Annotated in this window: 111 protein-coding genes, 1 tRNA gene, 1 pseudogene and 1 riboswitch (1 of these 114 only partly in view); of the genes and pseudogenes, 49 read left to right on the top strand and 64 right to left on the bottom strand. The window is 57.0% G+C overall.

Annotated features, from left to right (window positions below; all coding sequences use genetic code 11):
• A protein-coding gene (locus tag GOV85_RS09920) for a monovalent cation/H+ antiporter subunit A (RefSeq protein ID WP_171177522.1) crosses the window boundary here: on the bottom strand, window positions 1-1,909 show its 5' portion. It extends 962 nt beyond the left edge of the window; 1,909 of the gene's 2,871 nt are visible here — the first part of the coding sequence; its start codon is at window positions 1,907-1,909; its stop codon lies beyond the left edge, outside the window.
• 222 nt (window positions 1,910-2,131) lie between these two features.
• On the opposite strand from GOV85_RS09920, the gene GOV85_RS09915 reads away from it, so the two are divergent.
• A complete protein-coding gene (locus GOV85_RS09915) occupies window positions 2,132-2,605 on the top strand; it encodes a rhodanese-like domain-containing protein (RefSeq protein ID WP_171177521.1) in 474 nt (157 codons plus the stop codon).
• The gene (locus tag GOV85_RS09910) at window positions 2,602-3,426 is read left to right on the top strand and encodes a PHB depolymerase family esterase (RefSeq protein ID WP_171177519.1); all 825 of its coding nucleotides are present in this window, start codon (window positions 2,602-2,604) and stop codon (window positions 3,424-3,426) included. The genes GOV85_RS09915 and GOV85_RS09910 overlap by 4 nt, the downstream gene beginning before the upstream one ends.
• On the opposite strand, the gene mdoH is transcribed toward GOV85_RS09910, so the two are convergent.
• The 13 genes from mdoH to cbiE all read right to left on the bottom strand — a co-directional run bounded on the left by mdoH (window position 3,427) and on the right by cbiE (window position 18,138).
• Window positions 3,427-5,298 (bottom strand): glucans biosynthesis glucosyltransferase MdoH, encoded by a 1,872-nt coding sequence (mdoH, locus tag GOV85_RS09905; protein ID WP_171177517.1) that lies wholly within the window; start codon window positions 5,296-5,298, stop codon window positions 3,427-3,429.
• Window positions 5,295-6,794 (bottom strand): glucan biosynthesis protein, encoded by a 1,500-nt coding sequence (locus tag GOV85_RS09900; protein WP_171177515.1) that lies wholly within the window; start codon window positions 6,792-6,794, stop codon window positions 5,295-5,297. The genes mdoH and GOV85_RS09900 overlap by 4 nt, the downstream gene beginning before the upstream one ends.
• Window positions 6,791-8,008 (bottom strand): OpgC family protein, encoded by a 1,218-nt coding sequence (locus tag GOV85_RS09895; protein WP_171177513.1) that lies wholly within the window; start codon window positions 8,006-8,008, stop codon window positions 6,791-6,793. Before GOV85_RS09895 ends, GOV85_RS09900 begins: the two co-directional genes overlap by 4 nt.
• Window positions 8,009-8,036: 28 nt before the next feature.
• On the bottom strand, window positions 8,037-9,407 hold the full coding sequence (locus GOV85_RS09890) for a tetratricopeptide repeat protein (protein WP_171177511.1): 1,371 nt from the start codon (window positions 9,405-9,407) through the stop codon (window positions 8,037-8,039).
• 179 nt (window positions 9,408-9,586) lie between these two features.
• Entirely contained in the window at window positions 9,587-10,771 is a 1,185-nt protein-coding gene (locus tag GOV85_RS09885) for a CaiB/BaiF CoA-transferase family protein (protein WP_171177509.1), read from the bottom strand.
• Window positions 10,758-12,377, bottom strand: coding sequence for a thiamine pyrophosphate-binding protein (locus tag GOV85_RS09880; protein ID WP_171177507.1), 1,620 nt, complete (start codon window positions 12,375-12,377; stop codon window positions 10,758-10,760). The genes GOV85_RS09885 and GOV85_RS09880 overlap by 14 nt, the downstream gene beginning before the upstream one ends.
• Window positions 12,378-12,456: 79 nt before the next feature.
• On the bottom strand, window positions 12,457-12,945 hold the full coding sequence (locus GOV85_RS09875; RefSeq protein ID WP_371810785.1) for a DUF302 domain-containing protein: 489 nt from the start codon (window positions 12,943-12,945) through the stop codon (window positions 12,457-12,459).
• Between the two features lie 55 nt (window positions 12,946-13,000).
• On the bottom strand, window positions 13,001-13,744 hold the full coding sequence (cobF, locus tag GOV85_RS09870) for a precorrin-6A synthase (deacetylating) (RefSeq protein ID WP_171177505.1): 744 nt from the start codon (window positions 13,742-13,744) through the stop codon (window positions 13,001-13,003).
• A complete protein-coding gene (gene cobA / locus GOV85_RS09865; RefSeq protein ID WP_171177503.1) occupies window positions 13,737-14,465 on the bottom strand; it encodes a uroporphyrinogen-III C-methyltransferase in 729 nt (242 codons plus the stop codon). Before cobA ends, cobF begins: the two co-directional genes overlap by 8 nt.
• Window positions 14,462-15,778 carry a cobyrinate a,c-diamide synthase gene (locus tag GOV85_RS09860; protein WP_171177501.1) on the bottom strand — a complete coding sequence of 439 codons (1,317 nt, stop codon included), beginning with the start codon at window positions 15,776-15,778 and terminating at the stop codon, window positions 14,462-14,464. Before GOV85_RS09860 ends, cobA begins: the two co-directional genes overlap by 4 nt.
• On the bottom strand, window positions 15,771-16,565 hold the full coding sequence (cobM, locus tag GOV85_RS09855) for a precorrin-4 C(11)-methyltransferase (protein ID WP_171177499.1): 795 nt from the start codon (window positions 16,563-16,565) through the stop codon (window positions 15,771-15,773). The genes GOV85_RS09860 and cobM overlap by 8 nt, the downstream gene beginning before the upstream one ends.
• Window positions 16,562-16,942: a cobalamin biosynthesis protein gene (locus GOV85_RS09850; protein ID WP_171177497.1), complete on the bottom strand. Its 381-nt coding sequence runs from the start codon at window positions 16,940-16,942 to the stop codon at window positions 16,562-16,564. Before GOV85_RS09850 ends, cobM begins: the two co-directional genes overlap by 4 nt.
• A complete protein-coding gene (gene cbiE, locus GOV85_RS09845; RefSeq protein ID WP_171177495.1) occupies window positions 16,939-18,138 on the bottom strand; it encodes a precorrin-6y C5,15-methyltransferase (decarboxylating) subunit CbiE in 1,200 nt (399 codons plus the stop codon). The genes GOV85_RS09850 and cbiE overlap by 4 nt, the downstream gene beginning before the upstream one ends.
• Between cbiE and GOV85_RS09840 the strand changes: the two genes are divergently transcribed.
• A complete protein-coding gene (locus tag GOV85_RS09840; RefSeq protein ID WP_171177492.1) occupies window positions 18,137-18,883 on the top strand; it encodes a cobalt-precorrin-6A reductase in 747 nt (248 codons plus the stop codon). The two genes, cbiE and GOV85_RS09840, sit on opposite strands and share 2 nt — an antisense overlap.
• Here GOV85_RS09840 and cobJ read toward each other — a convergent pair.
• The 7 genes from cobJ to GOV85_RS09805 are packed head-to-tail and all read right to left on the bottom strand — an operon-like array spanning window position 18,874 to window position 26,835.
• Entirely contained in the window at window positions 18,874-19,638 is a 765-nt protein-coding gene (gene cobJ, locus GOV85_RS09835) for a precorrin-3B C(17)-methyltransferase (protein ID WP_171177490.1), read from the bottom strand. The genes GOV85_RS09840 and cobJ overlap by 10 nt on opposite strands.
• Window positions 19,635-20,363, bottom strand: a complete 729-nt coding sequence (locus GOV85_RS09830) for a precorrin-2 C(20)-methyltransferase (RefSeq protein WP_171177488.1) — start codon at window positions 20,361-20,363, stop codon at window positions 19,635-19,637. The genes cobJ and GOV85_RS09830 overlap by 4 nt, the downstream gene beginning before the upstream one ends.
• On the bottom strand, window positions 20,360-20,989 hold the full coding sequence (locus tag GOV85_RS09825; protein ID WP_171177486.1) for a precorrin-8X methylmutase: 630 nt from the start codon (window positions 20,987-20,989) through the stop codon (window positions 20,360-20,362). The genes GOV85_RS09830 and GOV85_RS09825 overlap by 4 nt, the downstream gene beginning before the upstream one ends.
• Complete coding sequence (locus GOV85_RS09820) at window positions 20,989-22,110, bottom strand: cobalamin biosynthesis protein CobG (protein WP_171177484.1); 1,122 nt, start codon at window positions 22,108-22,110, stop codon at window positions 20,989-20,991. The genes GOV85_RS09825 and GOV85_RS09820 overlap by 1 nt, the downstream gene beginning before the upstream one ends.
• Entirely contained in the window at window positions 22,107-25,400 is a 3,294-nt protein-coding gene (cobN, locus tag GOV85_RS09815) for a cobaltochelatase subunit CobN (RefSeq protein WP_171177481.1), read from the bottom strand. The genes GOV85_RS09820 and cobN overlap by 4 nt, the downstream gene beginning before the upstream one ends.
• A gap of 3 nt (window positions 25,401-25,403) precedes the next feature.
• On the bottom strand, window positions 25,404-26,459 hold the full coding sequence (gene cobW, locus GOV85_RS09810) for a cobalamin biosynthesis protein CobW (RefSeq protein WP_171177479.1): 1,056 nt from the start codon (window positions 26,457-26,459) through the stop codon (window positions 25,404-25,406).
• 1 nt (window position 26,460) lies between these two features.
• Window positions 26,461-26,835, bottom strand: a complete 375-nt coding sequence (locus tag GOV85_RS09805) for a DUF1636 domain-containing protein (RefSeq protein ID WP_171177477.1) — start codon at window positions 26,833-26,835, stop codon at window positions 26,461-26,463.
• 93 nt (window positions 26,836-26,928) lie between these two features.
• Window positions 26,929-27,146, bottom strand: a riboswitch (cobalamin riboswitch).
• Window positions 27,147-27,271: 125 nt separating this feature from the next.
• On the opposite strand from GOV85_RS09805, the pseudogene GOV85_RS09800 reads away from it, so the two are divergent.
• A pseudogene (locus GOV85_RS09800) lies at window positions 27,272-28,249 on the top strand (NAD(P)-dependent oxidoreductase); the annotation flags it as partial.
• 80 nt (window positions 28,250-28,329) lie between these two features.
• Here the strand turns inward: GOV85_RS09800 and GOV85_RS09795 are convergent.
• Complete coding sequence (locus tag GOV85_RS09795) at window positions 28,330-30,186, bottom strand: SLC13 family permease (protein ID WP_171178075.1); 1,857 nt, start codon at window positions 30,184-30,186, stop codon at window positions 28,330-28,332.
• 660 nt (window positions 30,187-30,846) lie between these two features.
• On the opposite strand from GOV85_RS09795, the gene GOV85_RS09790 reads away from it, so the two are divergent.
• Window positions 30,847-31,662 carry a hypothetical protein gene (locus tag GOV85_RS09790; RefSeq protein WP_171177473.1) on the top strand — a complete coding sequence of 272 codons (816 nt, stop codon included), beginning with the start codon at window positions 30,847-30,849 and terminating at the stop codon, window positions 31,660-31,662.
• A gap of 499 nt (window positions 31,663-32,161) precedes the next feature.
• On the opposite strand, the gene GOV85_RS09785 is transcribed toward GOV85_RS09790, so the two are convergent.
• Window positions 32,162-32,235 (bottom strand) — tRNA-Cys (locus GOV85_RS09785).
• A gap of 226 nt (window positions 32,236-32,461) precedes the next feature.
• Here GOV85_RS09785 and GOV85_RS09780 point away from each other — a divergent pair.
• The 3 genes from GOV85_RS09780 (at window position 32,462) to GOV85_RS09770 (ending at window position 35,476) form a co-directional block, all read left to right on the top strand.
• Window positions 32,462-33,115: a protein-L-isoaspartate O-methyltransferase gene (locus tag GOV85_RS09780; RefSeq protein WP_171177471.1), complete on the top strand. Its 654-nt coding sequence runs from the start codon at window positions 32,462-32,464 to the stop codon at window positions 33,113-33,115.
• 95 nt (window positions 33,116-33,210) lie between these two features.
• The gene (locus tag GOV85_RS09775) at window positions 33,211-34,629 is read left to right on the top strand and encodes a TolC family outer membrane protein (protein WP_171177469.1); all 1,419 of its coding nucleotides are present in this window, start codon (window positions 33,211-33,213) and stop codon (window positions 34,627-34,629) included.
• Window positions 34,630-34,702: 73 nt separating this feature from the next.
• On the top strand, window positions 34,703-35,476 hold the full coding sequence (locus GOV85_RS09770) for a hypothetical protein (RefSeq protein WP_171177467.1): 774 nt from the start codon (window positions 34,703-34,705) through the stop codon (window positions 35,474-35,476).
• 3 nt (window positions 35,477-35,479) lie between these two features.
• Here GOV85_RS09770 and GOV85_RS09765 read toward each other — a convergent pair whose 3' ends face one another.
• Window positions 35,480-36,937 (bottom strand): cobyric acid synthase, encoded by a 1,458-nt coding sequence (locus GOV85_RS09765; protein WP_171177465.1) that lies wholly within the window; start codon window positions 36,935-36,937, stop codon window positions 35,480-35,482.
• A gap of 62 nt (window positions 36,938-36,999) precedes the next feature.
• Here GOV85_RS09765 and GOV85_RS09760 point away from each other — a divergent pair, with 62 nt between their 5' ends.
• Entirely contained in the window at window positions 37,000-37,569 is a 570-nt protein-coding gene (locus tag GOV85_RS09760) for a cobalamin biosynthesis protein CobQ (protein ID WP_171177463.1), read from the top strand.
• A gap of 82 nt (window positions 37,570-37,651) precedes the next feature.
• Here the strand turns inward: GOV85_RS09760 and GOV85_RS09755 are convergent, their stop codons facing one another.
• On the bottom strand, window positions 37,652-37,972 hold the full coding sequence (locus GOV85_RS09755; protein WP_037310273.1) for a DUF6280 family protein: 321 nt from the start codon (window positions 37,970-37,972) through the stop codon (window positions 37,652-37,654).
• A 218-nt stretch (window positions 37,973-38,190) separates the two neighbouring features.
• On the opposite strand from GOV85_RS09755, the gene efp reads away from it, so the two are divergent.
• On the top strand, window positions 38,191-38,754 hold the full coding sequence (gene efp / locus GOV85_RS09750; RefSeq protein ID WP_171177461.1) for an elongation factor P: 564 nt from the start codon (window positions 38,191-38,193) through the stop codon (window positions 38,752-38,754).
• 54 nt (window positions 38,755-38,808) lie between these two features.
• Here the strand turns inward: efp and GOV85_RS09745 are convergent, their stop codons facing one another.
• Entirely contained in the window at window positions 38,809-39,750 is a 942-nt protein-coding gene (locus GOV85_RS09745) for an ABC transporter transmembrane domain-containing protein (protein WP_171177459.1), read from the bottom strand.
• 112 nt (window positions 39,751-39,862) lie between these two features.
• Window positions 39,863-40,600, bottom strand: coding sequence for a folate-binding protein YgfZ (locus GOV85_RS09740; protein WP_171177457.1), 738 nt, complete (start codon window positions 40,598-40,600; stop codon window positions 39,863-39,865).
• Window positions 40,601-40,673: 73 nt separating this feature from the next.
• Between GOV85_RS09740 and GOV85_RS09735 the strand changes: the two genes are divergently transcribed.
• The 3 genes from GOV85_RS09735 (at window position 40,674) to GOV85_RS09720 (ending at window position 43,925) form a co-directional block, all read left to right on the top strand.
• Window positions 40,674-41,348 carry a TIGR04283 family arsenosugar biosynthesis glycosyltransferase gene (locus GOV85_RS09735; protein WP_171177454.1) on the top strand — a complete coding sequence of 225 codons (675 nt, stop codon included), beginning with the start codon at window positions 40,674-40,676 and terminating at the stop codon, window positions 41,346-41,348.
• A gap of 867 nt (window positions 41,349-42,215) precedes the next feature.
• On the top strand, window positions 42,216-42,986 hold the full coding sequence (locus GOV85_RS09725) for an alpha/beta hydrolase (RefSeq protein WP_171177452.1): 771 nt from the start codon (window positions 42,216-42,218) through the stop codon (window positions 42,984-42,986).
• A gap of 99 nt (window positions 42,987-43,085) precedes the next feature.
• Window positions 43,086-43,925 carry a DMT family transporter gene (locus tag GOV85_RS09720; RefSeq protein WP_171177450.1) on the top strand — a complete coding sequence of 280 codons (840 nt, stop codon included), beginning with the start codon at window positions 43,086-43,088 and terminating at the stop codon, window positions 43,923-43,925.
• 15 nt (window positions 43,926-43,940) lie between these two features.
• Here GOV85_RS09720 and GOV85_RS09715 read toward each other — a convergent pair whose 3' ends face one another.
• Together GOV85_RS09715 and GOV85_RS09710 are read right to left on the bottom strand one after the other, a co-directional pair.
• Window positions 43,941-44,222 carry a hypothetical protein gene (locus GOV85_RS09715; protein WP_171177448.1) on the bottom strand — a complete coding sequence of 94 codons (282 nt, stop codon included), beginning with the start codon at window positions 44,220-44,222 and terminating at the stop codon, window positions 43,941-43,943.
• A gap of 204 nt (window positions 44,223-44,426) precedes the next feature.
• Window positions 44,427-45,398: a UDP-glucuronic acid decarboxylase family protein gene (locus tag GOV85_RS09710; RefSeq protein ID WP_171177446.1), complete on the bottom strand. Its 972-nt coding sequence runs from the start codon at window positions 45,396-45,398 to the stop codon at window positions 44,427-44,429.
• 311 nt (window positions 45,399-45,709) lie between these two features.
• On the opposite strand from GOV85_RS09710, the gene GOV85_RS09705 reads away from it, so the two are divergent.
• The gene (locus GOV85_RS09705) at window positions 45,710-46,141 is read left to right on the top strand and encodes a hypothetical protein (RefSeq protein WP_171177443.1); all 432 of its coding nucleotides are present in this window, start codon (window positions 45,710-45,712) and stop codon (window positions 46,139-46,141) included.
• 4 nt (window positions 46,142-46,145) lie between these two features.
• On the opposite strand, the gene parE is transcribed toward GOV85_RS09705, so the two are convergent.
• Together parE and GOV85_RS09695 are read right to left on the bottom strand one after the other, a co-directional pair.
• On the bottom strand, window positions 46,146-48,104 hold the full coding sequence (gene parE, locus GOV85_RS09700) for a DNA topoisomerase IV subunit B (RefSeq protein ID WP_171177441.1): 1,959 nt from the start codon (window positions 48,102-48,104) through the stop codon (window positions 46,146-46,148).
• A 178-nt stretch (window positions 48,105-48,282) separates the two neighbouring features.
• Window positions 48,283-49,458 carry a peptidase S41 gene (locus tag GOV85_RS09695; protein WP_171177440.1) on the bottom strand — a complete coding sequence of 392 codons (1,176 nt, stop codon included), beginning with the start codon at window positions 49,456-49,458 and terminating at the stop codon, window positions 48,283-48,285.
• Window positions 49,459-49,592: 134 nt separating this feature from the next.
• Here GOV85_RS09695 and GOV85_RS09690 point away from each other — a divergent pair, with 134 nt between their 5' ends.
• Window positions 49,593-50,201 carry a carboxymuconolactone decarboxylase family protein gene (locus GOV85_RS09690; protein ID WP_171177439.1) on the top strand — a complete coding sequence of 203 codons (609 nt, stop codon included), beginning with the start codon at window positions 49,593-49,595 and terminating at the stop codon, window positions 50,199-50,201.
• A 13-nt stretch (window positions 50,202-50,214) separates the two neighbouring features.
• Here GOV85_RS09690 and GOV85_RS09685 read toward each other — a convergent pair whose 3' ends face one another.
• A complete protein-coding gene (locus GOV85_RS09685) occupies window positions 50,215-51,093 on the bottom strand; it encodes an alpha/beta fold hydrolase (protein ID WP_171177437.1) in 879 nt (292 codons plus the stop codon).
• Between the two features lie 122 nt (window positions 51,094-51,215).
• Between GOV85_RS09685 and ppk2 the strand changes: the two genes are divergently transcribed.
• Together ppk2 and GOV85_RS09675 are read left to right on the top strand one after the other, a co-directional pair.
• On the top strand, window positions 51,216-52,139 hold the full coding sequence (gene ppk2, locus GOV85_RS09680) for a polyphosphate kinase 2 (protein WP_171177435.1): 924 nt from the start codon (window positions 51,216-51,218) through the stop codon (window positions 52,137-52,139).
• A gap of 119 nt (window positions 52,140-52,258) precedes the next feature.
• Entirely contained in the window at window positions 52,259-53,617 is a 1,359-nt protein-coding gene (locus GOV85_RS09675) for an MATE family efflux transporter (protein ID WP_245223058.1), read from the top strand.
• Here the strand turns inward: GOV85_RS09675 and GOV85_RS09670 are convergent.
• Together GOV85_RS09670 and GOV85_RS09665 are read right to left on the bottom strand one after the other, a co-directional pair.
• Entirely contained in the window at window positions 53,614-54,015 is a 402-nt protein-coding gene (locus tag GOV85_RS09670) for a hypothetical protein (protein ID WP_171177431.1), read from the bottom strand. The two genes, GOV85_RS09675 and GOV85_RS09670, sit on opposite strands and share 4 nt — an antisense overlap.
• 2 nt (window positions 54,016-54,017) lie before the next feature.
• Entirely contained in the window at window positions 54,018-55,220 is a 1,203-nt protein-coding gene (locus tag GOV85_RS09665) for a pyridoxal phosphate-dependent aminotransferase (RefSeq protein ID WP_171177429.1), read from the bottom strand.
• A 92-nt stretch (window positions 55,221-55,312) separates the two neighbouring features.
• On the opposite strand from GOV85_RS09665, the gene GOV85_RS09660 reads away from it, so the two are divergent.
• The 3 genes from GOV85_RS09660 (at window position 55,313) to GOV85_RS09650 (ending at window position 56,535) form a co-directional block, all read left to right on the top strand.
• Window positions 55,313-55,705, top strand: coding sequence for a helix-turn-helix transcriptional regulator (locus tag GOV85_RS09660; RefSeq protein ID WP_171177427.1), 393 nt, complete (start codon window positions 55,313-55,315; stop codon window positions 55,703-55,705).
• Window positions 55,702-55,959, top strand: a complete 258-nt coding sequence (locus GOV85_RS09655) for a succinate dehydrogenase assembly factor 2 (RefSeq protein WP_171177425.1) — start codon at window positions 55,702-55,704, stop codon at window positions 55,957-55,959. Before GOV85_RS09660 ends, GOV85_RS09655 begins: the two co-directional genes overlap by 4 nt.
• 78 nt (window positions 55,960-56,037) lie before the next feature.
• Window positions 56,038-56,535 (top strand): MarR family winged helix-turn-helix transcriptional regulator, encoded by a 498-nt coding sequence (locus GOV85_RS09650; protein WP_171177423.1) that lies wholly within the window; start codon window positions 56,038-56,040, stop codon window positions 56,533-56,535.
• On the opposite strand, the gene GOV85_RS09645 is transcribed toward GOV85_RS09650, so the two are convergent.
• Genes GOV85_RS09645 through GOV85_RS09635 form a run of 3 tightly spaced genes read right to left on the bottom strand, consistent with a single transcriptional unit; the run spans window position 56,529 to window position 58,371 of the window.
• Window positions 56,529-57,248, bottom strand: a complete 720-nt coding sequence (locus GOV85_RS09645; RefSeq protein ID WP_171177420.1) for a DUF1194 domain-containing protein — start codon at window positions 57,246-57,248, stop codon at window positions 56,529-56,531. The genes GOV85_RS09650 and GOV85_RS09645 overlap by 7 nt on opposite strands.
• Window positions 57,245-57,946 carry a DUF1194 domain-containing protein gene (locus GOV85_RS09640; protein ID WP_171177418.1) on the bottom strand — a complete coding sequence of 234 codons (702 nt, stop codon included), beginning with the start codon at window positions 57,944-57,946 and terminating at the stop codon, window positions 57,245-57,247. The genes GOV85_RS09645 and GOV85_RS09640 overlap by 4 nt, the downstream gene beginning before the upstream one ends.
• A complete protein-coding gene (locus tag GOV85_RS09635; RefSeq protein WP_171177416.1) occupies window positions 57,943-58,371 on the bottom strand; it encodes a VOC family protein in 429 nt (142 codons plus the stop codon). The genes GOV85_RS09640 and GOV85_RS09635 overlap by 4 nt, the downstream gene beginning before the upstream one ends.
• Before the next feature lie 176 nt (window positions 58,372-58,547).
• On the opposite strand from GOV85_RS09635, the gene thyX reads away from it, so the two are divergent.
• Both thyX and GOV85_RS21700 read left to right on the top strand, forming a co-directional pair.
• Window positions 58,548-59,456, top strand: coding sequence for an FAD-dependent thymidylate synthase (gene thyX / locus GOV85_RS09630; RefSeq protein ID WP_171177413.1), 909 nt, complete (start codon window positions 58,548-58,550; stop codon window positions 59,454-59,456).
• A 237-nt stretch (window positions 59,457-59,693) separates the two neighbouring features.
• Window positions 59,694-59,822, top strand: coding sequence for a hypothetical protein (locus tag GOV85_RS21700; RefSeq protein WP_256368730.1), 129 nt, complete (start codon window positions 59,694-59,696; stop codon window positions 59,820-59,822).
• Window positions 59,823-59,906: 84 nt separating this feature from the next.
• Here the strand turns inward: GOV85_RS21700 and GOV85_RS09620 are convergent, their stop codons facing one another.
• The gene (locus GOV85_RS09620) at window positions 59,907-60,113 is read right to left on the bottom strand and encodes a cold-shock protein (protein ID WP_008758035.1); all 207 of its coding nucleotides are present in this window, start codon (window positions 60,111-60,113) and stop codon (window positions 59,907-59,909) included.
• A 214-nt stretch (window positions 60,114-60,327) separates the two neighbouring features.
• Between GOV85_RS09620 and GOV85_RS09615 the strand changes: the two genes are divergently transcribed.
• On the top strand, window positions 60,328-60,645 hold the full coding sequence (locus tag GOV85_RS09615) for an ArsC/Spx/MgsR family protein (RefSeq protein WP_171177409.1): 318 nt from the start codon (window positions 60,328-60,330) through the stop codon (window positions 60,643-60,645).
• Window positions 60,646-60,686: 41 nt separating this feature from the next.
• On the top strand, window positions 60,687-61,055 hold the full coding sequence (locus GOV85_RS09610) for a hypothetical protein (RefSeq protein WP_171177407.1): 369 nt from the start codon (window positions 60,687-60,689) through the stop codon (window positions 61,053-61,055).
• Between the two features lies 1 nt (window position 61,056).
• Here GOV85_RS09610 and GOV85_RS09605 read toward each other — a convergent pair whose 3' ends face one another.
• The 7 genes from GOV85_RS09605 to GOV85_RS09575 all read right to left on the bottom strand — a co-directional run bounded on the left by GOV85_RS09605 (window position 61,057) and on the right by GOV85_RS09575 (window position 66,738).
• A complete protein-coding gene (locus GOV85_RS09605) occupies window positions 61,057-61,575 on the bottom strand; it encodes a DoxX family protein (protein WP_171177405.1) in 519 nt (172 codons plus the stop codon).
• Window positions 61,572-62,333, bottom strand: coding sequence for a DNA-binding domain-containing protein (locus GOV85_RS09600; protein ID WP_171177403.1), 762 nt, complete (start codon window positions 62,331-62,333; stop codon window positions 61,572-61,574). The genes GOV85_RS09605 and GOV85_RS09600 overlap by 4 nt, the downstream gene beginning before the upstream one ends.
• Window positions 62,330-63,187, bottom strand: coding sequence for a DUF692 family multinuclear iron-containing protein (locus GOV85_RS09595; RefSeq protein ID WP_171177394.1), 858 nt, complete (start codon window positions 63,185-63,187; stop codon window positions 62,330-62,332). The genes GOV85_RS09600 and GOV85_RS09595 overlap by 4 nt, the downstream gene beginning before the upstream one ends.
• Window positions 63,188-63,259: 72 nt before the next feature.
• Window positions 63,260-63,562, bottom strand: a complete 303-nt coding sequence (locus tag GOV85_RS09590; protein WP_171177392.1) for a DUF2282 domain-containing protein — start codon at window positions 63,560-63,562, stop codon at window positions 63,260-63,262.
• Window positions 63,563-63,783: 221 nt separating this feature from the next.
• Window positions 63,784-65,742 (bottom strand): threonine--tRNA ligase, encoded by a 1,959-nt coding sequence (gene thrS, locus GOV85_RS09585; protein ID WP_171177390.1) that lies wholly within the window; start codon window positions 65,740-65,742, stop codon window positions 63,784-63,786.
• A gap of 179 nt (window positions 65,743-65,921) precedes the next feature.
• Window positions 65,922-66,302 carry a hypothetical protein gene (locus GOV85_RS09580; protein ID WP_171177388.1) on the bottom strand — a complete coding sequence of 127 codons (381 nt, stop codon included), beginning with the start codon at window positions 66,300-66,302 and terminating at the stop codon, window positions 65,922-65,924.
• A 154-nt stretch (window positions 66,303-66,456) separates the two neighbouring features.
• Window positions 66,457-66,738 (bottom strand): hypothetical protein, encoded by a 282-nt coding sequence (locus tag GOV85_RS09575; protein ID WP_171177385.1) that lies wholly within the window; start codon window positions 66,736-66,738, stop codon window positions 66,457-66,459.
• Between the two features lie 388 nt (window positions 66,739-67,126).
• Between GOV85_RS09575 and GOV85_RS09570 the strand changes: the two genes are divergently transcribed.
• On the top strand, window positions 67,127-67,801 hold the full coding sequence (locus tag GOV85_RS09570) for an SOS response-associated peptidase (RefSeq protein WP_171177383.1): 675 nt from the start codon (window positions 67,127-67,129) through the stop codon (window positions 67,799-67,801).
• Window positions 67,802-67,942: 141 nt separating this feature from the next.
• Here the strand turns inward: GOV85_RS09570 and GOV85_RS09565 are convergent, their stop codons facing one another.
• Both GOV85_RS09565 and GOV85_RS09560 read right to left on the bottom strand, forming a co-directional pair.
• Window positions 67,943-68,887 (bottom strand): aldo/keto reductase, encoded by a 945-nt coding sequence (locus GOV85_RS09565; RefSeq protein ID WP_171177382.1) that lies wholly within the window; start codon window positions 68,885-68,887, stop codon window positions 67,943-67,945.
• Between the two features lie 252 nt (window positions 68,888-69,139).
• Window positions 69,140-69,310: a hypothetical protein gene (locus tag GOV85_RS09560; protein ID WP_170791963.1), complete on the bottom strand. Its 171-nt coding sequence runs from the start codon at window positions 69,308-69,310 to the stop codon at window positions 69,140-69,142.
• Between the two features lie 259 nt (window positions 69,311-69,569).
• Here GOV85_RS09560 and GOV85_RS09555 point away from each other — a divergent pair, with 259 nt between their 5' ends.
• From GOV85_RS09555 to GOV85_RS09545, 3 genes are read left to right on the top strand one after another with little or no spacing between them, the layout of a single operon-like run.
• The gene (locus GOV85_RS09555; RefSeq protein WP_171177380.1) at window positions 69,570-70,070 is read left to right on the top strand and encodes a Dps family protein; all 501 of its coding nucleotides are present in this window, start codon (window positions 69,570-69,572) and stop codon (window positions 70,068-70,070) included.
• A gap of 46 nt (window positions 70,071-70,116) precedes the next feature.
• Window positions 70,117-70,404, top strand: a complete 288-nt coding sequence (locus tag GOV85_RS09550; RefSeq protein WP_171177378.1) for a coiled coil domain-containing protein — start codon at window positions 70,117-70,119, stop codon at window positions 70,402-70,404.
• Window positions 70,405-70,436: 32 nt separating this feature from the next.
• Complete coding sequence (locus GOV85_RS09545) at window positions 70,437-71,711, top strand: DUF2254 family protein (RefSeq protein ID WP_171239119.1); 1,275 nt, start codon at window positions 70,437-70,439, stop codon at window positions 71,709-71,711.
• A gap of 262 nt (window positions 71,712-71,973) precedes the next feature.
• Here the strand turns inward: GOV85_RS09545 and GOV85_RS09540 are convergent, their stop codons facing one another.
• Both GOV85_RS09540 and GOV85_RS09535 read right to left on the bottom strand, forming a co-directional pair.
• The gene (locus tag GOV85_RS09540) at window positions 71,974-73,368 is read right to left on the bottom strand and encodes an alpha/beta fold hydrolase (protein WP_171177374.1); all 1,395 of its coding nucleotides are present in this window, start codon (window positions 73,366-73,368) and stop codon (window positions 71,974-71,976) included.
• Window positions 73,369-73,686: 318 nt separating this feature from the next.
• A complete protein-coding gene (locus tag GOV85_RS09535) occupies window positions 73,687-74,370 on the bottom strand; it encodes a Crp/Fnr family transcriptional regulator (RefSeq protein ID WP_171177371.1) in 684 nt (227 codons plus the stop codon).
• Between the two features lie 138 nt (window positions 74,371-74,508).
• On the opposite strand from GOV85_RS09535, the gene GOV85_RS09530 reads away from it, so the two are divergent.
• From GOV85_RS09530 to GOV85_RS09520, 4 genes are all read left to right on the top strand, one after another.
• Window positions 74,509-76,404 carry a DUF3604 domain-containing protein gene (locus GOV85_RS09530; protein WP_217352196.1) on the top strand — a complete coding sequence of 632 codons (1,896 nt, stop codon included), beginning with the start codon at window positions 74,509-74,511 and terminating at the stop codon, window positions 76,402-76,404.
• Window positions 76,405-76,414: 10 nt separating this feature from the next.
• Window positions 76,415-78,331, top strand: a complete 1,917-nt coding sequence (locus GOV85_RS09525; RefSeq protein WP_171177367.1) for a DUF3604 domain-containing protein — start codon at window positions 76,415-76,417, stop codon at window positions 78,329-78,331.
• Between the two features lie 80 nt (window positions 78,332-78,411).
• Window positions 78,412-78,591 carry a hypothetical protein gene (locus tag GOV85_RS21430; protein ID WP_171239118.1) on the top strand — a complete coding sequence of 60 codons (180 nt, stop codon included), beginning with the start codon at window positions 78,412-78,414 and terminating at the stop codon, window positions 78,589-78,591.
• 185 nt (window positions 78,592-78,776) lie between these two features.
• Window positions 78,777-79,577 (top strand): transporter, encoded by an 801-nt coding sequence (locus GOV85_RS09520; RefSeq protein ID WP_171177365.1) that lies wholly within the window; start codon window positions 78,777-78,779, stop codon window positions 79,575-79,577.
• Window positions 79,578-79,947: 370 nt separating this feature from the next.
• On the opposite strand, the gene GOV85_RS09515 is transcribed toward GOV85_RS09520, so the two are convergent.
• Window positions 79,948-80,991 (bottom strand): AraC family transcriptional regulator, encoded by a 1,044-nt coding sequence (locus GOV85_RS09515; RefSeq protein ID WP_170357385.1) that lies wholly within the window; start codon window positions 80,989-80,991, stop codon window positions 79,948-79,950.
• A 191-nt stretch (window positions 80,992-81,182) separates the two neighbouring features.
• On the opposite strand from GOV85_RS09515, the gene GOV85_RS09510 reads away from it, so the two are divergent.
• The 7 genes from GOV85_RS09510 (at window position 81,183) to GOV85_RS09480 (ending at window position 88,661) form a co-directional block, all read left to right on the top strand.
• On the top strand, window positions 81,183-82,700 hold the full coding sequence (locus GOV85_RS09510; protein ID WP_170343540.1) for an amidohydrolase family protein: 1,518 nt from the start codon (window positions 81,183-81,185) through the stop codon (window positions 82,698-82,700).
• A gap of 51 nt (window positions 82,701-82,751) precedes the next feature.
• Entirely contained in the window at window positions 82,752-84,137 is a 1,386-nt protein-coding gene (locus GOV85_RS09505) for an amidohydrolase family protein (RefSeq protein ID WP_170342821.1), read from the top strand.
• Between the two features lie 41 nt (window positions 84,138-84,178).
• A complete protein-coding gene (locus GOV85_RS09500; RefSeq protein ID WP_171177363.1) occupies window positions 84,179-85,891 on the top strand; it encodes a hypothetical protein in 1,713 nt (570 codons plus the stop codon).
• Window positions 85,892-85,959: 68 nt separating this feature from the next.
• Window positions 85,960-86,361, top strand: a complete 402-nt coding sequence (locus tag GOV85_RS09495; protein WP_170364433.1) for a hypothetical protein — start codon at window positions 85,960-85,962, stop codon at window positions 86,359-86,361.
• Window positions 86,362-86,439: 78 nt separating this feature from the next.
• Window positions 86,440-86,805, top strand: a complete 366-nt coding sequence (locus tag GOV85_RS09490) for a DoxX family protein (RefSeq protein WP_171177361.1) — start codon at window positions 86,440-86,442, stop codon at window positions 86,803-86,805.
• On the top strand, window positions 86,802-88,100 hold the full coding sequence (locus GOV85_RS09485; protein WP_171177359.1) for a carbohydrate porin: 1,299 nt from the start codon (window positions 86,802-86,804) through the stop codon (window positions 88,098-88,100). Before GOV85_RS09490 ends, GOV85_RS09485 begins: the two co-directional genes overlap by 4 nt.
• Window positions 88,101-88,385: 285 nt before the next feature.
• Window positions 88,386-88,661, top strand: coding sequence for a glycine zipper domain-containing protein (locus tag GOV85_RS09480; protein WP_170343544.1), 276 nt, complete (start codon window positions 88,386-88,388; stop codon window positions 88,659-88,661).
• A gap of 189 nt (window positions 88,662-88,850) precedes the next feature.
• On the opposite strand, the gene GOV85_RS09475 is transcribed toward GOV85_RS09480, so the two are convergent.
• From GOV85_RS09475 to GOV85_RS09455, 5 genes are all read right to left on the bottom strand, one after another.
• The gene (locus tag GOV85_RS09475) at window positions 88,851-89,888 is read right to left on the bottom strand and encodes an AraC family transcriptional regulator (protein WP_171177357.1); all 1,038 of its coding nucleotides are present in this window, start codon (window positions 89,886-89,888) and stop codon (window positions 88,851-88,853) included.
• A gap of 397 nt (window positions 89,889-90,285) precedes the next feature.
• Window positions 90,286-90,507 carry a helix-turn-helix domain-containing protein gene (locus tag GOV85_RS09470; RefSeq protein ID WP_171177354.1) on the bottom strand — a complete coding sequence of 74 codons (222 nt, stop codon included), beginning with the start codon at window positions 90,505-90,507 and terminating at the stop codon, window positions 90,286-90,288.
• On the bottom strand, window positions 90,504-90,722 hold the full coding sequence (locus GOV85_RS09465) for a helix-turn-helix domain-containing protein (RefSeq protein WP_170602299.1): 219 nt from the start codon (window positions 90,720-90,722) through the stop codon (window positions 90,504-90,506). The genes GOV85_RS09470 and GOV85_RS09465 overlap by 4 nt, the downstream gene beginning before the upstream one ends.
• Before the next feature lie 84 nt (window positions 90,723-90,806).
• Window positions 90,807-91,301, bottom strand: a complete 495-nt coding sequence (locus GOV85_RS09460) for a hypothetical protein (RefSeq protein ID WP_171177352.1) — start codon at window positions 91,299-91,301, stop codon at window positions 90,807-90,809.
• The gene (locus GOV85_RS09455; protein WP_171177349.1) at window positions 91,298-92,599 is read right to left on the bottom strand and encodes a tyrosine-type recombinase/integrase; all 1,302 of its coding nucleotides are present in this window, start codon (window positions 92,597-92,599) and stop codon (window positions 91,298-91,300) included. Before GOV85_RS09455 ends, GOV85_RS09460 begins: the two co-directional genes overlap by 4 nt.
• Window positions 92,600-93,035: 436 nt before the next feature.
• Between GOV85_RS09455 and GOV85_RS09450 the strand changes: the two genes are divergently transcribed.
• From GOV85_RS09450 to GOV85_RS09435, 4 genes are all read left to right on the top strand, one after another.
• Entirely contained in the window at window positions 93,036-93,785 is a 750-nt protein-coding gene (locus GOV85_RS09450; protein ID WP_171177347.1) for a carboxylesterase, read from the top strand.
• A complete protein-coding gene (locus GOV85_RS09445; RefSeq protein WP_171177345.1) occupies window positions 93,785-94,777 on the top strand; it encodes a carboxylesterase in 993 nt (330 codons plus the stop codon). Before GOV85_RS09450 ends, GOV85_RS09445 begins: the two co-directional genes overlap by 1 nt.
• A gap of 44 nt (window positions 94,778-94,821) precedes the next feature.
• Window positions 94,822-95,436, top strand: coding sequence for a hypothetical protein (locus GOV85_RS09440; RefSeq protein WP_171178072.1), 615 nt, complete (start codon window positions 94,822-94,824; stop codon window positions 95,434-95,436).
• A gap of 85 nt (window positions 95,437-95,521) precedes the next feature.
• A complete protein-coding gene (locus GOV85_RS09435) occupies window positions 95,522-96,238 on the top strand; it encodes an alpha/beta fold hydrolase (RefSeq protein WP_171177343.1) in 717 nt (238 codons plus the stop codon).
• On the opposite strand, the gene GOV85_RS09430 is transcribed toward GOV85_RS09435, so the two are convergent.
• Window positions 96,229-96,816, bottom strand: coding sequence for a DUF6151 family protein (locus tag GOV85_RS09430; protein WP_171177341.1), 588 nt, complete (start codon window positions 96,814-96,816; stop codon window positions 96,229-96,231). The genes GOV85_RS09435 and GOV85_RS09430 overlap by 10 nt on opposite strands.
• Window positions 96,817-96,821: 5 nt before the next feature.
• The gene (phaZ, locus tag GOV85_RS09425; RefSeq protein WP_171177338.1) at window positions 96,822-98,093 is read right to left on the bottom strand and encodes a polyhydroxyalkanoate depolymerase; all 1,272 of its coding nucleotides are present in this window, start codon (window positions 98,091-98,093) and stop codon (window positions 96,822-96,824) included.
• A 111-nt stretch (window positions 98,094-98,204) separates the two neighbouring features.
• Here phaZ and GOV85_RS09420 point away from each other — a divergent pair, with 111 nt between their 5' ends.
• From GOV85_RS09420 to phaR, 3 genes are all read left to right on the top strand, one after another.
• On the top strand, window positions 98,205-100,007 hold the full coding sequence (locus tag GOV85_RS09420) for an alpha/beta hydrolase (protein ID WP_171177336.1): 1,803 nt from the start codon (window positions 98,205-98,207) through the stop codon (window positions 100,005-100,007).
• 131 nt (window positions 100,008-100,138) lie between these two features.
• Window positions 100,139-100,585 carry a phasin family protein gene (locus tag GOV85_RS09415; RefSeq protein ID WP_171177334.1) on the top strand — a complete coding sequence of 149 codons (447 nt, stop codon included), beginning with the start codon at window positions 100,139-100,141 and terminating at the stop codon, window positions 100,583-100,585.
• Window positions 100,586-100,719: 134 nt separating this feature from the next.
• Window positions 100,720-101,271, top strand: a complete 552-nt coding sequence (gene phaR, locus GOV85_RS09410) for a polyhydroxyalkanoate synthesis repressor PhaR (RefSeq protein WP_171177332.1) — start codon at window positions 100,720-100,722, stop codon at window positions 101,269-101,271.
• Window positions 101,272-101,312: 41 nt separating this feature from the next.
• On the opposite strand, the gene GOV85_RS09405 is transcribed toward phaR, so the two are convergent.
• The 7 genes from GOV85_RS09405 to GOV85_RS09375 all read right to left on the bottom strand — a co-directional run bounded on the left by GOV85_RS09405 (window position 101,313) and on the right by GOV85_RS09375 (window position 110,157).
• Complete coding sequence (locus tag GOV85_RS09405) at window positions 101,313-102,527, bottom strand: DegT/DnrJ/EryC1/StrS aminotransferase family protein (protein WP_171177330.1); 1,215 nt, start codon at window positions 102,525-102,527, stop codon at window positions 101,313-101,315.
• Window positions 102,528-102,642: 115 nt separating this feature from the next.
• Window positions 102,643-103,947 (bottom strand): FAD-binding oxidoreductase, encoded by a 1,305-nt coding sequence (locus GOV85_RS09400; protein ID WP_171177328.1) that lies wholly within the window; start codon window positions 103,945-103,947, stop codon window positions 102,643-102,645.
• 8 nt (window positions 103,948-103,955) lie between these two features.
• Window positions 103,956-105,314, bottom strand: coding sequence for a glutamine synthetase family protein (locus tag GOV85_RS09395; RefSeq protein ID WP_171177326.1), 1,359 nt, complete (start codon window positions 105,312-105,314; stop codon window positions 103,956-103,958).
• Window positions 105,314-105,994: a type 1 glutamine amidotransferase gene (locus GOV85_RS09390; RefSeq protein ID WP_171177324.1), complete on the bottom strand. Its 681-nt coding sequence runs from the start codon at window positions 105,992-105,994 to the stop codon at window positions 105,314-105,316. Before GOV85_RS09390 ends, GOV85_RS09395 begins: the two co-directional genes overlap by 1 nt.
• Before the next feature lie 58 nt (window positions 105,995-106,052).
• Window positions 106,053-107,372 (bottom strand): glutamine synthetase family protein, encoded by a 1,320-nt coding sequence (locus GOV85_RS09385; RefSeq protein WP_171177322.1) that lies wholly within the window; start codon window positions 107,370-107,372, stop codon window positions 106,053-106,055.
• Window positions 107,373-107,502: 130 nt separating this feature from the next.
• Entirely contained in the window at window positions 107,503-109,689 is a 2,187-nt protein-coding gene (locus GOV85_RS09380) for a xanthine dehydrogenase family protein molybdopterin-binding subunit (protein WP_171177320.1), read from the bottom strand.
• A 3-nt stretch (window positions 109,690-109,692) separates the two neighbouring features.
• Window positions 109,693-110,157 (bottom strand): (2Fe-2S)-binding protein, encoded by a 465-nt coding sequence (locus tag GOV85_RS09375; protein WP_171177318.1) that lies wholly within the window; start codon window positions 110,155-110,157, stop codon window positions 109,693-109,695.
• Window positions 110,158-110,294: 137 nt separating this feature from the next.
• Here GOV85_RS09375 and GOV85_RS09370 point away from each other — a divergent pair, with 137 nt between their 5' ends.
• The 3 genes from GOV85_RS09370 to GOV85_RS09360 all read left to right on the top strand — a co-directional run bounded on the left by GOV85_RS09370 (window position 110,295) and on the right by GOV85_RS09360 (window position 113,043).
• Complete coding sequence (locus GOV85_RS09370) at window positions 110,295-110,918, top strand: TetR/AcrR family transcriptional regulator (protein ID WP_171177316.1); 624 nt, start codon at window positions 110,295-110,297, stop codon at window positions 110,916-110,918.
• A gap of 527 nt (window positions 110,919-111,445) precedes the next feature.
• Complete coding sequence (locus GOV85_RS09365; RefSeq protein WP_171177314.1) at window positions 111,446-112,282, top strand: hypothetical protein; 837 nt, start codon at window positions 111,446-111,448, stop codon at window positions 112,280-112,282.
• A 5-nt stretch (window positions 112,283-112,287) separates the two neighbouring features.
• Window positions 112,288-113,043, top strand: coding sequence for a sulfotransferase family protein (locus tag GOV85_RS09360; RefSeq protein ID WP_171177312.1), 756 nt, complete (start codon window positions 112,288-112,290; stop codon window positions 113,041-113,043).
• Window positions 113,044-113,205: the final 162 nt, after the last annotated feature.

Here is a 113,205-nt window from a genome sequence, read left to right as displayed (position 1 = left end):
TCAGGCCCACAACGCCAATCAGAACAAGCGAGAGCAGGCGGTTGCGGTGGAACCACATGATGCCCAGCGTCGCGCCGACCAGACAGAGCCAGCCGACGATCGGGATGATTTGCGCAGGCAGTGGAACGCGGGTTTCAACCCCAATGGTACCGGTCGAATAGGCGTAGTAGCCCAGCCCGACCGTAAAGGCGATGAAGATGATCGCATAACGGCTGAGGACACCGTTGTGCAGCTCATCCGTAACCCATTGGCTGAGGCGCGTGAAGGCGTGGATGATGGTTTCGAATATCACCTTGGCTTCAGGGCGTGGCAGGGCATTCCAAAGCTGCTCTCCGCGTTTGTGCATCGACAGCAGGAACAGACCGCCCAGCGTTGCTACGATCGACATGTACAGCGCGGGCACAAAGCCGTGCCACAGTTTAAGCGAATAGTATGGCAGCTTTTCCCCACCGATCACAGCGCTGGACACCACGGCGACCAACGGACCGACAATGGCGGCTGAATAGAGACCGATCAGAACGACCAGCACGACAAGGAAAGCGGGGGCAATCCAAAGCCCAACCGGCGGATCATGCGGATGTGCAGGGTAATCGTCGCGCTGCGGGCCAAGGAACACGTGGCTCACGAAACGGAAGGAATAAGCTGCGGAAAACAGAGATGCGAGCAAGGCCAGGCCCGGCACCAGATAGGCTGAGTTCAGCCATGTGGTGTGCACGGTTTCTTCCAGCATCATCTCTTTCGACAAGAAGCCGTTCAGGGGTGGCAAACCAGCCATTGAAAGCGCGGCGATGGTGCCGATTGTGAAGGTGATCGGCATCAAATGACGCAAACCGCCCAACCGCTTGACGTCGCGTGTTCCGGTCTCATGATCGACAATCCCAGCTGTCATAAACAGCGCTGCCTTGAAGGTCGCGTGGTTGATGATGTGGAACACCGCTGCCACGGCTGCGAATTTCGTGCCGAAACCCAGCAACATGGTGATCAGGCCCAGATGCGACACAGTCGAAAACGCCAGCAGCGCTTTCAGGTCATCCTTGAACAGCGCAATCACCGCGCCCAGCAACATCGTCACCAGACCGGTAGTGGCCACGATATAGAACCACGCATCCGTCCCGGCCAAAACCGGCCACATCCGCGCCATTAGGAACAGACCGGCCTTCACCATGGTGGCCGAGTGCAGATAAGCAGATACGGGTGTCGGTGCCGCCATCGCGTGCGGTAGCCAGAAATGGAAAGGGAACTGCGCCGATTTGGTGAAAGCGCCCAGCAGGATCAGGATCAGTGCGGGAAGGTAGTAGGGCGAAGCTTGGATCAGCTCTTTGTTCTGTAGAATGACACTCAGGTCATATGAGCCCACGATGTTTCCCAGGATCAGCATCCCGGCGATCATTGCCAACCCGCCGCCTCCGGTGACGGCCAGCGCCATCCGCGCACCTTGACGGCCTTCGGGCAGGTGCTTCCAATAACCGATCAGCAGGAACGAGCTGAGCGATGTAAGTTCCCAGAAAATAAGCAAAAGCAGGATGTTGTCTGACAGAACAATCCCGACCATAGCACCCTGAAACAATAGCAGATAAGTGTAGAACTGCCCCATCGGATCTTCGCGCGACAGGTAGAACCGCGCGTAAAGGATGATCAGCAGACCGATACCCAATATCAGTAGGGCGAACAGAAAGCCCAACCCGTCCAACATGAAGTTGGCATTCAGGCCAAGACCGGGAATCCAATCGAAGCGGGCGGTCACGACGTCTCCGCGCATGACCGATGGGATGTGGATCAGCAAACCCATTAGGGCAAGAAACGTGGTTAACGCCGCAGCGGATGCTGCCGCGTTTCTGCCTGCTCGGATCAGCAGAGCAGGGAATACAGCACCAAGGAAAGGAAGGGCCGCGATAAGGAATAGGGACAAGTGCGATACTCCGGTCTGAGCGGTCAGGATGAAGCCTATTTTGTAAAGATATTTCCTAGGCTGTCCAGATTTTGTAACTTCTTCACTGATAACTAGCGAAACATTTAACTGTACGGTAGCCCTGTGAAAAAATGACGCAATCTTGATCCTGTGCATAGGTTTTAAGGCATCCGTTTCCACCCAAATGTGCTAGATGAATGGGCATCGAACAGGAGGCTATCGGTGATCGAAAAAGTGAACCGAACCCGAAGGTGGGTGTTGATCGGCGGTGGTGTCGCGATCGCCGCGGGCTTTGCGATCCGGGAATATCGTTTGATCCCAGAAGATCACGGCGGCGGGCGGATCAGCGTTGAAATGGCGCATGAACAGGCCCGCGAAGGAAAAATACTGTTGGTCGACATACGAACTCCGCGGGAATGGCGCGCATCGGGCATTGGCGAAGGTGCATCGCCGCTTGATATGCGGCGCGAAGACTTCGTTGAGACCTTGCAGCAGATGACCGGTGGGAGGCTGGATACGCCAGTGGCGCTCATATGTGCGCGGGGGGTGCGCTCAGCGCGTTTGAGCAACCAACTTATTGCAGCGGGTTTTACCCAGATCATTGACGTGCCCGAGGGTATGCTGGGCTCGGCCGCAGGCCCGGGTTGGGTCAGGGCCGGGCTGCCGGTTCGAAAGTTTAACGAGGATGCAGGATGATCCGAACACTTAGTCTGGCGGCACTCATTGCCGCCGCCGGGCAGGCCGCTTGGGCCGGATGCGCCGGTCAAGACATGGTTTGCGAAACACCGATGGGCGCGTATCATCTTGAGCTGCCCGAGGGGGACAACCCTCCGATGGTGGTGTTCCTGCACGGCTATGGTGGCAGCGGATCGGGCACGATGCGCAATCGCTCGATGGTCGAACCTCTGCTGAAGCGTGGCTATGCGGTTATGGCGCCTGAGGGTTTGGAGCGACCGGACCGTGGCGGCACCAAAAGCTGGAACTTTTATCCGGGTTTTGGTGATCGGGACGAAACCGCCTTTCTGACCGAAGTCATGCAAGATGCCGCAGACCGGTTTGGCGTCGATCCTGATCGGGTTCTGCTGGGTGGATTTTCGGCAGGCGGCTTTATGGTCAACTACCTGGCCTGTGACGCACCGGATACATTCTCCGCTTACGTACCGGTGTCCGGAGGGTTCTGGCGTCCGCATCCTGAGACATGTGAAGGCCCGATCCGCATGTTCCACACCCACGGTTGGACAGACAATGTCGTACCGCTTGAAGGGCGATTGCTGGGCGGTGGGCGCTTTCAACAAGGCGACATCTTTGCCGGGCTTGAAATCTGGCGTGAAGCCAATGGCTGCGTCGATCACAAACCAAGCAGTTTCACTGTGACGGACGACTTCATGCGTCGCCGCTGGACCGGTTGCGCCGAAGGCAGCGCGTTAGAATTCGCGCTGTTTCCCGGGGGGCACAATGTTCCTGCCGGTTGGGCAGACATGATCGTCGATTGGTACGAGGGGTTACCCGGCAGCTGATTATTCTGCCGGGGTCATGTTGCCTTTGCCTTCGACCAACCGCTTCAACTCATCCCGATAACGGCGGGCTGATCGAGTGATGGCGGGTTCGCTGAAGTCTTCGCGCATTCCGACCATTCTCCGGGCCGCGCTTGCCGAAACACCGCTGAGGGCCGAAAGCGGTATGGCCAGCGCGAGGCTAATGGCAATCGGGGCCAACCAGATCGAAACCAGACCGGACAGGATACCGACGCTCAGCGCGATGCCACTGATCGTTTCCAATGCGTGGCACAGCACCAACGTACCGAGCCCATAGCTGCCGCCATCGCGGGCTTGCGGAGACCAGCCGCGTTGGATGCCAAAGGCCGTGCGGAAGACCGCAATCATCTGCTGCACCATCAGAATAGGCGCGTACAGAATAGAAAGTAGAACCTCGGCCAGGAACGACGTCAGAAACTTGCGCGCACCACCAAAGTCGGAATAGCGCACACCGCTGAGTGGCAGAGCCAAAACACCCAGCACTTTGGGGGCCAGCAGCATGGCGTACATGACCAGAATAATCAGCACATGACGGGTTTCCGACATCTCGGGCCATTGGGGGAACAGCGGATTGTCAGGGCTGAAATAGTGTAGGACGGATGCGTCCTGACCTTGACCAATCAGCGCCCACATCAAGAGCAGTGCGAACCACAAGGGTGACATCAGATATCCGATGGCGCCATGGAACATGTGAAAGCGCGACACAGCGCGGAACCCGGTTGACCCCAGCAGTTTCAGGTGTTGCAGGTTGCCCTGACACCAGCGGCGGTCCCGCATGGCATGATCGATGAGGGTGGGTGGTGTTTCTTCGTATGATCCGCGAATACGCGGCAGAAAGCGCACGGCCCAACCCGCGCGGCGCAGCAATCCCGCCTCGACAAAATCGTGGCTCATGATCAGCTTGTCCTGACCGCTGAATGAACGCAGCTTGGGCAGGCCAGCGCTTGTGGCAAAAGCCTTGGTGCGGATGATGGCGTTGTGGCCCCAATAGTTGCCTTCTTGCCCGCACCAGCGCGCCAGACCTTCGGCAAAGGCGATACCATAGACACCGTTGGCGAATTGCTGCATCCGGGCAAAAACTGACTGCGCGCCAATGAGCTGCGGGTAGCTTTGAATCAATCCCGCACCGGGATCACGCGCCAACGCATCGGTCAGACGATAGATCGCGCGTCCGGTCATCAGGCTGTCGGCATCCAGCACCAGCATCGCATCCCAGTCCGCACCCCAGCGGCTCACCCAATCGGCGATATTGCCTACCTTTCGGTCAGTATTCTGTTCACGGCGTCGATAGTACAACTCCAGCCCCGGTGCCAAAGTGGTGCGCAACGCCTCGACACTGGCCTGTTCCTGCGCTGCTATCTCGGGGTCCCGCGTGTCCGACAAAATGAACATGGCATAGTGGTGCCGCCCACCACGGGTTTGTAAATCTTCAAGCATGGTGCGGGCGTTGCCCAGTACGTTCCACGGCACCTCGTTGTAAACCGGGGTCAGCAAGGCCACACGCAGCGGCTGCGCGCGATGGCTCTTTTGGGGACGGTCCTGCCTAGACAGGGACACCATACCCAAAAGCACCGTGCAAACCGTGAAAGTGATCCAGAAAAAGTTGAACGAGATCAGCGCCAGCAGTATCGCTTCGACCAGATTGATCCCCTCGGCGCTGAACCAGTCACTCATCACCCAGAGCAGACCCAGTGTTGCCGCCATTGCCGGGGAAAACGCCAAAGCACGCCAGAACCCAGCCGACGAGCCGCGCTTGCCGGAAGGCGCATCCGCATCCCGGAACCGCGCGCTGAAGTTCTGCGCGGGCATCGCCAGAGGGGCTTCTGGCGGCATGATATGCAGATCGCGGCTCATGTGGTCCAACGGTAAAGCCAGACCTCAGAGGCAGGCTGTTTGTCTTTCAGAAGCTGAGCGCGCAGTTCGACATGATTGCGATCTTCGGGCTGGAAAGAAAAGGCCAGACGCAGACCACCGGTATCGGGATTGCGTTGCAGAACACCTTCAGAAGTTTCGGCATGAGGCGAGTCAACAAAGATCGAGATCGCGTCGATGTCCTCGAACAGTTCACTGTCTTCAAAGTCGATCACTGCCAGACGACCCTCACCAAAGGTATTTTCGCCCATCGCGCTGTTGATGACACGTGGCATTGGAGTGCGTTGGGGTTCTTCCCCCCAGATCAGGCGATAGGACAGGTCGACTTGACTGCCCGCCGCATAGGGCTCTGATGGGCGCCAATAGGCGACGATGTTGTCATAGATTTCCTGATCTGCCGGGATTTCAACCAGCGTCACGGTGCCTTTGCCCCAATCCTGGTTGGGTTCGACCCACAGGCCGGGACGTTTGTGATAGTTGGCCTCAAGGTCTGCGTAATCCGAAAACTCGCGCTTGCGTTGCATCAGACCGAAACCACGTGGGTTCGTGTCCACAAAAGACGAAATTTGCAGACGGGTCGGATTGGCTAGCGGCCGCCACAGAACTTCGCCTGCGCCATTGCGGATCAGCAGCCCGTCGCTGTCATGAACCGCCGGGCGGAAATCGTCGAACCGGCTGTGGTTGGTCTGATCGAACAGGAACATCGACGTTCCCGGTGCGATACCGACATGAGACAGATCTTCGCGCGGGAACAGCGTTGCCTCAACATCCATGATGCAGTCTGCACCTGCGGTAACGTTGAACCGATAGGCACCGGTCACGCTGGGGCTGTCCATCAGCGCGTGGACGACCATATTACGCTGGCCGGGTGCGGGACGTTCCAGCCAGAAGCGGATGAATTCGGGGAACTCCTCACCATCCGGATCGCCGGTTTTCAGCGCCAGACCACGCGCGGACAGGCCATAAACCTCGTGCAGGCCGATGGCGCGGAAATAGCTGGCTCCCTGCCAGACGCAGAATTCATCTGTCTTGCCGGGGCGGTGCATCTCGGTCCGAAGGCGCAAGCCCGAAAAACCCAGCGTATCGTCGATCGGCAGTTGTGGCACGTCTTCGGATTTATCGAACATCGCCAGATCGAATGCGACCGGCGTGGTCATGCCATTCTCAACCGTTTCCACTTTGACAGTGCGCGGGAAATACAGACCCGGCGTGAAGAAATCGACGTTGAACGGCGTTTCGGTTTCGTACCATAGAGCACGATCCAGCCTGAACCGGATCGAGCGGTACTGCTGATAGGTCAGATCCTGCCATTCCTGCGGCACCATCTCGCGTTCTGCATAGGGGCGGCTGGCTAGGTCGCGGGCCATTTTGATCACATAGTCGCGGTCAAACGGAACCTCACCGCCCGTTGCATAGGCAGACGGGGCAAAGGCCAAGGCGGTCGTCGAGACGAGGAATGCGCGACGGGTAAAGTTCATTTCTTTGTCTTCCAGGGTTGTGACTTGAACCACGCGGCCAGATAGGCCACGCCGATGATCATCGCAAAGCCAATCATGTTGGCGATAAAGACACTGGCAACATCCCGCCCAGATTGGTCTAGCGCCACGCCGATCAAGCGGGCTGCGGCCATGGAAAACACAAAGACGGCAAGGGATTGCTGACCGACCTTTGTGATAACTGCCAGCAGGAATTGCCAGACACGCGCGCCCATGCTGTGGCCGGTTGCGATCAGGCGATGGCCGTGTTCACCGGCTGCAACCCAGCCCAGATAGGCCAGTGACAGGAAGTGGACATAGCGCAGAAGGCCGAACTCGGTTTTGCCGCGCAGCTCTTCAGTCAGGGGCCAGCCCTTGCGGATCACAGCGCCAAGCTCGGGCGCGGCAGTGTTGATCCAGGTAAAGACCTTCCACGACCCGAACGGAGCCGACAAGACAACAAAGGCGATTGCCGCCCAGATCAGTGCCCTTGATATCGGCGGGGCGGGAATCCAGCCGCGCATAAAAGCGAACCCTGTGAAGAAAAGCAGCTGCCAACCAAATGGATTGAAGAACCACTGACGGTCTGACCACGGTTCGGCCGGCAATGCCAGCGCACCGGTCTGAGCGATAAACCAGATCGCCACGCAAACCGCTGCCATCAGCCAGAAACTGACACGGTAGAGCGCCATGTACAGCGGCATCAGCGCCAGGACCACCAGATACATCGGCAGGATGTCAAAGTAGTTTGGCACATAAGTCAGCGTAAAAATTCCAACCATCTGCGGGGCCGGATCGTTGAAGAAATGCTGCAGGTTGAGGGATGAGATATAGGTCTTTTCAAACCACCCTGTCTGATCTAGCGCGGCCATGGTCATGGCTACAAAGAAGAACAGGCAGATATGCGCCCAGTAGACCTGCCAGATACGGAAGGCGACACGCGCTGTTCCCATCCACCAACCTTTGCGCAGAAATGCGCCGCCAAAAGCAATGGCCGAGGCCATGCCCGAACAGAACACAAAGATCTCGGTCGCGTCTGAATAACCGAACCGCGCGGGTATCCACCTGGCCCAGGGATCGTTGGGAATATGGGCAATCAGAATGATGAACATCGCGATGCCGCGATAGAAATCCAATCGCGGATCACGCGTGCGGGCAGGAGCTGCGGCCGGGGCCGATGCAGATGCAAAATCAGAAGCGGGCGATATGGTCGCCATACGTTTTCTGTCCTTCTTGGTCGTCTTGTTATTCTGCGGGAACGCTTTGAACGTCGCCGCTGTCTCGGGCCGCGTCGATCAGGGCACGGCGCGCGACGGCGTAATTGTCTTCGCCTCCGGCGCGTTTGGCACGACGGTCGTCCAGAATGCGCTCGACCGCGTCCAGGCGTCCGGCGCGCAGGCCAGAATCGATGGTAATGCGTTCAAATACATCACGTTGCGCGTGGCTGCCACCGGCCAGTTGCATCGATCCACGCGCCGTCAGCAGGTGATCGAAGGCGGTGCCATAATGGCCGTCTCCGAAGGCTTCCAATCCCATGGCTGCTGAAACACCCGGATCAGCCATACGACGGGTGGCGTCATCATTGGCTTGGGCGGCATCACGGTTCATCCGGCTCAGCATCTTGGCGGTGGAATCGGCGCGGTTATCGCCCGTCAAGGCCAGCAGGTAATGCAGGTCCGCAAAGATCAGGCAGCCATCTTCGGTGCGCGCAGCACTCAGATCAGCCAGTTCTTCCCAGCGGTTTCCAACATTTACGCCCTCAAGCTCAAGCCGAGACAACAGCGAGGTTGCATTCGAAATGTCGCGGTAGTCGTCGGTTTTATCCTTGCGGATATGGGCGTCATACAGCTCCATCACCTGATCGACCTGGCCCAGATCAAGATGCATCAGGGCTTTGTGCCACCAGACGTGATAGCGGAAATTGTTACAGTGCGCCCAGGCGTCTTCGCGTCCGGCCAACCAATCCAGACCCAGCTGTGCGTTGCCGGTCATCTCATGAACATGGGCCACCGCGTGCAGACCCCACGCATCATCCGAAACCATCCACAACGCCTGACGGCCAGCGATCTCGGCTTTTTCGTAGGCACCAGTTTCCTCCAGCGCAAAGGAGTGGCAGCCCAACAGATAACCCCGACCGGGATGGTCGGGATCATAGGATGGCATCACGCGTTCAATCGACCGGCGCATCCCATCGGCATCACCCAGTACGAATCGTGTCGCATGGCTCAGTTTCATCGCCAATGTGTCCTGCGGGTGTTCGCGCAGAATGGCTTCGAATTTCTGAACCGCCTGCGTCTGTTGGCCTGTCAGAAACAGCGCCAACGAGTCTACGTACAGCTGCTCTCGGGCCGAAATCGGTTGCCGCTCGGACGCGGCATTGGCCGCAGCCAGAGCCTCTACCGCGACCGCCATCATCTCGCGCCGACCCAGCAGAGCCATGAACAGACCTTTGACCGCATGACCCAGCGCAAAGTCGGGCTCAAGCTCAAGCACCTTGCCCAGATGTTGGGGCGTGACTGCCGCATGCGCCATGAACCCAAGCAGAACACCATTCCATGCATCCACAGCCGCTGGCTGCGTCAGGGTGTTCATCTGTCCAAAAACGTCTTGTTTCATACTTTGGTCCAATCTGATTGCGGTACTTCACACTGTTCGATGTAACAGAGTGTGAGGGAGGGGCGTAACAGTATCGACCCTGCTCTCGAATTGGTGAAATGCCGTGTGCGAAAAAGGCGAAAAAAACCGCCGATTCAAGAGCATGTTTCAGCGAGTTGCTGCCTAAATGTGCAAGTATTTCAATCTTCGAAAGGGTTTTCGGCGCTCAGAACCGCCTGAGTATCCGCCCCGCAGACCGGTGGCGCGCTGCGATATGTTACAGGCGTACGAGACAAGTTGAGTGGATTCCCGATCAGGTTGACCTGACCAGGTTGGGCTTGCATTGCGATCTGCATCTGCCGCGCGGCCACCTGTTCAGTATCAAAGACCTGATCAAGCGTCTGAACCGGACCAACAGGAACTTTGACGGCTTCAAATCCAGAAATAACGGCCTGTGTGCTCAACGTTTTAACCGCAGGACGAAGAACCGCGTTCAGCGCATCTCGATTTTCCAAACGGGCTGGATTGGTTGCAAATCTGGGGTCGTCTGCCAGTTCTGCTCTTTCGATAAAGCTGCAGAGTTTTCTGAACTGACCGTCATTTCCAACCGCGAGAATGACGTGCCCGTCAGCGGTTTCATAGACGTCGTAGGGTACGATATTCGGGTGCCCGTTGCCGCGCCGCTGCGGGACATCGCCTGAAGTCAGATAATTTACGCCTTCATTGATCAGCCACGCGATCTGAGCATCCACCAAAGCCAGATCAATCTGCTGCCCTTCGCCAGTCAGGTCGCGGTGACGTAGTGCGGCAAGGATGCCGACGGTTGCGTACATACCACACATCACATCTGCGATTCCGACGCCAACTTTCATGGGCGCACCTTCCGGATCGCCGGTCAGTGACATGATCCCACCATAGCCCTGTGCCATCAGATCGTAGCCGGGCTTGCTGGAATTGGGGCCTGTCTGTCCGTAGCCCGATATTGAGCAGTAGACCAAATCGGGAAACTCTTGCGACAGGGTGGCGTAGTCGAGACCGTATTTCGCCAGCCCGCCGGGCTTGAAATTTTCGATAAGTATATCCGCATGTGACGCCAGCCGCCGAATTTCCGCCTGGCCTTCGGCTTTGGCGATATCCAGAGCGACGGATTTCTTGTTGCGGTTGGCTGACATGAAATACGCACTTAGGTCCGAGCGGTTGCCCTGGGCATCTGTCACATAGGGTGGACCCCATTGTCTTGTGTCGTCGCCGCCTGTGGCGGGGTTTTCGATCTTGATGACGGTTGCGCCCAGATCGCCAAGCAACTGCGTGCATGTGGGCCCTGCCAGAATCCGGCTAAGATCCAGAACCTTGACGCCGTTCAGGGGGCCTTCAGATGCGGCCATCATAACCTCCGCGCTCAATTTCAGCAGCAATGACGGTAAATGTCTCGGCCTTTACAGCAGCTTCCAACGCTGCGCGCAACTCTGCCCTGTTGCGAACGGTTTGGCCATTCCCACCAAAGGCTCGGCCCATGGCCGCGAAATCATGGTGGCCAAAGTCCACGCCCTTGTTGCCCATTTGTCTTTGACGCTGTTTCAGTTCGATCAGAGCAAGGCTTGCATCCACAAAGACCAAAAAGATCGGGTTGCCTCCCATTTCGGCGGCGGTCGACAATTCACCAGCCACCATCAGAAAACCGGCATCGCCTGAGAAGCTGATGACCGGGCGTTGAGGTTCGGCCAGTTTCAGGCCGATGGCCATCGGAACCGCGCAGCCCATAGTACACAGCGCCGAAGACTGGATCAGCCCGCGCTCTTCACTGCACCCCCACATCTGACTCAGCAAAATACGATGTGCGCCGCTATCTGCGGTTGCCAGAGTTTCAGGGGGCAAAACCGCCCGGGTTTCAGCAATGACTGCCGCCGGTCCCCAGGATTCGTCATTTGGGAAAGCCTCTGCCAAAGCAGTTTTGACCTGTGAGGGCTCGCCATTTGGCCAAGTTGTACGGGCGGGGTTGCCTTTGGCGATGGCTTCCAGCGTTTCGCCTGTATCGGCAACAAGGTTTAGACCCGCCTGATGCATGTAATGATCGTTCACCACGGCAGAGATGTCGATGACGCGCTTGGTTTCGGGATCCCAAATCTCGCGCCAACCGGGCCGCATTTCGATCGGGTCATAGCCCAGGCACAGCACCAAATCGGATTGTTCGACCAGCGGCACCAGATGTTTGTCCGCCAAAGGAGACAGGCCCGCACCGCCCAGACACAGGGGGTGATCCTCGGGCACCACGCCTTTGGCTTTGTAGGTCGTCACGAAGGGAATGCCAAAATGTTCCAAAAACGCCTGCACCACACTGCGCGAGTCATCATAGAGGACATCCAGACCGATGATGGCAATTGGGCGCTCGGCCTCGGCCACCCATCGGCGGGCCTTTTCCAGACACTCCCCCCCCGGGCTTACTGGCGCGACCTTGGCAAGACGGCGGCGTTTCACACCGATCACTGGCGTTTCAGCAACCGAGATAGGTACATCAACATGAACCGGGCCGGGGCGCGGCTGCATGGCCAGCGATACCGCCTTGTCGGCCACCACGTCCGCGCCGTTGGCGGTCAGCGTGAAGGTACCCTTGGTGATCGAGCGGTATACTTGGGCGTGGTCCATGACCTGATGCGTGTAGGTCAGGGCCTCATCTGCGTCGACACATCCGGTCAGAACGATCATGGGCACGCGGTCCTGTAGCGCATTTGCAACGACGTTGATACCGTTCATCGCTCCCGGACCAAGTGTGGCCACCAATATCGCAGGTGCGCCATCGCGGTGATGCACCGCCTCTGCCATAAACCCGGCAGAATTTTCATGCTTGGTCAGATGGAAGGTGATGCCTGCCTTCTCTAGTGCGTCCACCAGCGTAAGAACCTCACCCCCTGGCATCCCAAATGCGTGGCGGCACCCCGCTTCGTACAGTCGTTGGGCCAGAAGATCCGCAGCGCGGGGCGAAGAGTCCTGCATCAGTCATGCTCCGAAATAACCGTTTCAAAGCAGATTGCGGAGGACGCCCACAGACGCAAGCCGGTTCACGCCAGTGTGACTATTTGACTGCGTCTTCGGCGACAGATTGAAACTTTGTGTCAAGTTCTGCGGAAATGTCCAGCAAGGCTTGCCCACCTTCCGATGCGTATGGGGCAAAAACAAAGCTGGGAGTTTTGTAGGACAGAGTGGCAGAGCCGTCCTCGTTTTCGGTGACATAAAAGCGGATGGGCGCTTCGATCATCGCATGGGTCGAGGTTTCAAGCACCCGCACTGCATAGTCATTGTTAAAGGCCCCGATCACCCGGTTGCCCGGAATGGTGATCCCGCGCGCAGCCGCCGCCTTGGTGGGGCCAGCCTGAGTTACGACGATCAACCCGTTTTCCTTGATGGCGGCTTTGGTGGCATCGACCAGTTCGGCATAGGGCTTGTCTGATGGGTGTACGACCCAACCCTTGGGTATGTCTTGTGCCCAGACGGGCAAAGCGATCAGGCAGAACAGGGGTATGAGCGCTTTCATCATCACGTCTCCGAAAACTTGCTGAATCATGTGTGCCAGACTTGGCCGTGTAGCGCAGTCACAAACCCGTGTTCGGCTCGCGCTTTTATGCGGCGCGCTTCTTTAACAGGTAGATATCCATGATCCAGCCGTGATCGGCGCGGGCTTTGGCTCGGGTGTCCAGAATCCGCTGCGCGACCTGATCCAGCGGACCGCTGATCAGCAGCTCTTCTTTCATACCCACATACGCGCCCCACCAGATGTCGAATTCCGCCATCTCAAGGGATTGGAACGAGCATTCTCCATCTAACATAACCGCTACTTTTGAGCCGGTTGCGGGCCACCCTTCATCCCGAATGCGGCGGCCTGTTGTGACGACATAAGGCGCACCCAGATCATTGATCGGGATCGCGTGGGCCGCAGTCAGCGCATGCAAGGCAGTAATGCCGGGGATCACTTTCGTGTTGGGTTTGGGGTCCAGCCGCGACGCGATGCGCAGCGAACTGTCATAAAGCGACGGATCTCCCCAAATCAGCAAGGCCACATGTTGTGCCGTTGGGTGGGTATCCATAGCCTCTTGCCAGCGCAGGGCAATGGCATCGTGCCATTCGTCAACTCCGCGCAAATAGCCATCGTCAGCGCGGCGTTTGGGGATATCGAAGTAAGCGATCTGGGGCGCGGTATCGGTTACTTCGGCAATGATTTCCTCGCGCAGCCCGGCCAGATCGGCTTTGTTCTCCCCTTTTCGCGGAATCAGAATCAAGTCCGCCGCCCGGATCGCCTTCGCCCCTTGAAAGGTCACATGATCGGGGTTTCCCGTGCCGATGCCGATCAGGCTTAGGTCAATCATCTACGAACTCCGCCAGTGGGCCATACAGGATCAGCGCCGGAGCTTTGCCAATCTCGGACTTCAACTGATCCGCCAACGCGCCGATGGTAGCGCGCCGGAGCTTTTGATCCGGGGTCGACACGGATTCAGCCATCAACGCCGGAGTGTCCAGTGGCAGGCCATGAGCATTCAACGCTTGAACCAGCAGCGGGAAGGTGCGCTTGCCCATGAACACAACGGTGGTGGCCTGAGGGTCAGCCAAAGCAGTCAGGTTCAGATCGTCCGGCAGTTCGCCGCTGACGTCATGACCGGTGACAAACTGTACCCGCCGTGCGGTCAGACGGCGTGTCAGCGGAATACCGGCTGCAGCCGCCGCCGCAATGGCTGAGGGGATGCCAGGAATGATCTCATAGGCAATACCTGCTTCACGCAGGGCCACAAGCTCTTCTTCCAGACGCCCGAACATCCCGCCATCGCCGGACTTCAGCCGCACAACGTGCTGGCCGGTCTGGGCATAATCCACCAACAACCGGCTGACGTGGTCCTGTTTGGGCGAGGGGCGTCCAGCCCGTTTGCCGACCCCCACAAGATCCGCATCCTCGCGCGCGTGGCTCAGAATGGGCCCGCTGCTCAGGTCATCAAACAGCACGGCATCCGCTTTCTGCATCCGGTCCACGGCCTTCAGTGTCAGCAGTTCAGGGTCTCCGGGGCCCGAACCGATGAAAGAGACAAAGCCGCTCATGCCGAGGCCTCTGCGATCAGGTGAAAGAACGTGCCGGTGACATTGCCGCGCACCGAGCCTGTCTGCGGGCCTTCTGCGCCTTCTGCATCAAACACACGCGCAAGCGGGGCATCAGGTTGCTCCACAATCGAAGAATAGTGGAATTCGTGCCCGCGCAGTGCAGCGCCTTCAGCAAAACCGGGCATCTGTGCCAGCAATTCAGCCTTGCGGTACCCAAGGTTGAATTTTCGCTTCTGGTAAGAGGTCACAAGCCCAAGTAAGCCTGCCATTTCATGCTGCACGCCATCCTTGTCGATCAGCGCTGTCCCAAGCGCCATATAGCCCCCGCATTCCCCATGAACCGGCTTGGTCTCGGCATGCTTGCGCAGACCCGTCAGGAACGTGTTCGCTGCGGCCAAGGTTCCGGCGTGCAACTCAGGGTATCCACCGGGCAACCAGATCAGATCGGCATCCGTCGCCGGGGCTTCATCGGCCAGTGGCGAGAAAGGCAGGATTTCGGCCCCAGCCGCGCGCCAGCCTTCCAACAGGTGCGGATAGGTGAACGAAAAGGCCGCATCCCGAGCCAGCGCAATCCGCTGAGCAGGTGGGCGCGGCAGCGCGGCTGACGATGGCCCGCCGGGGCCTGAGGAAGCCGCCCGCTTGATCGCCTCAAGATCAACATGTTCGCGCAGAAACGCAGCATAGCCGACGATTGCGCTTTCCAGATCCGGATGCTCAACCGCCTGAATCAGACCTAGATGCCGTTCCGGCAATGTCAGATCTCCGCGACGGGGCAGCACGCCCAGTACCGGCAATCCTGCGCGTTCCATGCCCAGTCGGGTCAAACGCTCGTGCCGGGGGCTGGCGCAGCGGTTCAGGATCACTCCGGCAAAAGGCAGATCGGGATTGTACAACTTGAATCCTAACGCCGTCGCTGCCGCCGATTGCGCCTGACCGCCGACGTCCAGAACCAGCACCACCGGCCATCCCATCCGCGCAGCGGTTTCAGCACTTGACCCGTGGCCCAGCTCTCCGGGCTTGGCGACACCGTCGAACAGCCCCATCGAACCTTCGGCCACAACGATATCCGCACCTTCGGCCTGCGCTGAAATTGCGCTCAGCAAAGGATCACCCATCGCCCAGCTGTCCAGGTTGAACGAGGCTCGTCCCGCTGCCGCCCGATGGAACGCAGGATCAATGTAATCGGGTCCGCTTTTGAACGGTTGCACGGTCAGACCATCCTCGGCCAAAGCCCGCAACAGGCCCAGCATCACCGTTGTCTTGCCGGTGCCGGAGGACGGCGCTGAAATCAGAACGCCGGGGGGGTTAGTCATCGCCGTGGCTCCAGCTGGACCAAGGGCTTTCTGCGCTTTGCGGGCGATAGCGGCGGTCGTAATCTTTTGAATACAGGCAGCTTTCGTCAAAGCCTTCGCCCGCCAGCGCCGGACCGACCATAATCAATGCAGTGCGCGAGATTTTCTCGTCCAGCGCGTCTTTCAGCGTCTCCAGCGTTGCTCGAATGATCTGCTCATCCGGCCAGCTGGCGCGGTAAACTACGGCTACCGGGCAATCTGCCCCATAGGCCGGTGTCAGATCGGCGATGACCTTGTCCAGATTGCCGATCGACAGGTGAATAGCCAGCGTCGCCCCTGTGCGCGCGAAGTTTTCCAAGGTTTCGCCTTCGGGCATCGAGGATGCTCGTCCCGGTGTTCGGGTCAGCACCACGGATTGCGCCAGACCCGGCAACGTCAGTTCCGTACCCAGCGCAGCAGCGGCAGCGGCAAACGAAGGCACGCCCGGTGTGACGCTGACCGGGATGCCCATCTCTTTCAAGCGGCGGATTTGCTCACCCATAGCCGACCAGACCGACAGATCACCGGAATGAAGGCGCGCCACATCCTGACCCGCTTTATGGGCCGCGTCGATCTCGGCCATGATCTGATCCAGATCCATCGGCGCTGTGTTGATGATCTTTGCGCCCTCGGGGCAGTGGCTCAGGATCTCTTCCGGCACCAGAGACCCAGCGTAAAGGCACACAGGACAGGATGCGATGATATCGCGCCCGCGCAGTGTCAACAGGTCGGCGGCGCCCGGTCCGGCGCCGATGAAATGAACGGTCATGTTTGTCCTCCGATGGCTATGGCGCAGGTCGCCAGCCGGTCGTCTGAAATCTGTCTGGGTGAGAGCAACCGCGCGCCCGAGCCAACAAGCTTTCCGGCGGCAGCCAATGCGGATGCTTCGGCCACGCTTCCGGTGCCATAGGTGGCCCGGCTACGGGTCGAGCAAGTGAGCGTGCGTTGCCCGGCCAGATCAGCTGCGGCAACGAAATGCACGGGCAGAGACACCTCTTCTGCAAAGGATGTCAGTGCTGAATGGCCTTCCTTGTCGGCGACAGTCGCTAAGGCTGCCACATCATGGTTCGCAGTCGCCGCGTCAAACGCTTCACGCAAGCTGTCGGCTGTCGCAGAAGAGGAGAAACCGAGGCCAGCAACGATCATAGCGTCACGCTCCACTGCACCACCGGATAGGCGGATTTCCAGCCGCGCCTTGGTCCCAGCGGGGCTGATTGTGCAAGTTCTATCCGAAGCAGGTCACCGCCCAAGTCTTCGTGCCAACGTGCCAGCAGGGCCTCGCTTTCCAATGTGACCGCATTGGCGACAAGACGTGTGTCTTTGGGAAGCGCATCGCGCAGCCACGCCAGCAGATTGGCGCTCAACCCTCCGCCGATGAAAACGGCATCCGGCAGGTCGACACCGGACAGCGCTTCTGGTGCGGTTCCGTGTACTACATTCAATCGATCCTGCCCCAACGTATCTGCATTTCGGCGGATACGCTCGGCCCGGTCAGCACGGGGCTCGAAACACGTTGCGGAAAGGGTCGGATCACACATCAGCCATTCGATGCTTATTGAACCCGTGCCGCCGCCGATATCCCACAGATGTTCGCCCCGTTGCGGGGCAAGCGCTGAAAGGGTCAGCGCTCGGATGGGGCGTTTGGTGATTTGACCGTCGGTTTCAAAGATGTCATCGGGTTTGCCAGACGCTTTGGACAGGGCCGGACCTGAGCCAGTGACGTCCAGGCCAACGCAGACGGGATGGTCGAACGTGCCAAGAAGGGCCTCGGTCAGAGTGACGGTTTTGGAGCTTTCGCGCGGACCGCCCAAAGCCTGCATAACGTGCAGAGAAGAATCTGCAAAACCGGTTTCAGTCAAATATGTTGCTAGTTCCGCCACAGCCTTTCCGTCGCGCAGCAACAGAATCGCGCGCAGACCCGGGGCCAGATGGGGCCGCAAACGGGTCAGCGGCGCGGCGTGCAGGCCAAAGGTCAAAGTACTTTCCAAGGGCCAGCCGAGCCGTGCAGCGGCCAGCGAAAAGGTGGATTGGCCGGGCAGGGCGGTCCATTCACCGGCATCGAAATTGCGAGCAATGACCGAGCCCGCGCCAAACCAGAACGGATCGCCCGAAGCCAGAACAACGGTCTGTTTCCCGCGCAAACCTTGCAGGATCGGCAAGCCATCCGAAAACGGCACCGGCCATTCAATGCGTTCCGCCCAGGTTTCGGGCACCAGCGACAGGTGGCGCGGTGGCCCCATGATCACTTCGGCCCGGTCCAGCACTTGACGGCTTGTTGGCGACAGGCCATCAAGCCCATCTTCGCCCAATCCCAGAACGGTCAGCCACGGAGCATCAGACATGACTAATCTCCTGATCCCCAATGTGTTGCTTCTGGGCGGTACGACCGAGGCCAACGCCTTGGCTAAAACCTTTGTGGAACAACGAATTACGGCTGTCTATTCCTACGCAGGACGGGTGGAAACGCCACGCCCGCAGCCTTTGCCAGTCCGTGTTGGCGGTTACGGCGGCTCGGAAGGTTTGGCGGATTTCATCCGCGACAACGCCATCACTCATGTCGTGGACGCAACCCATCCGTTTGCGGCCCAGATGAGCCGAAACGCGATCGAGGCGTGTTGGGCAACGCAGATGCCCCTGGCCGCGCTGACCCGCGCGGCGTGGACGCCGCAGACCGGCGATAACTGGCATCACGTCCCTGATATCGCGGCGGCTGTCGATGCACTGTCCGGGGACGCACAGCGGGTTTTCCTGGCCGTTGGCCGCATGCATCTTGAGGATTTTGCCGCCCAGCCCCAGCACAATTATCTGCTGCGTCTGGTGGATGACCCCGACAGCTTGCCCCTGCCGAATGCCGAAGTTGTCGTTGCCAGAGGGCCCTTTACCGAAGCCGACGATCGCGCGCTGATGCAGCGCCATGGGACGCAGCTTGTCGTCTCCAAGAACGCGGGAGGCACCGGCGCGCGGGCCAAGCTGGATGCGGCGCGCGCGCTGGGCTTGCCCGTGTTGATGATCGACCGCCCGGTTCTGCCGCAACGGACCGAGCTTACGACTGTCGCACAGGTTCTGGACTGGCTGTCTCATCCCTGATCCTTATCAGGGGTAAAACGTGGGGTGTAGACGATTGGTGTGCCTTTGCGCTCGATCACGCGGGTGCGGGACGAACCCACAATGACCACTGTCTGCATATCCGCCATCTCGGGCGTGGCTTCGGCAAGCGTCGAAATTCGGATCGCCTCGTCTGACCGCGAAACCGCGCGAGCGAACATAATCAGGCGCTCGGGCTCGCATTCGTCACGCAGGATTTCCAATGTCTTTACAAAGCCTTCCGGACGAGACTTTGAGCGTGGATTGTAGAAGGCCATCGAGAAATCGGCCTGTGCCGCCAGACGCAGACGCTTTTCGATTAATGACCACGGTTTCAGATTGTCGCTGAGGTTTATGGCACAGAAATCATGTCCCATGGGCGCACCCGCCCGCGCAGATGCGGCCAACATTGCGGTGATGCCCGGCAGTACATCGATCTGAAGTTCGCGCCATTCAGACGGGCCGCTCTCCAGCGCCTCAAAGACGGCTGCGGCCATGGCAAACACACCGGGGTCGCCTGAGGATACGACGACAACTTTTTTGCCCTCGGCAGCCATTTGCAATGCGTGTTGCGAGCGGTCGATTTCGACCCGGTTGTCGCTTGCGTGCAAGGTCAGGCCAGGGCGTTCGGTCACACGCGCGACGTACGGGATGTAACCTACCACATCGGTGGCCTCAGCCAGCGCCGCAGTGACTTCTGGTGTCACCAATGCCTCGTCGCCCGGCCCCAGCCCTGCAATCTTGACCCAACCGCTCATGGCCGCCGTCCCTGACCATGCACCACGATGATCGAGAAATACGGGGTGATCTTTTCGCATGCCTCCGACAGTTTTGTCACCGTTTGGTTCGGCATCTGTGCGTATTCGACGATCCACGCCCGGTCATAGAGGCCTGAGGTTTTCAAAGCCCGCTTCACCTTCTCGATGTTCCGCCCGATCTTCATCACAACGAGCGCATCAGTTTGCGCCATACGCTCGGCCAAAGTGTCTTCCGGCAAGGTGCCAACCAGCACGGTCAACACGTCATCACCCCATGTGATCGGGTCACCTGTCGCGGTCCACGCACCGGACATGCCGGTGATTGCAGGCACAACCTCAACCGGAGTTTCATTGCGCAACCGGTTGTAAAGATGCATGAAAGAGCCATAGAAGAACGGATCGCCCTCGCACAGAACCACAACGTCTTCGCCCTGTTCGGACAGTGTTTTCAGATGGGCAGTGCAATCCTCGTAGAATGCGGCCAGCAACTCATTGTAACGCGGGTCCGTGACGGGGATCTCGGTGGTTACGGGGTATTCCATCGGAAATTCCACCGCACCTTCAGGGATCATGCCGTTGACGATCTTGCGGGCCTGACCGCTGCGGCCCGGCTTGCGGAAAAAGGCCACATGCTTGGCATTGCGCAACAGACGATCTGCCCGGACGCTCATCAGATCCGGGTCGCCGGGGCCAAGACCCACGCCGTATATGGTGCCCATGCTCATTCTGCCCGGCTTGCGATGGCGTTGACGGCTGCCACGGTGATGGCACTGCCGCCCAGACGACCTTTGACAATGCAGGACGGCACCGGTTGTGCCTCCCACAGCGCATCCTTGGATTCCATTGCGCCGACAAAGCCCACGGGGCAGCCAATGATCGCGGCAGGGCGCGGGCAGTCGGGGTCTTCCAACATGTTCAGAAGGTGGAACAGGGCCGTTGGCGCGTTGCCGATGGCGACCAATGCCCCGTCCAGATGCGGACGCCACAGTTCCAGCGCGGCAGCAGAGCGGGTGTTGCTCATCTCGGCGGCCAAAGGGCGCACGCGTTCGTCATGCAGGGTGCAGATCACTTCGTTATCGGCGGGCAGGCGGAAACGGGTCACACCTTCGCTGACCATACGAGCATCACACAGGATCGGTGCGCCATTTTCCAACGCCGTGCGGGCATCCGTCACAAAACCAGGCGAGAAATGAATGAACTCTTCCAGCCCGACCATACCCGCAGCGTGGATCATCCGGACGGCGACCTGCTCTTCATCGGCATCAAAACGGGCCAGATCAGCCTCGGACCGGATGGTGGCAAAGCTTTCCTTGTAGATCGCCGCGCCATCGGTTTCGTATGTGTAGGGCATCAGGTGAAGTCCATAGTCATGAGTGTTTCGGGGTCGAGCCCGCGCTGGCAGGGCTCATCCCCTGCGCGGCCCTGTTTTACAAGATCAAATCGTCCGTTTGCGCCCACCAATGTGATGTCGGCAGGCCCCATCCGGGCACAGCCCTTGGCACATCCCGAGACATGCAGTCGTCCGGGTATGCGCGCGGCCAAGGCGCGGGCGATGTCGCGGGTTTCCACCTGCGCCTGTGGGCAGAACGGTGCGCCGGGGCAGGCGTCGGTGGTCATCAGCGGGTCAGAGGCATCCGTGACAAACTTTGTTGCGGGTATCGCCGCCCCGCCTTCCAGTAAGATCAGCCGCCACGGCGTGACACGCAGGGCAGTCGCGCCGCCGTCGTCAATCAGATCATAAAGCTTGCGCGCAGGCAGCGATCCAAAAGCTGCACCATACAGCGCGCCCAGATCACATGGGCCAGGTTGCAGTTTTGAGCCGACGGGGCCCGGCGCATGTCCTTGCCATTCCTGCGGCAACGCGTCGATGACCCGCGCCATGCGGCGAGTTTCGGAAGTGTATATCTTTGAAAACCACATGGCTAACGCGATCATATGATCAATGGCGTCGGCCTCGGTCACAGGTCGCCCAGTTTCGCAGCCATCGGCGCGCAGGATCAGGCCGTCAACGCCCGTTTCCAGACGAATATCCGCTGAATCCGCGTTCAAAAGCCGCGCGGGTCCGGTGTCGATGGCAAAGCCGAACTTGGCGGGCAGGGCAGGCAACTCTGCCAACCGGTCGATCAGTTCCTGGGTGAGGCGCGCAGTCAAATCACCAGCCTGATACAGCGGTGTGACCAGAATATTGCGTCGCACCTCGATGCCGGGTTCCGCATCCAGAAGGTTCAGCGCTGCAAGCTCCTTAAGCAGCGGCTGATGGTCATAGTCCTCCACGCCCCGCAATTGAAGATTGGCACGGTTGGTCAAGTCGATCGACCCGTTGCCAAACCGATCTGCAAGGTCGCACAGACCCAGCGCCTGATCCGCTGTCAGTCGTGCAAGCCGGGGCCGGACCCGCACGACCAATCCGTCACCAGACATCATTGGACGATGGGCACCGGGGCACCAACCCTGCACGATAGGAGCGCTCATGTCAGGCCCTCCAGATCCGCCCGGATCGAGTTTCGACGGGTGTTCCAAAGCCCGGCCTCAAGCAACGCGCGGAACCGGTCCTGCATTGCTTGATGGGCCAGGGGATTGGCCTCTTGCAGGAAGGTGTCCACTTCTTCGTTGCCCAAAGTGGCATCGTGGTAAAGATCGAACAGATGTGGTGCGACCGTCCCGGACAGATGGGCGAAGGATGCCATGTGATCCAGCGTCGCCGCGATTTCAGCTGCGCCCCTGAAGCCATGCCGTTGCATCCCTGCGATCCAGTTGGGATTTGCGGCGCGAGCGTGAACGACACGGCTGATCTCTTCCGGCAGGGTTCGGGCGCGGGGGATTTCGGGGTTTGTGTTGTCCAGATGGTAAAGCTGCACGCTACCACCGGTGATTTTCTTGGCTGCCGCAAATCCGGCCTCATGCGTAGCGTAGTCATTGGCCAGCAGCAGATCGGTTTCGGTCAGATCCTGCAGGTGAACAAAGCTGTCAGCATTGGCCACGCGCTGGGTGATACCGTCTTTGTCCTGTGCGATGTGTTCGCCTTCCAGCGCGAAAGAACTGGCTTCCAGCCAAGCCTCGCCCGCCTGGACGCGCGCTTCGTCGGTGTAGACTTCGGACAATTGGGTCATGTTGACGCCATAACTGCCGGGCGCCGGGCCGTAGACGCGGGCCGTAGGGGCCAAGCCTGCATAGGGGTTCCAGTCCGGCGCTTCGTCGCGCGCAGACAGCGCACGAACGGCCTGACCGTACAGCGCCGAAAGGGTCGGGAACACATCACGGAACAGGCCCGACACGCGCAACGTCACGTCCAGTCGCGGGCGACTGAGATCCGTGATCGGAAGCACCTCGATGCCAGATACACGCTCTGAACCTTTGTCCCAAACAGGCTTTACACCCAGAAGATGCAGCGCCATGGCGAATTCTTCGCCCGCAGTACGCATGGTGGCTGAGCCCCACAGGTCAACAATCAGCCCTTTGGGGTAATCGCCTTCTTCTTGCAGATGACGGCGCACAAGCTCTTCAGCCAGTTTGACGCCCTGCGCATATGCTGCGCGGGTTGGGACCGAGCGTGGGTCGGTTGTATAAAGGTTCCGCCCTGTCGGCAGCACGTCCGACCGCCCACGATAGGGAGAGCCGGATGGGCCAGCCTCGATCCTTTTGCCCCCGAGCGCGTCGATCAGAGCACTTCGTTCGGCATGGGCCGAAGCCGTTGGGTCGAGATTGCCTGTCACTTCGGGCACGCGGCCAAAGATATGTAGCCCGTCGCCGAATTGGCTTTCCTTGATGTCACAGACAAAACGGTCGATCCGGGTGATCGCCTCGGCTGTGCAGGTGGCTTGATCGAGCCCAAGATCGTTTTCCAGCCCGATGGCCTGCGCTTCGTCCCGAATATCTTCTTGCAAACGGTCGCGGCGCTTGGGGTCTAACCCGTCTGCGTTCGAGAACTCATCCAGCAGCGACTCCAACCGCACCATCCGGTCCGGCGTCCCGCTTTCCTTCATCGGCGGTGGGATATGGCCCAGCGTGACGGCCCCGATCCGACGCTTGGCCTGCGCGGCTTCGCCGGGGTCATTGACGATAAAGGGGTAGATCACTGGCAGGTCGCGGATCAGCGCTTCGGGCCAGCAATCAGCAGACAGTGCAACGGACTTCCCGGGCAACCATTCCAATGTGCCATGCGCACCAATATGGATCAGCGCGTCCGCACCAAGACCTTTGCGCAGCCACAAATAAAAGGCGACATAGCTGTGACGGGGCGTGCGCGAAAGGTCGTGATAATCGTCATCGCGCAGTTCCGGTGTTCCGCGTTCGGGTTGCAGCGCGACCAGAGCTTGGCCCCGGCGTAGAGCTGTAAAGTGAAACGCGCCATCTGCAAAGGCCGGATCGTCTTCGCATTTGCCCCAAACCGTTCGAAGGTCGGTTCGCAATTGCTCGGGCAGATAGGTCAGCGCTTGCAAGTACTCGTCCAGCGGCCATGAAATCCGAGCGTCCAAAAGAGTCTCGGCAATCGGTTCTGCTGGCGCGGTGTCATAACCTTCGTTCTGGAGATCGGACAGCATCGCCTCGGCGGATGCCAGCGCGTCCAGACCCACCGCATGGGCCATCTGCCAGTCTTTCCCGGGGTAGGTCGACAGCACAAGCGCCGGGATCTGATCCGTCTTTGGTTTGTCGTTCAGGCGCAGCCAGCCTGATACCCGGTCGATAATGGCTTCGATCCGTTCGGCCTCGGCCCGATGGGCAAAGCGGGAGTATTCCAGATGAGGATCGCGTTTGCCCGGTTCTTTGAACGAGGCGATGCCCGCCGAAATTCGTCCGTCTACCTCAGGCAAGACAACATGCATGGCAAGGTCGGCAGGCGAGAGACCGCGTTCCGCCTCAGCCCAGGCTTTGCGGCGCGAGGTGGCCAGAGCGACCTGAAACACCGGCACATTGGCGGCATCCAGCGGAGACGTGCCCGACGCGCCTTTGCCCGAAAAGGACGTTGCGTTGATGATGGCAGCGGGGGTCAACGCCCCAAGCGTCTCGCGCAACCAATCGGCAGCAGTTGGCGCTTTGAGCGAAGGTGCGAACAGGCCCACTGCCGCAAATCCGCGCGCACGCAAACTGCGGATCAGAGCTGCGACTGGGGCAGTGTCGGCCGACGTCAGATATGCGCGGTAAAACGTGACGACGATACGTTTTGCGTCGCCTTCGAACGCGGTATCCGTTGGGATTACACCGCGATCCGGGCACCATGCGCCGCATTCAGGCAGGGTCTTTGCGCCCATCACCGGCCCGGCATAAAGCCCTGCTGCCAAGGCCATCTGGGCCAATGCGGCTTGCGCTGCGACCTCACCACCGGTGTCACACAGATGGGCCAAACGGCGCAGCGTTGAAACGGGCAGGGTAGAGTAGTCATCCAGCCGCGTATCCTCTCGCCCGTCCGCGGGCAGAACGGCAAGCGCGATGCCCTTAGCATGCGCCAGCGCCAGAACCTGTTGCAAGCCGTAGGACCAGTAAGGCACGCCGCCAATCAGGCGGATCAGAATGCCCTTGGCGCCGTCCAACGTCTGCTCGACATAGGTGTCGACGGACAGAGGGTGTTTGAGCGCGGTCAAATTGGCCAATCGAAGCGTCGGCATTCGCCCCTCGGTTCCGCCGCCACGATGCCAGCCCGCCGCGAAAGCGCCGAGGTCGCTGTCCGAGAAGGACAAAACAACCAGATCCGCCGGGCTTTGGCCCAGATCGGTTGGGGTCTCGGTTTCCTCGAGCCCGTGGCTTTCGCGGAAGACGACGTGCATGGTTTACTCGGCAGCCTCGGTGACGCCCGCGAGGATCGCGTGGATTTCGGCCTCTTTGATGTCGTCATGCTCGGCGATAACAACCAGACGCGAACGGCGCTCTTCCTCTGGTCCCCATGGGCGGTCATATTGGTGACGGACGCGTGCGCCCACAGCCTGAACCAGCAGGCGCATGGGTTTGCCCTGTACTGCCGCATAACCTTTGACCCGCAGGATGTTCAGCTCGGTCGCCAGACGTTCGATCTTGGCGACCAGATCAGCTGGATCGGTTTGTTCCGGCAACTCGACGATGGTGCTTTCGAAATCGTCATGCTCGTGATCGTGGTGACCGTCGTGGTGCGACGGACGCGCATCCATGTCGTCCTCGGCTGCGGCTTCCAGACCCAGTACAACGCGGACATCCACAACGCCCTCGGCGACTTCGACAACAGGCAGGTGGCGAGGGGCTTCGGCGGCGATCACTTCTTTGGCCTTGGCCACACCTTCGGGCCCTGCAAGATCAGGCTTGGTCAGAAGGATAATGTCGGCGCACGAGATCTGATCTTCGAACACTTCGGACAGCGGCGTTTCGTGATCGATCGAGTCGTCGGCGAGGCGCTGGGCATCGACAGCTTCGACATTCGGGGCAAAGCGACCGGCGGCGACGGCCTCGGCATCGGCCAGAGCGATCACGCCATCGACAGTGATCTTTGAGCGGATATCCGGCCAGTCGAACGCCTTCAACAACGGTTTTGGCAGGGCGAGGCCAGAGGTTTCGATCAGGATATGCTCGGGGCGCGGTTCCAGCGCCATCAGCGCCTCGATGGTCGGGATGAAGTCATCCGCGACGGTGCAGCAGATGCAACCGTTTGCCAACTCCATGATGTTTTCCGCAGGGCAATCCGGGATGGCGCAGGATTTCAGGATATCGCCATCCACGCCCACATCGCCAAACTCGTTGACGACGACGGCCAGACGTTTGCCCTGAGGGTTCTGCATCAGGTGTTTGACCAGCGTTGTTTTTCCCGAGCCCAGAAAGCCGGTGATCACGGTGACGGGAAGTTTTTCGAGATTCGACATGTCAGGCTCCAATCGGGGGAATGCGCGAGGCGCAGTTTTTGCGGAAATGTTCAGGGCGCTCGCGCCATTTCACCAGGCCATCTTCGGTGGCCAGATACTTGGTTGCGCCGTCGACGATTACATCGACATGGTCTAATTCGTTCAGGTTCTCGTAAACGAAGGTCCAGCGATCGGGACCACCACGCAGCACGATAGAACAGCCCTGATCGCAGTTCGAAAGGCATTCGACAGGTTTCAGGGTGATGCCTTCAGGCAGTTCGGCTTGTTCCAATGCCTGGTGCAGCAAAGTGCCGGGGCGTTGCGCATCGTCTTCGATGGGCAGCCCGCGGCGGCAGGTCGTGCAGACCAGCAGTTCGACCGGTGTGGTCTCAGTCATGTCTCTCATCCCCCCAAATCCTCTTCGCGGGGGACGGGGTTTCAAGCGGGCCACGTGTTGCAACATGGACCCGATACCGGAACACCCCGCCCGGTTTCAACTTCGGGTGCTGGCAGGTCTCCCGGCTTGCGGATGTCAGAGGCCCGGTACGTCAGGGTCCTCTGTCGGATGTCCCGCCTTCCCGGCCTTGGCCAGTGGCATTGGGCACCCTCTCCGGTCACGGTCGCGGGGGCGGCTGCGTTTGGCGGAAGATCCGTTGACGCATTCCCTTTTCATCGGCTCTTGCCGACACCAACGAATGGGTCATGCGGCACCGCTGGCCCGCTTGTCAAGCGCGTTGCGCGTAACATCAGGGTGTGGGTGTGAAAAGCGACCTGTGGTTGTCGTTGGGCGGCATGAATGGTCAGATAAATCCGTGATCGCATGACGGGTACAAGCCAGCAGGGAGAGGCGACATATGAAAGTAGGATTCATCGGGTTGGGAAACGTTGGCGGCAAGCTTTCGGGTTCCTTGCTGCGAAACGGGATTGATCTGATAGTGCATGATCTGAACGCGGATCTGGTGGGCGAGTTCGTCGCCCTTGGCGCAAAGGCAGCCGAAGGTCCGGCACAGTTGATGCGCGATTGCGATGCCGTCATCACCTGCTTGCCATCGCCTGCGGCATCAGATGCGGTCATGCAAGAGATGCTGCCCGAAGTGGGCCCCGGCAAAATCTGGATGGAGATGTCGACAACCGATGAGGCCGAAGTCAAGCGTTTGGGGGCCGAGGTGATCGAACGCGGAGGCGCGGCAGTGGACTGCCCGGTTTCGGGCGGGTGCCACCGGGCGGCCACCGGCAATATCTCGATCTTCGCGGGATGTGATCGTGCGACTTTTGAGCGAATTCTGCCGTTTCTGACCACCATGGGGCGGCGTGTTTTGCACACTGGTGAATTGGGCTCTGCCTCGGTTTTGAAGGTGATGACCAACTATCTGGCCACGGCCAACCTGATCACCTGCGCCGAAGCGCTGGTCACGGCAAAGGCTGCCGGGATGGATCTGAACACAACATACGAGGCGATAAAAATCTCGTCCGGTACGTCCTTTGTGCATGAAACGGAAAGTCAGGTCATCCTGAACGGATCGCGCGATATTTCTTTCACTATGGACTTGGTGAAAAAGGACATTGGTCTGTTTCAAGAGGTCGCTGACCGCGCCGGGGTGCCTCTGGAAATGAACCCGGTCATGATCAAGATTTTTGAAGATGGCATTGCCCGGTATGGGGATCGCGAGCTGTCGCCGAATATCATCAAACGACTGGAAGAGGCGACAGGCCTGGACATCACAGCCCCCGGTTTCCCGCCGGAGATGGAAGATGATGAACCGGAAGAGCCAGGGTACGAGGTTGTTCCGCAAGGGCGAGGTCCGGCGTAAAGGTCCAGCCTGGGCTTTCCAGTGAGGTGTCATTGGCAGTCGGGGTTGGTCAGCCCATAAATCCGGCCCCGATTGCTACGCTAGTACAGGACGTTGATCATCACCAACGAAACGATCAGGAACAAAGCAGTCATAATGCCGCCCGAGCGTACGAAATCCATGACCTTGTATCCGGCCGGACCCATGATCAGTGCGTTGACCTGATGGGTCGGGATGATGAAGCTGTTCGAGGTTGATATGGCGACTGTGAGTGCAAAGACTGCTGGGTTGCCTCCTGCAGCCACGGCAATTGATACGGCCAGTGGTACGAGCAGAACGGTGGCGCCAACGTTCGACATGACCAATGAAAACGCTGTTGCCAGAACGGCAATGCCTGCTTGAAGCGACCAAAGTGGCCAGCCGTCAAGAATGACCATGATTTGCTGTGCGATCCATGCAGCTGTGCCGGTGTTCTGCACGGCCTGTCCCAAAGGTATGAGGCAGGCGAGCAGGAAGACGGTGTTCCATCCAACGGCACGATAGGCCTCATCCACGCTAAGCACGCGGGTCAACATCATTCCGGCTGCCCCGGTCAGAAGACACAGCGAAAGGCGCACGTCCGTGAACAGGATTAGGGACAATGAAATGGCAAAAAAGGCAAGGGCCCACCCGACCTTCTGCGGCCTCAGTTCATCCTGTGGAAAATCGGTTGTCACCACAACGAAATCGGGATCGCGCGTGATCCGCATAAGGTTGTCCCAACGGGTATGCGCAACAAGCATGTCCCCGGCATGGAACTTTTCAAGCCCTATCTGAGTGGATTCGTGATCTTCAGTCTCAACGTGGCTGAGCGTTTCTTCCCCTCGGTGAATGGCAAGCAGCGACATGCCATAAGTCTTGCGGAACAAAAGCTCACGCGGGCATTTCCCGATCAGTTTGCTGTCCGGGGTGATAACCACTTCGGCCACGCCGGCATTGGTGGGGGCGAACTCTTCAACAAAAATGTCCAGATCAGGAAGAACGGTCAAACCGTATTTCGTGGCAAATTCCTGAACCTCAGAACGTCGTCCGACAATAGCCAGCCGACAAGGGGCCGCGATTTCTGCGGTCAGAACCTGAACCATCGAGGTTTTACCGCGATAGAAAGTTGAAATGATGTACAGGTGGCTCTCGTGGTTGATATCGGCAAGAATTTTTCCCACCAGCGGGCTTTCCGCGGGCACAACAACTTCGAATACATCTGCCTTTAGCCCGTAGACCCTCTGCAAATACTCCTGTGTGCCCTGACCGGTGCCAGTGTTGTCTTCCCCTTCCGCTTCGGGAAGAACCCAGCGCCCCAGCAACAGAAAATACCCGATGCCGGTCAGGATCAATACCGCACCGATCGGCGTTACCGAGAACAATCCGAACGGTTGCATTTTCTGAGAGTCCGGCAATCCGTCATTTGCTGTCTGGATCAGATCATTAAGCAAGATCAGCGGTGAAGACCCCACCATCGTCATCGTGCCGCCCAGAATCGCACAGAACCCCATCGGCATAAGCAGGCGCGACAGAGGTATTCCAGATCGCGAGGATATCCGGCTGACAACCGGCAGAAACAATGCGGCCGCGCCCACGTTCTGCATGAAAGACGAAATGACGCCAACGGTTCCGGATATGATCGGCAGAACCCGGTTTTCCGACTTGCCGCCATATTTCAAAATAGCAGCCGCAACCTTGTTCATGATGCCAGTTTTGTCCAGTCCAGCGCCAACAATCATGACCGCAATGATCGAGATAACTGCGTTTGACGCGAATCCATCAAACAGACGCGGCACATCCGCCAGATTCTCAAGGCCGGGCGCGTAGCTTAGCAAGCCGACAAGAACCAAAACCAATATTGCGGAAAGATCAATTCTGACGATCTCGGACACAAACAGGAAAACAGTGAAAGCGAGAAGGGCGCAAACGACCCCCATCTCGAAGGTAAATGCTATGTATTCCACAATTCGTCCAGATATTTTGGCTTCTCTTGCATTAGTCCTTAGTCCATTCCGTTCGCGTTGTCATGAAATTTCGTTTTAGACCGAATGAGGGACATAATACTTCGCACTGGGTTGGGTGTGTTTGGTGGCGATGACTGTCTTCTTCGAATGCGCGGCAACACGCTACCAGACCCGATATCTCAGCTTCTGACATGTGCTATAGGGTCGAACGGCTTCAGGCTGGATGGCCCGGAATGCTCTCTATAAAGCCCGATCATAAACGCCACCCGAAGGTGCTATATGTGCCAGTTGACTTCAAAGTGACGTTGGTGTCAGGCTTTCACAACACGAACTCGGGCAAAGACTTGATAGTTAAGGTAGTTTGACATCTCACGGCACTGTTATCTGCATATTGGCGCGCCTAAGACTGGAACGACGTCAATTCAAACACTTCTTCTGGACAATAGAGATTGGTTTAATCACCACGGGCTGTTCGTTCCGAGTGCAGGGCAGAACACGAATGGCGCACACCACCAGCTTGTGCGTGCGATATCTGGATTGCCAGCGCGGACAGATTTGTCCGGGTTAATTCAAAGCCTAACCGCAGAGATAACGGGCGCAGGCTTCCCAGATCTCCTAATTTCTTCAGAGACAATGTTTGTGATTATGCGCGAACCGCTTTGCTTGGAACGAATTAAGAACTATTTTGAGGATTTGGGTTATAGAATAACATGTATTCTTTTTTTGCGTCACCCTGCCACTGGATTAGACTCGGCGTATTCGCAAATGGTTTCCGCCTTTCAACGCTTTGATAGTTTCCGCGAATTTGCAGATCGACGGTCTTTGCAATTTACTAGACTGCCCTTATGGGGCTCATTCAATAGGTTTCCTGAAATCGAAGTGAGAGTGCTGCCTTACACTAGGGAAGTGAAGTGTGAAGGAGTCGCAAAACGTTTTTTGCAAGAGCTGGGAATCACGGACTTTGGCGCGGCGGCATCCGAGCAGCGTCTTAATGTCGGCGCCGGGCCGAGAGAGGTACACTTTAAGAAATGGGTGCGATTCAATTGCGCTGAAGCAGGAGATACGATTTCTCAGCTGCAAAGAGCGAAACTGATCGAGCTTACAAAAGGTTTGGATTTTAAAGATACTGAGCGTTATCGAGGTCTAACGCCAAGCGTGCTTGAGAACTTTCTCCAAAAGACCGAACAAGCAATCAAACAGGGGCGTGATGCACGTTGGATTGGCGCTTGGGAGCAATTGAAAGAAGACAATGTGGAACAGCTTCTTCCCGCCAATGATCCAGACCTGTTTTCAGATCCTCACTTGAAAAAGATACATGATCCAGAATTGGAGGACCGCTTGCTACAGGCTTGGACGATGGCGAGCCAGGTTAAGGAGCCTGATGGTCAAAAAAAACTTCGTGCGAACACCATAATAGAAGCAATGCGTGAAATGGGCTCTCAAATTTAGACAGGCCCGGCAATTCAAGTCTAAGCTTGGGATGGGGCGTGTATTTGGAATCACCTGCCTTAGTCATTGGCCATATTGGCAAAACTGATTGCCTGAAGTACCCATTTGATTTGCATCGCATTTTGAAACCAAGGTCGGAGGACCTTGCATGGTGGCTTCGACCCAAATTGCAAAGTAACGGCACGAGGTTGGGACACCTCGATGGATCAATGGCTGATTGAGGGCACTATTAACTATTAGTTGCACACGTGACAGCCGCGACCCGATTGCTGAACGCAGCTCTGTCACTACGCCAACTCGCGATGTTATCGGGGTTGGTCGGCATGCTGCATAGCGCAAGTTATCGAGTGTTACATGCAGGCAGTTCCGAATGAAAACGACACGGTATTGCCTAAACCCAATCGAGCAAAATCGCGGCCTAAAGGCACAAAAACATAATCGCACCGCTAATTGTGGGCGCAAGAACGCGGCAAGGCGTCACGAAAGTGGTTGACTGATTTGGAGGCGAGTACCGGAATCGAACCGGTGTACACGGATTTGCAATCCGCTGCGTCACCACTCCGCCAACTCGCCTTTTCAAGTAAAATCAAATACTTGCCGTGGTGTGCGTGGGGTTTTAGCAGCTTTCCTCAGGGTCGTCCAGTGGATTGCGTGCAAATTTGGCGACAAGATTGAAATTCGCGGTACCTCATGACTGAATTCGACAACGATGAAGTTGGGTTGCGGCAACAGGGCCGTTGCTGGCCGGGTCAGGATGTGGCACAAGCCGGACATCCTTGGGAATGAGACGAGATATCCAATGAAAGATTTCGCAGCCCGGCGCCGCACAATGGTTGATACACAGGTTCGACCCTCTGACGTCACCAAATTCCCGATCATTGACGCGATGCTGCACGTCCCTCGCGAAAACTTTGTGCCAAATTCTCAGCGTGAAGCGGCCTATGCCGATGCAGTGATCGATATGGGGAACGGGCGCGCGATGATTGAGCCGCGCACCCTGGCCAAGATACTGGATGCGCTGAACATTTCGAACGATGAGATGGTGCTCGATATCGCGCCTGCCATGGGATATTCCACGGCCGTGGCTGCGCGGATGGCGCAGTTGGTCGTAGGAGTGGAAAGCGACGAGGCGCTTGCCGCTGAGGCGCAGAGCCTTCTGGCCGAGGCGGATGTCGACAATGCCATTATCCATGTGGGGCCGCTTGAGCAGGGCGTTGCTGAACATGGACCGTATGACGTGATCATGGTTCAAGGCGGGGTTGAGCAGATCCCCGCAGAATTGCTGGACCAGCTCAAGGAACATGGTCGAATCGCTTGTTTGTTCGTCGAAGGCAACCTCGGCACTGTGCGGATCGGTCGGAAGTCGGGCGGTCAGGTCAGCTGGCGCGATGCGTTTAACGCCAGCGCACCTGTTCTTGAGGGTTTTTCGGCCGAGTGTGCATTTTCGCTATAGTCCGCCGATAGATTCTACTGCCGCCTTGATTAGTTGAAAACAAGGCCGCAAACTGCCTGCAGGGCAGTGTAATTTCGTTTTGAGAGGATTTCGGTATGCGTGGTACGGCGACAGGTAAGCTGGTCAGGGCGCTTGCAGTGACCGCAGGACTTGCCATCAGCGTGATGCCAGGGCGTGTAGCGTGGGCAGACAACATAACAGACGCCTTCATTGGCGCGTATAACACAAGTGGTTTGCTGGAACAGAACAGGGCGCTGTTGCGGGCTGCGGATGAAGATGTAGCTATTGCGCTGTCGGCGTTGCGGCCCATCATCAACTGGACCGTGCAGGTCAGCCAGGACTATACCCGTTCACGGACTAACAATGTGGTTACGACCAACGAACCTTCTCGGTTCTTTACGGGTCTGACCCTGGGTCAGCTTTTGTATGATGGCGGCGCGTCGATTCTGGGCAAACAGTCTGCGCAGGAAACGGTGTTGTCGACCCGACAAAGCCTGATCGATATTGAGCAGCAGATTTTGATCCGCGCGGCAAACGCTTACTTGGGCGTGCTGCTGCAGGAAGAAACCGTTCAAATCCGCCAGAACAACGTCGAGGTTTCAGCTGAAGAACTCAGGGCGTCGAATGACCGATTTGAAGTTGGCGAAGTGACCCGGACAGACGTTGCCCTGTCCGAAGCGCAATTGGCGAGCTCGCAGGCGGATCTGGCGGTCGCCCGTGGTGAGTTGAGCATCGCGCAGGCCGAATATGTGAATGCGGTTGGTAAAGCGCCGGGGCGCACAGCGGGTCAGCCGAGCCTGCCCAACCTGCCGCGATCCGAGGCTGAGGCCATCAGCCTGGCCCAACGCAACCATCCGGCGATCCTGTCGGCGCAACATCAGGTTCGCGCTTTTGACCTGATCGTGGAGCAACAACGGGCCAATCTTGGTCCGAATGTCAGCCTGAACGCAGACGCAGGGGTGACAGAAAGCTACGACAACAATGATTACATCAACGATGCGACCATCTCGCTGAATTTCAATCAACCCATCTATGCGGGTGGCCGGTTAGCGGCGAATATTCGTCGGGCAATGGCGACACGGGATGCGTCGCGTGCAAACTTGCTGAATGTGCAGAAAAACATCACTCAAGGTGTCACCGATCGCTACGCGGCGTTTCAGGCCGCCAGTGCCAGCCTTAGGGCGTCAACCGAACGAGTTCGCGCCTCGCAAGTGGCTTTCGACGGCATTCGCGAAGAAGCGACATTGGGTGCTCGGACGACCTTGGATGTTTTGAACGCACAGCAAGACCTGCTGGATGCGCAGTTGGCCGAAGTGGCATCGCGCACCGAGCGGTCCCGCGCGGCCTATCAGTTGTTGCAAGCGCAAGGTTTGTTGACGGCCGAGCGTTTGGGTCTGGCGGTTCAGATCTATGATCCGACCTTATACTATAACTTGGTGAAAAATGCACCAGCACGGGTCAGCAAACAAAGCAAGGATCTGGATCGCGTCCTCAAAGCGTTGCGTCGGGACTGATCGACTATACTATTTGTTGTGAGGTTGGGATTGTTTAGCTACACTCGATCCAAGGATAGAGCGGTAGAGAACAATGACTGATAATGTCGTAAAAGCAGGGATCGAAGACGTTCTGTCTTCGGTCAAACGTTTGGTAAGCGAAGACACCCGCAATAAATCCGTCTTGGATCAACAGCCTGCAACAAAAAAGCCAGGACGGCTGGTTTTGACGGATGCTTTGCGTGTCAGCTCTTCCAATCAGGCCAATGTGGTTTCTGCTCAGGCCGACTCGGATTCTGAGGTTTCCGACTCGGCCAAACCTATGTTGCTTCGGTCCTGTGATATTGTGCAGGCGGGCAAGCAGTCGGCCAATGCTGCACAGGACGAGTCCGACGCGCCAAAGCCTGCGCGATCGGCGGATGCTGCATCCAGCCTGAGCGCCAAGATCGAAGCCCTAGAAGCTGCGATCGCGCAGACAGAAGATCAATGGGAACCGGATGGTGACAGCGAAGACGCCTATTCCGGAACGCGGTCGCAATCTTTGCCTTGGAATGTGGAAGAAGAATTTGCTGCAGCCGAGTCCATAGGCTCGAATGACGTCAACCTAACTGGCGGCATCGAGGAAGAGGGCGACGCACACGTAAAGGCAGAGTTCATCCGCGCGCCGCGGGAAGAATCCGAGGTGGTTGCAGAGGCTGCCGACAAAGATCGAACGATCGATATGGATGAAGACGATTTGCGCGCTTTGATCGCTGAAGTTGTCCGGCAGGAATTGCAGGGCACGATGGGCGAGCGGATAACGCGAAATGTTCGCAAGATGGTCAGACGCGAGATTGCGCGCGCCTTGGCCGCAAAAGAACTGGATTGAACCTCAACCGCGCTGAGGCGGCTGGGCAAGGCTTAGCAGCAGATCAAGGTCCATGTGGCGTTCAAGATGATCTGCCAGATCGTCCAGCGCCTGTTCCACGCCGTCCTCATAAGTGACGTCAGAGGTCACGCCCAACTTTGAAAGATAACGTGCCCGGAACGCGTCGGACGAAAAGATGCCGTGCAGGTAACTGCCCTTGATCCGTCCATTGGCGCTGGCGGCACCTTCCGGTTTTCCATCGACCTCCAGCCACGCCCGGTCGCAATCAGAGCCGTTGGTGTGACCCATGTGGATTTCATACCCGCTGACCGGTTCCCGGTCAGGCAGGGCATGAGCCGAACGCAGAATGACTTGTTTCTGTCCGCCCATAACGGTGTGAACGTCCAGTAAACCCAACCCGTCGACCTTTCCGGGTCTGCCATCGACGCCATCTGGATCAGAGATGGTCTTGCCCAGCATCTGATACCCACCGCACAGTCCCAGAACATGCCCGCCACGCCGGACATGGCCGTAAAGATCGATATCCCACCCCTGCGCCCTGAAGTAAGTCAGATCCCCTATGGTGGACTTGCTGCCGGGCAGCAGAACCAGATCAGCGTCGCCGGGCAGGGGGCGTCCTGCGGGAATGATCTCAACGCTCACACCAGGCTCAGCTGACAGCGGGTCGAGGTCATCGAAATTGGCCATACGTTCGAGCTGAGGCACGACGACCTTGCACTTACCTCCGGTATGGGACCGAATGTCCATCATATCCTCGGCAGGCAATTTCCATGCGTCGTGAAACCATGGAACCACGCCCAAACACGGCCAGCCTGTGCGGACGGCAATGTCGTCGCGCCCTTCGTCGAACAAGGACACATCCCCTTTGAACCGGTTAACGGCAAAGCCCCGAATCTGGGCCAGATCGCCGTCGTCCAGCACGGCCTGCGTGCCGACGATCTGCGCGATCACGCCGCCGCGATGAATGTCACCGACCAGAACCACCGGAATACCTGCGGTACAGGCAAAGCCCATATTGGCGATATCACCCTTGCGCAGATTGGTTTCGGCTGGACTTCCCGCGCCTTCGATCAGGACCAGATCAGCATCTGCACAAAGCCGGTCGAAGCTTTCCAGCGCGGCCCCCAGCAGCTTGGACTTGTCCTTGCGGTAATCTCCGGCCTTCATAGTTCCCGCGCGCTGCCCTTGCACGATGATTTGAGCGCCAGTGTCCGTCTCGGGCTTTAGCAGGATGGGGTTCATGTCAGTATGGGTCGCCCGCCGCGCTGCACGGGCCTGAAGCGCTTGCGCGCGGCCGATCTCGCCCCCGTTCTCGGTGACCGCTGCGTTGTTCGACATGTTTTGTGGTTTAAACGGAGCAATCCGCATGCCTCGCCGGGTAAAGGCCCGCGCAAGCCCGGCCACAAGAACCGATTTTCCGACATTGCTGCCAGTGCCTTGAATCATGATGGCGCGAACCATGGTTTGTCTCCTATATGTCGGGGCGCAGATGACCTGATTTGAACCGGAAGGGAAAGCCCCGGATGAACACGCCAGCGCATCTTTTGATCGGTGCCGCCGCTTTTGCCCGGCCGCCGCAGGGGCGTATCTTGTTGGCCGCCTTGCTCGGGGCGGTGCTGCCGGATCTGTCTCTGTATCTCATGGCGACGGTGTCGCTGTTTGTTCTGGGTATTCCGGAACAGGTGGTCTTTGGGCAACTGTACTATTCGCAGGCCTGGCAGACCGTCTTTGCCATCGACAACTCCTTTATCATCTGGGGGTGTGCACTGATATTGGCAGTTTGGCGTCGCTGGCACTTTGTCGCTGTCGGGGCTGCGGCAGGTCTTTTGCATCTAGCGACAGACTTCTTCCTGCACGCCGGTGACGGACGACCCCAGTTCTGGCCTCTGAGCGATTGGGTGTTTCACAGCGCAGTCAGCTATTGGGACAGCAGCCATCACGCTTTGTGGGTGGCACCAGTTTCTGCGGCAGTGTGTTTGGCCGCCTATGTTGTGCTTTGGCAGCGTGGCCTGCCTGTTTGGGGCAGGGCCATGTTTGGTATCATGTTGGCGGCTGAAATTTGGGTGGCGCGCCAGTGGCTGTTGTTTTTTTAGGCGCGAAAACCGCGAAACAAAGCAAAGAAAAACGCGCTTTGACGGGCAGAGCGCGTTTTTTCTGGTGCGAAATCGCCTGGGATCAGGCGGCTTCAGCCTGCTGAGCGGCATTGCGACGCTCGCTTTCTTCGCGTGACAATGCGACCGAGGTCCGCACGCCACGGCCAACGAACTCCATCAGTCCGCTGACAACCCGTTCGTTAGGGTCAATACCTGCGCAGGACAGCACCTCGCGACCATCGCGCGAACGTGCCCAGCGGGCGATTTGTTCGGGGCCATTGCCGTATTTCTTGTCGTCGGCGATAGCATCGTCAAGTGCAGCCAACACAACGGCCGCGAAAAGTTTGCGCGCACGATTGCCTTGCTCGTTGTTAAAGGCAGTGCCGTCAACGAAATCTCTCATCTCGTCTTCCTTGTTGTTCTTGCTCTTGCATTTTCGGCGTGAGGGTCCTTATGACCTATTAGGTGCGATTCGGATACAGCTAAAATGCATAGTTGCGTTGCGTCACTTGCATGGCTTGCTGCAAGTGCAGCACTAGGTGTCGTTGTCTTGTCAGGTGTGGTCCCGCCAGATATAGGGACCGCAACTGATGCATCAACCGTTTGTGAAGGATTTATGTAATGCCCAAGATAAATGGGAACGAAATTCGCCCCGGCAATGTGCTTGAGCATAACGACGGCCTGTGGGCAGCGGTCAAGGTAGACCATGTAAAGCCCGGCAAAGGCGGGGCATTTGCCCAAGTGGAACTGCGCAACCTGCGCAATGGCTCGAAATTGAACGAACGCTTCCGGTCAGCGGACAAGGTTGAACGCGTCCGCCTGGAACAGAAGGACCAGCAATTCCTGTACGAATCCGACGGGATGCTGGTGTTCATGGATACCGAGACCTACGAACAGATTGAATTGCCAGCAGATTTGCTGGGCGAACGTCGTCCGTTCCTGCAAGATGGCATGACCATCGTCGTTGAATTCTACGAAAGCGAAGCGCTGAACGCGACGCTGCCGCAGAAAGTGACTTGCCAGATCGTCGAGACCGAGCCTGTCGTAAAGGGCCAGACGGCGGCAAATTCGTTTAAGCCTGCGGTACTGGACAACGGCGTGAAGGTCATGGTGCCGCCTTTCATCGGACAGGACGAAATGATCGTCGTGAATACCGAAACGATGGAGTATTCCGAACGCGCGTGACGTTTCGTCACTTTTTACAAGAGACCGCGCAGGCATTCGCCGCGCGGTCTTTTTTTATGCGTTAGGGCGATGACGATACCGTGTTGGGTCGGGTCCAAACAGTTCCAGCATCAGTTCATACTTGATGCGATTGGCGCTGACCTGGCGATAGAAAGCGATCAGAAATGCAGTCGGCCCCTGTATACGGCTAAGGCCACTGGCGGCGGCCACAACGGTGCCCACATCCGTTTTCCCCTGTAACACCAGATAACCGCCCAACATCAGAATGCCGACGGTTCCCGCTCCGTTGATCACGCTTAGCAGGAATTTGGCCGACAGTTTCCACAGGAACATACGTCGCCGCGTGTCATAAATGTCGTCAAACATAATGTTGATGTCCCGCTCAACCGCTTCCATATCCTCGGTCGTCAGCCGGTCTGTGGCGCCGCGCAGGATATGGACACGCTCTGCCACGAAAGTGTTCACTTTGCGTTGCGAAACCAGAACGATGATGATCTGCGGCACGATCATCGAGAAGGCGATCAGCCCAAGTCCCGGTTGCGTGGATGAAATATAGCCGATTACGCTTATCAGCGTACCGATCTGAACCACCGGATCCGAGAATGCGCCGCCCGCAAATTTCCCCAGTTCTTCGGCTTCGGCGGAAATGGCCGTGGTCATGGTGCCTTTGCGCAGGTCCGCGCCCGTTTCCTTCAGATCGGTTGAACGCCATAGCAGGCGCTGCCGGATCAGTCGGATCATGTCTTCACCTAAGGTACCCGCGCGGTACCCTAAAACCCATTTCAGCCCCAGGCTCAGCAGGATAACGGCCATCATACCAATACCCAATTGGATCAGCTTTTCAGTGCCGACATCATCCGCCGTCAGATGGTTGACGATATCGCGTTGAAACTCCAGCGGAACGGCGGCAAGCGCCGCAATGGCGATGGACAGTACGATAAGGATGATCTGCCGTCCGGCACTGGCGCGCCAGATCGCGGAATATAGTCGAAACATGGGTGTATCCGGTTTGACCTGTTTCCCTCAGTTTGGCAGGGCTGGGGAACAGGTTCAAACTTGGGGATGTGTGTCGACGAGGAGTTCGTGCTGATTAGGCAACAAGCGGTACTTAGTCGGTAAGTCGCACCGTCGCCTCGCCCGCCTGCATTTCGCCGCCTGCGCGGTCGAAACGCAAATAGGCGATGGCGTGGCCCCCAGATTGAGTGAACAGGGTGCCGGCCGATTTGCCGTTGGCTGTGATCTCGGTCCCCACGGGCGCGGTGCCGTCGACAACAACGCGACGCAGGCCCTTACGCAATTCGGTCTTGTGCTTCATGCGCGCGGTCACTTCCTGACCTACATAGCAGCCCTTTTTGAAATCCACGCCGTTCAGCGCTTCGAACCCAGATTCGAGGATATAGCTGTCCTGGGTCAGCTCAGTACCCGCTTCGGGAATGCAGTGCTGAACGCGCAGGGCATCGAAATCGGTGCCATCATCCTGTTCGGGTGCCGCAGAATACATACGCCAGCCCAAGGCAGGGTGCCGCGGGTCGGGCAACGCGTTCTCTGGCGCGCAACCTGACCCGCGGTGCAGGTTCAGGTCGGTGCTTTCGATCGCCACATCTGCACGCAGCTTGTACATGCTCAGACGTTTGATCAGATCATCGGCAAGGTGCTCGGCCACATCCAGCAGAACGCCATCGCCATCGCGCTTGAGGAAGAAGTCTGCCAGATACTTGCCTTGCGGCGTCAACAGCGCGGCATAAACAAGCCCGTCATTTAAACCCTGAATGTCATTGGTGATCAGGTCCTGCAAAAAGCTTTCGGTGTCCGAGCCGGTCAGGCGCAGGATGCGGCGGGTGGGCATGGCTTGGTCCTCGTCATTTCCCTTGGCCTCGTGATATAGGAAGATCCGCCGCCAAGACCAGAGGGTATCAGACGTGCCAGCCCCGATCTCTGTTGTTATTCCGACCCTGAACGCTGCCGATGCCTTGCCCGAATGCCTTGGGGCATTGATGGAAGGGCTGCACGCCGGGCTAATCCGGGACCTAATCATAAGCGATGGCGGGTCTGCCGACCTAACACTGGAAATCGCGGAAGAGGCCGGAGCCCGGATTGTGACAGGTACGCCTTCGCGCGGCGGGCAGTTGCGACGGGGTTGCGCAGAGGCTGGTGGGGATTGGGTGCTGATCCTGCATGCTGACACCGTATTGGAAAGGGGCTGGAGCGAGGCGGTGAGCGCCCATCTATCCAGCACAGGACCTGCGGCTTTCCGGTTGGCTTTCCGAGCGCGGGGTATTGCGCCGGGATGGGTCTCGGGCTGGGCCAATCTGCGCAGCCGGGTTTTCAGGCTGCCGTATGGGGATCAGGGGCTTTTGGTGCCACGCGAAATCTATCACGCTGCAGGCGGCTATCCCGACCAACCTTTGATGGAGGACGTGGCGCTGGTACGTAGTTTACCCCGGATCACACTTCTGGATGCGCGTGCCTTTACGAGCGCGGAGCGGTATGAGCAGGCGGGCTGGATTCGGCGGGGTAGTCGGAATCTGTGGACTCTGCTGCGTTATTTTCTGGGGACGGATCCGCAGGTGTTGGCGCAGGCGTATCGGCGATAAGTGTCGTACGCAGCTCGACCAGCGATTTCCCCAACCGAAACGGGGCCGCAAAGCTGACAAGGCAAAGGGCCACGATTTGCAGAACCAGTATATGAGCATTGGCCTGCAAATATTCCCATTCGTCTTTCAATTTGCCGACCTGATCGATCAGATCATCATAGCTTTGGGCCAGGATCAGGTAGTCCCCGGCAATGGCTGGTACTTTCCGGCGCATGTTGTCGATAGCGGTCTGCGTTTCGTCGTCCAGCGAGGTGAAGACCAGAAACTGGTCGATATCGAAGGCGTCAGCCTGCGCGGCAGCGCTGCGCATTTCATCCATGTCATCCTTGGCTTGACGTCCGAACAGGAAATGCAGGCCTTGTAATGGGGCGACCTCATTGGTGACGGCAATGAACAACGGCAATTCTGAATTGCTGGCCGTTGAAGCCGACAGGAACTCGACCTTGTCGCACAAAACGGCCGTGTCCGGATCAAAGGCAGGATCACAAAAGCGCAGGCGAAACCGTGCCGCGTCGCGATCAAAAGCCAGAGTGGCCGCATAGGCCACGTCGATCTGACGATCCAACCGAGAGCTGTCCGAGGTGTACAGCCCGGCCAGAACAGCGACCAGCGCCCCAATGCCGCCCAGAACGACCCAAACCAGGTCGGCCAGCTTCCAAGCCCGATGCCCCGCCGGTTTGCGGAACAGAAATGCCGTTCCGATCGATCCCACTACAAAAAACAGAATCAGCAAAGGCAGTTGGTTGTCGGTCACAAAACTCATGAATTCGATCTTAGGACCTGACCTGCGTCCTGCAACAGGGATCACGGGCAGTTGTAACATCTTACCGGATGCTCATACTGACCGAAGAGCCACGGGAGATTTCGATGACAAAAGAAATTGTTCTGATTCATGGGGCATTTGCCGGACCCTGGTGTATGCAAGATTACGCGACCTTCTTTCGGGATCGGGGATGGACTGTACACACCCCCGCCTTGCGCCATCATGGCGGTGATCCGAAAGCAGACCCTGACCCCGGGCTGACTGAAACCAGCGTGTTGGATTACACCAATGACATAGCGGAAATTGTACAGGGTCTGGACAGCAAGCCGGTTCTGCTGGGTCACGCCATCGCGGGTGTTGTCGCGCAGCAGGTGGCCTCACGCGGTTTGGCCAACGCTATCGTGTTGATTAATCCGAATGCACCCTGGGGCACGTTGCCAGAAACAGACGACGAACGCGCCGTGCCGCGGGCGTTGATGGAAGGCGGGGCCTTCTGGAAACAGCCCATGCGGGTTGAGTTCGACCTGATGGCGCCCTTTGCCCTAAATAAAATGGACGTGGCCCAGCAACACGCCGTGTTCGATCAATTGGGGGCTGAAAGCGGGCGCGTGATGTTCGAAATGTTCTTTTGGATGTTTGATGACGATCACGCGATAAAGGTCGATTTCGAAAAGGTCGACTGCCCGGTTCTAGTCGTTTCCGGTGCAGAAGACCGGGCGGTAAACCCCGACACCTGCCGCGCATTGGCAGAGCGGTACGGGAAACGCGGAACCTTTTTGCTGATTCCGGACCACGCACATTTTCTGTTTATGGAGCCGGGCTGGCAGGGGCCTGCTGAGCAAATCGAAAGCTGGCTTGGTCAACAGCCCATGTGAAACCGGGTTGACAAAAATCGGCGTTTTGGCCGAGATCGCGCCAAGTGAATAGGGCCAGAGACCCTTTTTGCGCATAGTATCTGCGGGAAAGGTCCGGGCATGACCCTGTTTGTCATCCTTATCATTCTGTCTGCGGCACTGCTGCATGCGGTCTGGAACGCCATCGTCAAGACAGCGGCGGATCGCACGACGATGTTGGGCCTTGTTGCTTTGGGCCACGTGTTGCCGGCAGCCGTGATGGTGATGGTCCTGCCATTGCCCAGTGCTGAAAGCTTTATTTACATCCTGCTCTCGACCGTTGTGCATTTCGGGTATTACTTCATGCTGGGCAAAGCCTATCAGCATGGCGATCTGAGTGTGGTCTACCCCATTGCGCGGGGCATCGTTCCGGCACTGGTTTCGCTTTGGGCGATGCTTCTGGTAGGGGAGGTGCTGCCCTTGCAAGCTTGGGGTGGCATTGCCCTGATTGCATTTGGCATTCAGCTAAGCAGTTGGAAGGCGCTGCGCTCGGGCGTGGGGCGCAGCGCGTTGGGCTTTGCGCTGGGCACCGGGTTCTGTATTTCGATCTACTCGGTTGTGGATGGGATCGGCGTTCGGCTGTCAGGCAATACGCTCAGCTATTGGGCCTGGGGGGCTTTCCTGCATCTGTTCATTGCAGGCTTTGTCGGGATTAAGAAGCGTGCAAGCTTGAGATACCTGCCGACCAAGGTCTGGATGACAGGCATTCTGGGCGGGCTGGTTTCGATGACCGCCTATGGGCTGGTGCTTTATGCCAAGAACTTTGCCCCATTGGGCGCTGTCTCGGCGCTGCGGGAAACCTCGGTCATCTTTGCTGCGCTGATCGGGTTCATCTTCCTCAAAGAAGGCAATTGGATACGACGGCTGGGGGCCGCCGTGCTCATGGCCGCTGGGGTTGCTTTGATTGGACTCGCTGTCTGATCAGGGGCGCAGCGCTTAGTTGTTGGTCGAGAATGTGCTCTGTGGTTTCCATTTCAAAGTGCCGTCGCTGTTGCGGTGGCAGCGCAGCAAGCGTTCCTGAACCGTGCTGACTGTGGTCGTGACTGTGTTATCGCCGACCATCAAGACAAAGGCGTCTTCGGAATAGGCCATGCCTTCGTAATAACAAAACCGGCTTTCGGCCCCGTCCGGAATGGGGGATGCAGTGCTGAGCATCTGCTGCGCAGGGGCTTGTGAGGCCAGCAGGGTCAGGGCCAGTCCGAAGGTTAAAGTTTTCATGTCGTCCTCCCGTCTTAAAATCGTAGTCGGTAAAAAATTATTGGACGCCCGGACCTCAAGCCATTGTTGGTATGTTGCGGTAAGTGTGAACGGGGTCAAAGGTTTAGGCAACAAGAAGTTGCCACCGTTCCTGCGTGCCAGCCTGTTGATGCCCAGGCACAGACCTGAGCTATCCTGTCCAATAGGGGGAATGCACCCCCTTGTTCAGTGGGACGCGGCTTCGGACTGTAGCTTTCTGAAATAGCTGATTGTTGCTTCCAACCCTTCCTTCAACTGCACCTTGGGTTCCCAGTTCAGCAAGGTCCGGGCCAGAGTGATGTCGGGCTGGCGTTGCTTGGGGTCATCCTGCGGAAGGTCCTTGAAACTGATCGGTGTGTCGGTGCCCACAAGCGCCTGAACCTCACTGGCCAGCTCGTTCATCGAGAATTCATTGGGATTGCCCAGATTGACCGGGCCGGTGACGTCTTTGTCGGTCTCCATCAACCGGATGAACCCTTCGATCAGATCATCCACATAACAGAAAGACCGGGTTTGTGTACCGTCGCCAAAGATCGTGATCGGCTCACCCGTCAGGGCCTGCATGATGAAGTTCGACACGACGCGCCCATCGGCAGGGTGCATTCGGGGGCCGTAGGTGTTGAAGATGCGAGCCACCTTGATCTCTAACCCCATCTGCCGGTGATAGTCGAAAAACAACGTCTCGGCGCAGCGCTTGCCCTCGTCATAGCAAGAGCGCGGACCAACCGGGTTGACGTTACCCCAATAATCTTCGGTCTGCGGATGGATGGTCGGATCGCCATAGACCTCAGAAGTTGAGGCCTGAAAGATCTTGCATTTCAGCCGCTTCGCCAGCCCCAGCATGTTGATCGCGCCATGCACGCTGGTCTTGGTCGTCTGCACCGGGTCGTGCTGGTAATGCACGGGTGAGGCCGGACAGGCGAGGTTATAGATCTCGTCGACCTCCACAAACAGCGGGAAGGTTACATCATGGCGCATGAACTCGAACCGCGGGTTGTTGTGCAGATGGTCAATGTTGCGCTTGGTGCCGGTGAACAGGTTGTCGACGCACAAAACCTCGTGCCCCTGATCCAGAAGCCGGTCGCACAGATGCGAGCCCAGAAAACCGGCCCCACCGGTTACGAGAACACGTTTTCGACTGTCATAAAGGCGGGCCATTGCAAATCCTTAATCGTTAAATCCAAGCCAGCTTGTCACAAGGAAGCCGGGTCTTGGTTTGATTAGTAAACCGAAGGGATTTGAATTGCAGTAGATTTTGGTTTTTTGAAGGCGTGTGTGGGGTTGGTGCGTCTTCCTATCCAAACAATGCTAGATGCGCAGCATCAAGCACGCGCCCTCGGGCCGGGCGCGAAGTTTCGTTTTAGGTAGGAAGGGTGTTTACACCAAAATCATTGCAGGCAAAGTACCGGGTGCGAACACGCATCTTACGAAACCAAAGTTGGAGCTGTAATTTGACAAGCCAAATAGCCTTGCATCTGAAAAACCGTCAGCTTGGACTTTATGCAAATTCTTTGTTTGTTGAGATAGAGAAGGCGCGAAAGACTGCAAACTACCAGGCGGTTTTGACAGGCTCCGCACGACACTTGTTCATTTCTCTCAATGGTCCAAACAACGTTGCGCTATCAAACGGTAAGCCTTTCGATGCGACGGAAGCCGCATTCCAACCCAGAAGGTCAATGCTACCCCCCGGAGTTGTTAATCTGTTTGCCAAATCGGCAAATTCTATCGGTCTTAAGCGCGAGCAGTTACGGGCTGAGTTTTTGCTCGGCGCTGATGTGGAGCAGGTAGTTCTCAAAGACTACGACTTGATCTACTCCAGTTCGGATGCTTGGGAGAAAGCAAAAGATGCAATCTTCTCAGTTTTTGAAAAGGGCAGTCGATTCCGGCGTGTATCAAGATAGTTGGTCAAACATCCAACTCCTCCACAAACCGCGCGTTCTCCTGAATATACTGGAACCGCAGTTCGGGTTTTTTGCCCATCAGGCGCTCGACCAGATCACCGGTCTCGCCGGGTTCGTCCTCGTCGATGGTGACCCGGATCAATTTCCGGGATTTGGGGTCCATTGTGGTCTCTTTCAGGTCCTTGGCGTCCATCTCGCCCAGACCTTTGAAACGCGATACGTCGATCTTGCCCTTGCCGCCGAGACCTTTCTCAAGCCACTCGTCGCGCTCGGCCTCATCCAGACAATAAACGCGTTTGGCGCCTTGGGTCAGGCGGTACAGAGGCGGGCAGGCGAGGTACAGGTGGCCCGCGTCGATCATCGGGCGCATCTGGGTAAAGAAGAACGTCATCAGCAGCGAGGCGATATGCGCCCCGTCCACATCCGCGTCGGTCATGATGATGACCTTGTCATAGCGCAGGTCGTCGACGTTGAATTTGGTGCCAAGACCCACACCCAGCGCTTGGGTCAGATCGTTGATCTCGGCGTTGGTGCCCAGTTTCGAACTGGCCGCGCCCAGCACGTTCAGAATCTTACCGCGCAGGGGCAGTAGGGCCTGCGTTTTTCGGTCCCGACCCATTTTTGCCGAACCGCCCGCAGAATCGCCCTCGACGATGAATAATTCCGTGCCGTCCCGTGTTGAACTACTACAGTCCACCAACTTGCCGGGAAGACGAAGTTTCTTAGTGGCGGACTTGCGTTGTGTTTCCTTCTCGGCCCGTCGGCGCAGGCGTTCCTCAGCTCGCAGGATGAGGAAATCCAGGATCGCGCCGGCGGATTTCGTGTCGGCGGCCAACCAGTTGTCGAAATGGTCTCGGACCGAGTTTTCGACCAGCCGCTGGGCCTCGACCGTGGCCAGACGGTCTTTGGTCTGGCCTACGAATTCCGGTTCGCGGATAAAGCAAGATACCAGCGCGCAGCCGCCGGTGATCAAGTCATCGCGAGTGATCTGACCGGCCTTCTTGTTGTTGATCAGTTCTCCGTAAGCCTTGATCCCCTTTAGGATCGCGGCCCAGAACCCCGCCACATGGGTGCCGCCTTCGGGCGTGGGCACGGTGTTACAGTAGGATTGGATGAACCCATCGCGCGAGGGCGTCCAGTTGATCGCCCATTCGACCTTACCGGGGGTTCCGAATTTTTCGTTGAAATCGACGGTACCTGCAAAGGGCTGCTCGGCATAGGTGGACGAGCCGTTCATCGTCTCTTTCAGGTAATCCGACAGGCCGCCGGGGAAGTGGAAGGTGGCCTCGGTCGGTGTTTCACCGTCGTCGATGGCGGATTTCCAGCGGATTTCGACGCCCGAGAACAGGTAGGCCTTGGAGCGGATGGATTTGAACAGGCGTGCGGGTTTGAACTTGTGGTGGCCGAAGATGTCCGCATCCGCGTGAAAGGTGACGGTCGTGCCGCGCCGGTTGGGGGCCGCGCCGACCTTTTCCACGGGGCCCAGCGGAACACCACGTGAGAACCGCTGTTCGAAAAGCGTCTTGTCACGCGCCACCTGCACGACCATTGAATCCGACAGCGCGTTCACCACGGATGCACCCACACCGTGCAGACCGCCCGAGGTCTGGTATGCCTTGCCCGAGAATTTACCACCCGCGTGCAGGGTACACAGGATAACCTCAAGCGCGGATTTGTCGGGGAACTTGGGGTGCGGATCAATCGGAATGCCGCGCCCGTTGTCGCGCACGGTCAGCGCGTAATCCGCGTGCAGCTCGACCTCGATCCGGTTGGCATGGCCCGCCACTGCCTCGTCCATCGAGTTGTCGAGGATTTCAGCCACCATATGATGCAGCGCGCGCTCATCGGTGCCGCCGATATACATGCCGGGGCGTTTGCGGACCGGTTCCAGCCCTTCAAGCACCTCGATCGAGGAGGCGTCATAGGTATTGGTCGCTTCGGGCGTCAACAGATCGTCGGGCATGGGTGCTGCTCTTGTTTTTGAGTTTCTCCTATTATGGCAGGTGATGTGGTCCGGGGGAAGAGGGGCGCGAGGTGTTGTGGAAGCTTTGGGTTGCGCTGGGCACCAAACGGACTCATTGCTGTGCTTGCGACGCCTGGCTTTGCTTTTGACAGCGCTGCAGGATTTGACGGCCGTTCGTCTAATCGCTCATACTTTTGAGAACGCGTTGATAGAACGCGCCTTGTGCATCCTCACCAATAGGTCCCTCGACCCATTCCCGGTCCAAATTCAGTGCTCCTGCGGGTACGATTTGCCGGGCTATTTCGGGCGGTGTGGTTTCGCCAGACGTTCCACCTTCCCAGTCGTGAAAGGCTGACGAATACCGCACGACGGCTCCGCTCGTCGGCAAGTTGAGCAAGCCGCCTTCGGCAAAGAACATCAAACCGTCGCCCATTTCTTCCCCGATGAGTTTGAGTCGATGTCCCAAACGATGTTTCAGGATGGCTACAAACACGATCGCTGCGGAGAACGTGAATTTATCGACAAGCACCACAACCTGCTCAATTGCGCTTTGCGAAATCGCCTCGATCAAGGGCATCGCCATAAGAAAATTGCCGCCGGTGTTTCCGCGAACGTCAATTAAGAGCGTTTTGTTTGAGCAGGCTCTCACGCGGTCCGCTGCACCTGAGATGGCTTTAGGAAGTGCAGTTTCACCAGGGTCAAAGAAACTTGGCAACTGCATCGAAAGCCCAAGCCCTTGCCAGCCCTTTATCGCTACGAAGGTTTCGGGTTCCCAGGCGGGATCAGTCTTGCCGTGCTCGTTTCTGGGGTAGAGCGACGAGGCAGGAGCAGTATTTCTGTTCGCCATTTTCAGTTTGGTTATCTGCCCATTTTTGTTCCGCACACGATACTCGGTCGTCGCGTCTTTTGCAGAAAAACCCAAACGTGCCAATGCGTATGGCCAAGCCAGAAGAAGCGGTCCGACGACCCGTTTTCTTTGGGACGTTCCCGCCAGAAATTTCTCTGCCGCGGCTTCGATTTGGCTCAAAGCCGCACCGTTGACTGCTATCAACTCTCCTCGCAGTGCAGTTTCTCCTGATGCCGCCGCAATGACTTGAACGGAACGCCCTATGCTCACAAACCTCAGCGGTAGCACCGAGATCGCATCATTCGGGATCAGCCGTGTGTGACCATTGTTTGGAAGTGCCAACAGGCGCATCGCGGACAACAAAAAAGCGTCAATGGAGCCCGCCAAAGCGCATCGCCGGCAGTCATTGATGTAGCTGTCTACTTCAGCCTCATTGACCCGCCGAAAACTGGGATCGGTTGGCAGGACAGTTTCCAAAATTAGCTTCAAGTCTTGCGTCAGCGGCATGAATGACACTGCGCATGAACGCTCATCTATGTCCAGATTGGGCTCATCGTCGTGATTTGCCGAATTCGTCTCGCCACCAGCTCAAAGCGCTCATAGTCTCTGGCCATTAAGCAAACACTACAACAGGACCCCAAATGAGCTGGATCAAAACCATCCCCTTCGCTGAGGCCACGGGCAGGCTGCGCAAACTCTACGACCGTGTGACAGGCCCAGACAACAATGTGGACAACATCATGATGGCGCACAGCCTGCGGCCGCATTCGATGGAAGGTCATATGGCGATCTACAAGGCAGTGCTGCATCACTCGGGCAACAAGATCCCGAAATGGTTTCTTGAGGTCCTGGGCGTGTGGGTGAGCTCTCTGAACCGTTGCGGGTACTGCGTGGAACATCATTTTGCCGGCTTACAGCGGTTACTTGGCGATGAAGCGAAAGGCAAAGCGATCCGGGCGGCGATTGAGGCGCGCGATCCGGCTGCTGCTCCGCTGGATGCAGCGCAGCTGGCTGCCATGATCTATGCCCGTAAACTGACCGAAACGCCGGGGGATATGGTCGAGGCGGATGTGATCGCCCTGCGCGAGGCCGGATGGGACGACGGAGAGATCCTTGAGGTCAATCAGGTCTGTTCGTACTTCTCTTATGCAAACCGGACGGTGCTGGGGTTGGGATGTTCAACCGATGGCGACGAATTGGGTTTGTCGCCGAACAATTCTGACAACCCCGACGATTGGGGGCATCGTTAAGACACTAGAAAGGTCAGGCCGTTTGGACCCAATCCAGAATGGCCTGTGCAACGTCCTGCGGTTTTTGGTGATGCAGCCAGTGATCAGTTTCAGGGATCGTGATCCGGGTTAGGTTGGGCGCGAAGGTTTCCAAGCCTTCAGTTGCCTCGGGCAAAAGGGCTTTGTCATCTGGTCCCCAAAGCAACAAATGCGGACATCGGACGTGCAGTCGATCAAAGGGTAGATCCGGCAGGTCTGTTGCGGGAAGCCCCGGCTGAGCGACAACCAGTGGAGAGGCGCGATACCAGTTCAGCATCGCCTTTAACCGGTCTGGTCGCGCCCATTCGACTCGGTATTCGGCCATCCGGCTTTCGATCAGCCAATCCAGTCCCATGCCGTGGCGAAAGAACCTTTCAAGCAATGCAAAGTTGTTTTCGGACAATTTTTGCGCTGCATCGGGCGCCCGCAGTTGGTTGATGTATTGCGAGGCCTCTGATTGCGCACCGCCTGCGGCCATGGCGCGTTGAAACGGAACCGGATGCACGCCGTTGGCTATGATAAGTTGCCTCACGAGATCTGGCCGATACATTGCAAGGCCATAGGCCACCGACGCGCCCCAGTCATGACCTAGTATGGTAAACGGTGCACCGTGGCTCTGAATCAAAGCGGCCATGTCGGACACCAGTTGAGATAGGGCATAGCTCTGCACCCCTTCAGGGCACCAGCTTTGGCCATATCCACGTTGGTCCGGTGCAATGCAGTAGAAGCGATCCGCCAGATAAGGGGCGAGATCCGCCCACGCGCCGCCGAATTCCGGGAAACCATGCAGCATCAAAAGCGGTGGCGCTTCCGGTTTGCCCCAAGTTCGGACGTAAAATGGCTGGCCATTGAGGTTGGCAAAAGATGTGTGCATCGGAACCTCTGATCCGCTGAGGAATTTATGGGTTTTTGAGGCATCAATTTGACACCAATCAAAGCGGATATTCGGCGTTTCTGCTAGCCCTCATTCAGGACAGCAGAAAAAGGATAAGTTGTATGGAAGCCATTGCTCCGGTCGAAGCAAAATCCCCTCAGATCAAAGCCGTAGAGGTCGAGGCGGCAAACGCGGCAGAACCCAGCCCCGAAAAGATCCGGCAGGCGTTCGAAAGCGGAAAATACCCCTATGGCCGCAAGATGGCGCGGTCGACCTATGAGGCGCAGAAGGCAAAGCTGCAGGCGGAGCTTTTGAAGGTTCAGCTATGGGCGCAGGACACGGGGCAGCGTTTTGTTTTGTTGTTCGAAGGCCGCGATGCCGCTGGCAAGGGCGGTACGATCAAACGGTTTATGGAACACCTGAATCCGCGTCAGGCGCGTGTGGTCGCTTTGAACAAACCGACCTGGGAAGAAAAGGGGCAGTGGTACTATCAGCGCTACCTTCAGGAACTGCCGACGGTTGGGGAAATGGTGTTCTATGACCGGTCTTGGTACAACCGCGCGGGTGTTGAGCGGGTGATGGGATTCTGCTCGCCTAACGAGTATCTGGAATTCATGCGCCAGACGCCGGAACTGGAACGGATGCTGGTGCGCTCGGGTATTCAGCTGTACAAGTACTGGTTCTCGGTCACGCAGGAAGAGCAGCAGCGCCGTTTCAAAAGCCGCGAGACCGATCCTCTGAAGCAGTGGAAGCTGTCGCCGATCGACAAGGCCAGCCTCAGCAAATGGGACGACTATACCGAGGCGAAAGAGGCGATGTTCTTTTATACAGACACCGCAGACGCGCCATGGACGATCATCAAGTCGAATGACAAGAAACGCGCGCGCCTGAATTGTATGCGTCATTTCCTGTCGACGCTGGATTACCCAGGCAAGAACTTGAACGTAGTGGGGGAGCCTGATCCATTGATCGTTGGACAAGCCCACCACGTCATCCACCGGTCCGAGCATATTCTGGGCGCAACATTGCATCCGGATGCCCGCTAATCCTCAACGCGCCCGTTTTTAATGGTGAGGCGGGCGCTATAGTCTCATAGTGAAATTTTATTGATCCGCTCTTGTCCCGCGCCAAGCCCGCGCATATGGCTGGTGCAATGACAAAAGTGATGACATACCCCGCCCATTTTCGGGCGATTGCCGTGCTTGGCTTGCCGCTGGTCGGTGGTCATCTGGCGCAGTTTGCCATCGGTTTGACCGATACCATCATGCTGGGTTGGTACGGGGTCGAGGCACTTGCTGCGGTCACGTTGGCCAGCAGCTATTACTTTGTGCTGTTTTTGTTTGGGGCCGGGTTCGGCTGGGCGGTCATGCCAATGGTTGCCACCGCTGCGGCGGAAGGGGACGAAACCAGCATCCGCCGCTCAACCCGCATGGGTCTTTGGCTGTCTTTGCTGTACGCAATAGTGGTCATGCCGTTGCTGTGGTGGTCTTATCCAATCCTGATCGCCATGAAGCAGGAGCCGCAGGTTGCTGAAACAGCATCCGAGTATTTGCGCGTAGCTGGTTGGGGGTTGTTTCCGGCCCTTATCGTGATGGTGCTCAAATCCTACCTTGCGGCCTTGGAGCGAACGCAGATCGTGCTGTGGATCACAGTCGCGGCGGCATTTGTGAACGCGGTGACCAACTATGCGCTGATCTTCGGCAATTGGGGGGCACCGGAATTGGGTGTGATGGGTGCAGCAATCGCCTCAATCGCGACGCAGGTCGTTTCGCTAATCGCTGTTGTCATCTACGTTGTTCGAACACTGCCGGAACACAGCCTTTTTCAGCGTTTCTGGCGACCGGATTGGGAGATGTTCGCCAGTGTATGGAAGCTTGGGGTCCCGATTGGCCTGACCACGTTGGCCGAGGTGTCGCTGTTTGCAACATCGGCTGTGATGATGGGTTGGTTGGGGCAGGTTCCGCTGGCGGCGCATGGGATCGCGCTGAACCTCGCGTCGGCCACTTTCATGGTGCATCTGGGGTTGTCAAATGCGGCCACCATCCGGGCCGGAAATGCGCTTGGACGTCGGGATCGGGCGCATCTGGAGAAAGGCGCAATTGCGGTGACGGGCATGTCGCTGGTTATGTCTGTTTTCACAGTCATCCTGTTTCTGACCTGTGCTGAACCATTGATTTCCCTGTTCATGGAGGCGGATGATCCCCAGCGTGGACAAATCCTGGCCATTGGAACCGGGTTGTTGGCAATGGCAGCTTTGTTTCAACTGGTCGATGGGGCGCAGGTCATTGCGCTGGGCCTGCTGCGCGGGTTGCAGGATGCCAAGATTCCCATGGTCATGGCAGCGCTCAGCTATTGGGTCGTTGGAATCCCGGCGTCGTACTATTTTGGTTTTGTCCGTCAGATGGACGGCATCGGTGTCTGGCTTGGGCTGGTGCTCGGTCTGGCCTTCGCAGCCGTGTTGTTGATGGCCCGGTTCTGGATGCACTCGGTTCGTCAAATGCCCGCAGCGGCTGAGCCAGCTTAATCCTTGCTCAGCCGGTCTGCCTTTTTACGAACCAGGACGGTGCGCAGGTCATGCATTGCCATAAGCAACCTGTCAGTCACGTCTTCCAATTGCGCGTCAGTTGCCTTAGACTGAGCCCATTGTGTGGTCAGGTTCAGGTAGTCCACGGCGCGGTGTATGTCGTCGATATCGCGCTGGGCCAACAAGGCCCGGCGCTCTTGCATCCACCGGTCTATTTCAGCGTGATCCTGGTCTGAAAGTGTTCGCTGTCCTTGCGGTTTGACGTCGCCATTTCGGATATTGATGACCGCAATCTGGTCCATCTCAATTCGACGTTGGCGATTTTCCGTATCGACCCGAAACACTGCAGCCCCGTTTTCACGGATGCGAAAGTAATATTCGGGAAGATCGGCAGACATGGTCACCTCAAGGAAGCACAGAAACGCTGAATGCGGCTGCAAGCCTCGGTCAGCGCCGCATCGGACGTAGCGTAGCTGACCCGGAAATTTGGCGAAAGACCAAAGGCAGCGCCGAAGACAATGGCAACATCTGCCTCTTCCAACAGGGCAGTAGCAAAAGCTTCGTCCGTGTCGATGACCGTTCCGGCAGGAGTTGTTTTACCAATCAGCCCGGCGATTGAGGGATAAACATAAAACGCACCCTCCGGCGTCGGGCAGGTGATGCCGTCGATCTCGTTCAGCATCCGCACGACAAGATCGCGGCGGCGTTTAAACATCTCGTTATTTGGGGCCAGAAATTCCTGCGTGCCGTTCAACGCCTCAACCGCTGCCCATTGGCTGACCGTACAGGGGTTCGACGTGGATTGAGACTGGATTTTGCGCATCGCCGCGATGATCTCGACCGGACCTGCGGCATAGCCGATGCGCCAACCCGTCATCGCATACGCTTTGGAAACCCCGTTGCAGGTGAGCGTCCGGTCATACAGGCGGGGCTCCACTTCGGCGGGGGTGCAGAATTCAAACCCGTCATAAGCAAGGTGCTCATACATATCGTCCGACATGATCCAGACATGGGGATGGCGCATCAAAACATCTGTCAGCTCTTTCAGCTCTTCACGGCTATAGCCCGCACCGGTGGGGTTCGATGGAGAGTTAAAGATAAACCATTTGGTTTTTGGCGTGATCGCTGCTTCAAGCTGATCGGCAGTCAGTTTGAAATTGGTTTGCAGCGACGTTTCCGCAATCACCGGCGTACCACCCGCCAGCAAGACCATATCTGGATAGCTGACCCAGTAAGGGGCGGGGATTACGACCTCATCACCCTCATTCATCGTGGCCATCAGAGCGTTGTACAGCGTCTGCTTGCCACCGGTGCCTACCGAGATTTGCGCAGGCGCATAGTCCAGCCCATGATCACGCTTCATCTTGGCGCAAGCTGCCTGTTTCAGCTCGGGGATACCGTCGGGTGCGGTGTACTTGGTCTTTCCTGCTGCGATGGCCGCAACGGCTGCGTCTTTTATGTTCTGTGGCGTGTCGAAATCTGGCTCACCCGCGCTGAGGCCGATAACGTCTCGCCCGGCGGCCTTCAATTCGGCTGCTTTTGCCGTCATGGCGATGGTGGGCGATGGTTTGACGCGTGACAGTGTCGCAGACAGGAAACTCATAGTCGGCCTCGGTTTGTATGTTCAACCCGACTGTCATAGGGTGCGCCTGAAAGACGTTCAAGTTGTATAGAAACTCTGAATTGGAGACCCAAGTGACTGATGAAAACGACTGGTATGGTCCGGATTCTGCGACATTTGGGGATCGCCTGGCAGGGGCGCGCGAAGCTGCGGGCATGACACAGGTGCAATTGGCGCGTCGACTTGGGGTAAAAAAGGCAACTGTTTCCGATTGGGAAAACGATCTGTCCGAGCCTCGGGCGAACCGCTTGTCGATGATGGCCGGGATGGTCAACGTGTCGATCATGTGGCTTCTGACCGGTGAAGGCGAAGGCATGGATGCTCCGGTCGAAGAAGGTGAAGGCGGCATGGAGTTGTCCACCGCAGTCGCTGAGTTGCGCGCCATTCGCGGGGAAATGCGCGCCTGCGCCGAGCGTGCGGCGCGGCTTGAGAAGAAAATGCGCCTGATGTTGGAGCAGAAGCATTGAGCGAACCCCGGGAGGTGCGGATCAAGCGTATGAAAATGCGCTCGATGCGGCGTGGAATCAAGGAAATGGATATTATCCTGTCGGCCTATGCAGATCGCAATCTCGCCGACATGGACGACGCTGGGTTGGATGTCTTTGACGCGCTGCTTCATGAAAACGATCAGGATCTTTGTCAATGGGTGACAGGGCAGGTGCCGCCGCCTCAAAAGTTCGCAGATCTTGTGTCGAACATCGCGCAAACTTTTCAGAAGTAAGGGACATTCCAACTTAACTGAATTTTCGGACTTTCCATTCATCGTGTCCCAAACAGCACGACTGAATCGGAGGGTCGGATGAGTATGGAAATGCAGGTCTCCGGACCGGGAACCAAGGGCTTTATGACCAGCTATCTTGAGGCGCTGGCCCTTGTGGAACGGTTGCACAGGTTGCTGTTGGACGTCATCAAGGATGAGTTTGAGCGCGTCGGCGTATTGGAAATCAACGCTGTACAGGCGCTGCTGTTGTTCAACATTGGTGATCATGAAGTCACGGCGGGTGAATTGAAAAGCCGCGGCTACTATCAAGGCAGCAATGTCAGCTACAACCTTAAGAAACTGGTTGAGATGGGATATATGCACCACCAACGGTGTGAGATCGACCGCCGATCCGTGCGCGTGCGCCTGACGCCGCGTGGCAGGGAAATCCGCGATATCGTTTCCGATCTGTTTGCGCGCCATGCCGAAGGTCTTCAGGGCAGGGGGGTGCTGGAACTAGAAGGGATTGAAGACATCACGACATCGCTACGCCGCGTCGAACGGTACTGGACCGACCAAATCAGGTATATCTACTGATCAGGGCTGGCTTCGGACAGAACGAGACTGTCTAGTTCTCGGATCAGTTTGCGGGTCATGGCCTCTGCGTAGGCCTCAAACCCGAGGGCGACTTCAACGAACGCGTTTGGACCGGATATAACCCACGTATTGTAGTAAGCCGACAGTTCTCCAACTTGCACATAGCGCCTGTCACCTGAACTTGGATCATCCGCACCAATAACAAGCCCATTGATCGTAACACCGCTGTCGCGCAAGGCTGTTCGCACATCTCGCGGATGAGGTCCGAGGTTGTGTTTGCCGTCACCGGATAAATCCAGGGTGCGCCGCCAGCATGTTCTTTGCTGGTTCAGCAGGTCCACCCCAAACACCATAGCAGCGCCCACTGCCGTCCCTTGGGCCGTCGCCTTTCGCGAGGTTTGGATGAGGCGCTGGCTGATTGCATTCAGATCGGCAGCGGTTTGAATTTCGGTCCAGTTCAGTAGCATCCTCTCATGCCCTGGTTCCGTCCATTCAAAAATCGCCAACCGCATGGATGTTGAACCGTTCGCCAGCATCAGTTGGCTTACTTCGGGATCGCGCAGAGCAGCAGCCAAACCTTCGACCTGCAACCTGTATTCACCGCTATCGACAGATGCCGACACATCCAGACCCAAAGCCAAGGCATGCCGGCATTGTGCAAGGGCGGGCTCTGAAAACAGGCAAAACAGAATGACCAGCAGGCGCGCCGTCATTGGTCGTCGACCTGTACTGAACCAATTTGCAGCCCGCTCAGTTCCCGCTCCAGTTTTCTACGCATCGCGCGTTCGAAGTCTTCAAAGCCTTGTGCGACTTCCAGAAAGGCGCCCGGGCCATGCAGGACGTTGTTTTCGAAAAAAGGGATGAGAAAAAGTTCCCCTTCGAAATCAGCGGCGTTTATCACCAGGCCATTGACGACGATGTCATGGTCAAAGAACCGTTGATACGCGATTTGGGGTCCATAGCCGTCATTGTTGGACCCGTCTCCTGACAGATCTATGGTGTGAAATAGACAGGGAGGCGCGCTTTGGAATAGTTCTGCCCCGAACCGCAAAGCGTGCCCCATGGCCGTTGCCAAGCCTTCATTGGACCGGATCGACTGACTTATCCGGGTCGCCGCAGCCGCAAGATCTCTGTGATTTTCGATCAAGTGCCAGTCGAGGATAACGTGCTGGGTACTTTGCCCGCTCCATTCATAGACGGCCAATGCAACAGGTAGAGGAGATGAGAAGAAAGCTTCTTGCACTTCAGGTGCCAGAAGTGCCGCAGCCAGTCCCTGTCGCTGCAAAATGTCTTCCGCGTCGTCGACCGAAACTGAAATGTCCATCGCCAGGGCCAGTGCCAAACGGCACTGCTCGGCCTGGATTGGGCTGGTCACAAGGGCCAGCCCCAGTGTTATGACCCACCTGATCACCAGTGGCCAGTGCTCTCCATGCTGGCCCAGGGCTCGGCCGGCTCAAGCGCGTCGCCATTTTGCAGCAACTCAACCGAGATGTTGTCAGGTGAACGGACAAACGCCATGCGCCCATCGCGAGGAGGGCGATTGATGGTCACGCCATTGTTCTGCAAATGCTGGCACACTTCGTAGATGTTATCGACACCATAAGCCAAGTGTCCAAAATGACGGCTGTCGCTGGGCAGGTCATCATCGCCATCCCAGTTGTACGTCAGCTCAATCGGAGCGTCTTCCTGGCCGGGAGGGGCCATGAAAATCAATGAGAACCGCCCCGCTTCGCTGTCATACCGACGCGTTTCCTTGAGACCCAAAAGCTCATAAAACGCTATGGATTTTTCCAGATCCTTCACCCGGACCATAGTGTGCAGATATGTCAGCGCCATTGCGGCCATCCTTTTTCGATTAGTTTTGCCAGCAACTTAGCGCACTGGTTTGATGTGTCGAGAGCGCCCTGCGACCGAAATCAAAAATTGCGCAGGTTGCGGCATATATCGCGGTTCCGATGCTGCGATTAGCGAGATATAGTAGAAGGCGACTCATTGCCAGAAAGGAAGATTTCATGCCGCTGTCCGCCGACCACCAGGCCGAGATCGAAGCGCAACGCGCCCAATCGCATCCAACACGTCGCGTCGTTTCAGCGGGAATGGAAGACCATTTGTACACCGCTCATCAGGTTCTGGACCACGGCTTTGTCCGCGTGATCGACTATATGGGCGATGACGCAGCGATCTGTCAGGCAGCCCGTGTTTCTTACGGCAAAGGCACCAAATCGGTTCAGAACGACGAAGGACTGATCCGGTATTTGATGCGGCACTGGCATTCGACCCCGTTCGAAATGTGCGAGGTCAAACTGCATGTAAAACTGCCCGTTTTCGTGGCGCGTCAGTGGATTCGGCATCGTACGGCCAATGTGAACGAATACTCAGCGCGTTATTCGATTCTGGATCGCGAGTTTTATATCCCTGCACCCGAACATGTGGCAGCACAGTCTGAGGTGAACAATCAGGGTCGCGGATCAGCGTTGGAAGGCGAAGAAGCCGCCCGTGTCCTGGAAATCCTGAAAGCTGACAGCACCCGCTGCTACGACAATTACGAGGCCATGATCAGCCAGGATGGGCAACAGGGTCTGGCGCGTGAACTGGCCCGGATGAACCTTCCTGCGAATATCTACACACAGTGGTATTGGAAGGTCGACTTGCACAATCTGTTCCATTTCCTGCGTCTGCGTGCGGACCCTCATGCGCAATACGAAATCCGCGTATATGCGGATGCGATGTGCAAGATCGTCGCCGACTGGGTGCCGTTTGCTTACAAAGCGTTCGAGGATTACCGGTTGGGCGCAGTCAACCTTTCCGCGCAGATGGTGGAGAGCCTTCGGAACATGTTGGCTGGCGAGACGGTCACGCAAGAAAACTCTGGCATGACTGCCCGTGAATGGCGCGAGTTCGAAGCGATCATTCGTAAGTAATGCGCATTAACGCATAGCACTTGTCTATACATTGTGTCATGGAATCGTTACGTTGGTTCCATGACCCATGTTTTTAAAACTGCTTTTTGTTTGGTCTTTGGCCTAGCTTTGCCAGCGCAGTCTCAGTCTCCTATCGCTGAAATTCTCTGTGAGCCGACGCCCCGGTTGCACCAGAAATTAAAAGGCCAATTTGCGTCCAAGCGCGTGGCCACTGGCGTTCGTGGACCTGAACAAATCATGGAAGTTTGGTCAAACCAGCGCGGCGATTGGACGATGGTAGTGACCTATGCGACCGGCACGTCCTGCATCGTTGCCATGGGCGACAACTGGTTTTCTCACGACAGGTCAAAGCCCGCGCGAGGGTAATGGAACAATTCCGGTGGGGGGCGGGTGACGGCCGGAAATTGGCCGTCATCCTGAAATTTTTCACTCCGCGCGAGGCGGGTGGCGTTACAACGGCTTCAAATCAGCTGCCATTTGGCGGCCGTCGCGTCCGTCCTGCAACTCGTATGAGACTTTTTGATTGTCTGCGAGTCCGGTGAGGCCGGACCGTTCTACGGCCGAGATATGAACAAACACATCCTTGCCCCCCTCATCAGGGGCAATAAACCCATAGCCTTTCGTGGTATTGAACCATTTCACGGTGCCGGTTGGCATGTCCCGTGTCTCCTTCTACTTACGCATTGTCCCACAAATTGGTGGGGGCTGTGGTTGGCGTCATCGTAAACCCAACTGTTTCGCGTTTGCAGAACAGTCCAATTTACATGTTTCACCTTTTTCAACATTGCACGGTGAAGTAAAAAATCAAGAATAACTGCCAAAAACGGGCGTGATTGCCTAAAATCGAAGCACGAGCGGGAGTATCAAAAAGATGAAGCTTTATGGGTTAAAGACTTGCGACACGTGTCGTAAGGCTCTGAAATCGTTGCCAGATGCAGAGCTTGTTGATGTCCGGCAGGATGGTGTTCCGGGCTCTGTGCTGTCGCAAGCTTTTGTCGAGTTCGGCAATGCTCTGCTCAATACCAGGTCAACCACTTGGCGCGGTTTGGACCAGAGCCAGCGCGAAAAAGCACCGATGGAGCTGCTAAAAGAACACCCGACGTTGATGAAGCGCCCGTTGATCGAGAAGGACGGTAAGCTTCTGTTGGGCTGGACCGCTGAAACCCGCACCCAGCTTGGCATTTCCTAAATGGGTGCTTATTTGCCCAAGATCAGAAGTGAGGATTTTCAATGCGCAATGCCGCAATGATTTTGGGCGTTATTGCCGGGCTGATCGGTATGATCGTCGGTTTTTTCGGGTATGCCAAAGTGGTTGTCGTCGACCATGTTGGCGAGATTGATGGGGTTTTAAGCCAGGTCGATAACCCTGGCCTGATCCAGGCCCTTTCGATTATCGCGCCCTTGCTGGCGATTGCCGGAGGGGCAATGGCGCCTGCGCGAGCTCTGATTGGTGGGGTTTTGCTGCTGATTTCAGCCGGTACTATGTACTATGCGTTTGGGTTTGGTGTCTTCACCATGTTCCCGATCGCATTCGCCAGCGTTGCGGGCTTCCTTGGGCTGGCGGCAGGAAAACCGGACCAGCCCAAAGCACATTTCTAGATCATTTCAGGCGCAGGAGACGGTCCAGCGAAAGCGGTCCTGCGCCGTTGATCACAATGACCAGCATCAGGAAGGTCCACAATGTGCGCTGATCCATGATAGAGGGAGCCGCGTCGAACAGGCTGCCCAGTTTCACGCCGTGGCCGGTGACGTCAACCAGGGTTTGCACCCATATGAATCCAATCATTCCCAACGCGGCAAGGCGTGTGAAAAGCCCAACCAGCAGCAGGGCAGGCAGAACAAATTCAGCGACTGTTCCGAAGAAAATGACGATACGCTGGAAGAATGTCATCTGCGAAACATCCCACAGCACCGCTTCCGCAGCCTTGGGGAAAATCTGGCCGAAGGCTCCGCTGGATGGCGAAAAGATCGAACCGTCGATCTTCAGCATGGCTGAGTTCCAGTAGTAAACCAACAGAACTGCAATGAAGACCAGCCGGGCAAGTGTCGGAGTCAGCCAGTTGGACGCATTGTCCACCTTCTCAAGAGCAGAGTTGTGAAGTGAGATCAGGGCAGTCATGTCTTCGGCCTTTCGATAGTCACGGAAGTTACAGCACCGCCCTGCAAAAGCAGTGCCAGAGTGGTTCCCAGGTCAAACTCGGGTGCCTCGGCAGCGGCTTTTTCGAACGCTGCACCGATTGTGTCCCCGTTTTGCATATGGCCAATCCAGTCGGCCCCGCCTGACGGCAGCAAATGAGGATCAGGATCGTATTCAGGGCGCGTGATCAGTACGTCCTCGGCGCGCGCCTGAGGTTTTGGCGCGTCGGCTTCGGAGTTGAAACGCCAGATCGAATGAATCGGCCAGTCCGATCGGATCACGTGCATAGCTGGGGCAAATTGCAATCGCGCCTGCATCACCTGTTCAGGATCAACTGCCAATGCATCTGCGGGTGCAGGTTGACTGTCTGCCGCGTGGTAGGACCGGCGCAAGGCCAATTCCAACCGGGCAATGTCGGGCAAGTATCCAAGATGGGCAAGCTGCTGCATTCCGGCCAGAAAACCAGGAAATGCCTCGCCATAGAACATCATGAGCGGAGATGACGGGGGATGTTGGCGCAGGAATATCCCGGCCAATCCGTCCATGTTCTGCGGGCCCAACAGCTTGGTGATAACGGGGAAGGCCTGATGCATTGCTTCGGTCAGGGAAACCGCGACGTTGTTGCGGTACACACTAAACCTGCGGCCCGCCGGTTGCGCCTCAGCGTCTAGCAACCCATCTGGAACCGGCGTGGACGCATCCATCATGGCGGCGCGAAACTCGGACTGGGACACGCTCATGCCGGTACCTTGTCCAGTGCGGCCTGAGCGCGAACCGCTTCCTCGCGCAAAACCGGCCAGTCGGGAACATCGGTGTCCCATTCGACCAGCAGCGGCTTGGGACCGGATTGTTCAAGGACGTAGTCTAGCAAGGCCCAAACCGGATCAACGACCTCGCGCCCATGACTGTCAATCAAAAGCGGATGGCCGTGGTCGTCTTCATCTTCGTCATGGCCGCCCAGATGGATTTCGCCCAGTTTCTCAAGCGGATAGGCGTCGATGTAACCTTGCGGCGAGAAGTCCAGATTAGTGGCAGAGACAAAGACGTTGTTCACGTCCAGCAACAGGTCGCAACCAGTGCGTTGGGCAATCTCGCGCAGGAAATCGGGCTCGGACCAAGTGCTTTCTTCAAAAGCCAGATAGCTGGATGGGTTTTCAAGCAGCATCTGTTGACCAACGGTGTCCTGCACCTGATCGATGTGCTCGCAGACCCGTGTCAGCGTCTCGTCCGTGTAGGGAAGCGGCAAGAGGTCGTTGTAAAAGTGGCTGTCATGGGTGGACCAGGCCAGATGTTCGGAAAAACTGGCGGGCTTCAGCCAGCCGACCAGATGTTTCAGGCGGGCCAGATGTTCGGGATCCAATGGGCCATCGCCACCGATGGACAGGCCAACGCCATGGACCGAGATCGGAAAGTGTTCTGAAAGGTGGCGCAGTTGCGCCAAGGGGCGTCCGCCATCGCCCATGTAGTTTTCGGCATGGATTTCCAGCCATGAAACGGGCTGTGCATGGTCAAGTATCTGAGCGAAGTGTTGCGGCTTGTACCCCACGCCCGGTGCAGCGGGCAGGCGGTTCGAGCGGAGCGCATCATCCAACATGGGTCAGTTCCTTGATCACGAAAGGGAAGGGGCGGGCGAACTGGCCCGCCCCCTTGATCCGTTTGGTCGACCTTATGCCGGCAGGTCGCGGTCCTGGGCTTCCAGTGAACCTTTGCGCGGTGTGCCGTCTGCCTGTGCCGGAAGTTCGATATCCGCGCAGGTGCCAGCGTCAACCAGCGTCCATGCGTTGCCTTGATAGTCAACGGTCGAGGTACCCGCACATGTGGTGCCGGGGCCTGCTGCGCAGTCGTTCTGACCGGCCAGAGACACGCCATAGCACTTTTCTTTGGCTTGTGCGGTTGCTGTGGTTGCAGCACCCGATACGGCGGCTGCGACTGCGGTTGCGATAACCAGGGATTTAGCTGTGTTCGACATCTCGGTGATCCTCTTGATGACTGGGTATGTCTGCTTGTGACACTGACAAAACTAGTGGCTTGTCGGCCAGAGTTAAATTCACGAGCCCGTGTCTCACAAGCGCGTCAGGGGGCGGCACGCCCTCTTGAAGCCTAATACATTGTTTTTGATGAATAAAGAGTGAAATGTTACAATCCGGCCCCGTTTCAAGGGCCGGATTTCCAGCGATATGCCGCTGATTGTTACAGCAGATCTGGTGGTGTGGCGGCGTGCGAAAGCTCATTTGTTACAACATCAAGCGGTTGAACCTGCGTCTGTTTTTCACCCAGACGCCGGACGCTGACGGTGCGTTCTTCAACTTCGCGGTGACCAACGGCCAGAATCACCGGCACTTTGCCAACCGAGTGCTCGCGGACCTTGTAGTTGATCTTCTCGTTGCGAATATCTGCTTCGGCCCGCACCCCGGCGGCGCGCAGGGTCTCAACAACCTCGGCAACATAGGCGTCGGCCTCGGACGTGATCGAGGCGACCACGACCTGACGCGGGGCCAGCCAGAAGGGCAGCTTGCCTGCGTGTTCCTCGATCAGTATGCCGATGAAACGTTCGAACGAACCCAAAGTTGCCCGGTGCAACATCACAGGGCGGTGTTTGCCGCCGTCGGCTCCGATATAAGTCGCATCCAAACGTTCAGGCAGAACAAAGTCCACCTGGTGCGTTCCGCACTGCCAGTCACGGCCAATTGCATCGGTCAGAACAAATTCAAGCTTCGGGCCGTAGAACGCGCCTTCACCGGGGTTGAGTTCCGGTTCGATCCCCGCCGCACGGGTCGCGCTGAGCAGGGCAGCTTCGGCCTTGTCCCAAACCTCTTCCGATCCAGAGCGCTTTTCGGGCCTATCCGAAAATTTGACCGAGAAGTTTTCGAACCCGAGGTCTTTGTAGATTTCGGAAAGGAAGCGAATGAATTCGGCAGTTTCGGATTCAATCTGATCTTCGGTGCAGAAGATGTGACCATCATCCTGCGTAAAGCCGCGCACGCGCATGATACCGTGCAGGGCACCCGAGGGCTCATAACGGTTGCATGATCCGAATTCTGCCATCCGCAGAGGCAGGTCACGATAGGATTTCAAACCCTGATTGAAAATCTGCACGTGACACGGACAGTTCATCGGTTTCAGGGCATTGATAGCCTTTTCACGCGCATGTTCTTCGTCCACTTCGACGATGAACATGTTTTCCTGATATTTGTCCCAGTGACCCGAGGCTTCCCACAGTTTGCGGTCAACGACCTGAGGGGTGTTGACCTCGACATAGCCGCCCTTGCGTTGCTGGCGGCGCATGTAGTCCTGCAATTGCGTGTAGATGGTCCAACCGTTGGGATGCCAGAAAATCTGCCCGGGGGCCTCTTCCTGCATGTGGAACAGGTCCATTTCACGACCAAGCTTGCGGTGGTCGCGTTTGGCAGCCTCTTCCAACATGTGCAGGTGGGCTTTTAGCTTTTCTTTGCCGGTGAAGGCCACGCCATAGATGCGCTGCAACATCGCGCGGTCACTGTCGCCACGCCAATAGGCACCAGCGATGGACATCAGCTTGAACGCGTCGCCCGGCACTTGACCGGTGTGCTGCAGGTGTGGACCTCGGCAGAGATCCTGCCAGTGACCATGCCAGTACATGCGCAGCGGTTCGTCGCCCGGGATGGATTCGATCAATTCGACCTTATAAGGCTCATTATTGGCCTTATAAAATTCGATCGCGCGGTCACGGTCCCAAACCTCGGTGGTCACGGGGTCGCGCTTGTTGATGATCTCTTTCATCTTTTTCTCGATCAGGCCGAGATCTTCGGGCGTGAACGGCTCGGTCCGGTCAAAATCATAGTACCAGCCATTTTCGATGACAGGGCCGATGGTGACTTTGGTGGCTGGCCAGATTTCCTGAACGGCGCGCGCCATGATATGCGCCAGATCGTGGCGGATCAGCTCATTGGCCTGATCTTCATCCTTCATGGTGTGGATTGCGATCTGCGCGTCGGCTTCGATGGGCCATTGCAGGTCCCAGTGCTGGCCGTCAACGGTGGCCGAGATAGCCTTTTTGGCCAGCGAGGTCGAGATATCGGCGGCCACCTGCGCGGGCGTGATACCTGCGTCATAAGATCGTGCATTGCCATCGGGGAAGGTGAGTGAGACGGATTTTGAATCCAAGGCCATGGTTCGGCTCTCCTCGTCGGTTTGGCGCCCACTGAACGCCCGGTTGCGGGTATCGCCATTTAAGATTTTGAAAACAGTAATTTTTTATGACGTCTCGGTGTCACTCGTCACTGTTTTGTGGCTTTTGGCGACGATAAAGTCACGAGGCGTCTCATATAGCGATTGTCAGAGCGGTGCAATCACTGTCCTGCACCGTATGGCCCGCCATCCTGTAAGTCGCCGAACACCCCCCACGCCTTGTGGCATGCGCCCTCGAACGCCACATCGTCCTCGGGAATGCTGTCCTTGAAATTGGGGTAGGCCATTCGGTCGCCCAAGTTCATCAGCACGGTCACGAGGTGGTTGCGTGGAATGAACGCCCGGAAACGATAGTCGCCGCTCGGTGTTTCGATCACCTCGCCGTCCATACCATAATCGCGCAGAAGTTCGGCGTCCTGAGCGCGGCGGAACCGCAGACAGACGCGAGAACCGATGTTCGGCCCGCTGGTTTTGCCGTACTCATCCTTTGCAACGGCAGAGAAAAAGCCCGAACCCTCGGGCGTCGAGAATGCTACCCACATCTGCAGGTCCTCCTAATTTTTTGGAAAAGGGCGGCTTTTCTATCAAATACGACATAGGGTCGTCAACTCGAGGCGGCTTACGTGCGCGGGCGCATGGCCTGTAGGCACAAACCCAAACCTCTAAACCCGGCAGTAGCTACGTGATGGTTGGAGACTATTCGTCGTCATCCAGTCTTGACTCAATCACCTTCTGTTGAGCCAATCTCTCTGGAAGGCGGTCGCTGATGTCTTTGAGCCGCTGTGTTGGATTGACGCTCATGCCTACAGTTCCGCTGTGGGTGTGTGTGATGCTTACGCCATCAGCGCGTCCGAAGGCTCGGTCCTGAGCTAAGGCCAACAAAGCGATTTGTTCTTTGCCAGAGAGTTTTCCCGATACAAATTCGCCGTTCCCATCTATGCGATTGAAGAGCTCATCCATCGACAAAAGATCGTTCATGCGTTTCACAGCGATCTCGCCGTTCGACTGGATCAACTTTCTTGTCTCGGGGTCCAGCTTGGGTCGCCCGCCGGGATTGCCAGAATGACCGGGCTTAAAAAGAGGTGTTGGCACAGTGGACTCCTCTGTTCTCAGAAAGTGAAGGCGCCAAGTGATAAGTGTCTATTTTACATAGCATAATGGATGCCAAATTACGATCATTTGCGCATTCGATAGACGCGCCAGGCAAGGTCGTACAGGTGCCCGCATTTATGTCTCTCTCTCAAATGTCCTAGGGATACTGTACAAATGCATTCAGGATTAGCGAAGCCGTAGCTTCCGCCATCGTGGGCTGAACTGTTGTTCGCCACTTATTTTTCGTAGACGCTAAGGTAAGTGAGGCAGATTAATGTGTAACCTCTATTCGAATACGACACCGGCAGATGCGATGCGCCAGCTATTCGACGTCGCTGTAGAAAAAGACAGGCTCGGAAACGCGGAACCGCTTCCAGCAATCTACCCAAAGCACATGGCGCCCATTGTCAGGAAGGACCAAGACGGGGCGCGTGAACTCGTGTCTCTGTCCTGGGGGTTTCGAACGACCAAGAAATCAAAAAAGACTGGCGCCATCTTGCAACCTCATGCCTGGAACAATGCGCGTGACGACAAGGTCCTGAAGAGCGGGCTGTGGAAGAACAGTTTCGTAGAGCGCCGTTGTCTCGTACCTGCAAGCTCGTTTTGCGAGGCGCAAGGGCGCAATCCAGCGACATACCACTGGTTCGCGCTCAAAGGATCCGGGGCTCGCCCACCATTTGCGTTTGCCGGGATGTGGCAAGTATCGCGATACGAAGGCAAAGAAGGGCGAGAAGAGGTTCCAGCGTATACTGTGATAACCACCTCAGCGAATGACATTGTGCGTCCGATACATCCGCAGAGAATGCCAGTCATACTCTGTCCTAGTGATTATGAGGCCTGGTTAAGTGGCAGCGCCGCGGAGGCCTTTGAACTGCTAAAGCCCTATGCCTCAGATGAGATGGATATCGTCAGATCGGGCGAAGGAGAAAAGTCTGACACTAGTCTTTGAACGGTACGGTGTTTGAGAGAGTTCCGATCAATGAATGTCCGCTTACGATCTCAACTCGGACATCCGACGATTATTGTCAGATGTCTGCATCAAGCCCAAAGCGGTCAATTGGCAGAACAGTATCCTATCCGAAAATCGACTCTAAGCTTCTGGGTCGCTCGAAGTTTTTTCGAGTTCAGCGAGTTCCTCCCAAACGCCTTCAGGGATGGACCACTCTGCCCATTCCATTGCCTGTTGAACATGCTGAGGCCATGTCACTCCGCAAACGGTCGAAATGATGTCGTCATTTTTCAAAGAGTGTTGCAACGCGACCGCCCCGACTGGGACATCGTAGTGCCCGCATACCTCTTCAACGGCACGAATTGGCGCAAGTACTTCATCACCTGCAGGACGATAGACATAAAAGCGATGGATCGCGCTTCCTCGGGCAAGTGCACCTCCGGAATAAGGTGCTGCGTTCAATATCGAAACGCCTCGTGATTTCGCGAGTTCTATCAGAGGTGCCGCGTTGTCGTTTACCAGCGTATGCCGGTTGTGTGTCAGGACCACGTCAAAATCCCAACCCTCCAAAATTGGCATCATCAAGTCGATACGTCCCGCTGCGATTCCGACCGCCCTGGCCAGACCTTCCTCCTTGATACGGAACAACTCTTCAATCGCGCCACCTGGTCCTTTGACCTCAGATAGATCATTTGCATATTCGACATCATGGACGTGGAGTATGTCGACGCTGTCGACGCTTAGGGCCGAAAGACTTTCCTCGAATGACCTACGTGCCTGAGAAGCATCAAAGGCACCGGTTTCCATATCCCGGTCGACTTTGGTGGAAAGCACCCGCCCTTCTGGCCAACCGCCAAGCTCACGAATGACTTTTCCTATGCGCTCTTCACTTCGTCCCATGGCATAGCAACGGGATGTGTCCAGGAACGCATTTGGCTGCGAAAGAATTGCCCGAATTGTATCAATCGCGCGGTCTTCATCAACCTCATACCCGTAGATTTCCGGGATACTTCCTAACCCCGTCGATCCAAACCCGATGCGGGGAACCCTAATCCCTGTCTTACCAATTTCGCGTAGCTCCGCCATGCCAACCTCCCAATTGGTTCCGGACATTCACGGATGTTGCGCGAGCAGTTTATTGAAAACAAGTCAGGCTTGTCGCTGGACTTACTCTCTGGCCTCAACGCAATTGTTCAAACCGCAAATTCACCAAGCTTTTTCACGAATGGTAGAAGTGTCCACAATGCAGACATTCACTGAATTCTGCTTAACAGCCAGCTGAGCGCGGCACTGCGAAACGTCTCGGGGCTTTAGTCGAATGCTCTATGGATGTTCCTGTCACTCGTCCACAACACGAAACTCACCAGAAGGCGCGTCAGTTGGTGGTTCTTCGAACTCATTGGAAATCAGACCACGACGGATGAGTTCTCGAATGGCGGCCGCTCTGGATGGCAGTCTGTTCTCGAACCGCCAATCATCAATGGCTTTGAGCTCTTCGAGGTCGAGCATCAGTTGCAGTTTTTCCGTGCGCTTGGGTGGTCGATTTGAATCAGACACTGGCATGACCTCAGTAGCTTACGTCAGTTACTCCAAGCATGTATGCCAATGGGCCTGCGTGTCTACATCAATCTTGGCATGTTGTGCCGGATACCCAGGATCATGAAGCGCCCCATGATGTGTCGGATACCTATATTAAGTATATGATTTTATTTGACTTTTTTTGAATCGCCCTTAGGTTTTACTCCGCAAGCAACGAAACGGAGTGAAAATGATACAGCAAGTTTTGAAGTCTGAAGTTCAGGAAGAAACCAACGACACAGGCATCGACAAAAACGCATGGATCGCCAACGCGGTGACGGAAGTGCTGGCCGATACCATGGTTCTGATGGTGAAAACGCAAGGCACACACTGGAATGTCGTGGGCCCACTATTCCTGCCGATCCATGAGCTGACAGAGCGTCAGTATCGCGACCTGTTCGAAGCTGCGGATGAACTGGCCGAGCGTGTGCGTGCGTTGGGTCAGGTGGCGCCGATCTCGTTCACGGACATGGTTAGCCAAGCCAAGCTGGCCGAAGAAGAGACCGTTAAAGATGCAGAAGGCATGATCAAACAATTGGTCGCAGACCACGAAGCAATTGCCCGGAACCTGCGTGAGACTGCCGCGACCGCAGCCCGTTATGGCGATGGGGCTACGGAGGATCTGATGAACGCCAGGATGGCGAAGCATGAGGAAGCGGTCTGGATGCTCAAGGCAATTGTTGCGGCCTAATGGATGGCTCCCCCGATCTGAATCACCGTTTGAGAAGAAAGGAAAAATGATGACACGTGTTGGGTACGAGAAAAAGGCACAGCTGCAACTGGACAGTTGGAACGCCCAGATTGATGTTCTCGAAGCCAAGCTGAAGGTGGCTGAAGCGGATGCCAAACTCGAGCTCGAGGAACAGCTCAGCAAGCTCTACAAGGCAAGATCTGACGCAGAGGCTCAACTGAATGATTTGAAGTCGACTAGCGACGAGGCCTGGGAAGATGTCAAAAAGGGCTACGAGGCTGCATGGAGCGATATGCAGAGTGCTTTGAAAAAAGCGGCCGACCGGTTCTCGTAGACCTGGGTTTGTGAACAAAGCTTGTGTCGTAAATGGGGACCGGAATGCAAACACCTAGAGAATTAGTGAGGTACTTTCGCGGGTTCCTAACTATCCCTGCCGCCATTAGTCTTTCAGGGCTTTTGGTGGCTGGGATTGTCTTCAAGACGGAGCAAGCGCTCGCGAGTTGGGGTTGGTCCGCTTCCGATTGGCTGAGCGTTTCTAATCGTACTGCGAGCGATGTACTAAGCGCAATCTCGGCAGCATCCATGTCCGCGTTGGTCATGGTCTATTCCATTGTTTTGCTGGTCTACACCTTAGCAGCCGGATCAATTGGGCCCAGGCTCTTGCAGCGCTTTGGCGAAGACAGGGTAAATCAGATTGCAGTTGGCTCACTTGGAGCGACGTTTTTATACAGCTTATTGATCTTGTGGCTGATACGCGATGACACATCCGTCAATTTGGCCGTTGCGATTGGAATAGTCTATTCGATCATCTCAGTTCTTTTGCTGTTGCTCTTCGTTCATACAGTATCAACGCGAGTAACCATTGATCAGGAGGCGGCGCGGATTTCTGAAGCCTTAGATCGCCAAGTGAGCACCGCAATCGAAAACAGTGCAGATATTTCATCTTCAGAGGCAGTCCCTGAGGAGGGAGACAAGCGCCAAGTCTCGGCCGCGGGCACTGGATATGTGAATTCGATCAATACCGAAGGTCTGGTGAGTGCGGCCAAGGAGGCAGGAGCAGTCGTCGTTTTTGATGTGCAGCCAGGTGACTTCATGGTTCCAACGGACACTTTGGCCAATGTTTATGGTGATAGTGACGAGAGCCTGAATGATCTGGTGCAAGCGGCAGCTCCGTTGATCCCCGCGCGAGATCCTAATGGAGATATCCGCTTTTCTGTCCACCTCCTCGTTGAAATCGCACTTCGGGCTTTGTCGCCGGGTGTAAATGACACGTTTACCGCAATTGTGTGCATCGACCGTCTATCAGCATCTCTGGCTCGAGCGTGGTCATCCAAGCTCTGCACGGGTGTGTATCGGGATGACGACGGAAACGTGCGGGTGATTTACCCATCCATCACGGCTGAGGCACTGTTTCACGACTCGATGCCGGCACTGAGACGCGCTGCCAGGGGCAATGGGCTCGTAACGGCCGCCCTTGTTCGAGCTTTGGTGCGCATCGCGGAGGCAGCTCAAGAAGAAGATTTGCGGGCTGTTGTAGATGAACTATCTGCGGTCAGAGATGAGACCCGAGAAAGCGATATGCTTGAGCGCGATGTTGATAAGTTTTGCGGCCAAGTCGAAACCGCACTTGAACGAGTTTAGTCAACCGTCCTGGACCTTTGTAGTCCAGTTCGGCTGGGGGATGGTTAGTGAGTGGGCCATCCCCCAACTTATAGAAAAGTGCTCTTCCATCGGTCTTAGTTACATTTCATCGAAAGGTAGTCAGTGAGTGGCGAAACCAAACGGCTACTTTGGCCTGACTGCACTTATCGAAACTCTGTGTTCCATTGCTCTGGCGAGGCAATCTTGTAGCATTTGTTTTGAGAGATATAGCGCCGAACCCGAAGGCACTTGGAGCAATAGTTCAGCTGTGTTCAGCCAAGAAAGCCAGGGCATCCCTCTCAAATCGTGGCCATTCCGGGTCGTTGTCCGGGATGGTATGGTTCGAGCTTTCGTAGGCGATGAATTTCGCGTTGGGTAATCCCTTTGCAAACAATCGTCCTTGTTCGACCGGTTGCATCCTGTCACTGGTCCCATGACAAACAAGGCATGGCACCTCGACCTTGGACAATATCGGTGAGATATCGATGTTATCAATCACGCCGCGATACCGCCCCATGTTTTCGGGTGAAATCATCTTGCGCATATCTTCGGCATATTGCCGCCGTTCTTCTTGGCTCGCGCCCGGCACGATGATTTGCGCCATTAAATCACGCAGAGACGGATAATCATCGTCCCACCCGGCAGTCATCATTTGCTTAATTGCGTTGGCGCGTTCCACATCTTTTTGTGACGTTCTTTTTGCCCTGCCAATGGGGAACCCACCTATCATTACGATCGCAGACACGCGGTCAGGTCGGCGCGCTGCGAAGGCAGCTGCCACTGCGGACCCCTGTGATATCGCAAGGATCGGCGCGCGCTTGATACCCGCTGCGTCGAAAACGGTTTCCAAGTCATCAACGAACCGTTCGAACGTGCATGTTTCGGCGTTCCAGTCAGATAGACCGTTGAGCCTGGCATCAAAACGGACCAAACGATGTCGTTGAGCGATGGAAGTGTAAATTGGAGCTTTCCCCGGGTTGCGCCAGTCAAGCTCCAAGTGTCCAATCCAACTTGGCGCCTTTACGACCGGAGGACCGTCTCCAACTGAGCTCCAGGCCAGACTAATGTTGTCGTCAGTTTTGCAAAAACGAATTTCCTGTGTTTTGGCGAAGTTAGCGCGCGATTTGGACACATGTTCATCGGTGAAGTTGATCGACAACACTTCGATCGGCTGTGCAATACCTTTGAACGTGTGTAGCCCTTCTCGGTGCAAACGTTTGGCATAATCCGCTCCGGCAAGATCACAAAGTACCTTTGAGGCCAGAATACCCCCGGGTTCAGCTGCTGATTGGAGCCGCGCAGCGATGTTGACTCCATCTCCGAAGATATCGTCGCCATCGACGGTGACGTCGCCGACGTGCAAACCCGCTCTCAGCTGGATACGTTCCGGAACCAGATATTGATGGTCCGGATCTCTTAGTTCGGTTTGAATCGCAATTGCCGCTTCTAAAGCGTTCCCTGCTGACGGAAATTCAATCAATGCTCCATCGCCCAACAGCTTGACCACCCTGCCAGATTTTTGTTCAACGATCGGCGTAACCAAATCGCGGTACAAGGTGTTCAGTGTTTTGAGAAGTAGCTTGGAGCCGCCCTGCATCATCCGACTGAAGCCGACGACATCCAGAGACATGATTGCAACAAGGCGACGTTGGCTCATAGTTATTTCTCGCAAGTTGGCTCGAAGACACTACCACTTTAACAGATTGTTAGAACCGGCAACTTGCCTAATACCTGTGAACGTGCGGTGGAAAGATCGGTAGCTAAGGTCTCGAATTGTCGGAAGACGTGTGGAGGCGATTGTTCAAAAGGTATGCCTATCCGTTTTCGTGGAGAACGGCGGGTTTGTCCGCAGAGCAGTCACTCGGTGAAATTTGCTAAGCGTCCGCTTCGAGCCCGAAGCTGCCTTTCTCCAAGCAATATCGCGCGCCAGCTTAGAGAGGGCCGAAATGCGCGAGATAAGCAGCTGCAAGTCCGATTATTCCTCAATTACTTTGTTGAGGCCCTCAGAGTCCAGAAGCCCGAAGCGACCATAGCTAGTTTCAATGAGTCCTCTCTGCGCCAGTGCGTTCAAGTGAATGGACGCCTTCGAACGAGCGATGTTCGCCAAGTTTGAAAGGTCTTGTTGGCTGACCCTGATTTCATTCGCGGTTCCTGATCCTTGTATATTGCCGCGTTGTCCGCTCAGGCGCAGAAGCGTGGCGGCAATGCGCTGTCTTGGCCTTGTGAGTGTTAGATCGTTGGCGGCAGACATCGCCAGCAGTTGGTTCATTGAAGCCAGGAGGGCAAAAGCTTGCCAAAGTTCGGGTCGTTCGTCTGCAAGGCGGCGAAACGGTGAATAGGCAATACGCACAGCCTTCGTTGGCTCAGTCGCTTTCACTTCGATCAACCCGTCAACGCCGTTAATAAGTTCCGACTCTCCAAACCATGCACCTGCGTGGTAGATGTGAGCGAGGACAGGCTCGGTTTCTATGAACGCAACGCGAATCTGGACTTGTCCTCCCACGATGGACCACAGCCATTTCTGGGGACCACCAAGCGCATAAAGTGTGTCTCCGACGTCAAAGGTTTGAAACTCAGTTAGCCGCTTGAGTTTGTTGATCGATTCTTTCGAAACGCCGCTCAGCCAACGCGCCGCAAAAACGTCTGCTTCCATTTTCATGCCAATTGTCCCCCTCGGGACAGTATTATGCATCACAGGTCGTTAGCGTCGTCAAAACATTATTGATTTTGTGAAGCCTTGAGGGACGCGTCCCAGTTGTAAATCGCATTTTAGCAACGAAAGCGAATGGAAGTTTGCATGAAACAGACAATTACAACAACACTCGCAATTCTTCTTGGGTCATCCGCGATTGCTCAGGAAACACCCTTTCTCGCTCTGCCGTCCGAAAGCGCGACCTATTCACCCTACACCGAAGACGATTTCCCTGATCAAGTCTACTTCGGAGACACACATCTGCATACGGCACTATCGGCAGATGCAGGTCTTGCACTTGCGTCGCTGACGCCGGACGACGCCTACCGTTTTGCCAAGGGCGAAAAAGTGGTTTCTTCTCTTGGTGTTCCAGCTCGGCTCAAGCGCCCTTTGGATTGGCTTGTCGTTACGGATCACGCGGAAAACCTCGGACTGCCAGTTGCTCTCGAAACCAACGATCCGATCATGCTGAAGAATGCATGGGGTCGCGAAATGGTAGACGTCTACGCCCCCAAAACGATGGACTCGACACGCGCTGCCTATGTGAAGTGGTTTGAGCCAGTCGCAACGCCGGGAGCGCCTGATCCGATGGCAGGCACTGGGCTGGCTGAAAGCTATTGGGGCATGGCGACGTCAGCGGCGGAACAACACAATCAGCCCGGTTTGTTCACGGCCATGATCGGCTTTGAATGGACCTCCGCACCAGGTGGAAACAACCTGCATCGCAACGTCATCTTCCGCGACGGCAAGGACAAAGCGGATCAGATCGTGCCGCTGTCCTCTTTTGACACGGTCGATCCCGAAGACCTCTGGGACTGGATGCAGGCATACGAGGATACAACCGGCGGCAGGCTCCTCGCAATTCCTCACAACGGCAATCTTTCCAACGGCCTGATGTTCGACGACGTAACACTGTCAGGCGAGCCATTGACAGCAGAATACGCCGAGCGCCGCCAAAGATGGGAACCCATCTACGAGGTCACACAGATGAAAGGCGATGGTGAGACGCATCCGATGCTATCGCCGGATGACGGCTTTGCTGACTACGAGAAATGGGATACAGGCAGCTTTGGACCTGAGCGAAAAACACCGGAAATGCTGCCGCGCGAATATGCCCGCGAAACATTCAAGCGGGGCATCGCCTATGAAGCTGAGCTTGGCGTGAACCCATTCAAGTTTGGGATCATTGGCTCGACCGACAGCCACACAGGCTTGTCCACCGCACAAGAAGACAACTACTTCGGCAAGGTGTCAGCGTTTGAGCCCAGCAATGATCCCATTCGTTTTGCTGAGCCCATCGTCGGTATGCTGACCCCTGAAGACCCAACCGACGATATTGTCAGTTCGCAGGCGTCCGCTGCAGGTATTGCAGCCGTCTGGGCGACCGAAAATACGCGGGAAGGCATCTGGGACGCACTAAAAAGGCGTGAAGTTTACGCCACGACCGGCTCGCGCCTCCGGGTACGCGTCTTCGGCGGATATGATTTTGAAGAATCTGACCTTCCTCGATCAGACTTCGCGGCGCACGGCTACTTAAATGGTGTTCCCATGGGTGGTGAACTGGGTAGTGGGGACGGTCGTGCGCCGCGATTGCTCATTCGGGCACTGCGTGATCCGGATGGCGCCAATCTTGACCGGGTGCAGGTTGTGAAAGGCTGGCTCAACGCTGACGGAACGACAAGCGAACAGGTATTCGATGTCGCTTGCGGAGGGCGTGCATTGCTCGATAGCGGATGCGATGGCGCTGTTGGAAACACAGTGGACACGGAAAACGCAACTTGGACCAATGACATCGGTCAGGCGATCCTGTCTGCATTTTGGGAAGACCCCGACTTCGACCCCGCCCAATCCGCATTCTACTACGTTCGCGCCATCGAGATACCGACGCCACGCTGGACGACCTATGACAGCGTCATCTTTGGCGTGGATATTCCGGAAGGCACTCCGCTTCATATTCAGGAGCGGGCTTACACTTCGCCGATTTGGTACACACCGAGCTAAGGATCCAAAAATGAAAACGTTTTTTCTGTCCGCTTCGATTACTCTTTTGGTCTCAGTAGCGTCAGCGCAAGACAGTTTCGTTTCTGACAATGCTGAAGGTGTTCTGCAGGGACCTGCTTATTCCCCATATGCAAACCGAGGTTTTCCGACCAATGTCTACTTTGGCGATACGCATGTGCACACGGCCTTGTCCGGCGACGCGGGGGGTGCTGGGACGCGCTTGATGCCGAGGGATGCCTACCGCTTTGCGCGCGGTGAGCAGGTGACGTCGAACACCGGGCAGCCAGTGCAGCTTTCCCGACCGCTTGATTTTTACATGATTACCGATCACTCGGATGCAATGGGCGCAATCGCGGACGTCATTAAGGGCGCGCCGCATGTTCTCGCTGACGAACAAGGGCGAATGTTCCACGAGGGATTCAATTCACCCGATCCAAGGACACGCGTCGACACTGCACGCATGATGACGCGCACATTTGGTTCTGGCGAATTGTCAGAAGCGTTGAACTACCAACCGGGCAATCCAGCTTTCGCAGACGTCTGGCAAAGCATTGTCGAAGCTTCGGAAGAGTTCAACAACCCCGGAATATTCACCACATTCGCAGCATACGAGTGGACCTCTTTCGAAGCCGGAAGAACGCTTCATCGCAACGTGATCTTCCGAGATGGCCCAGAACGAACGTTGCAAATCGTGCCGTACACAACCACGCCTCCTATTGGGTCGAACGATCCCCGCGAACTGTGGAAGTGGCTTGAAAACTACGAAAGTAAAACTGGAGGTCGCGTTCTCGCCATTCCTCACAACGGGAACATATCAAATGGCTGGATGTTTCCGCTCAGAGACGACTTTGCAGGTGGTGAACCGTTGGATCAGGCTTACGCCGAAACCCGGCAAAAGTGGGAGCGTATCTACGAAACGACCCAGTTCAAAGGGGATGGCGAAACGCATCCAATGTTGTCTCCTGATGACGAGTTCGCAGATTTTGAAACATGGGACTTTGGAACAGGCGACGCCACTGAACGCAAAACTCCCGACATGCTTCCGGGCGACTACACCCGATCCGGCCTGAAACGCGGCTTGCTGTTGGAAGCCGAACTCGGTGCGAACCCATTCAAATACGGATTGGTCGGAGCGACAGACACGCATACTGGCCTGACGGCTTACGAAGAAGAGAACTTCTTTGGGAAGTTTCCGGCAGAAGAACCTTCTGCTGAACGATTTGAAGGCGTCGGAGCAAGATTTCCGGACGGTTCACCTGCTGTTCTTGGCTCGATGTTTCAAGCGTCCGGCCTGACAGCAGTTTGGGCAACAGAGAACAGTCGCAAAGCGATTTGGGACGGCATGCATCGTCGCGAAACATATGCCACGACGGGACCTCGCATGCGCGTGCGCCTCTTTGGCGGATGGGACTTTGACGAAATCGACGCACAGCGCCGCAACCTTGCTCAGATCGGCTACTCGAAAGGTGTGGCAATGGGTTCTGACCTGCGGCCGGGAGACGGGCCTCCGTCCTTCCTTGTCTACGCACTGCGAGACCCGATGGGCGCGAACCTTGATCGCATCCAGATTGTCAAAGGCTGGCTCGATGCAAATGGTGAACAGCGAGAGAAGGTGTATGATGTCGCTTGGTCTGATGGACGCGTACCCGGCGCGGACGGTAAACTGCCTGTCGTTGGCAACACGGTTGATCTGAGCATTCCCTCATGGACAAACACCATCGGATCACCAGAACTTGGAACAGTCTGGGAAGACCCTGATTTTGATCCCTCGCTTTCTGCCTTTTACTACGCCCGCGTTATAGAAATCCCCACGCCGCGCTGGACAGCCTATGACGCCGTTCGGTTCGACATCGACATGCCCTCTGATGTGCCGCTGATCACGCAAGAACGCGCCTATACATCGCCGATTTGGTACACGCCAAACTGAGAGGGAAAAGGTTCATGAGAAAAACTGCATTAATCTTGGTTGTTTGCCTGAGTGCCGCTGTTGCAAGCGCGGAAAACAAAGTGACGAGCAAAGCGAAAGACGCCGTCGAACCAAACTGCACTGTAAGCAAAGCAGCAAAGGGCGCGGCTATGAAAGCCACTGTTGGTGTGGGCAACCGCTGCGGAGCGGTTGAAACTGCGCGCGACGTGACTGGTGTGGACGGCAAAGCCAAAGACGCAAAGAAGAAGGTCTCAGATTGAACTCTTACTGTCGCTTCTTTGCCTTCACGCTTTCCGTTTTGGGGGCATCATTTACCGCTGCAAAAGTTCACGCGGTAGAAGGCGGATCTGGCGCCTACTTTCTAGGGACCCGAGACACGCTAGCGGGCATAGTCCCACCGCCGGGAACATATCTGTCTTTCACATATGATCGGTTGGACGGTAACGTGGATGGGCTCAGCGTGGGTGGCTTACCCATTCGCGCCAACGCGTCAGTGGATCTGAACCTTTATCGCGTGGGCTGGACCCAGTCGTTTGATTCACAGCTTTGGGGTGGCCAACCGGCGTTCAACCTCACCATACCATTTCCTGACGTAGGTCTTTCATACACGGCAGTCAGCCCTCCCATCGAAGGTGCACAAATTGACGACAGTACATCCGGCGTTGGTGATCTAAGCGTGACCGGCCTTCTTGGTTGGAACGAAGGTAACTTGTACTACAGTGCCGCATTTACGGTCTATGCGCCAACAGGTGAGTACAACACTGCGAGTATCGATGTTCAGTCCAGAAGTGTTGAAGCTGTGTCTGTCGGCAAGAATGTTTGGTCGTTCCAACCAACTGTTGCAGCTACATATTTAAATCCCGAAACAGGTTTCGAGGTGTCGGGAGCCGCCAGTTTACTTTTCAGCACCAAGAACGACGACACGGACTACCAGACTGCCCCAGCCGTCCAGCTTGAAGCTGCAATCGTGCAACGCATTCGTTCTGGATGGGGTTTCGGCGTCACAGGGTATGCCTATCAACAACTCGATGACGACAGCGGAGACGGCGCAGATTTTACTAAAGCCTTTCTCGGGACAAACAGTCTGAAAGCGCGTGTGTACGGAGCGGGTCCAATGATTGTCTATAGTGGAGGCCAGCTCTTTGGCGGGGACGTCAGTTTGAAAGCCAAATACGTTACCGAATTCGGCGCAAAACGGCGTTTGGAAAGCGATGTTTTCACATTAGCAATTTCGTTGGCATTCTGAAGAGGTGCGTGCGCCTTTTGGCTTTTAAAGCCATCTAGCCAATGGCTGTTTTGTCCGCATAGCGGTCGTTCGCTGAATTTTGCTGAGTGTCCGCACCGAGCCCTTCCCGACCGATGCAGCTTTTGTCACGAACGGGCAGAATGCCGACCTTACGGACCTTCGCTGCGGGCACGAGAAGTCAGAGTTCGCAGAAACCAAGGCGGTCAAGATGGGCGGCAAGCGGGAGTTCGCTGCGGATAGCATGGAGGTCTCCTTTCCCATCGATTGCTCCCCGCGAAGGGCTCGCCGGTTCATGCATCTCTTCGGCATTACCATTGGCGACCGAGGTTCCAAGAGATTGCGGTAGTCGAGAAGTCGCAGCGGGGTCAGGCTAATCTGCAGGCGCTCCGGCAATTTGGGCCTCTTGTGCCTCCTTATTGCGCCAATCTTTCGGGGATATGCCGAAGTTCCGCGTGAAGGCTCGGGTGAGTGCCGATGTTTCGGACAAGCCGACCAATTGGGCGATCTCCTTGATCGAATGATCAGATGTGGTGAGCAGTTCGGAGGCCTTTTCCATCCGCAGCCGGTTGATCACCTTGGACGCCGTTGTTCCGTAGGAGGACAAGCGCTTGTTCAGCACCTTGGTGGTGATGCTGCACATCCGGGCGGCCTCGCTCACCGTCAGCGCCGGATCGGACAGCCTTGATCGCACGAGAATTTCGAAGCCTTCGAGGTAGTCCAGGGGCACATCGACCTGAACCGGTTCTTCGATATCATTGTCGTGGTTCACGAGGAGTTCGGGGTTGATTGGAAGCGACAGCCAGGCCGCCGGAAAGCGGATGGAGAATCCCCTGTTGTTGCACTTGATGCCCCGCACGCCATGAAACTGCTCCGGCAGCAGGGTCGGATCGCAGAGGCGCAGAACAACCTGGGTTGGATCCCATCGGAAATCGAGAACACGGTGCAGCAGGGAGATCCAGATCCCGACGAGAAAGGCGTCCGAATGGCCCGGCGACACCTCGGGTTCGAAATTGCGACTGGTGGTGAAGTAGGCGTGTTCCTCCTCGATCAGGAGCCGGAAGGACACCGCGTTGCTTTCCTTCGAGACGATCTGGGTGAACCGGGTGAAGAAATCGCCAAGGGTCACCGACTGGCCGAGGAGCGCCCCACGCGGCAGGAACTTCAACAGGTCTGTCTGTTGTCCCGCCAAGGCGCAGATATCCGGCCGGGTGATGTCGGCGATGGAGGCCAGCGCCGCATAGACCGTGTCATGCGGGATGAACTCGGCCGGGTTCAGGACCTGTTCCTCGCTCAATCCATGCAGCCCGAGCGCAAAGGCCGGATCCGCATCGAGCCGCCGCATCATCGCTACGACGGGGCCGAGGACCGTAGCACGTACGAGGGACAAACCGTCCTTTTGTTCTCCTTGCGGCATCCACATCACCCTTTCGCTCTCCGACACGCTACGGGCGCGGGCGCCTGACGGCCAAGCAGAAATTGGCTGAAATTGACCGGATCGGGTCAGAAAAATGCACCACGGGATCAGCGGGTCAAAAGAATCTCGGGGCACATGTGCATAGTGGGAGGATCGGTCCGCAGGAAGACCGACCCCTGGGAGGACACCGAATGACAACACTCAACCTGAAGGCGTTGCTGCCGGCCATGTCAATGGCAATTGCGCTCACGACGCCTGCCATTGCGCAGGATATCCCCAACATTCCCTCGGAGGTCACGCTGTTCAAGAACGTGATGGTCTTCGACGGGGTGAATGACGGCTTGAAAGATGTCGACGTGCTCGTCGTCAAGAACAAGATTCACAAGATTGCAGAGGACATTCCCGAATCCGGCACGTGGGAAGTCGAAGTTCGAACGGGCGGAAGCAAGCGCCTGCCCGATCCTGTTGGCGGTATCGACGGCTATTCTTTCACCATCCAGACCGAACGCGGTATCGAGACCAAAGAGGTCGAGGTCAATGTGATCGACGGCGGCGGACGCACCTTGATGCCGGGACTGATCGACAGCCATGTGCATGTGAATATGTACAAGGATGGCACGATCCCGGGCCTTCAGGACACGACATGGGAGGAGATCGGCGCACGTTCTGCGGCCTTTGCGCAGGAAATGCTGGCGATGGGCTTCACAACCGTGCGCGACATGTGCGGTGCACATGGTGGACTTCGTGCGGTAATCGACGAGGGTTCGCTTCCGGGCCCGCGGATATACTCGTCCGGCGCCTGCCTCAGCCAGACCGGTGGTCATGGCGACTGGGGGATCGCCGGGCAACGCAAGAACGAAAGCAATCTTGAACGGCTGGAGATCACGCGGCTTGTCGACGGCCCTGCCGAAGTGCTCCACGGCGCGCGGCGGAACTTTGCGCTTGGGGCCAACTACCTCAAGATCATGGTCAGTGGTGGTGTGACCTCCATCAAGGACCCGATCTACCAGTCCGCCTTTACAGACGAAGAAATCGCCGCTGCCGTCGAGGTGGCCGGGGACATGGATTCCTATGTCGCCATGCATGTCTTCATGGATAGCGACCTGTCGCGCGCGCTCGATCTCGGGGTCAAAGTGGTGGATCACGGCCTGACCATAACGGAACCGACGATGCAGAAGCTGGTAGAGAAGGAAGCGTTCTTCTCGCCCAACCTGACCGCGTTGGCGCCCGAGGCGCTTGAGCATCCGATGCACCAGGACCCGACCTTCCCGCCGACGGCGAAGTTCCTCTGGTTGCGGAAAAACAGCGAGCAGTTGTTTGATCTGGTGCGGAAGTACAAGCCGAAGATGGTGTTCGATTCCGACTACGTGCTGCTGACCGGTGTGCCGTACCGGCAGTCGATGGACTTCACCAAGGCTTTCATGGCGCGTGAGTTCGGCAACCTCTGGGCCTTGCAGATGATGACCTCGAATGGCGGCGAACTGGCCGCACTGACGGGACGCGGAAACCCCTATCCCGAAGGCAAGCTCGGCGTGATCGAGGAAGGTGCCTATGCCGATATCCTCATCGTTGACGGAAACCCGCTCGAAGACATCACTGCCATCGGCGCTGTCGATACATGGTTCGATGCCGAGCCACGCGGGCAGGACGTGCCGAGCATTCGCGTCATCATGAAGGACGGCAAGTTCTACAAGAACACGTTGAACTGAACTTTCGGCGGGGCGCTGGCTCCGCCGTTAACATTGCGGAAGGGCAAACTTATGAAGCATCTTTTCAAGTCCACATTACTGGCGGGCGTGGTGTCGCTCGCTGCCGGCATGTCCTCTGCGCAGGACGAAGCGCTGCCGCAGACCCTGTTCACCAATGTCCATGTTTTTGACGGCGTGAACGAGGCGCGGATCGAAAACGCCAGCGTTCTGGTCGAAGGCAACCTGATCAAGGAAATTTCGACGGACGGGATCGAAGCGCCCAACGCAACCATGATTGACGGCGGCGGGCGCACGCTCATGCCGGGGATGCATGACCAGCACGTGCATTTGCTGGTGTTCAACCCGCTCAGTGACGGGTTGCGCCAGAACATCACGCCCTTCCATCTTGGTGGCGTTGCAACGATCCGGTCCGAGCGCATCCTGATGAACGGGTTCACGACGGTTCGTGACCTCGGCGGACCGGCAAAGTCCATCGCGCGGATCATCGATACCGGTATGTTCCCCGGCCCGAGGATCTATTCCTCGGAGGCCTTCATCACGCAGACATCGGGCCATGCCGATTTCCGCAAGCTGAACGACCGGCATCCAACCCTGTCGGGGCAAGGCCCATCGCATTGGGTCGACACGGACATGAGCTTCATCGCGGATGGCCCGGAGCAGATCCGCATGGCGGTGCGCGAGAACCTGCGGCGCGGGGCAACCCAGATCAAGGTCATGGTCAGCGGTGGGGTCACGTCCGAGTTCGACCCGCTGCATTCGCTTCAGTACCAGGCGGACGAGATCCAGATGGCGGTCAAGACCGCCGAGCAATGGGGCACCTACGTCACCTGCCACGTGTTCACCGAGCAGGCGATCCGCAACTGTATCGACAACGGTGCAAAGACCGTTGAGCACATCCCGTTCCTGACCAAGGAGGCCGCCGAGATCATGGTCGAAAAGCAGATCATGTTCGCGACGGCGGTAGCCCCGGTCTACTCGGTGACGACCGAACAGGCGGAAGCCTTCTACACGCCAGCCTCGTTCGCCAAATGGAAGAGTGTCCGTGACGCCGCCGCCAACATGATCGAGGTGATCCAGACGACACCGGGCATGATCGACCTCTACACTCTGGGCACCGATCTCATCAACAACTGGGACCAGACGCTTGAGCAGGACAAGAAGATGAACGACGAGTTCAAATACCTGCACGAGGCCAAGTTCAAACCCTTCGACATTCTGCGCATGGCCACATCGAACGGCGCCCGCATGAACCGGCTTACGGGCTTGAACAATCCGTATCAAGACGGCCCGCTCGGCGTGGTCGAGGAAGGCGCTTACGCGGATCTCCTGCTGGTCGATGGCAACCCGCTCGAAGACATCCTTCTTCTGGCCGATCCTGATCCCAACCTGAAGGTCATCATGAAGGACGGCGTGATCTACAAGAACACGCTGGACTGAGGAGAGCGCGGGGCGGTCTCCCTCGTCCGCCCCGCGTTTTTTTGCCCGACGCAATCATCCCGGAAGGACTGACCGTGAAACACCTCACTCTTGCCACTCTCATGGCCCTCTGCAGTTCGATGGCGGTTGCTCAGGAGTGCGACGTCGCGCTTCTCAACGGCCGCGTCATGGACCCGGAAACCAATCTTGATGCCGTGCGCAATGTCTGCGTGACCGGCGACAGGATCACCGCGATCACCGAAGATGCCTTGACGGGCAAGCGCGAGATCGACGTTTCCGGGCATGTAGTCGCGCCGGGATTCATCAACACCCATTCGCATTCCTTTGGCGGCTTCGATCAGAAGATGATGGCCCATGATGGCACGACGACGATCCTCGATACCGAGAGCGGCGTGGCGGATGCCGACCTGTTCTACGACAAGTACGAGGGCAATTCCTTTCTCAACTTCGGTTCCGGGATGGGGCACGAGGAGATCCGGCGTGTCGTGATGGATGGGGTTTCAGTCGAGCTGGCATCCGATCCGACCTACATCCTCAAGTCACGCGGTGCAGCCGAGGAAGAAGACGGACATGCCAGCTGGGCGCTGGATATTCCGACTGCGGATCAGCTCGTCGAAGTCATGACCATGTATGAAAAGGGTCTTCGCGCCGGGGCGATCACCGTCAACACGACGGTGGGATACATGGGATACAACACCTATCCGAAGGAGATTTTCGCGCTTCAGAAAATGGCGAAGAAGTATGACCGCTTCTTTGGCGCCCATACCCGTTTCGGTCCGACCGAGAGCCTGCCGCTCTACTATTCCCTGGGCGCAAACGAGGTGATCGCAAACGCCGTTGCGCTCGACGGGGCCCTGATCCTTTCCCACATCCAGAACCAGGGGTGGGAAGAAATCTACGAGCTTGCGCGCCGCCTGCAAATGCGCGGAATGACCATCTTCGCGGAATACTACCCGGCCATCACCGGCAATCCGAACATCGCGACACCGCAACTGCTGCCGGACAAGATCGAGGCGAACAATATCGTTCCGACCCGCGATATCTTCGATACCAGCACCGGCGAACTCTACGAGTCCGACGAGGAGTTCTTCCGGCAGCAGAAGGAGGATCCGAGCAAGCCGATTTTCATCACAGTCCGCCCCGAAGCAGACCTGGAGCGCTGGATCCACATGAAGGATATTGCGATCGCCAACGACATCGTCGGCTTCACCGTCGATGGCGAACCGCTGCCGATCGAGGCCGATTTCACGGAGTACGGGGGGCACCCGCGCAATGCCGGCACCTATGGCATCGTGTTCCGCGAGGCCCGTGAACAGGGCATCGCGCTGATGGAGATGGTGAACAACGCCTCCTACATTCCCGCGAAGTACTTTTCCAAGGTGGGCCTGAAGGCGATGCAGGAACGCGGCCGGATGCAGGAAGGCATGATCGCGGATATCACGATCTTCGACCCCGACACGATCACCGAAACATCATCGATGAAGAAGGGCATGAACGGCTCCTTCACCAAGGGAATCCCCTACGTTCTGGTGAGCGGGCAGGTCATTATCGACGACGGTGTCGCTAATATCGACCTGCGGCCCGGGCAGCCGATCCGTTACCCGGTCATCGAAGGGGGCGAGATCGATCTGGACCTCGGGGACAAGGAATTCACCTGGCACGCCGACATCGAAACGCCAGAGGATGAGCATTCCGAGTTCCCGCTCCGCCCTGCCGAGCTGGAACACTCCATTCCCGGAGCTCCGGGGCATTGAACCCACAAGAACGGTCAGGGCAGCCATGCTGTACTGACCACAACATCGAAGCAATTCCGGGTGGCAAGATGAACAGGATCCTTCTTTCGACAGCCCTTTGCGTCTCTGCGACAGTTGCAGCGGCGCAGGACACAAAAGACATGCGCACCTTCCTGTTTATCGGCGCATCCAACAGCGCCGCCTGGGAGATGCAGATCGCCAATCCCGGGGACCGCGCGGCCTCGGTGAAGGGTGGGATCGAGGCGCTCGGCGGCGAGCTTTTGAGCTACTATTGGGGGCTTGGGAACGGGAAGAACTACATCACCGTCGCCCTGCCGGACGACCCCACCTTCATCCAGGCCTTCTATGTCAGCCGTCTCGGTGACGGGTTGCTGGAGGATTACCAGATGATCGAGTTGATGAGCAGCGCCGACATGGCCGAAGCCCTCGCCCGTGTGCCGGAGATCAAGGCGCAGGACGATCTCAAGTAACCGGACTGCACACTCGGGACGATCCAGAAGGGAACATCAAATGAACTTCAGCCCTGTGTGTGTCGGCGGAGTCGTATTATGCAAATAGTTGCCATTGGCCTGCTGTCCGCCTTCTTTCTCTTCGCCAGTTCGATCAAGATCCTTGGCTGGCAGAAGCTCATCTTCGAAACGCAACTGGCGATGTTCGTCAAATACGGGCTGAACCGTCAGATCATGGCGCTTGTCGGTGGTGTCGAGCTTTTCGGGGCGGTGGCGATCTGGTTTCAAGGCAGCTTGCTCGGGCCGCTCGGGGCCGCTGCCCTTCTGGGCACGTCGCTTGGCGCAATCGGTTGTCATCTGATCTGGGACACTTGGAAAGACGGTATGCCTGCCATGATCACGGCTACGCTTTCGGCCTTCGTCCTCTGGACGGGCCGGGATGTCGTACTGGCGATACTTGCATGAGCGGGCCGAAGAAGAATCAAGAGCAACAAGAGAGACCTCATATGGGACAGGCAAGGCTTCTCGGTACGGTCATCGTCGCTGGCTTCTGGTTATCAACCGGAGCCTTGGCGCAGGAAAGCCGGCCAACGTCCGCCCTGGAGGCCGCCGCAGCGGTCTCGCTCGGTGGCCCGGCATCCACGCAGGCCCAACTGGAACAAGACCGAGTGCGGCGGTTGCAGGACTCTCGCTGGCCGGGGCTGGATGCGGCATTGGACCCCTTGGAGGCATCGCGGCAACGCTTTGCCGAACGCACCGGCCTGAACCTCTCCTTCGACTACCAGGCCTATTACCAGTCCGCGACCGAGAGCCTGACCGATATCGACGAGGCCGCCTTGGGCCAGGCGCGCATTCTGGGCCAGTGGTCGCTGCTCAATCGCGGCGGCGAAAATCCCGGGCAATTGGTCTTCACATTGGAGAACCGCCATCTGCTCGGCACGGACATCGCGCCAAGCGGGCTTGCCGGGGAAATCGGCTATGCGGGCGTCACCGCAACGACATTCAGTGACACCGACACGACCCTCTCCGTCGCCTACTGGTCCCAGACGCTCGCTGGCGGGAAGGCCGGTTTCGTGGCCGGCCGGATCGATCCGGGAGACTACTCGGACATCCTCGGCTACGTGAACCCACGCACGACTTTCTCCAATTTCTCGATCCTGTTCAGCCCGGTCCTGCCGATCCCCGATCCCGGCTTCGGCATTGCGGGGGGCGGTTTCCTGACCGACCAGATCTATGCCCTCGGTGTCCTGTCGGATGCAAACGGCTCGCTGACCGATGTCGAGTGGTTTCCCGGTGGCCCCGAGTTCTACAAATACGCCGAGATCGGATGGACGCCCGAACGCTCGAAGCGCTTTCTAACCAACGTTCACCTCGGGGTATTTCACGTCGATGAACGCACCGAGGCAGGCGTGCCGGAGAGCTACGGGGCGATCCTGTCTGCCAACCACACGATCAACGAGGAATTCATGATCTACGGACGCCTCGGCTGGTCGGAGGGTGAGGCGCCGATCGCCCGACGCGCAGCCAACGCTGGACTTCTATGGCGGCCGGGCCTCTATGACGACCTCTTTGGGTTTGGCGCGACCGTTGCGGACCCGGTAGATGAAACGCTCGACACCCAGACCACAATGGAGGCCTTCTATCGGTTGGACCTGTCGGACAATGTCGCCCTGACGGCGGACGTCCAGCACATGATCAACCCGGGCTTCAACGATCAGGACACGACCGTTTTCGGCTTGAGGCTGCGGATCAATCTTTGACCTGAGTAGCGGCGGATAGAATGCCGTCTGGTTGGGAGTGTCGTGCCTGCGCCGGAACGGCCCATGCAGCCATCGCGGCCAAGGAGGCGACCCCTTGGATGATTGGCATTGCGTCAGGCGAAAGTCTTGACGGCAGAACAACCGTCGAATTTGGCTTGTTGCTCTGCAATGTCAGCCATTCCAATGAAGCTGTCGGATGCTCTCAAGCGGGGGCATGGCGGTTCGCTTAGATCTTTCCACAGAAGGCGGCCACGGAGGTCGCCACCGTCAGAAAGGTTGGAACCGATGACAAACACCCTCAAGAACACCGTATTCGCCGCCCTTGCCGCCTCACTCGCCCTCGCTGCCCCGATGGCCGCCAATGCCGGTGACATCGGTGAGAAAGCCCTCAAGGGCGCTGTGGCCGGCGCCGTGCTGACCGAAATCACCGGCGGCGACGCCAAGGACGGCCTGGCCCTCGGCGCAGCCGCCGGTGCGCTCGGTGGCAAGATCGCCGAAGACCGGGATCGTCAAGATCGCAAGGACGATCGCAAGAAGGGTGGCAACAAGCACAAGCGCTGATCCCGCAACGAGACAACCGGAACGGTTTACCCCTTCCAACCGACGCTGGAGAGATCCGGCATCTGCTTCAAACCCGTTAGGCCTCATGCCTGCCGGGTTTGTTGCGTCAGGGTGGTTCAGGAAGACGGAGAAACGTGAAAGTGCGGGCCTATGATCCGAGCAGTCCGGCCTCTACTCAGATCGTTCGCCCTATGCCAGGGGCGCTTCTGTTGCTGGCTGCTCCCTGAAGTCGCTGGGGGGCTGTCCGTACCATCTTCGGAATGCCGTGCTGAAGGTACTGGCGTCGCTATATCCGAGAAGATAGGCGATCTCGGTGAGCGGAAGCGTGCTGTTGAGCAGATAGTCCCGGGCCAGAGCCTTTCGCAGATTGGCGACGACCGCTGCGAAGCTCGTGCCCTCGTCGGTCAGTCGGCGGGCCAGCGTTCGGGCGCTCATCCCAAGTTCCGCCGCAATTGCGTCCTGCTGGGCCGTGCCGGCTGCAAGACGCGCCGTGATCTGCCTCTCAACAACCCGGGCCACACTGTTGGGTGTCTGCGGCATCCGAGCCAGCGTGTTCTCGCAAATGACCGAAAGCGTCCGCTGCAAGTTGTCGTCGGCCGTCAACAGCGGCACATCCATATCAGCCGCCTTGAAGGCAATGCTGTTCTCCGCGGCACCAAACAGGACATTGCAGCCAAAGAACCTGTCGAGGGCCTCGGTGCCGGTCAGCCGCTGATGCGCGAACCGAACATGCGTCGGACGGATTTGCCGATTGGAGTAGTCCCGCAGGGCGAAGACCGTGCCAACGGCTCCAAACTCGGCATATTGCCCGGTCGGAACGCTTGCTGGCACATCGTAGTGCCAGGTCAGCCGGGTGGTTTCCGGGCCTTCTTCCATGGCCGTCTTGCTCGCGTCACCGATCACGCGCTGAAAACGGGTGATGTTTCGAAGGTAACCGCCAACGGTAGGTGCCGAAACGCCGACATAGGCGAGCAACCCGGCCTTCCTGACCAGGTCCGGCGACTGTGCCAGGCGGTATCCGACAAGGTCGTCCCTGGTAAAAGCGCTCGCCTTTTCAAACAACCAGGCAGTCTTGTCGAAGGACCAGCGAGCATCCGGGTCTTCGAGTTGAGATCTGGTTATCCCGAACTCCTTTCGGATATCCCGCTCGGAAAGGCCTGTTTTCTTCAACTCACCGACAATGATCTGTCCCCAGATTGCGCTGTGTTTTGGAATCTCGGATTTCATTTCTGGTCCGTAGTCTCGGTGTCTGACGTGTTGCGCCACGTTAAGGCCCGTCTGACCTTCTTGCCAGTTGCCAAAGCCAACGTTCGAACAACGCAACGCCCGTTTCGTTCAATAGCCCACCGTTTCCTTGTGCAGCGTCCCGTCCGCGTCGCGGCGGTAATGCTTGCCGCCGGTCTTTGGGTCCACCAACTGGATGTTGGTGTATTTGATCTGTTTAGGATCCATTACGGCGTTCCTTCCTGTTGCGCCTACAGAAGCTTGTGTTGCGGGCAATTCATCGTTTTCCTGAGTGTTTCGGCGGCTCGGGCAGAGGCGATCACTGTTCGCGTCACTGATGCCCCTCCGAAGCAGCACTTATTTCCCTCACGCTCGCTGGTTCAGGAGCGCCAGGTCCAGATCACGCGGCATCGTCTCGCTCCTTTGGCTGGATGCGGTTCCGTTCCTTGAAGGCGTCGATGCTGGCGCGGTCGATGCGCGTGACGCGCCCGTTCGAGTAGCCGGTCAACTCGCCGCTACTGAGCCAGCGCCAGACGGTCGAGGACGACACTTGCAACTCGCGACAGGTTTCCTTGACGGACAGGTCCGAGGATTGATTTGGGGTAGGGACCGGGGCGCTCATGCTGCGTCTCCTGCCACCTTAGCCAAAAGGGCAGGGTCGGGCACGTAGGCGTTGTTCGCCTTGTACTCATCTAGTGAGGTTCGAGTGATGCGCTCTTGCTTGCCTACGAAGTAAGTAGACAATTGCCCGGACGCTATCAGCTTGCCGACCGCATTACGCGAGACGTTCATCTCAGTGCATGCCTCGGCGATAGTCAGGTCAGGCTCTCTAGCCATGTGTCACTCCATTAATTAGGTCGTGACACTTGGCTAACAGGGGGTGTTCCAGATGGACGAATTCGTAACTCAGTTACGCGCAAACTATCTTTTTAGCGGTCCATTTTTCTTGAATTCCGCTCGTATCCAGCGGGCTATGCTGCCCTCGGAAGGTAGTTTCGCCACCTCATCCGCAGTCCGTTCTAACGACATCTCATCATAAACCCGTTCCGCGAGGTGTTTCGCCGAACCTGCCATGTTTGGGCTGCGTTCAACTATCGCCATCGCTCGCCTAATCACCTCGTCATGGTGAGGACGACGACCGGGGCGGGCGTTCTTACCGCGCGCGCTGTTGCGCTCGCTCAGGACACTTTGCACTGCCGTGTAAGCCGATTCTGCCTCTATGTGATCCTCTCGGGGGTCAGGTCCGTCTAGGTTCAGCAGGCGCAATTTGATGAAGTCCAGCGCACTCACTTTACCCGGTGGCAGCGCCGCCAGCCGCTCGGCTTCTTCGCGGCTCACTTTCAGGCGGCGCATGATCGTGGCCGAGGTATCGACGCGCTGGGCGTCGGCGAACGGGTTGGGTTTCGGGTTGGTCATGCCCGTCCCTCCGACAACTGCACCACGCTCTCAGCGGTGAGCCCGTCGAGGAAGTCCGCCCATTTCTGCCACCATTCGGCGGCGGGCTGGTTCAACTCGGATAGCTGATAATGCGCGTCCGCCTCGCTGGTGTCAGGGCTATGTGCGGACAGGCGGTCGCGGATGTCCTTGCCGCCACCGTTTTCGGCAACCCAACTAAGCAGCGCCTTACGGTTGGCGTGGCTGGTGTAGTCGGTGGGCAGGCTCAACTCGTCGCGCTGCCGCGCCCAATTCAACGAGACAGTCTTGCGGCCACGACGACCGAACACACGACCCTTTCGCGTGGGTTGGTTGCGCAGCAACTCGACCGCCTGCGCCGAGAGCATGACCAGATGTTCTTTCTTGGCTTTCATGCGCTGGGCGGGAATGGTCCAGCGTCCATGTTCAAGGTCAATCTCCGACCACTCAGCGCCCAGCGCCTCGCTGATGCGGGTGCCCGTCAGCAGTTGCAGGCGCATGATGTCCCGGTCGATGTCTTGCAGTTCGTCAAGGCCCCGGACCATCGTGCGCAGTTCGGACATGGACGGGCGGTAGTCCTTGATCTGTGATTTCGGGGTCTTATCCAACTGCGGGACCGGTACGCCTGCGGGCATCATTTTCTTCTCGCTGGCCCACTTGAACATGCTTGCCATCGCCATGCGGATGTTGTGCGCCGCACCGGGCTTGTCATCTATCAGGTGGGTAAACGTCGCGTTCAGGGCCTCCACGTCCAGCGCGCCGAGGCGCATGCCGCCATGGTTGGGCAGAACGTTCTTGGTGAGGATGTTCTCTGACCGCCGCCACGACTTTGTGCCGCGCGTCTGCATGGCTGTGATGTAAGCCTCGGTCAGTTCGTCCAGCGTCGTTTCAGACCGCTTGTCGGCGACCTTGGTGACGGGCTGCGCCCACGCCTCTCGTGCCTCGGCAAGGCTCATGGCGGGGTAGTGCCCGAGGGTGATTTGTCGCTGCCGCTTGCCTTTCTGGGTGCGGTAAATCCAACGCTTGCCCCGCGTGGTGGCTACAAGCGTAAGGCCCGCATATTGCGGGTCCGAGAGACGCCGACCGGGTTTCAGGCGGCGGCAGGCCAGATCAGTCAATTCCTTGGCAGCGGTTCCGTTCGCCTGTTCGAGGGCAAACGCAACACTGGCGCGCAGTTCCTTGCGGATGCCCGTGTCGAGTGCAGCCTGCATCAGGTCAGCAACAACCTCGCGGGGGTCGCGGTCGTCCTGATCCACGAGACTTGCAACTGAGGTCAGAAAGTCAGATGTGTTCTTTGTCATGGCCGTGTCCTTATGCAGTTCGGTCGTGTCAGTCGGGCGGGTGTTGGCGCATCCCCCGACACCTTGGATTTAGCAACGCCATCGCACCGCTACCAGCCCTTCGTCACTGATGCGTCACTGTTGTGGCATGATATCCACGCGGGTTGAGTGGGTCTGACAGGGGCAGTGAAACGGTTTGGTGATACAAGCAAACGCCTGTTTTTTAGGTATTTTTCCATGAATTTGCAGGGGGTTCGCTGGCGCGGGGTATGAGAACGCCCGGTTGCGGGTTATGTGTGTTGGGTCGATTTGGCAGGTAGGGGGGCTGGTGTCAAGGGCAGGAGCGAGGGGCCAGCCCCTCGCGCACCCCGAGGTATTTAGAGCCAGATGAAGAGGGATCCGGGAATTGCACTTGGGTACGTGGCGTGCATGATGCTGCGAAAGGAAAGAGGATTTCATGGTAACGACAAGTTTTCTGGAGACGGCGCAGGGCCGTCGGTTGGCCTATCACAAAAGCGAGGGCGCGGGACCGACCATCGTTTTCCTGGGCGGTCTGAAGTCTGATATGGAGGGCACCAAGGCCGTGCATCTGGAGGCCTGGGCGCAGGCGCGGGGACAGGCGTTTTTGCGGTTTGATTACTCCGGGCACGGTGAAAGCTCGGGGGTATTTACCGATGGCTGTATCGGCGATTGGCATGAGGACGCCGTTTCGGCGGTGGCGGCGCTGACCGACGGGCCCCTGGTCGTCGTAGGGTCTTCGATGGGGGGATGGCAGGCATTGTTGCTGGCCAAGACGCTGCCAGATCGAATTGCGGGCATGGTCACAATCGCCGCCGCGCCGGATTTTACCGAGGACGGGTATTGGGCGGCATTCAGCGATGAACAAAAAGCCGCTTTAGACAGCGTTGGTCATGTCGAACTGCCCTCGGACTACATGGAGCCCTACATCATTACCAAACGAATGATCGAGGACGGACGGCGGCGATTGGTCCTTAGAGACCCGCTTTATCTGCCCTTTCCGGTGCGTTTCCTACAGGGAACAGCGGACACGGCGGTGTCGACGGAAACTGCGGTGCGGTTGCTGGATCACGCGACCGGGCCGGACATTCGCTTGCTGCTGGTCAAGGACGCAGACCACCGCTTTTCCGACGGGCCTTGTCTGGGGTTGATCGAAAACGCGGTTTTAGACGTGTTGGGGGCTAACTAATGCGGCGCTTTGGTTGGGTTCTGGGGAGGATTCTTCTGGCACTGATCGTCGTCGGGGGTCTGATCTTTTGGTTCGGACCGCGAGAGGATGTCGACCTGAATCCAAGCTTTGAGTCCCGCAAATTTGGCGAAGGGGTGCAGGTCTATTTTGAAAGCACCGAGGCGTCGTTTGATGACATTGTTCCGGGCGTCGAAAAACGTGTGATCTGGCAGGACAGATTCAAAGAACAGCGCACACCTTATTCTGTTCTATACATCCACGGATTTTCAGCCAGTTCCGAAGAAATCCGGCCCGTTCCAGATCTGGTGGCTGACGCGCTTGAAGCAAATCTTGTTTACACGCGATTGCAAGGCCACGGCCGCGATGGGCCCGCCATGGCGGAAGGCACGGCAACGGGCTGGATGCAGGACACAGCCGAAGGTCTGGCTGCGGCGCGCGCTGTTGGGGAAAAGGTCATCGTCATCTCGACCTCGACCGGCGGCACATTGGCGGCGGCGGTGGCGCTGGACGCCAACCTTAGTCAGAATGTGGTCGGGATGGTTTTTGTATCCCCGAATTTCGGGGTGAACACCGCGGCGGCATGGGTGCCGACATTGCCTTGGGCGCGGCATTGGCTGCCGTTGCTTATGGGGCAAGAAAGGGATGTATCAGGGCCGGATCCAGAAAAGAACACGTATTGGTCCGCTGTCTATCCCTGGGAAGCCGTCGTACCGATGTCCGTTCTGGTGGATACGGTTTATGCACTGGATTTCTCGCAGGCATTGGTACCTGCGTTGTTCTGGTTCTCGGACGATGATCAGGTTGTGCGCCCCGACAGGACACATAAGGTCGCCGAGGCCTGGGGTGCTCCTGCAAGGGTCGAGTTGGTCAAGATGGGGCCGGGGGACGATCCCGCGTCACATGTCATCGCAGGGCGGCTGATGTCACCGGGGCAGACCGATGCCGCCGTCACGGGTATCCTGGAGTGGTTGAAAGAGCTTGGGGTTCAGTGAAGCCTGATCAGAGGTAAGGAGATAGAATGCGAAAACCGGGAAGCATGTGGAGCCTCGAGACTTTGGGTCGCGTCCGCTTGTCCCGGCACTTCTTCATGCGTGACTTTCTGTATTCCGAGATTGGCAATTTTCACCAGCAACAGAACATCCCTGACAACCCGGATCTGGCGATTGAAACAGGGCGTGCGTTTTGCGAATCCCTGCTGGACCCATTAGAGGAAACCTTTGGCCGCATTGCCGTGCGGTCAGGGTACAGGTCGCCGTCGCTAAACCAGTTCGGCAATGAAAACCGGCTAAATTGCGCCCGCAATGACAATCCGTTGGAATGCCATATCTGGGATCGCGGCGAAGGCGATGCGCGGATCGCCGGAGCGTCAATCGTCATCCCCTGGTTTGCGGATCAATACGGGCAGGGGCGAGACTGGCGGGATTTAGCGTGGTGGATGCATGATCACCTGAACTATTCCGAGATTTGGTTCTTTCCGAAACTTTGCGCGTTCAATCTTGTGTGGCGGCCCAAACCAATGCGCAGGATTGACAGCTACATTGCCCCGCGCGGATGCTTGCTAAAGCCGGGTGCCGAACCCGGTGAAGACAAATCCGAGCGCCAGAGGCGTTACGTGGATTTTCCCGCATTTCGGGCCATCGCCTATCCGTAAAGTTTCCCTTGCCCGGCCGTGGCAAACCTTCCATCCTGAAGAAAAAGCAAAGAGTTCGGAAAACCGAGCAAATGGAGGCCCCTGCGTGATCGAGCCGCTGGTGTTCTTGCCTGGATTGATGTGTGATGCCCGACTGTTTCGCCCGCAGATCGAGCTGTTGTCCCGTACGAGGGCGGTGACCGTTGCGCCCATTTCTGGTGGCGAGCGCATCGAAGAAATTGCTTCGGGGTTATTGGACCAACTGCCGCATCGCTTCGCGCTGGCCGGACTCAGCATGGGTGGGGTCGTGGCTTTGGAATTGATCCGGAGAGCGCCGGAGCGAATTTCACGCCTGTGTCTGATGGCGACTGACGCTCAGGCCGATACACCGCAAATAGCCGCCAGTAGAGAAGATCTGATCATCGCGGCCCAAGGCGGGCGTTTGGAAGACGTGATGCGCAAACTTGTGGGGTCGGACGCTCTGGCACCGGGGCCGAAGCGTATTCCCATTCTCAATGATCTTTTGACGATGGCCGAGGGGCTGGGCTCTGAGGTATTTGTGCGTCAGATGCGGGCATTGCAGCGCCGCTCGGATCAGCAGGCCGCTTTGCGGAAAATCAAGGTTCCTACCTTGGTTCTGTGCGGCACGCATGACACTCTGACACCGGTTCGACGGCATTCCTTTATGGCCGATCTGATACCAGAGGCTGAGATACTTGTTCTTGAAAACGCGGGACACCTTTTGACCCTGGAAGCGCCAGATCAGGTCAACGAAGCCTTGCACACCTGGCTGAGTGCACCACAGCGTTTCGATTACGGATAAAGTGCGGCACGTTCGTCTTTGGATATCACGACGGGCGCCGCGACGGGTTCGCCGGTTTTCCTGTCGAAAAACGGTGTATTCTTCCAACGGCCAGACAGACGCGAAATCGCAACACGGCGTATCAGTCCGAAAGCGGCGAACCTAATCTTTTCGTGCTTTTGTTTGCCATTGGGCCGAGGCACAAATCCACGGGTTGTGACAGGACCCAAATCAGAAATGTCATCGGTGATCCTGCGCACCAGAAAACCGGCAAAGGGAAGTGATGCCCCTGGTGGCGTTGTCGCCAGCGGTGTGTTGCAGCAGTTGGCATACCATCGCAGCATGCCATTGGGGCTGAGCTTCATGGCCGCCAGGAATTGGCCGCCAGCGGAAATCTCAATTTCATCAGGCGCCATCTGCAGAATATCGACGGCTCCGGGCGCGGGGTCCGGTTGTTTGAAGTACAATTGCGCGGCCCGGCAATCGTGGCAGAAACACTCGACATGCGTCCCTTGCCGGACACCCCTTGCCGATATGCGCCCCTGCAGACTGCCGCACCGACAGGAAAAGGCGAGACCGCTATGCGCAGGCTCGCTCATGTCGCTCAGGCTACTTTGTTGGTATTCGCGGCGCGTCGGCGCGTCTTGCGGCTGTTTTCATTCATGAAATCAATCACAAGCGGGCGGATGTTGTCACGCCAACTGCGGCCTGCGAATATGCCGTAATGGCCTGCGCCGGGTTCCACATGGCTTGCCTTCTTGCTGTCGGGCAGGCCGGTGCACAGATCAAGCGCGGCGATACACTGACCAGGGGCCGAAATGTCGTCATTTGCCCCTTCGACCGTTTTCACTGCAACATTGGTGATCTTGGACATATCCACCTTGTGGCCAGCTACGACAAACTCGTTCCGGGCAATCTCGCGGTTCTTGAAGACGCGCTCGACGGTCGACAGGTAAAACTCGGCGGTCATGTCCATGACTGCCAGATATTCGTCATAGAAGCGATTGTGCGCATCCAAATCCGAGGCTTCCTCGCGAATGACACGTTGAATCTGATCCGAAAACGCCTTGGAGTGCCGTTCGGCGTTCATGGACATGAAAGAGGCCAGCTGCAACAGGCCGGGATAGACCATGCGGCCAACGCCTTTGTATTTGAAGCCAACACGCTGGATCATCGTCTCTTCCAGCTGCCCCATTGTCACGCGCCGCCCAAAATCCGTCACATCGGTTGGGGTCGCATCCGGATCAACCGGCCCACCGATCAGGGTTAGAGTGCTGGGCTGGGCTTTTGGTTCGACTTCGGCCAAATAGGCTGTGGCCGCAAGGGTCAGAGGCGCAGGCTGACATACTGCAACAACATGCGTGTCTGGGCCTAGCTCTTTCATAAAATCGACAAGGTATAGGGTGTAATCCTCGACATCGAACTTGCCGGCAGACACAGGAATATCGCGCGCATTATGCCAATCGGTGATGTAGACTTCGCAATTGACCAAAAGGCTTTTGACAGTCGAACGCAGCAGCGTTGCATAGTGGCCCGACATCGGGGCGACAAGCAGCACCTTGCGCGGTTGTTCTTCGCGGCCGTTGACGCGAAAATGGACCAGATCGCCAAACGGGCGTTCCAGAACCGTTGTAATTTCGACCAGATGGTCTTTGCCGTCTTCGCAGGTGAAAGTGCGGATGCCCCAGTCGGGCTTCACAACCATGCGTTGGAAGGTGCGTTCTGTCACCTCGCCCCAGGCCGCCATCCAGTTGAAAGCGGGGTTGGGAACCATGGAAAACATCGGGTAAGAGGCCATCGCGCTGGCTGTGGCACCAAGCCATTGGTTGGTGTTGCGCATGGTTTCCATAAGGTCGTAGGTCATCATATAGCGCATAAATGGGGCCTCCTGAGTGTCAGTCTGATAGTTCGGACCATTCGTCGCTTTGCCCCCCAGCACCCACGACGTTATTCTGCATAGCAGCGAGGTTAGGGGGGAATTGTTAAAATGACAACAAGTGAAGACCAAATGCCAGACGTATCAGACGAACACATTGAACGCCTTAAAGAAAATATGGAAAAGGTCGAGCAACTCTCGAAGCGTTTGATTGAGGTCATGGCTACTAAAAAGCCTCACACACCTGCATTAGATGGCCCGAATCAAGAGCTTTTCGCACGAGCAGCAACGGCATATTGGGCCGAAGCTTGGCAAAATCCCGCCAAACTGTTGGAGCAGCAGATAGAATTCTGGGGAAAGTCTGTTCTGAACTTTGCTGAAGCGCAGCGTGCGTTGACAAAAGGCGAAGCGGATGACGAAATCTCCTCCCCCGGAGACAAGCGCTTCTCGAACCCCTTGTGGGAAACCAACCCCTATTTCCGTTTGATCCGTCAACAATACCAAACCAACGCCCAGGCTATTGCGCAAGCTGTCGCTTTGGTCGACGATCTTGATACCAAGGACAAGCGGCGCTTGCAGTATTTCTCGCAACAGATCATCGACATGATGGCGCCGACCAATTTTCTGGCGACGAACCCTGATGCTTTGCAAAAAGCGGTCGAGACAGAAGGCCAATCGTTGATCAAAGGGCTGGAGAACCTTGTTGCCGACCTGGAAGCCAACGATGGCGAACTGGTGGTAAAGCTGGCGGACGAAAATGCGTTCGAGGTCGGCGGAAACCTGGCAACCTCACCGGGTGAAGTGGTCTATCGCAACCGGATGATGGAGCTGATTCAGTACAAGCCTGCGACAGACACTGTCTACGAGACACCAATCGTCCTGTTCCCGCCCTGGATCAACAAGTTTTATATCCTGGACCTCAAAGCACAGAACAGCATGATCAAGTGGATCACCGAGCAAGGCTACACCCTATTTGTTGTCAGCTGGGTCAATCCGGATGAAAGCTATGCCGAAACCGGCATGGAAGATTACATTCAGGACGGCTTTTTGACGGCAATCGACGTTGCCAAGAAGATCTGCAAGGTCAAACAGGTCAACGCGGTCGGCTACTGCATCGCGGGCACTACTCTTAGCCTGACTCTTTCGCTGATGAAGCAGCGCGGGGATAAGTCGGTCAAATCAGCCACGCTGTTCACGGCATTAACGGATTTTTCTGATCAGGGTGAATTCACGCCTTTCCTGCAAAACGACTTCATCGACGGGATTGAGGAAGAGGTGAACAAGGAAGGCGTGCTGCGCTCGTGGATCATGGCGCGCACGATGTCGTTCCTGCGGTCACGCGACCTGATCTATGGACCAGCCATTCGCAGTTACATGATGGGCGAGGTGCCTCCGGCCTTTGATCTGCTCTACTGGAACGGCGATGGCGCGAACCTTCCCGCGAAAATGGCCGTCGATTATCTGCGCGGCCTGTGTCAGCGTAACGAGTTCGCAACAGACGGTTTTGAGCTGTTGGGACACAAACTGTCCGTCAGCGATGTAGATGTGCCTTTGATGGCCGTTACATGCGAAACCGATCATATCGCTGCCTGGAAAGACTGCTACCGGGGCGTTCAGAAAATGGGATCGCGTTCGAAGACTTTCGTGGTTTCCGAGTCGGGCCATATCGCAGGCATCGTGAACCCTCCGAGCAAAAAGAAGTACGGACACTACACCAATCCAGACCTGAAACTGGATTCCGACACTTGGCTTAAGGAGGCAGACTTTCATGAAGGGTCCTGGTGGCCGATGTGGGACGCATGGCTGAAGAAACGGTCCGGGAAACAGGTGCCCGCACGCGTTGCCGGCGATTCGGAATACCCAAGCCTAGCTCCGGCTCCGGGTACCTACGTTTTGGCAAATCCAAACGCCTGATTTCATTTTGAAACTTAAATTTTTCTGCATCGCAGCAAGAAAAAACTTGCAATGCTGCGATGCAGCAATCATATTGTCCTCAAGCTGATGAAGCCCGGGGTGGGCCCGGACCGGCTAAAAGGATTAGGACAATGGCAAAGACCCAAGACTTTAGCGCGATCATGAAAGACATGATGGGCGCATTCCCGGTGGACACCACCGCAATGGAAGACGCATTCAAATCGACCGCTTCGCTGAACGAAAAGCTGTCGGGCGTTGCTTTGGAAGCTGCTGAGAAATCGGCCGAGATCTCGAACAAATGGACCAAGGACACCCTGGCCAAGCTGACCGAGATGTCGAAAGCAAAGACAGAGCCTGCTGACTACGCAAAAGCGGCAACCGATTTTGCAAGCGCGTCGGCTGAAGTCGCAGCTGAAAACCTGGCTGCTTTCGCTGAAATCGCGAAAAAAGTTCAGACCGAAACCGTCGAGCTGCTGATGGCTGCTGGCAAAGACGCTGCAGAAGAAGCAACTGCTGCTGTCAAGAAAGCAACCAACGACGTGACCACTGCTGCTAAGAAAGCCGCAGCGGCCAAGTAAGAACGTCCGCGATAGGCACCTTATCCTCCCTAAAGGTGCAATCGCGTTGGGCAGGTCCATTGACCTGCCCTTTCTTTTTGTGCTGCAGTCGCATAACCTGTGCTGCAACGCATCATCCTTGGGGAGGGTACCCGGTGTCGGACCAAGAAAAACCGCTGCTGATCAAGCGCTATGCCAGCCGTCGGCTGTATAACACCGAGACCAGCGATTACGTGACGCTCGAAGATATTGCGGGGTTTATCCGTGATGGGCGCGAGGTTCAGATCATCGACCTGAAAACCGGGGATGATCTGACACGTCAATATCTTCTGCAAATCATTGCTGAACATGAAAGCCGCGGTGAAAACGTACTGCCGGTTAATGTGCTGAACGATCTGGTCCGCAGCTATATGGTGCCGGGTGGGGGTATGATGCCACAATTCCTGCAAAGCTCGTTCGAGATGCTTCGTGAAAGCCAAAGCAAGATGATGGAGAATATGAGCGCCATGAACCCGATGTCGCAGATGCCGGGCTTCGACGCGCTGCAAGCGCAGCAACAAGCGTTCCTGAAAGCCATGACTGGTGGTTTGTCCAGCGGCTGGTCCTCGCCTGACGCGGAAGAGGAAAAGGCCGAGCCGAAAGAGGACCTGGACGACATCAAGAAACAACTGGCAGAGCTTCAGCAGAAGCTGTCCAAGCTGAACTGAAATCGAAAAGAAAAGGCCCGCAGTTAAGCGGGCCTGTTTTTTTAGGTGCCATAGACCGGCATCGGGCCGGTCACTTCGCCCACAGAAGCCAGCAGAATATCCGCGATCACATCCAGCTCTTCGCGTGTTAGTCGCACGGGAAGGCGCACGTCGCATGCTTTCATCAGCATGGCGCGGGTTTGGGGAAGCTCGAATTTCTCGGGCAAGAACTGCCAGTTCCAGAATGCACGGGCATTGTCCTCGCTCAGACCAAAGACCTGCACTTTCACACCACGTGCCTCGGATGCGGCGGCAAAGGTGCGAATCTCGGCCTCGTCCATGCCAACAAGATTGAACTGGATCGAGTCGGGCGCTCGCCTTTCAGGTGCCAGCGGTGCGGGAACATCGATATAGGGTGATGTGTTCAGGCGCTCGGCCACATAGTCGTGATTTGCCAGGCCGTCGCGAACACGGCGCGCAAGTTCAGGGATCTGAGGACGGATCACCGCCGCGCTCAGATTGCTGAGACGCAGGTTATACAGCGGCAGTTTGTTCTGCCAGCGGGCAAAGGCCTCTTCCAACTCGGACGAGTTGTCGCCGTGCGGAGTTTTGTGCTTCTTCCAGTTATGCTCATACGCGCCAGACATGATGACGGCGCGGGCCACCATATCAGCATCATCCGTGACCAGTATGCCGCCTTCGCCTGCGTTGATCATCTTGTAAGACTGGAACGAGAAACAGCCGACCTTGCTAATGGTGCCAATATTGCGGCCATGCCACGTGGTGCCCAGCGAATGTGCTGCGTCCTCGATCACCGGGATGTCGCGCGCGTCGCACAGGTCCATGATGGCATCCATGTCTGACGTATGTCCGCGCATATGGCTGATGATCACGGCTTGAGCGTTGCCCAGCTTGGCCTCGAAATCTACCATGTCGATGCGATAGTTTTCACCCACCTCGCACAGAACCGGAATGCAGTCCGCGTGCACGACAGAAGAGGGCACTGCGGCGAAGGTAAAGCCGGGTATCAGAACGCGTGCGTCGCGAGGCAAATCCAGCGCCTTGAGCGACAGGAACAGCGCGGCCGAGCAAGAAGAAACCGCAAGAGCGTATTTCGAACCCAGCAATTCCGCGAACTCGGCTTCCAGCAAGGCCACCGGGGCATCTTGCGGTGCGGTATAGCGGAACAGATCGCCTGATTGCATCAAGGCGTCGATGGCTTCGCGGGCGGCTGCGGGGATGGGTTCGGCGTCATGAACGTTTGGTGGAAGCGTCATATTTGGTTTTCCCGAATTCTATCTTTGGGAAAGATAAAGCTATTCACGTGGCAAGCCAAGCGCTCATTCCACGCTGCGGCGAGAATTCACCAATCTGTCATAATGTTTAAGTGGATCAGACCCCAAGACGGTCGCGCAGCGCGAACCAGGTCATCGCAAGTACCAGCAGCGGGTTGCGCAGGGCGGGTCCGCCGGGAAAGGGCAAGGCAGGCACACGCGCCATTGTATCGAACCCTTCAGCCTGTCCCTGTATTGCCATGGCCATGAGTTGTCCGGCATGTGTCGCAGTGCCGACGCCATGACCGGAATAGCCCGAGGCCGACAGGATATTTGGTGCCACGCGGGTAAGATAGGGCATTCGCCGCATGGTGATTGCGAGCGTTCCCCCCCAAGCATAATCGATTTTGACATCGCGCAGATGCGGGAAAATCTCGGTCATGGGTTTGCGAACCTTGGCGGCAATATCTGAAGGGAAACGGTAGCCATAGCTTTCGCCGCCCCCGAACAACAGTCGACCATCCGCACTCAGGCGGAAATAGTTCACAACGAACTTGGTATCAGCAACCGCGACATCCTGTGTCAAAACACGTCCGGCATCGCTGCCTAGTGGTTCGGTGGCGGCAATGAAGTTGTTGATGGGCATGACCCGAGAAGCCACAGAGCGATCGAGGTCGCCCAGATAGCCGTTACACGCCAGGATCACATGCTCGGCCCGAACGGTCCCGTTAGAGGTATGGAGTACTGCAGGTCGTGCTTCATCAATCCCGGTGACCTCGGTGTTTTCGTAGATCCGCACACCCGCTTTCGCCGCCGCGCGCGCCAACCCCAAGGCATAGTTCAAGGGGTGAAGGTGCGCCGCGCCCATATCCAGATAGCCGCCTTTGTAAGCCGGGGACGGGCAGAGCGCGCGGCCTGCGTTTTCATCCAATAGCTCAATCTGATCATAGCCATACCGTCCCGACAGATGACCGGCGTGATCATGCAGCTCTTTTTGCTCTGAAGAGCTTAGGCCCAAAACCGCAATTCCGGGTTTCAAGTCGCAGTTGATTTGGTGTTTGGCGATCAGAGACTTGACCAGATCCTTGGCGTCTTCGGCCAAATCCCACAGCTTGGTAGCATCTGCATCGCCAACAAGGCGTTCGAGATCTTCCTGATCCATCCGTTGCGCACTGCCCAATTGGCCACCATTGCGACCGGACGCGCCGAAGCCGACGCGATGGGCTTCGAGTAACACGACGTCGAACCCGGCTTCGGCCAGATGCAGCGCTGCTGACAGGCCGGTGTAGCCACCACCTACAACGCATACGTCTGCTTTGGTATCCTTTGACAGAGCAGGAAAACGATCCATCGGGTTCGCAGTCGCAGCGTACCAACTGGCAGGGTATTCGCCCTTGCGGTCATTCGAATAAAGCAGGTTCACGGCGTGTCTCAGACGTTGATCAACAGATGCTCGCGTTCCCACGGAGAGATGACCTGCAGGAACTCCTCGTACTCGGCGCGTTTCACGATGCCGTAGACGCGGGCAAATTCGGGCCCAAGGACCTCATGCAGGGCCGTAGCCTCGTCAAACAGATCCAGCGCTTCCCCCATGACCTGAGGAATATCCCCTTCGCCTTCATAAGCGTCGCCATAGAATTGGCGGCGGGGGCGCTCCTGTTCGACCAGGCCCAGATAGCCGCAGGCCAGTGACAATGCGATGCCCAGATACGGGTTGCAGTCCATCCCGGCGATACGGTTTTCGACACGGCGCGCCGCGGGGCCAGAAAGCGGGACGCGGATGCCGGTTGTGCGGTTATCGCGGGCCCATTCCAGATTAATCGGCGCTGCATGGTCTTTCACATAGCGTCGGTAGGAGTTCACATAAGGCGCCATCACGGCCAGGCCGGCGGGCAGATGGTTCTGTAACCCTGCAATAAAGTGGTAGAACGCGTCCGTCTCACCGCCCTGCGGACCGGAGAAGAGATTCTCTCCCGTTTCCATGTCGATGATCGAATGGTGGATGTGCATGGCCGATCCGGGCTCTTCCTCGATCGGTTTGGCCATGAAAGTCGCAAAGCAGTTGTGGCGCAACGCAGCTTCACGGATCAGGCGTTTGAAGTAAAACACCTCATCCGCCAGCTTGATCGGATTGCCGTGACGCAGATTGATCTCTAGCTGTCCGGCTCCACCTTCCTGCGTGATGCCGTCGATCTCGAACCCCTGATGTTCGGCGAAATCATAGATGTCGTCGATCACCGGACCAAACTCGTCCACTGCTGTCATGGAATAGGCCTGTCGTGCCGCCGCCGGGCGGCCAGAGCGACCCATCATAGGCTTGATGCCCTGTGCCGGGTCGACATTGGGCGCGACCAAGAAAAACTCCATCTCGGGCGCGACAACGGGTTTCCATCCCTTGTCGTGATAGAGTTGCACAACACGCTTAAGAACATTGCGCGGGCTGTACGGTATAGGATTGTAGTCCCGGTCATAAGCGTCGTGGATCACCTGTAGCGTCCAGTCTCCGGTCCAGGGCGCAGCGGAGGTGGTCGAGAAATCGGGTTTCAGGATCATATCCCGCTCGATAAAGCCATCTTCACCCGCGGCCTCGCCCCAGCCACCTGTGATGGTCTGGTAGAAAATGCTGTCGGGCAGGTGGAAATACGACTGCTTTGCAAACTTTGAAGCAGGCACAGCCTTACCCCGTGCGATACCAGGCAGGTCCGAGATGATGCATTCAACCTCGTCCAGCCTCTGTCCGTGGAAATACGCTTTGGCGGCGTCCGGCAGTTTATCAGTCCAATCAGCCATCAGGCTCTCTCTTTCTTTAGAAACTCGGCCATTTGGCGCGCGATTCTTGCATTGTCATCGGGTGCAGTTTCACGGTTTGCGGCTGCTCGCATAAGGTTATCGGGAACCACGCCTTTGCCGCGTGTCCGCATCAGGCCCGAAACGAATCCGTTAGAAAATTCTGGATGCGCCTGAACTGTCCAGATCGTGTCTCCATAGGCCAGCATCGCGTTTTCGCAGAATGCATTCCGTCCCAGAACACGAGCCTGATCAGGGAGTTGTACAACCTGATCCTGATGCCAGGCATTTAGCCAGACCTTGTCCCCATCATAGTCATACTCTGTCCGCCCCACGGCCCACCCGCCCGAGAATTTCTCGACCTTGCCACCTAGGGCCTGCGCAATGATCTGGTGGCCAAAACACACGCCAATGAGCGGCCTGCCGCTTTGGTGGATCTCTCGGACCAACGCTTCCAGCGGTGCAATCCAAGGCAGGTCGTCATACGCACCATGGCGCGATCCGGTGATGACCCAACCATCTGCGTCATCGGCTCCGTTTGGGAAGACATTGTCCACAACCGCAAATGTTTCGAAATCAAACCCGTGGCCATCAAGAAGTTTGGGGAACAGAGCGTCGTAATCCCCAAATTCATCCTGCAGCACATCTGGGGTGTGGCCGGTTTGTAGTATGCCGATTTTCATGTGACACCAAATTTGATCAAATTCATTCTAGCTGAGTCCGTGCAGGGCGGCAAGAGGGTCAAACCGCCTCAAGATAGCTCAGCCAGTGTGCCTCTGAAGGAATATTTTCAAATCGGGCAATCTCTTGCCGCTTGGTCATTGCCAGGTACCGGATTAGATCGGCAGGGAACAGGCGGGCGATCAGGGGATCTGCCTCAAACCGGTCTATTGCCGTGGACCAGTCTGGCATCAACTGCGGCAGGTCCGGATGATCGTAGGCGTTTCCGGTGATTGGGGCAGGGGGCTGCAGCCCGTCTTCGATACCTATTAGGGCTGCGCCCAGAACCGCACTCAGCATAAGGTATGGATTGATGTCGCCCCCAGCAACACGGTGTTCAATGCGACGTGCTGCCGGCGCGCCACCCGGAATACGAATGGCCGCGGTTCTGTTCTCGTAGGCCCAGCACGCTCCGGTCGGCGCATGTGCGCCCGGCACAAGTCGCGTGTAAGAATTTCCATGCGGCGCAAAGATCAATGTGCTGCCAGGCATGGCCGCAACACAGCCCGCTACGGCCGACGTCAGAAGCTCTGTGCCTTCGGGCCCGCCATTGTCAAACACGTTACGCCCGTCTTGATCCAGGACCGAGAAGTGCACATGCATCCCATTGCCTGCATCCTCGGCGTAGGGCTTGGACATGAAAGTTGCCGCAAACCCGTGTTTGCGGGCCAGCCCCCGCGTCAAGGCCTTGAAAAGCCACGTATCGTCAGCGCAGCGCATGGCGTCTTGGTGGTTCAGGTTTATCTCGAACTGGCCCACGCCGCTTTCTGAAATGGCAGTCTGCGCCGGGATTCCCATGTCGGCGCAACCGTCATACAGGTCAGTGAAAAACGCTTCGAAGGCGTCCATTTCGGCAACTGATAGAACGGCCTCATGCGAAAGACGGCGACCGGTGATTGGATTCAACGGAGGCTGCGGTTGCGGGCCAGAGGCATCAACAAGAGTGAACTCTAGCTCGGTTGCAGCCAAAACCGACCAGCCACGCTGTGCATAGCGCTCCAACGTGGTGGCCAGGGCATGGCGCGGGTCTCCGGCAAACGGAGTCCCATCGTCGTCAAAAAGGCTCATTGGAACCAACGCCGTTTCATTTACAAGCCAAGGAACCGGCACTGGTCCACGTTCCGTCGGGCGCAACACGCCATCGGCGTCGCCTGTTTCAAAGACCAAAGGGCTGCCGTCGATATCAGCACCCCACAGATCAACGTTCAAGGCCGAGAACGGCATCCGCACCGCACCTTTTTCCAGCTTGTCTGCATAATTAGCGGGGACGCGTTTGCCACGCATCTGACCGTTCAGGTCACATGCGGCAACTCGGAAATTGTGCAGGGCGCTCAGGTCCATTGGGGGCTCCGTCGGTGCTATTCCCCCGAGATGTACTTCAATGGATTTGCTTTGTCATCAAATTTGATCAAATTGTGCGGGAAGCAAAAGGGCGTCGACGCAAGTAACGCCGAAGCCCTAAAGTTTTCGGTCAGGCGAATGTAACGCCGTTTTCCGCCATCGGCAGGGTCGTGACCTTAACGCCCGTCAGGGCGCGGATCGCATTCGCCAGCGCCGGAGCGGATGGGGGCGTGCCCGGCTCACCCACACCGGTCGGCGCCTCAGCCGAAGGAACGATGTGCACGTCGATGGCCTGGATGTCACTGATCCGCAGCGGCTCGTAATCCGGGAAGTTTGTCTGATCCACGGCACCGCTGGTGAGCGTGATCTGATCGCGCATGACGTGGCCGATGCCGTAACCGACACCACCTTCGATCTGCGCCTTGATCACGTCGGGATTTACGGCGATTCCGCAATCGACGGCACAAGTCACCTTTTCGATGCGAATGCCGCTGTCCACGTCGCCGGACACTTCGACAACCTCGGCAACATACGAACCAAATGACTTGTGCACCGCGATGCCCTGCGCATGACCAGCCGGTGCATTTCCCCAACCCGCCTGTTCGATAGCCAGTTTCAGAACGCCGGCCTTGCGGGCCTGGTCGGCATTGGTCGCATCGTTCAGATGCGCCAGACGGAATTCAACCGGATCACGCCCTGCTGCTTCGGCAGCTTTGTCCATCATGGTTTCCATGACATAGGCCGTATGGGTGTGACCCACCGAACGCCACCACAAAAGCGAGGTCGCCTTGGCCGTGTCGGTCAAACCCAGTGACATGCCCGGGATGGCGTAAGGACTGTCTGCGATACCCTCGACCGAGCTGTGGTCGACGCCGTCATGGACCAGCACAGACTCAAACGGTGTGCCTTTCATGATCGACTGTCCCGCAACCTTATGCTGCCAGCCGACTACATTGCCCTGACCGTCCAGTCCGACACGGACCTTGTGGCCGAAAGCAGGACGGTAGTATCCACCGCGGATGTCATCTTCGCGAGTCCAGACCAGTTTCACCGGGCGCGTCCGATCAGTAAGTACAAAGGCCAAGGCGGCTTCGACCTGATAATCCGCATCCGGAGTGGCGCGGCGACCGAAGGACCCACCTGCAAGCAGCGTCTTGATCTGGATTTTTTCCGGAGGAAGCTGGAAAATCTCGGCGAAGGCGAAATGGGTGATCGTGGGGATTTGCGCAGCGTCGTGCAGCAGGATGCCACCATCTTCGGTTTGTTCGATGGTGCAGTTCATTGGCTCCATCGGGGCATGCGCCAGAAGCGGGAAGAAGAATGTCTCTTCGATCACCGTGTCCGCACCGTCGACTGCCTTTGCAACGGCTGCCATGTCCGCTTTATTCACATTGTGCTGTGGCTCGGCGTCCAGAGCGGCACGAATCTCGGCCTCGATCTCATCCGAATTGCGCGTTTCGGCTGCGGATATGTCCCACTCGACCTCAAGCGCATCACGGGCCTGAATCGCAGCCCAAGTGTTTTCGGCGTAGACAGCGACGCCCGCATTGTTGGGCAGAGTCGCAGCGTTGATGAAGCCCTTAATCTCTTTCGCGACACTATCGTCAAAGCCAGTAACAGTGGCACCGCGCGCCTCAGGGCGTTTGATCATGGCGATCATCTGGTTGGGTAAGTGCAAATCCATACCATAGATCGCCTGACCGTTGCCCTTGATGGCTGAATCCTTGCGGCGCACATCCGGGTTGCCGATCAAACGAAACTCTGACGGATCTTTCAGGCGCGGCTCTGCCGGAGTTTCGAGCTGCGATGCAGCCGCCACAAATTCGGCGATTGGAGCTTCGTTGCTGCCCGCCTTCACAACACCTTCATCGATCGTCACGCCCGACGCGTCCACGCCCCAGGCTTGCGCGGCGGCTGTGATCAGCATCTCACGCGCAGCGGCACCGGCCTGGCGGTATTGCTGCCATGAGTTGGCGATAGCGGTCGAGCCGCCGGTACCCTGGGCCTGACCAAATGCAAGGTTGGCGTAAACTTGGGGGTTTGACGGTGCAAAGTCATACTCGATCTGGTCCATCCGCAGGCCGATTTCATCGGCAATAATCGTCGGCAGACCGGTCGCTGGGCCTTGACCCATTTCAAAATGCTTCACGATCGCAGTCACGGTGCCGTCGGCATCAATCCGCACAAACGGATTGAGCTGAACGTTCTCGGACGACGCTGCGGCAATCGCGCCATCGGGACGCGCACCAACCAGCAGAACCGCACCGGCGGCAGCTGCACCCTTCAGAAACCCCCTGCGGGAAGTGTTGATAGTCATGAATCAGGCCTCCAGAATTTCGGATGCACGCTGGATACCGGCGCGGATACGTTGGTAGGTCGCGCAGCGGCAGGCGTTGCCGTACATGTATTCGTCGATCTCTTCGGTGCTGGGCTTGGGGTTCTCAGACAGTAGGCCAACGGCCGACATGACCTGACCCGACTGGCAGTATCCACATTGGACGACATCAAGCTCGACCCAAGCTTGCTGGACGGCCGAGCCGATCTTGTCCGCACCGATCGCTTCGATTGTGGTGATCTCGGCATCTTCGACATCTTCGATATACGTCTGGCACGAGCGGACGGGTTCTCCGTTCAAATGCACCGTGCATGCGCCACAAGAGGCAACGCCGCAGCCGAATTTGGTTCCCGTCAGTTTCAGTTCATCCCTGATTACCCAAAGCAAGGGGGTGCCGGGTTCGGCTTCGACCGTATGCGTCTCGCCGTTCAGTTTCAGATTTATGGCCATGAGGGGGTCTCCGTGTTGGCTTGTTGCCCGAGTCGGTAAACTGGCGGGTTTACATGTGGCACAATACTTCGCGCCTGTAAACTCCTGCGTTTACCTAGGGTTTGACCGGCCCCCGTCAATAGGTCTATAGCTCGGGTATGAATGAATGCAGCACACCGAATGCGTCCAAGTCCGCACAGATCATCGAAGCTGCCGTGGCCGAATTCCAGGAAAAGGGTTTTGCCGCAGCAAGCATGGATCGCATTTCTGCGCGGGCCGAAGTGTCGAAGCGTACGCTGTACAAGTATTTTGAAAGTAAAGAAAATCTGTTCCGGTCTATCGTGATCGAATTGTCCAGCCGTTTTGCCGAGGTGCTGGAAATCCGGTATGAAAAGGGTCGCGATATTCGCGAGCAACTCACCGACCTGGCTTGGGCCGAGGGACGAATTCTAATGCTGCCGGATGTCATTGCGATGGCGCGGATGGTCATCAGCGAAACCTTGCGCAACCCTGTGCTCGCGGCTGAGGCGCAGGGCAAACTGGATAAGACCGCTACATTTATCGCCATGCTCAAAGATGCGGCTGAAGATGGGCAGCTGAGAATCGACGACCCCGAACAGGCCGGGCAAGAGTTTATCGGCCTGATCAAAGCACGCGCCTTCTGGCCTTTGTTGTTTACCGGCGGAACGCTGACCAAGGCTGAAATGGAGGACACGATCGAAAGCAGTGTTCAGATGATGATCAGCAGATACGGCATCGATCCGGACTTGCCCGCCTCTTGAGCGCACGTGGGTGTCACGTAGGCCACACATTGCGTCAACAACACGGCACCGATCCAGCTTAACCTTTCGCAATGCGCGGCGGCTTGCGGAAAATAGATGCAGCTATCGGATTCTTCCGAAATCGGCCAACCGGCATTGAAAGAATGCGCGCTTTGCCAACCAGCCCTAACCATCCAACTGTAACTCAATTTGGGGCTCCAGAAGCGGCGGTCCCAAGGCGTCTGTCGGCCGCGCGAAATCCTTGGCATTCTGTACTGATCGAAAAGAACGCGACCCAACATCGGATTTCAAATTATCAATACGACGGCTGACTGCTGATTTCGGTGTTTTCAGTTCTTAGGCGGTACGACGAAGTCCCGAAATCGCGCTACCACTTCAAGGGTTATCAGTGAGCTCTTGGGCGGCAATTTTCGTAAGTGGAACATCATATCAATTTTGGTATGAGTATGAGCACAAAAAAGCAATGGGAATGCAAAGCAAAACAGTTCTAACTCTCTACCAGGTTTCTCCAAGGGAACAGATGAGCGATGAACAGTTACGTAAAGCCACCCAAGTGGGAAAACCCCAAGGTCAAGCTCTTTCCGCATCAGGTTGGTTTTACTTGTCCTCCGCATGACTTTGACGCGGCCCCGTCTGATTTCTTGCGCATGGCACCGCGCAGTGTTGGTGTGCACGGCCGTATGCTTCATGTGCCGGACTATGCTCACAGGCTGGATCAACGCAAAAAGAACTTCGGCCTGCTGGAAGAATTCATGGAATGCATGGCCAACAATGGGGCGGACGTCTGTGGGCAGGTCGGTTCAAATTGGGTGCATGCCAGTGGTCTGGGTGTAGAAGGTATCCGTCAGCATATCGAAATGCTGAGCGACAAGTACGAAACACCGTTTCACATGGCAGGCTATTCGATGGTTGAAGCGCTGCGTGATCAGAATGTGGAAAAGGTCGCGCTCAACGCCTGCTATCACAGGGACACTTGGTATCAAGGCACAGTTGGGTTCCTGAAAGAAGCCGGGTTTGATGTGGTCTGGGCCGGTAACTTTTTTGATCAGGGTTGGTTCAACAGCCAGGAAGCGGTCGATGATTGCATTTGGTGTTTTGAAGAAGAGCTGATCTACAAGTCCTTCGATTATACTGCTGACAAGGCCCCCAATGTCGATGCTTATCTGATCAACGGGATGAGCAATTATCGCCGCCCGTCCGACGGTATTGCCCAGCGTCCGGTTCACTATGAAGTCGAACTGGAGAAACGGCTTGGCAAGCCGGTCATTGGCCATGACACCGCGCTTTACTGGCGCATTTTCAAAACCCTGGGCTTGGCTCCGGAAACCCAGCAGGGCAGCCTGCTTTCCTCACTGAAAGACTGAAGCGAATGCACAAGATTGTAGCTCTCTGGGCGATTCCCCGCTCTACCTCGACCGCGTTTGAATGGATGATGCGCCAACGTGGCGATCTGGATTGCCTGCATGAACCATTTGGCGAAGCCTGGTATCAGGGTGAAGACCCAATGTGGCCGCGTTTTCAGGAAGGTGAAGTCACAACCCCCGGCCTGACCCTGGAAAGTGTGTGGGACGATATCAAAGCCCGTGCCGCAAAAGGGCCGGTCTTCATCAAGGATTTCCCACATTATATCAACCATATGTGGGACCCCGAATTCTTGTCGCATTTCACACATGCCTTCCTGATCCGCGACCCGGCCAAGACGATTTCGTCCATGTACAACAAATGGCCGGATTTCGATGAGCTCGAGGTCGGGTTCCCCGAGCAGCGCGCTTTGTTTGATCTGCTGACAGCCTTGAACGGCGGCAAAAAACCTCCGGTTGTTGACAGTGACGACCTGCTGGAAAACCCGCATGACATGACCCGGGCATTCTGCGATGCGGTTGGCATCCCCTTCGTCAAAGAGGCTCTGACCTGGAAAGCTGGTGGCGACCCGTCCGAGCATAGTTGGTGGGACGGTGGGTCTTTTCATGCCAACCTGGCCCAGTCTACCGGTCTGAAACCGCAAAAACGAAAGTACGTTGAAGTGGCTGATGCCCCTGAACGCGTGCGCCGTGTGCACCGTCGGATGAAGCCTCACTATAATCACCTGTACAAGCACCGCATCCGCGTGTCGGAAACTGCCTGAAAAGAAGCAAGATCAAAAAGCGAGTCAAAACAGCGGCGGTTTCACGCCCCGCTAAGGTTATGCCTTACGGTCCAATCCCGGAACTTTATGTGTCCTATGAGTCTGCTCAGAAACTTAAGTTCGAAGCTTCTGATCTGACCAGCCATGACCTGAGCCCGCGTC

Origin of the sequence: Ruegeria sp. HKCCA4633 (assembly GCF_013034605.1) — a bacterium.
GTDB lineage: Bacteria > Pseudomonadota > Alphaproteobacteria > Rhodobacterales > Rhodobacteraceae > Ruegeria.
The sequence above is the reverse complement of the archived record's forward strand: the minus strand, read 5'-3'. Positions and strand labels throughout refer to the sequence as shown.

Coding starts and splice junctions, on each gene's coding strand:
- GOV85_RS09910 (WP_171177519.1), top strand. CDS start 2,602: ATGATCCGAACACTTAGTCTGGCGGCACTCATTGCCGCCGCCGGGCAG.
- mdoH (WP_171177517.1), bottom strand. CDS start 5,298: ATGAGCCGCGATCTGCATATCATGCCGCCAGAAGCCCCTCTGGCGATG.
- GOV85_RS09900 (WP_171177515.1), bottom strand. CDS start 6,794: ATGAACTTTACCCGTCGCGCATTCCTCGTCTCGACGACCGCCTTGGCC.
- GOV85_RS09895 (WP_171177513.1), bottom strand. CDS start 8,008: ATGGCGACCATATCGCCCGCTTCTGATTTTGCATCTGCATCGGCCCCG.
- GOV85_RS09890 (WP_171177511.1), bottom strand. CDS start 9,407: ATGAAACAAGACGTTTTTGGACAGATGAACACCCTGACGCAGCCAGCG.
- GOV85_RS09885 (WP_171177509.1), bottom strand. CDS start 10,771: ATGGCCGCATCTGAAGGCCCCCTGAACGGCGTCAAGGTTCTGGATCTT.
- GOV85_RS09880 (WP_171177507.1), bottom strand. CDS start 12,377: ATGCAGGACTCTTCGCCCCGCGCTGCGGATCTTCTGGCCCAACGACTG.
- GOV85_RS09875 (WP_371810785.1), bottom strand. CDS start 12,945: ATGATTCAGCAAGTTTTCGGAGACGTGATGATGAAAGCGCTCATACCC.
- cobF (WP_171177505.1), bottom strand. CDS start 13,744: ATGATTGACCTAAGCCTGATCGGCATCGGCACGGGAAACCCCGATCAT.
- cobA (WP_171177503.1), bottom strand. CDS start 14,465: ATGAGCGGCTTTGTCTCTTTCATCGGTTCGGGCCCCGGAGACCCTGAA.
- GOV85_RS09860 (WP_171177501.1), bottom strand. CDS start 15,778: ATGACTAACCCCCCCGGCGTTCTGATTTCAGCGCCGTCCTCCGGCACC.
- cobM (WP_171177499.1), bottom strand. CDS start 16,565: ATGACCGTTCATTTCATCGGCGCCGGACCGGGCGCCGCCGACCTGTTG.
- GOV85_RS09850 (WP_171177497.1), bottom strand. CDS start 16,942: ATGATCGTTGCTGGCCTCGGTTTCTCCTCTTCTGCGACAGCCGACAGC.
- GOV85_RS09840 (WP_171177492.1), top strand. CDS start 18,137: ATGACTAATCTCCTGATCCCCAATGTGTTGCTTCTGGGCGGTACGACC.
- cbiE (WP_171177495.1), bottom strand. CDS start 18,138: ATGTCTGATGCTCCGTGGCTGACCGTTCTGGGATTGGGCGAAGATGGG.
- cobJ (WP_171177490.1), bottom strand. CDS start 19,638: ATGAGCGGTTGGGTCAAGATTGCAGGGCTGGGGCCGGGCGACGAGGCA.
- GOV85_RS09830 (WP_171177488.1), bottom strand. CDS start 20,363: ATGAGCATGGGCACCATATACGGCGTGGGTCTTGGCCCCGGCGACCCG.
- GOV85_RS09825 (WP_171177486.1), bottom strand. CDS start 20,989: ATGCCCTACACATACGAAACCGATGGCGCGGCGATCTACAAGGAAAGC.
- GOV85_RS09820 (WP_171177484.1), bottom strand. CDS start 22,110: ATGAGCGCTCCTATCGTGCAGGGTTGGTGCCCCGGTGCCCATCGTCCA.
- cobN (WP_171177481.1), bottom strand. CDS start 25,400: ATGCACGTCGTCTTCCGCGAAAGCCACGGGCTCGAGGAAACCGAGACC.
- cobW (WP_171177479.1), bottom strand. CDS start 26,459: ATGTCGAATCTCGAAAAACTTCCCGTCACCGTGATCACCGGCTTTCTG.
- GOV85_RS09805 (WP_171177477.1), bottom strand. CDS start 26,835: ATGACTGAGACCACACCGGTCGAACTGCTGGTCTGCACGACCTGCCGC.
- GOV85_RS09795 (WP_171178075.1), bottom strand. CDS start 30,186: ATGGGGGTCGTTTGCGCCCTTCTCGCTTTCACTGTTTTCCTGTTTGTG.
- GOV85_RS09790 (WP_171177473.1), top strand. CDS start 30,847: ATGTTTGTGATTATGCGCGAACCGCTTTGCTTGGAACGAATTAAGAAC.
- GOV85_RS09780 (WP_171177471.1), top strand. CDS start 32,462: ATGAAAGATTTCGCAGCCCGGCGCCGCACAATGGTTGATACACAGGTT.
- GOV85_RS09775 (WP_171177469.1), top strand. CDS start 33,211: ATGCGTGGTACGGCGACAGGTAAGCTGGTCAGGGCGCTTGCAGTGACC.
- GOV85_RS09770 (WP_171177467.1), top strand. CDS start 34,703: ATGACTGATAATGTCGTAAAAGCAGGGATCGAAGACGTTCTGTCTTCG.
- GOV85_RS09765 (WP_171177465.1), bottom strand. CDS start 36,937: ATGGTTCGCGCCATCATGATTCAAGGCACTGGCAGCAATGTCGGAAAA.
- GOV85_RS09760 (WP_171177463.1), top strand. CDS start 37,000: ATGAACACGCCAGCGCATCTTTTGATCGGTGCCGCCGCTTTTGCCCGG.
- GOV85_RS09755 (WP_037310273.1), bottom strand. CDS start 37,972: ATGAGAGATTTCGTTGACGGCACTGCCTTTAACAACGAGCAAGGCAAT.
- efp (WP_171177461.1), top strand. CDS start 38,191: ATGCCCAAGATAAATGGGAACGAAATTCGCCCCGGCAATGTGCTTGAG.
- GOV85_RS09745 (WP_171177459.1), bottom strand. CDS start 39,750: ATGTTTCGACTATATTCCGCGATCTGGCGCGCCAGTGCCGGACGGCAG.
- GOV85_RS09740 (WP_171177457.1), bottom strand. CDS start 40,600: ATGCCCACCCGCCGCATCCTGCGCCTGACCGGCTCGGACACCGAAAGC.
- GOV85_RS09725 (WP_171177452.1), top strand. CDS start 42,216: ATGACAAAAGAAATTGTTCTGATTCATGGGGCATTTGCCGGACCCTGG.
- GOV85_RS09720 (WP_171177450.1), top strand. CDS start 43,086: ATGACCCTGTTTGTCATCCTTATCATTCTGTCTGCGGCACTGCTGCAT.
- GOV85_RS09715 (WP_171177448.1), bottom strand. CDS start 44,222: ATGAAAACTTTAACCTTCGGACTGGCCCTGACCCTGCTGGCCTCACAA.
- GOV85_RS09710 (WP_171177446.1), bottom strand. CDS start 45,398: ATGGCCCGCCTTTATGACAGTCGAAAACGTGTTCTCGTAACCGGTGGG.
- parE (WP_171177441.1), bottom strand. CDS start 48,104: ATGCCCGACGATCTGTTGACGCCCGAAGCGACCAATACCTATGACGCC.
- GOV85_RS09695 (WP_171177440.1), bottom strand. CDS start 49,458: ATGCCGCTGACGCAAGACTTGAAGCTAATTTTGGAAACTGTCCTGCCA.
- GOV85_RS09690 (WP_171177439.1), top strand. CDS start 49,593: ATGAGCTGGATCAAAACCATCCCCTTCGCTGAGGCCACGGGCAGGCTG.
- GOV85_RS09685 (WP_171177437.1), bottom strand. CDS start 51,093: ATGCACACATCTTTTGCCAACCTCAATGGCCAGCCATTTTACGTCCGA.
- ppk2 (WP_171177435.1), top strand. CDS start 51,216: ATGGAAGCCATTGCTCCGGTCGAAGCAAAATCCCCTCAGATCAAAGCC.
- GOV85_RS09675 (WP_245223058.1), top strand. CDS start 52,259: ATGACATACCCCGCCCATTTTCGGGCGATTGCCGTGCTTGGCTTGCCG.
- GOV85_RS09670 (WP_171177431.1), bottom strand. CDS start 54,015: ATGTCTGCCGATCTTCCCGAATATTACTTTCGCATCCGTGAAAACGGG.
- GOV85_RS09665 (WP_171177429.1), bottom strand. CDS start 55,220: ATGAGTTTCCTGTCTGCGACACTGTCACGCGTCAAACCATCGCCCACC.
- GOV85_RS09650 (WP_171177423.1), top strand. CDS start 56,038: ATGAGTATGGAAATGCAGGTCTCCGGACCGGGAACCAAGGGCTTTATG.
- GOV85_RS09645 (WP_171177420.1), bottom strand. CDS start 57,248: ATGACGGCGCGCCTGCTGGTCATTCTGTTTTGCCTGTTTTCAGAGCCC.
- GOV85_RS09635 (WP_171177416.1), bottom strand. CDS start 58,371: ATGGCGCTGACATATCTGCACACTATGGTCCGGGTGAAGGATCTGGAA.
- thyX (WP_171177413.1), top strand. CDS start 58,548: ATGCCGCTGTCCGCCGACCACCAGGCCGAGATCGAAGCGCAACGCGCC.
- GOV85_RS21700 (WP_256368730.1), top strand. CDS start 59,694: ATGGAAGTTTGGTCAAACCAGCGCGGCGATTGGACGATGGTAGTGACC.
- GOV85_RS09620 (WP_008758035.1), bottom strand. CDS start 60,113: ATGCCAACCGGCACCGTGAAATGGTTCAATACCACGAAAGGCTATGGG.
- GOV85_RS09615 (WP_171177409.1), top strand. CDS start 60,328: ATGAAGCTTTATGGGTTAAAGACTTGCGACACGTGTCGTAAGGCTCTG.
- GOV85_RS09610 (WP_171177407.1), top strand. CDS start 60,687: ATGCGCAATGCCGCAATGATTTTGGGCGTTATTGCCGGGCTGATCGGT.
- GOV85_RS09605 (WP_171177405.1), bottom strand. CDS start 61,575: ATGACTGCCCTGATCTCACTTCACAACTCTGCTCTTGAGAAGGTGGAC.
- GOV85_RS09600 (WP_171177403.1), bottom strand. CDS start 62,333: ATGAGCGTGTCCCAGTCCGAGTTTCGCGCCGCCATGATGGATGCGTCC.
- GOV85_RS09595 (WP_171177394.1), bottom strand. CDS start 63,187: ATGTTGGATGATGCGCTCCGCTCGAACCGCCTGCCCGCTGCACCGGGC.
- GOV85_RS09590 (WP_171177392.1), bottom strand. CDS start 63,562: ATGTCGAACACAGCTAAATCCCTGGTTATCGCAACCGCAGTCGCAGCC.
- thrS (WP_171177390.1), bottom strand. CDS start 65,742: ATGGCCTTGGATTCAAAATCCGTCTCACTCACCTTCCCCGATGGCAAT.
- GOV85_RS09580 (WP_171177388.1), bottom strand. CDS start 66,302: ATGTGGGTAGCATTCTCGACGCCCGAGGGTTCGGGCTTTTTCTCTGCC.
- GOV85_RS09575 (WP_171177385.1), bottom strand. CDS start 66,738: ATGAACGATCTTTTGTCGATGGATGAGCTCTTCAATCGCATAGATGGG.
- GOV85_RS09570 (WP_171177383.1), top strand. CDS start 67,127: ATGTGTAACCTCTATTCGAATACGACACCGGCAGATGCGATGCGCCAG.
- GOV85_RS09565 (WP_171177382.1), bottom strand. CDS start 68,887: ATGGCGGAGCTACGCGAAATTGGTAAGACAGGGATTAGGGTTCCCCGC.
- GOV85_RS09560 (WP_170791963.1), bottom strand. CDS start 69,310: ATGCTCGACCTCGAAGAGCTCAAAGCCATTGATGATTGGCGGTTCGAG.
- GOV85_RS09555 (WP_171177380.1), top strand. CDS start 69,570: ATGATACAGCAAGTTTTGAAGTCTGAAGTTCAGGAAGAAACCAACGAC.
- GOV85_RS09550 (WP_171177378.1), top strand. CDS start 70,117: ATGATGACACGTGTTGGGTACGAGAAAAAGGCACAGCTGCAACTGGAC.
- GOV85_RS09545 (WP_171239119.1), top strand. CDS start 70,437: ATGGGGACCGGAATGCAAACACCTAGAGAATTAGTGAGGTACTTTCGC.
- GOV85_RS09540 (WP_171177374.1), bottom strand. CDS start 73,368: ATGAGCCAACGTCGCCTTGTTGCAATCATGTCTCTGGATGTCGTCGGC.
- GOV85_RS09535 (WP_171177371.1), bottom strand. CDS start 74,370: ATGAAAATGGAAGCAGACGTTTTTGCGGCGCGTTGGCTGAGCGGCGTT.
- GOV85_RS09530 (WP_217352196.1), top strand. CDS start 74,509: ATGAAACAGACAATTACAACAACACTCGCAATTCTTCTTGGGTCATCC.
- GOV85_RS09525 (WP_171177367.1), top strand. CDS start 76,415: ATGAAAACGTTTTTTCTGTCCGCTTCGATTACTCTTTTGGTCTCAGTA.
- GOV85_RS09515 (WP_170357385.1), bottom strand. CDS start 80,991: ATGCCGCAAGGAGAACAAAAGGACGGTTTGTCCCTCGTACGTGCTACG.
- GOV85_RS09510 (WP_170343540.1), top strand. CDS start 81,183: ATGACAACACTCAACCTGAAGGCGTTGCTGCCGGCCATGTCAATGGCA.
- GOV85_RS09505 (WP_170342821.1), top strand. CDS start 82,752: ATGAAGCATCTTTTCAAGTCCACATTACTGGCGGGCGTGGTGTCGCTC.
- GOV85_RS09495 (WP_170364433.1), top strand. CDS start 85,960: ATGAACAGGATCCTTCTTTCGACAGCCCTTTGCGTCTCTGCGACAGTT.
- GOV85_RS09490 (WP_171177361.1), top strand. CDS start 86,440: ATGCAAATAGTTGCCATTGGCCTGCTGTCCGCCTTCTTTCTCTTCGCC.
- GOV85_RS09485 (WP_171177359.1), top strand. CDS start 86,802: ATGAGCGGGCCGAAGAAGAATCAAGAGCAACAAGAGAGACCTCATATG.
- GOV85_RS09480 (WP_170343544.1), top strand. CDS start 88,386: ATGACAAACACCCTCAAGAACACCGTATTCGCCGCCCTTGCCGCCTCA.
- GOV85_RS09475 (WP_171177357.1), bottom strand. CDS start 89,888: ATGAAATCCGAGATTCCAAAACACAGCGCAATCTGGGGACAGATCATT.
- GOV85_RS09470 (WP_171177354.1), bottom strand. CDS start 90,507: ATGAGCGCCCCGGTCCCTACCCCAAATCAATCCTCGGACCTGTCCGTC.
- GOV85_RS09465 (WP_170602299.1), bottom strand. CDS start 90,722: ATGGCTAGAGAGCCTGACCTGACTATCGCCGAGGCATGCACTGAGATG.
- GOV85_RS09460 (WP_171177352.1), bottom strand. CDS start 91,301: ATGACCAACCCGAAACCCAACCCGTTCGCCGACGCCCAGCGCGTCGAT.
- GOV85_RS09455 (WP_171177349.1), bottom strand. CDS start 92,599: ATGACAAAGAACACATCTGACTTTCTGACCTCAGTTGCAAGTCTCGTG.
- GOV85_RS09450 (WP_171177347.1), top strand. CDS start 93,036: ATGGTAACGACAAGTTTTCTGGAGACGGCGCAGGGCCGTCGGTTGGCC.
- GOV85_RS09445 (WP_171177345.1), top strand. CDS start 93,785: ATGCGGCGCTTTGGTTGGGTTCTGGGGAGGATTCTTCTGGCACTGATC.
- GOV85_RS09440 (WP_171178072.1), top strand. CDS start 94,822: ATGTGGAGCCTCGAGACTTTGGGTCGCGTCCGCTTGTCCCGGCACTTC.
- GOV85_RS09430 (WP_171177341.1), bottom strand. CDS start 96,816: ATGAGCGAGCCTGCGCATAGCGGTCTCGCCTTTTCCTGTCGGTGCGGC.
- phaZ (WP_171177338.1), bottom strand. CDS start 98,093: ATGCGCTATATGATGACCTACGACCTTATGGAAACCATGCGCAACACC.
- GOV85_RS09420 (WP_171177336.1), top strand. CDS start 98,205: ATGACAACAAGTGAAGACCAAATGCCAGACGTATCAGACGAACACATT.
- GOV85_RS09415 (WP_171177334.1), top strand. CDS start 100,139: ATGGCAAAGACCCAAGACTTTAGCGCGATCATGAAAGACATGATGGGC.
- GOV85_RS09405 (WP_171177330.1), bottom strand. CDS start 102,527: ATGACGCTTCCACCAAACGTTCATGACGCCGAACCCATCCCCGCAGCC.
- GOV85_RS09395 (WP_171177326.1), bottom strand. CDS start 105,314: ATGGCTGATTGGACTGATAAACTGCCGGACGCCGCCAAAGCGTATTTC.
- GOV85_RS09390 (WP_171177324.1), bottom strand. CDS start 105,994: ATGAAAATCGGCATACTACAAACCGGCCACACCCCAGATGTGCTGCAG.
- GOV85_RS09385 (WP_171177322.1), bottom strand. CDS start 107,372: ATGGACCTGAGCGCCCTGCACAATTTCCGAGTTGCCGCATGTGACCTG.
- GOV85_RS09380 (WP_171177320.1), bottom strand. CDS start 109,689: ATGACTATCAACACTTCCCGCAGGGGGTTTCTGAAGGGTGCAGCTGCC.
- GOV85_RS09375 (WP_171177318.1), bottom strand. CDS start 110,157: ATGGCCATAAATCTGAAACTGAACGGCGAGACGCATACGGTCGAAGCC.
- GOV85_RS09370 (WP_171177316.1), top strand. CDS start 110,295: ATGAATGAATGCAGCACACCGAATGCGTCCAAGTCCGCACAGATCATC.
- GOV85_RS09365 (WP_171177314.1), top strand. CDS start 111,446: ATGAACAGTTACGTAAAGCCACCCAAGTGGGAAAACCCCAAGGTCAAG.
- GOV85_RS09360 (WP_171177312.1), top strand. CDS start 112,288: ATGCACAAGATTGTAGCTCTCTGGGCGATTCCCCGCTCTACCTCGACC.